Source organism: Mycoplasma enhydrae (genome assembly GCF_025779955.1).
Lineage (GTDB): Bacteria > Bacillota_I > Bacilli_A > Mycoplasmatales > Metamycoplasmataceae > Metamycoplasma > Metamycoplasma enhydrae.
Genome location: NZ_JAOXHI010000001.1, coordinates 57,672 through 149,795, shown reverse-complemented (window position 1 = coordinate 149,795; position 92,124 = coordinate 57,672). Strand labels below are relative to the sequence as shown.

Sequence of the window (92,124 nt, the reverse complement as noted above, 5' to 3'; positions counted from 1 at the left end):
ACAAGCACTAAAAGATGCCAAAGATGCACTAGACAGAATTGTTAAAGAAGCCCTTCAACAAGCAGATAATGCTTTAGAAGAAGCTGAAAATAATAAAAATAGTGAAGATAAAGCAAAATTAACTGAAATTCTTGGAAAATTAGCAGGCGCTAAAACAAAATTAGAAGACGCCAAAAAAGAAACAGAAGAAGCAGGCGATGTTGCAAGTACTAAAAAAATTACAGATAAAATTGCTGAAATTAATGCTAAAAGCACTCTAATTGAGAATAGAAAAGCAGCAGTTGAACTTAAAGAACAACAAATTGCCGCTGAAAAAGCTAAAATTAAAAAGCAAATTGAAGATCTAGAACAAAAAACCAAAGACGTTGAAGGTGTTTTAAATTCTTCTAATAAATCAGATATAGTTAATGCTAAAAATGATCTTGAACAAGAAATTAAAAATGCTCAAGATTTATATGATAAAAATAAAGATGAACCTAAACTTAATGATGATAATAAAACCTTAAAAGATAAAATTGAAGCTGCTAAAGAAGCTTTAAATAAAGCAGCTGAAGCAATTGAAAAAATTGAAAATAAAGAACAAGAAATTAAAACTGAAATCCTTAATGCTACTACAGAACTAGATAAAGCTAATGAAGCTGCTAAAGAAGCCTTAAAAGGTGAAGATTTAGATAAACTTAAAGCAGCTCAAGATCCCTTAAATAAAGCAATTGAAAAAGCTAAAGAAGCTATTCAAAAAGCTAAAGATAACAATTTAGAAGAAGAAGCTAAAGATTTAAAACAAAAATTACAGGAAGCCGAACAAACCAAACAAGTTCTTGATAATAAAGTAAAAGCTAAAGAAGCTGAAGACCTAGCAAGTAATAAGCAAAAAATAACTGATGCTATTAAAGATTTAGATGATGCCATAAGTGAAGTAAACGATGCTCTAAAACCAGCAAATGAACATAATTTAGCTAAAGCAACTGATGCATTAAATAAAATAAATACTGCTTTAGAAGCAGCTAATAATACTAAAAATGAGCTAGAACCTAAAAAAGATAATTTTAAAGCTGAATTTAAAGAACTAGAAAATAAAATCAAAGCTGCTGAACTAAAACAAGCAGATATTTTAGCTCGCAAAAATCAAATCGATCAAGAAAGAAATGATGCTAAACAACAATTAAAAGATATTCAAAAATCTTTTGAAGAAAATTCAAACCATTATGATACTAACAAAGATAATTTAGCAGAAGTAGAAAAATCAATAGCGGCTTTAGAAAAAAATAAAACAGATATTGAAAAATTACTACAAAAACTTGATGAAATTAAATTTGATGAACCAAAAGCTGAAGCTGACACTTTAAAAACTAATATTATAAATAAACTAACTGAAGCTAGAAATCAAAAATCAGCACTAGAAACAGCTGCAGAACAAGAAAGACAAAGAATTACCCAACTAAAACAAAACTTAAATACTGCCAAAGAAGCTTTAAAACAATTAACTGAGGCCTTAAATAAGGCAGTTGGTTTAGATGATAGACAAATAGCACTGGATGCTTTAGAATCAAAACTTGCCGAAGTTCAAAACTTAGATGGTATTTCAAATGATGATAAAACTAAAAATGCTAAAACTGAATATGAAGCTTTCAAATTAGCTTATGATAATGCTAATAATTTAGTTACAACTCAAAAACAACAAATAAAACAAGCTAAAGAAGAAATTGAAAACAAAGTTAAAGACCTAGAACAAAAAGCTAAAGAAGCTATTCAAAAGGCTGACGCGGCTATTGCTGATAATAAAGCAACTGACTTGCAAACTTCATTAACAGAATTAGATGACTTAGAAACTAAACTAGATGATTTAGTTAAAGAAATTGAACCTAAAAAATACAAAACTCAAACTGATAAAGCTAAAGATTTATTAAAAGATGTTAAATCTAAAAAAGATGAAGTTAACCAAAAACTAAATGCTGAAACTAATAGAATTAATAAAGTTAAAACTGAATTAGAAAAAGCTAAAACTGATTTAGCAGTTGCAAAACAAAAAGCAACTGATAATATTAACAATATTGATGAACTTAAAAAAGCTATTGTTGCCTTAGAAGCCCAAAAAACTACTTCTCAAGGTAAATATGATGAACATAATATACCTATTAACCAAGCTGTTGGTGAACTTCAAACAGCTTTAGATAATCTAAAAGATGAATTAAAAGATATAGATGGTTTTATAGCTAACTTAAAACAAACACAAGAAACTAATGAAAAAGAAGTTAAAGAAAAATTGGATGATGCTTTAAAGAAAGCAGAAGACGCTATTAAAAAAGCAGATGAAGCCGGTACTGATAAATCGAAATTAGATGAAGCTAAAGATAATTTAGAAAAAGCTAAAGAAGCCTTAGAAAAAGCAAAACAAAAAGCTGAAGAAAAAGGTGATGCTGATTCAGCTAAAAAAGCTGAAGATAAGGCAAAAGAAGTAACTGATAAATTAGATGAAATCAATAATAAATTAGATGATACTATAGCAAAAGAAATTGATGGTGCAACTACAGCATTAAGAGACGCTATTAGCAATTTAAATTCAAAAGATGGAGTTGATGAACTAACTACAGAACTGCCAAAATTTGAAGCTGAAATTGCTAAGGCTAAAGCTGTTTATGATAAATATAATAAAGATGAATACAAAAACAAAGTTTTAGTCCCTGAAAAATTAGAGGCACTAAATACCGCTTTAAGTGAAGCAACCACTCTTAAAACAACTAAAACAACTGAAAGAGATACTAAAAAACAAGCTACAGAAACTAAATATACTGAAGCCGAAACTGCTAAAAATGAAGCATTTGAAGATTCTAAAAATGCTGGTGAAGATTCAACTAAATTAGCAACCGCTTTAGAAAAACTAAGAGCAGCAAAACAAAAAGCAGCTGAAGCTAAAACTTTAGCTATTACTAATAAATATAAAGAATATGAAACTAAAGCTGAAAACTTAGAAAAAGCAATTGATAACAAAATCAAGGAAACTGAAGAAGCTCTAGATAAAGCCAAAGGTGAAGATGCTAGAGTTGATGCTTTAGAAAAAGACTTAAAAGAAGTTATTAAGAACCTTGAAGCAAAACGCGATGAAGCTAATGGCGCTAAGGGTAATATTGATGAATTAGACAGAATTTTACCTGATTTAAATACTTTAAACACCAATGCTATTCAAAAACATAATACTGAAAACAAAGCAGAAAACACCAAGCATCCAAAACTTGATGTTGTTCTAAAACAACTAAAAACGCTAACCAATCAAGTTAGTGATGTTTACAATACTCTAAATACAGAGAATACTAAAAATAAAAAAGAAATAACAGATGCTTTAGCTAAAGAACAAAAAGCATTTGATGATTTAAAACAAGATGTTAAAAACGCCATAGATACAAAAAATATTGATGATCTTAAAGAAATTATTAAAAAACTAAACAAAATTAAAGAAGATGCTCAAAAAGTTAAGGATAGCGCAACTTCAAAACACTATTCAGCTAAAGAAACAGAAGCAAAAGCCTTAATTAATGACATAACTAAGTCTATAAAAGAAGCAGATGATGCTCTAAAAGAAGCAGAACAAAGTGAACAAGATAGAATTGACAGAGTTAAGCGAGCACTTCAAAAAGCTACTCAAGACTTATTAGCTAAAAAACAAGAATTAGATGGCAAAACTAAATATGATGAAATTAATTTAGCTGTAGTAACCACTAATGATGAACTAGAAAGTGCAAAAAATGTTCTAAGACAACACAATATAGATAAAAATAAAGCTATTGCTGAACTAAAAACTGAATTAGATGCCTTAGACCAAGCAATTAAGGATACTAACAGTTCTATTACAGCCGCTGAAGCTAAAGCCAAAACAATTAAAACTAAACATGAAGGTTTATATAAAACTTTTAAAGACACGGAATATAAAAATGCTGAAACTTTAGCTAATAATGCAGGTACAGAAATTACTAAAATTAATCAAGCAATTCAAGCATATGGAGAAGCTTTAACTAAAATCAATAGCATTAAAACTAACGCTAATAATGATGGTTACACCGACCTAGATGCTAGAATTGCCGATGATATTACAAATATTAATAAAGCATTAGCTGAATTAAGAGCCAAATTACAATCAGAACAAGAAAAAGAAAATGAACGTGTTAAAAATCTTAAAAAATTATTGCAAGACCATATTAGTACAATAACTAATGCACAAACAGATGCTGAAGCTCAAGAAGATAAAATAGATCCTTTAAAAGCAAAACTAGATGATTTAACTAATGCTTTAACATCAGCTGAAGCAGATTATAATACTAATAAAAATGATAAAAATGATGAAATTAAAGCCCTAATTAATACTTTAAAAACTACAATTGATGCTGCTAATGCTAAAAAAACTCTACTTAATACAGCATTAACTAATGCTAAAAAAGCAATTGATGATGCTCTTAAAGAAGCTAAAACAAAATCTACTAAAGCTATTAAAGATGCTAAAGATGCAGGTAATGACATTACTAAATTAAATTCTGCTATTGAGGATCTTAAAAAAGCTATTACAGATGTTGAATTGGTTATTCAACAAGCAACTGATAAAGAATATAATGCTCCTAAACAAGAAGCAACTGAGCTTTTAAATAACCTAAAAGAATCTTTAAAAACTGCTGAAGATAAGGCTAAGGGCGAAGAAGAAAGAATTAAAGGTATTATCGACGAAATTGATAGAAGACTTCAAGAAACGGCTCAAAAACTTCAAACTGCTAAAAATGCTGAAGGAAAATATGATACTTCTGTAATTGCACTTGGTGCTTTAAATACTCAAATCACTCAAAATAATGATTATCAAACAGACCTAAATAAGGATGCTAAAAATAAAACTCCTAAAATTACAGCTAAATTAGAGGAACTAAAAAATAAAACAACTGAAGTCAAAACTAAACATGATAACTTAGTAGCAAAAAATAATCAATTGAAAACTCAAGTAGAAACTAAATATACTGATGCTCAAAGTTCATGAAACACAGCTAGAACAGGTTTAGATGCAGCTATAGCAAACAAAAATGAAACTAAACTAAAAGAAATAAAAACTGCTCTAGAAGCTTCATTAGAATTAGCTAAAGCTGCTAAACAGCTGGCAACTGATAAAGATTATGGTGCAGTTAGAATAAATTCAGATGATTTAATCAATAACATTGAAAGAGATCTAACTAAAATCAAGGACGCTCTAGAAGGTGTTGAAAGAGACAGAATTGCTAAAGTTAAGGAAAAACTTGAAACTGTTATTAAATCTCTAGATGATTTAATTAAGAAAAATGATCATGCTAATAAATATGACAGTACAAAAAGATATGTAAGTGAATTAAATAATTTAATCAATACCATTAAAAATGATGTTTATGATATATACAACAAACCAGAAAATACTAGTGTTCCTGAACTAAATCAAAAATTAACAGAACTTAAAAATAAACTTGATGAAGCCAAAAGACATTCTGAAGCACAAGATAAATTAGCTAACGATATCAAATGATTTTACGATTTCGCATATAAAGGTTGAAGGGATACTGAATATAGACAAGCAAAAGATGCTGATAATGCTAACCCTCAAACAGAAGTTGAAATTAATAATGCTATTGGCAAATTCAATACAGCAAAAACTAAGCTTGAAACGTTAATGGCTAAAGCTTTAGTTCAAGAATACAATGACAATAAAGCAGACCAACAACAAAAATTAGATGAAATAAATACTAAAATCCAACAACTAGAAGACAAGATTAAAGAAGCTGTTTAAAACAAAAAGCACAAGAACACGCTCAAAAAATTCAAGAAATTTATAATAGACTTGAAATGCTTACTAACTTCAAGAAAATTAATGAAGATATAGCAGCACTAGAACCTTTAATCCAAGCTGCTCAAGACTTTATTAATAATGAAGTTAAAGACAGTAATGCTGCTTTCTTGGCAAACCTAAAAAATACAATTCGACAAGCTACAACCTTAATTCAACAAAAAAGAGATTATATTGCTCAAGAAACTGCAAAACACAAAGCAGAGTATGAAAACATTAAAAATACACTAGAACACCTTATCAATTTATTTAATTCTATTGGTACAAAATCAATCGAATTAACAAATGTGGAATTCTGACGAATAAATGAAGGTATTTTATCTAATGAAAACTTAGGAAAATTAAATAATACAGGAGATAAACTTGTAGAATTAGCTAAAAAAACGAAAGAATTAGGTGATGATAAATATGAAAAGTTAGCTCTTGAAGAATTAGAACCATTAATTTCTAAAGCAAGAACTTTATGATGATTAAAAAAAGCTCAAGGTTTAGAATTTTCTCTTAGTCACGCACATCAATTACCTTCTTCTGTTGTAACCGCCAACATTACTTCAATTGGTCATGAACATGATAGATATGACTTTGTAGTTGAAAAAATGACCTATAACGATTTAAAAGGTTATGTTAATATAAGAGTTAAATATTGATTTAAAATATATGGCGATACTTTAACTGAAACAAGAGATTATAGAATAAAAACTACTATAAAATATGAAGCTTTTGAGTTTAAAAATCCACGACTAAGAGAAGATGTTTATGATTATGAGGCAATGAAAAGAGACTTTGAAATTGATAATTCATATGAAAATCTAAAAAAATACTTCATATGAGATAACGGTAATGATAAACTTGATTATGAAGAATTTTTTGTTAAAAAAGTAGAAGAAAATGATATTACACTTATTAGAAAAGTTTCAATTCCTAATTCAGATAATTTAGATTCTCAAACCTTTAAAACTGCTGAAACAAATATTAAAATACATACTACTATAAAAGATAAAATCAGTAAAAACCGTAGTGTGTGAATTGAAGATAATATAAATGCCTTTATTAGTGGTTGAGAACTAAAAAGAACAAATGCGCAGCCAACCGCACTAACTATTAATGATGTAGAATTTAAACCTGGTACTTTAAATCTAATTCCTCATTTAGAAGTTCGTGCTAATTTTATTAGTCCTAATAGTTTTGATGGAACTTTAAAAATTAATTTTAGTATTCATGACAAAGTAACCAATTCTAATCAAATAAAATTTTCTAAGGTTTTTGGTGGACTAATGCCAGCAAAACCTAGATTTGATTTTAGATATAATTTTAGTAATTATTTTATAATTATGATTAATAAATATAGAAGTTTTGGTGATGCATTTAAAAATTTAAATGGTAATAATCCAAATTTAACAATCGATGATAATTTCTTTAAAAAGCAATATAAATTAATTTGAAATACAAAAGATTCAAAAATCAGTCCTCTCTTTACAAATCTTAAAATTGAATCAATTAAATTCTCGCAAGACAGACACGGGTTAATATTTGATTACAAAGTTAGGACTAAATTTATAGTAGGAAGAAAAAGTGCTAGATCTGGTGATTTTGAGTATGCATGAAAAGAAATACAGGTGCAAAATGATTTTCAAGATTTTAGTTTATTAGCCAAAGTTACACATTTCCTTAATATGCTTAATTGAAATATACTGGGTGCTCAACAAGGTGTTTGACCAATTGAATTATATTTAGCACTTCCTTCTCATCCAGGAATTAGAGGTTATTTAGGAGATTTTAATTTTTCTGATACAAGAATTACTAAAGATAACCTACATTATAAAAATTTTTGAAATTTTTGACCAAGTTTTAAAAGTCATCAATCAAAAACAATCCAATTAGTTCTTAAACATTTTAATAATAATGATGGCTTTTTTGAAAAGTTTTATCGAAACCCCGATACTTTAAAAAGTTTTTTGAATGAATGACATGGATTGAAAAATAGTATTAGAAATTTAATAAAAGCAATTTGACTTGCTGTACCTAATAAAAGGGAACCTGGTGTTGGATCAAGATTTGAAGCGGAAGAAAAAAGATGAAAATCCTCAGCTTATGTTGTTCCTACTGGTCATGCTGATCCAGATAAATTTTTTAAAAACCATGTAGTGTTTATAGGTGAAAATGAAGATCAATCATCAAATGATTATACAGACAAAACAAAACACTAGAATAAACTTGAATTAAAAAGAGTCGACAATTTGTCGACTTTTATTTTCCTAAACAAAATTTATTAAACATGTTATCTAATAACGTTTCACTATCATATTCTTTATTTAAAATTTCTCTTAGTATAGACCAGCACTTATTAATATCAATAATTACCACTTCAGGACCATAGTTATTATTTAAACCTTCTAAAGCAGCACTTAAACAGTTAAGTGTTTGCTTTAGCAGTCCTAAACGCCTTGTGTTGTAAATAATATTGTCATCTTCATAATCAAGATCTAAATATTTTTTAACTAAAGCATTTTTTAATTCTCACACATTTTTGTTTTTAGATGAAATTTGAACATAATTTTTGTTTTGTTTATTTTTTAATAAATCACTTTTATTTATAACTGGAATATAAATTTTATTTTTAGCTAATTTTTTAATAATTTTATCTTCTTGATTTTCTTCTAAGTCAGGATTTAGTAAATGTACAACTATTTTAGCTTCTTTAATTGAATCTAATGATTTTTCAATTCCAATATTTTCAATTTTATTATCTGTTTTTCTAATTCCTGCTGTATCAATTATTTTAAAAGGAATACCATTAATTTCATAATCAGCTTCAATAACATCTCTAGTAGTACCTTCTATATCTGTTACTATAGCTCTATCTTTATTTAATAAAACATTTAATAAAGATGATTTTCCGACGTTTGGTTTTCCAACAATAGCAACTTTAATACCTTCATATACATCAATAGCATTTTGAGATTTTTTAATTATTGTTTCAATGTTATTTTTAAGATTTAAAACTAATGTCGATAATTTGGTAGCATTCATTTGTTCGATATCATTGTAATCAGAATAATCTATATTTATTTCTATAATTGAAATTATGTTTAATAATTGTTGTTCTAGTGATTCGATAATTTTATTATCATTATTATTAAATTGTTTGATAGCGATTTCAGCTTGTATATTAGTTTTAGCATGAATTAAAGAATTAATAGCTTCAGCTTTATCTAAAGAGATTTTTCCATTTAAAAAAGCTCTTTTTGAAAATTCTCCTCTTTGAGCTAACCTTGCGCCATTAGCAATAATTAAATTAAGAATCTTATTAGTAACAACAATACCACCATGAGCATTAATTTCTACTGTGTCTTGCCCTACATAATTTTTTGAGCCAATAAAGAAATTAACTAATACTTCATCTATAGTTTTATTAGTTAAAGGGTCATAAATATAACCATATGTAATAGTTTTATCTTTGCCTATTTTTCCTTTATATATTTTTTTAATTATTTGAATAGCTTCTGGTCCTGATATTCTAATTATAGAAATAGCTTGATTTATATTACCTGAAGCAATAGCAACAATAGTATCGTCAATTATATTATTTTTATACATATTTATATATTATATAAGTATTAGAAAATAATAGCTATTTTAGTATAAAGTGGCGACAGAAAAATAAAAGAGTTTCTAGTTAGTTAAATTAATTATAATAATAAGTAATGTATATATGTCAATATCTTTAAAAACCGCTAACTTTAAGACTAAAAAGTGTCTTAATTAAATGTCAATAAAAACAAAACAATTTTAGTTTTATTAACATTATCTAAAACATTAAAAACTTATATATAAATTATTTGTATATAATTAATTTATTAAGCGAATGAGGTATAAATGTCTGTAGTTAAAAAACAAAAAAAGCCAACTGCAAATAAAAAAAAGAAAAACGATTTTATTTTAGTTGATGATATTAAAAAACCTTCTAAACACCAAATAGAGCAAACACGCGAATTAGATATTTATAAAAATTATGGATTAGGAAGTTTTAAAGAAATTAAACTAAAAAAAGAAAAGAAAAAATAATGCTAAAAATCGGTTTAATAGCAGAATTTAACCCATTCCACAATGGGCACATTTATTTAATTAATAAAATTAAAGAAATGTATCCTAATTCTAAAATAATAGTAGCTTTATCATCTAATTACACCCAAAGAGGTGAAATTGCATGTCAATCATATTTAAAAAGAAAAAAAATCGCAAAACAATATGGTGTTTCAAAAGTTTTAAAATTAGATTTTGAAACTTCTACACAAGCCGCTCATATATTTGCAAAAGGAGCTATTGATAGACTAAACCAATCCGGAATTGATTTATTAGTTTTTGGAGCTTCTGATACTTCAAATATTAATGTTTATATAAATGCGGCTAATAAACTCAAGGAGAATTTAGAGTTTTATAATACAAAAGCTAAAGAGATAATGAAAACTGGTAGGTCTTTTATATATTCATGTTATGAAGCGCTTAAATTTATTATTCCTGAAAAAGATATACCACAAGATATCTTAGGTTTTGAATATACAAAATATATAATTAACAACAATTTAAAAATTAAACTAAACTGTTTTAAACGTACAGTTTCTCATAGTTCAGAAAACACTAGTCTTAATTATGCCTCGGGCACAAAATTAAGACAAATGATTAAAGATAAAGAAGATATTTCGAAATATTCACCTGTAAAAATTACTAAATTAAAAACAATTGAGAGCACATATCCTAGATTTCAAAAAATAGTAAGAAAAAAAACACCTCAACAACTAGCTAAAATAAAACTAGTTACAGAAGGTATGGAAAATTTATTTAAAAAAAATATAAATGCTTCAACTTATGATGAATTTGTTGACCGCTGCACTTCGAAAAGGTATACTAAATCAAGAATAAAACGAGTATATTTATATGTTTTAAAAAGTATTAAGAGGTAGATTAAAACCTCCTACTCATAATAATGATTATCAAAATGAAACAAAATTTATAACACTATTTAAATTATTAAATTTATATAAAAAAATGACCTCTAGCCACTCCTTTATGCCGATATTTCAGCTTCTTAGCTTCCGCAAGTTATTTTTAACTCCGCGCCTTTTACATCTATACATACTATACAATATCATAATTTTTTAATCTTTTACAAAAAAATAAATTGGTATAAATTTTTTCATATAAAAATTATAGTTTAAAAGCCGGTTTTACCCAGCTTTCTATGGCTGGCCAACAGCTTTCGCTCAGACCTGTATTTACAATTACATTTTACCATACTTTATAATTTTTTAAAAAAAGTTGGTAACACACCAACAATTTTTATACTGCAATTCTAGATAAACTTACTTGCCCAATAACTAATCACATAGGTATAAAAATAAAACTAGTCATTGTTGATAAACTACTTACTTGCGAAGTATATTTAGCATTATTATTAGCATGTTGTGAATATAGCACAATTGTAGTTCCCGGAGGAACGGCGCCTGTCATTACTAAAATTGCTCCTACACTTACTGGAATTAATTTTTTAGCTACAAAGAAAGATACTAGCGCTAATATAAATAAAGGTATTAAACCAGATTTATAAAATAAGAATAATCAATTTTTACCTTTTTTAAACATCTCTTTTAAATCATTTTTAGCTAAACTAGTTCCTATAACAATTCAAATTAGTGGACTTATTAGACTGGCTACAATACTTATTGGTTTAGCTAAATAAGGCATAGTTATATTTCAATCAAACCAACCTGTAGGTCTACCTTGATAAGGGACTCATAAATTTTTTAGATTATCATATTTAAATCAATTAATAATTTTCGTTTTTTTACCTAAAACACCGCTTAACACCTCTACTTCTTGTCCGTGTAGAACACTAAAGTTAGGACCAAAAGTGGCTTCCTTTGTAAAAATATTTGTTGTGCTACCATAAACAGGTAGTGTTTTATTTACATCTTTAATTGTTACACCTAATTTTGGTATATATTGTGTAGCTCATAAAGCTATAGCAATAATCACCACAATAAAAGCAGGGTTCAAAAAGGCTTTTTTAAGTGTATACTTAAATTCTTTTTTAGTAAACTTAACACCTGTTATTAAAGAGAAAGATAAACCAAAACCACCAACATAATACAATATGTTTCAAATATTTAAAGAACCTAATTCAGGTCCATTAGGAAATACACCTAAAACAATTGGCGTAGCAAACAAAATATTGGAACCATAAATACACATTAGTCAAGTAACAAGATGTTTACGTTGGAGTTGTTCTAAATAAATATTTCTATTTCAAATTTGTTTTTGTTCAAATTCCACATTGGCTTGATATTTTTCGAAATCTTTTTGAGCTCTTGTTAAAACTCTTTTAGGTATCAAATGTGGTAAAAATTTAATTCATAACAAAGCAATACCAGTTAATGCAAAATAATAAATTGCACTTAGACCGAAAACAATAGCATATATATTAATATCTGATTTATCTGCGTTTTTCATAAACGAAAAGAAAGATAAAAAAGGAATTATGATATTAATAATCATTTTTTGAATTGAATTTGTAACACCATCATTTAAAACCTTAGTTTTGTATAAAACAAAACCTAATAGTGTAACTACTAATGTAGAAATAATTGCACCTCAAAGGCCAGTATTTGTAATTATGCCAGTAAATAAAGTTGTGGAATTCATCTTAGATACCCAACTTTCTTAGTGCATCAACAGCAGCATTAGTTTCCGCTTCTTTTTTAGATTTACCAATACCTTCACCATATTTTATACCTTCAAATATAACAACTGAGCCAAATTGTGAATTTGAAAGACCTTCTGTTATATATTCAATATTAGAATTACTTGATTTTTGAAAATGCTCTTGTAATAAATTTTTAGGATGGTTGTGTTCAAAGTTTAATGCCTTATCAAAAGTTGGTTTTAATGTAAGTTCTGTAAATTCAAAAACTTTTGATAAACCATAAACTAAATAAATTGCGCCTATAAAAGATTCATATAAATTAGATACTGTTTTTTCATTCAAGCCGTTTGCAAAAGCAGATTTTGAATGCCTTAAGAAATTTAATAATTTAAATTTAGATGCCACAAATGCTAAATTAGTTTTATCGACAACGTGACTTCTTAATTTTGTAGCTGATCCAGCATTTCATCAAAGTTTATTAGAAGAAATTCATTCAGTTACTACAAATTGCAAGATACCGTCCCCAATAAATTCTAAAAAATCATTGTCATGTGATTTTTTATTTTCATTAGAATATGATTTATGAGTGAATGCAGATATAAGAATTTCAATTTGATTTCTCTTTAAATTATGCGTTTTTAAATTAAATGTATTAATAAATTCTGAAAGTTCTTTCCAAAACAATATGTCTTTATTATTCATTTTGAATTTCCTCCAGATTGTTTTTTATTTCGCTAATAAAATTTTGATTATCTAGTAGATTTTTAATTTGATTTAAAGAATTATAAAAAGCTAATTCATCTGAGCTGCCATGTGCTTTAATTACTATTTTTTCTAAACCGATAATATAGGCACCACCTACATTTCTGTAATCAAATCTATTTTTAATTTGCTTTAATTTTGGTTTTAATAACCAACCACCTATTTTAGATATAAAATTTGACATTATGGATTGTTTTAATAAACTACCAAAACCCATAAAAGATGCTTCCATAGTTTTTAAAAATATGTTTCCTGTTTGACCTTCTGCTATAACAATATCCACAACACCATTAACAGCGTCCTTTGGTTCAATAAAACCATGATAATTAATTGCTTTGTTGGCTTTTAGTAGACTATTAGCCAACTTTACATTTTCATTACCTTTATAGTCTTCCGTTCCAATATTAAGCAGTCCAATAATAGGGTTTTTATTTTCAAACATTTTTTGATAATATTTAGTGGCAACAAGTGCTCAATTATTTAAATAATCAGCCGGGGTTTCTACATTAGCACCAGCATCTAGTAATAATATATTTTTTTGAGTCGTAGTTGGGACTACTGGCATAAAAGCAGGTCTAGAAACATTTGGTAACCTTTTAATCTTTAAGCTAGATAAAGTTATTAAAGAACCACTATCTCCACTGCTCAATATAGCATCACAATCATTTTCTACCAAATAATTAAAGGCATCTAGCATAGATGACTTATTTTTTAAAATATCCCTTGGAGAATTTTTAATATGTGCAATTTCACAAGAATTAATTATTGTAAATAATTTGGTTTCTTCTTTTAAAGTTTCTTCAATGTATTTTTCATCACCAACCAAAATAATTTCAAATTCTGGAAAGTTTTTTTTAAATTTTAAAGCAGCTCTAGTTGCTTCATAGTGCCCATTATCATTATTTAATATATCAAAAACAATTTTTTTCATTTAACACCTACTCTGTTGATATTAGATATGGATAAATAGTTTGGCCACCATTATATATATCAATTTGAACATCAAAATTAACTTCTACATAATTTTGTAATTCACTTATATCTGCCTCTGTAACATCTTGACCATAAAATAAAGTAACAATCTGTGTATCTTCATTAATCATTTCATTTAATAATTTAATTGCAGCTTCATTAAAAGTTGGCGCTGTGTTAATTAATTTACCTTCTTTAATAGTCATAAACTCTCCAGCTTTCACTTTAATACCATCTAATTTAGTGGTTTTAATAGAAGGAGCGATTTCACCATAGTGAATACTATTTAAAGCATCTTTCATAAGCTGATGATTTTCTTCAATTGAATTTTCTTCACTGAAGTTATATAGAATACCTAAAGCTTGAGCTTGTGATTTAGTTGGAATTATAATAATTTTTTTATCTTTAATAATTGTTGAAGCTTGTTGAGCTGACAAAATAATGTTTGAATTATTAGGCAATATAAAGATAGTCTCAGCATTTGTTGAATTAATGGCATATACAATATCATTGATTGAAGGGTTATTAGTTTGTCCTCCTTCAACAATATATGAAGCCCCACTTTCTTTTAATAAATTAATTATACCCGCTCCCGAATTACAAGAAATAACAGCAGATTTTTTAGGTTTTTGTAATTCGCCATTTTCTGTTTCTTTTTTATTATTGGAATTATCGGTATTCTTTTTACTATCGTTGGCTTGCAATGTCATATTTTCAATTTTAACTTTAATAAACTGACCCAAGCTATTAACAGCATTTAGAACTTCTCCTGGTCTAATTGCATGAATGTGTACCTTTAGAATAGAATTATCTTGAACAACAACCATTGAACTTCCAATTCTTTCTAATTTGTTAACCAAAAGGTCTTTATTAAATTTTTTAGGCTTTTTGAGTTCTAAAATAAATTCAGTACAATAACCAAATTCTCCTTCAAAAACTTCAGTATCAGATATAAATTTGTTAACTTCATCTTCAACATTTAGTAATTGTATTGGTTGTCCTTGAAAATAAGATAGCATTCCTTCTAAAACAGCATATAATCCTTCGCCACCCGAGTCGGTAACCTCAACTTCTTTTAAAACTTTAAGTAAGTTAGGAGTATTATCACAACTTTTTCTAGCTAAATTTAAAGCGATTGTAAAAATGTCTTCAATATCGCTATCTATTAGTGCATTATCAATTAAACCTTCTGAAGTTTCTCTAATAACAGTTAGAATTGTTCCTTCAATTGGCTTTAAAACTGCTTTGTAAGCAGAATTAGAAGCCGATTGAAAAGCTTTGACCAAATCATAAGAATTAATTTCTTCTTTATTATTGAAACCTACCGCAAAACCCCTAAAAATTTGACTTAAAATTACACCAGAGTTTCCCCGAGCAGAAAATAACATGTTTTGAGCTATTTTAGAAGCAACCTCTGAGATATTTGTATTATCTTTATCAATTCCAGTTAATACAGACAAAATTGTAGATGCCATGTTTGACCCTGTATCTCCATCTGGCACAGGAAAAACATTCAAAGCATTTATGGAATTTTGTTTATTTTTAAGATTATGCGCACCGGAAGTGACAGCTTCTAATCAAATTTTTCCATTAATTTTTTTCATTATTTTGTTCCTTTAATATATACACATAATTTTCCAATTTTTCAGTTAATCTTTTTAAGATTGTAATTAATAATTTGGTAGATTTCTTCAACAATATTTTTAGCACTAATACTTACTAATGTAATTAAACCAATATAAACATCAATTGCATTTTTTTGTTTTTCACTCTTTAACACCACAATTCCATCATTGGGAGTATTTATTTCATTAAATTCATCTAAGGTTTCAAAATCAATTACACCGGCGATTGAAGAAATTCAGTTTTTAATTTTGCTATCTATTTCTTTATTCATAATTCTGCCCCTTAATTTTTAATATAACTTCTTTTAATTGGGAACATCGAAGTTAATTTTGCTACTTCTTTTTTAATTACTGTTTTAAGGTTTTCATTATTTGGGTCACGCAAACATTTATCAATTAAATTAGCTAAAATAATAAACTCATCTTCACCAAAACCACGTGAAGTCATAGCGGCTGAGCCTAATCTAATTCCACTTGAAATCATGGGTGATTCGGTGTCATTTGGAATTGAGTTTTTATTTACTGTAATATTACATTCTTGTAAAATAGCAGAAGCCTCTTTGCCTGTCAAATTATATGAACTTTTAACGTCAATCATAAATAAGTGGTTTGCTGTTAAACCCGAAATTACTTTAGCACCCTTATTCATAAATGTTTGACAGAAAACTTTAGAGTTTTTTAACAACTGTTTTTGGTATTCAATAAATTCTGGTTGTAAGGCTTCATAAAAGGAAACAGCTTTAGCGGCTATTTGATGAAATAAAGCGCCACCTTGATAACCCGGAAAAACAGCTCTATCAATCTTTTTAGCAATTTCTTCGTTGTTGGTTAATATAATTGCGCCCCTGGTACCCCTTAAAGTCTTATGAGTTGTAGTCATAACAACGTCAGCATATTCAGCTGGAGAAGGATGTAATCCAGCAATAATCAACCCAGAAATATGTGAAATATCAGCAAATAAATAAGCACCTACTTCATCAGCAATTTCTTTAAATTTATCAAACTCAACAATTTGCGAATAAGCTGAATATCCACAAATAATCATTTTAGGTTTAATCTTTTTAGCAATTTTTAAAATTTCATTAAAATCTAGTATACCTTCTGAAGTAATTGTGTATGAATGAGATTCATATAAAATACCACTAAAAGAAATTTTATATCCGTGGCTTAAGTGTCCTCCCGAATCTAGTGATAAGCCTAAAACTTTGTCACCTGGTTTTAATAAAGCCATATAAATGGCAGCATTTGCCACAGAACCCGAATAAGGCTGTACATTAGCATATTGCATTTTAAATAATTTCTTAGCTCTTTCTTGTGCAAGAGTTTCTATCTGGTCGATATATTCGCAACCACCATAGTATCTTTTGTCTGGATATCCTTCGCCATATTTATTGGTTAAACAAGACCCAGCTGCTTTTAGTACATCTTCTGAAACAAAATTTTCAGAAGCAATTAGTTCAATATGGTCTTCTTGTCTTTTTGTTTCGTTATTTATTATTGTTTCTATTTCTTTGTCTGCTAATGATATTTTTTTGTACATAATATTACCTCAACTAATTATTAAAATAAAAAACTAAACTAAATTTTTTAGTCTAGTAATGATCTTTTTGCTTTTTCTTCCTCTTGAACTACTTTTTCCAGTTTGTCTTTTTTCTTTTTTTCAATATGTTTAACTAGTAAAAGAAGTGGTATTGCCAAGAACGCTAATCCCACGGCCGGTAAAACTCTTAATATTCAATTGTCAGTGCCCGAAGAAACTATAAAAGAATTCATTGCTACAGCAATCGGGACAAGAAAAATTAAAGCATTAATTTTAAAGACCTTAAATTTGAAAATTAATAATACCACAACTGATATTTGTATTAAAACCATACCAATTGCTATTGGTAATAAAACACTTCATGTGTTTAATAAATTCCTTGTTGAAGTAATAATTCAGCCATCTCTTCCTACAAGTAAAAAGACAAAAAATGAAGGAAAGGCAATTAAAAATAGCCCCGTAAGTGCAATTTTTCAATTTTCAGATAAACTTCTTCTTTGTTTTTCAACTTTAAGAGTTTGATAGTTAGCTAAATTAATTTTTTTATTTCTTCATTTTTTATTATTTGACATGTTTACCTCAATTAGTATAAGAATAATTAAAATTTTACCAAAATTCCTTCATATTTTAAAACCTTTTATGTATATGAAGGTCTTTATTAGTAAATAGTATCAAACAAGCACTAAAATCTGAAACTAATATTTGAAAATTCTGTTATAAAAAAACTTGAAACAGACCCAACAATTCAAATTTGCTTATCGATAAATTAAATTTATTAAAAATAGTGACCATTTTAAGCCAAAAAAAGTTACAAAAAGCCTATTTTTTAGTAGGTAAGAATTTTTCTTTTATAATGTATAGATACGCATTTGTGTATTAATTTTGAAAGGAAAATAATGAAACTAATACAAGTAGAGGCACATGGGTTTAAATCATTTGCTGATAAAGTATCATTAAAGTTTGATGGTGGAGTAGTTGCCATAATAGGTCCTAACGGTTCTGGTAAGTCTAATATCAACGATGCCATAAGATGAGTTTTAGGTGAAACTAGTTCAAAAGTTCTTCGTGGTGATAACATGGAAGACGTTATTTTTGCGGGTTCTAAAACCGAAAAAGAAATGAACAAGGCAGAAGTAATTTTAACATTTGATAATAGAGATAGAGCAGTAAGCATACCTCATGACTATTTTACAATTTCTCGTGTTCTAAACCGTGGTAAGGGTGCTAACGAATACTACATTAATGGAGAAGTGGCAAGACAAAGAGATATCAAAGAAATAGCTATGCAAAGTGGTATTTCAAAATCATCATTAGCTATCATTGGTCAAGGTACAATTTCAGATATTGCTGAAGCAACCCCTGAAAGAAGAAGAGAAATTTTTGAAGAGGCTTCGGGGACTTCAATGTATCGTTCTAAAAAACAAGAAGCTATGCGAAAACTTGAAAGAACAGATGCTGCTTTGGAACAAATAGGGACAATTGTTCAAGAACTTGAAAGACAAATTAAACCATTACAAAAGCAAGCAGAAAAAGCAATTATTTATAAACAAAAATCAGAACAACTAAAAGAAATTGAAGTTTCAGTTTTAGTCCATGATTTTATGTCATATTCAGAAAGACTTGAACAACTTAATTCTGAAGGTTTGGCTTACAATCAACAAAAAGAGGAACTAGAGATTAAAATCAAGATGTATCAAGATCTTTATAAACAAAAAGAAGCCGCAACTTTGAACCTTGATCAATCAATAGTTAAGTTAAATCAAAGAATTGACGAAATTACAGCAGAAATATCTGAATTAGAAATTAGATCTGCTCGTGAAGAAAAACAAAGAGAAATGCTAATTAGTGGAGAAATTAAAGTTACCACCGAACAAAAAATTCAAGCTCTAAAAGACGAATTGAGTACTTTAAATACTAAGATAGCATATTCTAAAACATACATTGAAGATCAAAAGCAAAAAATATCTGAAATATCTCAAGAAATTCAAGATCTTTCAGCAAAGAATAACAATCTAAAAAGAGAGCTAGATATTAAAAGACAAAACCTACAAAAAATAAATTCAACACTCGATGTTATTCAAGAAATGAGACACTCTAAAACTAATCTTCAAAAAGGTACAAAGCATGTGGTAGAAAATGCCCATTTATTTAAAGGATATAAGGGATTAGTATCAGAGATATTAAACGTAGATTCTCGCTATGCACTTGCAATTGAAACAACTTTAACTAACGCGCTACAACACATTGTTGTTGATAATTCTGAAACAGCAGTTAAAGCAGTTGAATTCTTAAAACAAAATCGTGGTGGTAGAGCAACATTTATACCTTTAGCTTCAATTAGTCCTAAACGTATTTTAGAACAACACATAGTTGTGGCTCAAACTCAAAAAGGGTTCTTGGGAGTTGCTTCAGAATTAGTTCAAGTTGAAAAAGAATTTGACATTTTAAAAGGATTTTTATTAGGTAGCATTTTAGTTGCTGATAATATTGAAAATGCAAACAGAATATCACAGTTATTAGAAAAAAGGTATATGGTAGTAACTCTAGAAGGAGATATTATCAGATCTGGTGGTGTAATAACTGGTGGTCAAAAAAATGAAAGTTCAAATATACTAAATATTGAAGAAAGAATAAAAGAATTAGAATCTAAAAAACCTGAACTAATTGAGTTTATTTCTGCAAAAGAAAAAGAAGTAAATGAAATTAGTCAAAAAATCAATGAATTATCAGGCTTACATACTAATTTAAGTCTTGATAAAACAAAACAAAGTATGTCTCTTGAAGAAGCTTATAGAAAATTTGATGAATTAAGAGTTCAATATGAAAATATATCTAAAGAAAAAATCGCGGATTTAGAAACAGTTGATATATCATTAAAAATTCAAAAATTAACTTTAGAAAGAAGCGAACTAAACGCCAAAAAAACTTCACAATCTGAACTATTACAAACTGCTAAAAAAGAGTATTCTGAAGCTAACTTTAAACAATCTGAAGCAAGTAATGAATTAAATGCTTTAATTATGGAAAACTCTCAAAAAATAGCTGAAAAATCTAAAGCAGAAACTTCAATAAATTATGCTAAACAAAGATTATCAGAACAATATAATATGTTGTTTGAAACGGCAAGAGAATTATATAATCCGGAAATTGATTTTGATACAGCTAGAAGAGCTGTAAACGACTTAAAAAATGATATCAAGGACTTGGGACACGTTAATTTAGACTCTATTGCTCAACTAGAAGAAACAGAGAATAGATATAACGAAGTTAAGAAACAAGAAAAAGACATAATTGATGCCAAAATAACAATTGAAGAAGTTATTGCCGAAATGGATAAAATTATTATTGAAAGAATAAGTAACACAGTCACTTTAGCTAATAACGAATTTAAATACGTATTCTCAAAAATGTTCGGTGGCGGTATGGCTGAAATAAGATATACCGATCCCGAAAACTTATTAGATAGTGGAATTGATGTTATGGCGCAACCTCCTGGTAAATCAATCAAGAATTTAAAATTATTCTCAGGAGGAGAAAAAGCACTTATAGCTATATCTCTATTATTCTCATTACTTAAAGCAAAACCATTACCTCTATGTATATTAGACGAAGTAGAAGCCGCTTTAGATGAAGCCAATGTTATTCGTTTTGCTGAATTCTTACAAAGTTTAAAAGAAAATACACAATTTATTGTTATTACACACCGTCAAGGAACAATGGAAAGAGTTGATAAACTATATGGTGCAACAATGCAAAAAAGAGGGGTTACCACATTCTTTAGTGTTAACTTAACTGAAGCTCAAAAGTTGATTGATTAATTTTTTAAAAAAATTGAGTTTATAGCGCTCAATTTTTTGTTTGAATTTTAAATTATCTCTTAAATTATGGCAATTAATTACAGTTATGAGGTCCCATAGCAATATTTTAAGTGCGTTTTGTGGTATAATAATAAGCGCAATTAAATTTCAAAAATTAAGGAGAATTATGTACGGGCTAGTTTTTTATTTAAGAAAAGAAATATTAATTAGAGAATATGGAAAAGGTAATGAAAATTACAAGCAAGCATATGAAGATGTCAGAGATATTTTAAGGCATTACGGGTTTCATTGATTATCAAATAGCTTTTATTTTTCACGTTCAATCAATAATCTATTACAAATAACTAAAGCCTTGCAACATATAAAAACTATTTCTTGATTTAAAAAATCCTTAGTATCTTTACACGTTTTTAAGATGGAAGATTTGTCAAATTTCACTGAATATATAATTGGAGAAGAATAGGGCACATTGCTCTATTTTTTTAAAATAAAAAAACTAGAAAATTCTAGCTTAATCAATTATTTCAAAGTAAAGAGGCTCTTTTGAAGAAGTTAATGAATTTTTTAATTCTTTTTTAAGTATTTCATTTAAAACCTTTAATTTCACTTTTTGAACATTTTTCATTTCACCGCTAAAGAAAAATAATTTTGGTGAACAATTATTTAAATTAGCAGGCAATTCTAATTCAACAAAGCTATTCAGAGCTAATGCTGAAGGTTCAATAGCATTTATATTAGATAAATTAATTGTTGTTAATTTGTTTTCGGCAAATACACCAATACTTAATTTTTTTAATTCTTTTAGGTCTGGAAGGTTAACATTACTAATTTCGTTACCATAAAAAGCTTCTTCATGTATTTCTTTAATAGAAGAAGGTAAAACTAAATTTTGTAACTTATTTTGTTTGAATGCTTCTTGTTCTATTGTTTTTAGTTTACTTGAGGTTGTATTAAAAACAAATTCTTTAATACCTAATCCTAAAAAAGCACCTTTACCTATAACTTCCACATTATTCGGTAAAATAACTTTTTCTACATTTTCTAAGAAATTTTTAATTTCAGGATATTTTAATAAATTAATAGACTGAAATGAAAAAGCTGCCGCAGGAATAGATTTTATATCTTCTTTAGAAAGATCAAAAGTTTTTGTACTTTTGTCATAATTTATTAATGTATTTTCTTTACTTATTAGATACCTTCTTGCAAAATCATTAAGTTTTTCTTTTTTTCCACAAGAAATTAAAGATACACCCGCAATAATAGGTGTTGAAAGCCCAATAAGTGATAATAATATTTTGTTTGATTTTTTCATAATTACATGCTATTTTACCACAAAAAGGCCGCTTCTGCTCTAAAAATTCTGGTGCTGTGGTTTATAATTAAACCATGAAAAAATTTAAACTAGTTTCTAAGTTTCAACCTTCAGGAGACCAGCCACAAGCAATTAATCAACTTGCTGAAGGAATAATCAATAATAAAAAACACCAGGTTTTATTAGGTGTAACTGGTAGTGGAAAAACTTTTACTCTCGCAAACGTAATTGCAAAAACAAATAGACCTGCTTTAGTCATAAGTCATAACAAAACTTTAGCTAGTCAACTATATATGGAATTAAAAGAACTTTTTCCAGAAAACAGAGTCGAATATTTTATTTCTTATTTTGATTATTATCGCCCTGAGGCTTATATAGTTTCTTCGGACCAATATGTAGAAAAAACATCCAAAAATAATAAGCAAATTGAAGCTATGAGAATGTCAGCGGTAAATGCATTAAGTACAAGATATGACACGATTGTCGTGGCCAGTGTGGCATCAATCTATGGTGAATTCAATCCCAAAGAATATCGTAAACATTTCTTTCCAATTAGTGTAGGACAAAAAACTACTAAAAAAGAAATAATGAGAAACTTGATTAAACTGCGTTATGAAAACAAGCGTTTGGCCCCTCAAATAGAACAAGGTGAATTTAGTTCTTTTGGCAATATTATTACAATTAGTCCTGGATATAAATTTGATTATCACATTCAAATCGAATTATATGATGATGAAATAGTTAAAATTAGTTTCATTGATCCTATTACAAAAGATGAAGTAGAACAAGTAAAAGAACTAACAATTTTTCCTTCCACAACCTACTTAATTAATATGGACAATATGGATCAGATTTGTAATGAAATAGAAAAAGAAATGGAAGAAAGAGTTTCTTATTTTAAACAAAATGAAAAGTATGTGGAAGCTCAAAGAATTGAAGATAGAACTAGAAACGATTTAGATTCAATTCGAGAATTTGGTTATACCAATGGCATGGAAAATTATTCAAGATATATGGACGGAAGAAAAGCAGGTCAAAAACCTTATACACTTTTTGATTATTTGCATGAAGATACAGTTATTTATATTGATGAAAGTCATTTAATGTTACCACAGTTAAAAGGAATGTATGAAGGCGACAGATCAAGAAAAGAAACGCTAGTTCAATATGGTTTTAGATTACCTTCTGCTTTAGATAATAGACCATTAAAATATAGCGAATATCAACAAATTGACTTACCTAGAGTGTATTTGTCAGCAACTCCCGGAGATGAAGAAATCTCTAATGCTGAAGGCGAATTAATTACTCAATTCATAAGACCAACAGGTTTATTAGATCCAATAATAGAAATCAAACCTAAAGCAAATCAAATTAACGTTATTCATGACTTATTAAAAGAACAAATTTCAAAAAACGAAAGAACATTAATTCTTACACATACTAAAAAGAACGCTGAAGAATTAGCATATTATCTAAAAGAAAAAAAATTCAAGTCAGCATATATACACAATGAATTTAAAGTATTTGAAAGAAATAATATTTTAAATGGCCTAAGACTTGGAAAATATGATGTTGTAATTGGGATAAACTTGTTGCGAGAAGGTATTGATTTACCAGAAGTCAGCTTAATTTTAGTCTTAGATGCTGATATAACTGGCTTATCTAGAGATAAGCGCTCGTTGGTCCAAATTGTTGGACGTGCCGCTAGAAATGATCATGGTAGAGTTATCTTTTTTGCAAACGAAATGACTAAATCAATGAAAGAAACAATTGATGATAACCTACTAAAACGAAGCATTCAGCAAAAATATAATTTAGAACATAATATAGTTCCACAAACCATAATTAAAGCCATTCCCAAAATAATTCAAGATGTAGCTTTAAATTTTAAAATTGAAGATATTGGAAATGAATCTAAAACTCATAACCGCAAATATATTAAACAATTAATTAGAGAAATGGATGAAGCCGCTAGAAATAGAAACTTTGATAGAGCTATTGAAATACAAACTTATTTAAGAGAAAACAATATCGATATTGACTAAATAAAACTTGTTATTGTTTTTATAATTATTTTGTAAATAATAATAAAAAAACATTTATCATATATGTGTATGAACAAATCAAAAATACTACTACTAGCTTCTTTGGCAGTTCCAATTGTACCAGCTATTACAGTTAGTTGTTACAAGGACACCAAACAGGTTGAACTAAAAACTGAAGAAAAAGATGATACCGATTCATCTAAAAAAGCGGAAGATAAAACTAAAGAAATTAAACAAAAATTAGACCAAATATTAGTTGAATTAGAAGAACTAAAAAACCAAAACAATGAAGAACGAAAAAAATTAATTGAAGAGTTTCAGGCTCAATTAGTTATATTTAAAGAAAAAATAGAAAATGAAGATTCTGAAGAAATTCTAAAACAAATAGACGAAGAGTATAAAAAGTTTAAAGAACGTATTACTGAAGTTAAAGACGAAAAAAAGCACACCTTAAAATGAGGTCATTGAAATGTCCTAAAATTTACAGGAGATAAAACTAAACAAGAAGCAAAAACCAAAAGATTGGCTTTACTTACATTTTTAGAAAAATTTGATATTTTAGGCTTAACAGAGGTTGGTCACGAATTCGGTGTTCAGGAAATGACTAAATATCTAAACTTATATGACGGTAGTTCGAATAAATATTCATATGTAATTTCAAAAAAACTAAAGGGAGATAAATTTAATCCAAGTTCTGCTGAACATGTAGCTATTATTTATAATACTCAAAAAGTAGCTCCAGAGGCATTTGATAATGGTGAAATTGGCTATAGTTGACAAAAAACATTTGATGATGGTATTAAGGAAAAAGATGCACAATATTCTAGACCTCCTTATGGTGTTAAATTTAAATATAATTTAAAACCAGCCAAAAAAATGACTTTTGTATTTTCTCATTTTGATGGCCCTGGAGTCAAAAAAGGTGAAGGAACGTATAAAGAAACAGGAATAGGAATATATGAATATCGAGAATCAAAGAAATTAGTAGATGTATTGGATTATTTCGATTCAATAGATGGGCAGCAAAGTAATATATTTTTTGGTGGTGACACTAACATCAAGAAAGGTAAACAAAAAATTGCTTTTGAATCTATGGGTAACAGATATAAATTTATTTTTGAAGATAGAGATGAACATAAAACTTCATTAAGCACTAAGCCTGGTAAATATTCTCAACCTTATGACAAATTAATCTATAAAACTGAATTCAAAATTTCTAACCCATTTATTTTTGATATTTGAAAAACAATAACAGATTCTTATTACATTCAAAAATTTGAAGAGCAAGGAATTGCTATTCCAAAAGGCACTAAAATAAGTAAGCCAAGTGTATTAAGTGACCACACATATTTAGGGTCTGAAATTGTTATAGACTAAACTTATGATTTAATTAGAGGAATGTTAGCTAATGACATTCCTTTTAATTTTTTGATAGTTATAAATCAAACACCAAAAAAACAGATTATTGACCTTAAAAAGTAACCTTTTTAGTTATATTCATTAAAAGAAGTTAAAAATTGCTAAAATTGTTATTAACAACAACGCAAAATTTCTTTTAAAAATAATAAATTAAATGCTCAAAGGAGAAATATGAATAAAATTAATTTTTTTGCATTAGGTGGCTTAGACGAAAATGGTAAAAATGCTTATGTTTTAGAGATCAATGAGAAATTATATGTAATTAATTCAGGTACAAAAGTGCCAATAAATTCACATAATGGTATTGATACTCTAATATGTAATTATGAATTTTTAGAAAGAAGAAAAAAAGACATTGTAGGTTTATTTATAACAGATGTTAAAAATGAATCTTTTTCAGCTGTTCCTTGATTACTAATGAAAATTCCCGGACTTAAAATATACACTAGTCCTTTTAATAGAATTGTTTTATTAGATAGAATTTCAAAATATAATATTGAAACCAGAAACTATGAAGTTAAAACACTTAAATCACCCTTAAAATTAAATGACATAATTATTAGTCCTTTTGATGTTGCAGGTGGTTTACCAGGTCAAATAGGTCTAAATTTTGAATACAGTGAAGGAAATATAATTTTTATGACCAATTTTGTGGATGGCGATTTAGGGCCATATGGCAAAATGGATATTAAAAAAATTCAATCAATTATAAATAATGGTAAAAAAGTTCAATTATTAATACTAGATTCAGGTCATTCAAACTATCCAGGCAAAAGTATAGACAAGCTTTGAATTTCAAAAAAAATAGAATATAAATTTAAAGAAACAGCAATGAATAAAAGAATTATTGTTGGTTTATATGATGAAGATATGATCACAGCACATGAAATTTTAGTACTTGCTAAAAGATATAATCGCCCCGTTATTACATATGGACGTAATTATTCACAATTAATCAATTTAGTAATCAAAATAAACCCAGAGTTGCAATTACCAGAATTTATTGATTATCGCTTAGCTAATGAAACAAAAAATGCTGTGATTTTAGTTACTGGTGCTATTGAAAGATTATATTTAAGATTTATAAGAATAGCTTCTAATAATGACGTTTATTTAAAACTAAAAAAAGATGATGCAGTAATTGTTATAGCTCCACCAGTAAATGGTCTAGAAGTTAATTATGCACTGACACTTGATGAAATTGCACGTAATACTTCAAATCTAATTGAACTGGGTTCAGACCAATATTATTCATGTAATCCTGCCAAAGAAGATATATATACCATTATAAAAGCACTTAAACCTAAATATTTTATTCCTATTCAAGGGTTATATAGATACCTAGTAGTTGCATCACACATTGCCAGAGATGCTGGAATGAATTTTAATAATTGTATAGTTTTACAAAATGGCAAAATTGCTGAATTTGTAAACAATGAATTAGTGTCACAAAAAAAATCAATTAAAGGTATTGGAGATACAATAATTGACGGCTTTGGTATTGGAGATATTTCTCAAGAAGTAATAAATGAAAGAGAAACTTTAGCCAGAGATGGCATCATAGCTCTTAGTTCCTTAATTGATTATAAAACCAAAAAACCTCTTGGAGAATTACACATCACATCTTATGGAATTATTACTAAAGATAATAAAGAAACTATTACTAAAATCGTTAATGATTTGTTTTATAAAGAATTTAAAGATGAAACAACAAAAGCACTTGATTTAAAAGCTATTCAAGAAAAATTGCGTAAAAGTATGAAAAGAAAAGTTTATAAGGTTTTAAGTAAAGAACCGATGTTTGTTATAACATTGTATGAGATATAATATAATTTAAAAAGTTAAATAGGGCAACACATGAAAGAAAACATCAACACACAAGAAAACTCTGTTCCAAAACCAGAAATCTTAAAAACCAAGAAAACAAAGTTTTATTTTTTCTTAAAAGATAAGGCATTTATATGAACAATAGTTAGTTTTGCTTTGGTTTTTTTCATTGTGATTTCTTTTTTAAATGTAAGAGGATTGACAACAATGCACTCTTATACTTTTGGTATGTTTTTTGGTATGTTTTCGATAGTTATATATGCACTATTATTATTACTAGCACTTAAAAAAATATTCAAAATGAAGAATACCTATTCAGTGGGTGTTTTTCATTTTAGTTTGTGACGTATTAGTATCATAATAGTAACTTTAATTTTATTAGGCACTTCAATTTATTACACCAAATATAAACCAGATACTTTTACATTTAGAGATGCCTTATCTAAAATCATGTCCAAATGATACCTTGATTTCAAGGAAAGTAAAGCAGCACCTGAAAATGTAGTTTTATTACCTAACAAATGAACTCCAGGCTCAATATTTAGTTTATTTTATGTGCTTTTTGCTTTTCCAGGAAAAACAGCTGGAATGGTAACTTCTTATATATTTCCAATAATTTTATTTTGCTTGGCATTTGCTACTCTTTTTGTAAGTGATAAGAGATTTAAAAAAATATTCAGAATAAAAAATAAAACAAACAAAGCTGAATCAAAAGACCATTTGCAAAAAAATATAAATGCTAATTTAGATAAACAACTAAATATAAACAAAAACGCCAACTTAAAGGAAGAAATTAAAATAGACAGCTCTGAAATTGCTCTAAATCAACAGAAAGAGCAGCAACATCAACAAGAGCTAAATAAAAGAATCATTATAGATGAACCAGACTTTAGTACTCAAGAATTTGAAGCTGCTCTTAAAACAGAAATGAAGGAAAATAAAAGTTATTTCAATAAGGATGAACAAAACCCAGTTGCTAATTATAAAGTAACAAATGAATTTATAAATATTGAAGAAGAGTCCAATTTTCAAAATAAACTTAATACCCCTTCAAAAGAAGATATTTCAATTGCATCTTCAAAACTAAACACTTCTGAAGTACAAAACGTAAATTCTTTTAGCTATCATAATAACATTGAAGATATAAGTTTTGATGAGCAATTTGAAGAAGAAGACTTAGAAGTACAATTAGATCAACAACCTGAGCCAACGAAAGCCAAAAATCCTCAAGAATCAAAAAGATTTTCTATAATTGAAGATAAAGAAAAGCTATTTTAGTTTATAGACATTTTGTTAAGGAAAGTAAATATTTATGAAAAACCAAAAGAAAATCAAGAAAAATCAATCAAAAACAAGCTTTGAGGTTATTTCAGAACGTCCATTGGATTGAGATAAGATCTTTAGTGACCAAGTACACACTATTTATGAACCTTTAATTAGCAAAATTAAACCTTCACTTGATAAGGTTTGAAATGATGAAATAGAAGCTAAACATGGCGACACTTTAAAAAAAGTTGAATCCAGCAAGGATAAAATTAATGATTTAATCAATGAAATAAAAAAAGAAAGAAAAGATAAAAAAATCAATGCAAAATGAGCAGCGAACTACTTTATTGTGTTTTTTTGTTTCTTAATAGTTGGTTTATTCTTCTTAGGTTTCTTTATTAAAAACAGAAAAGTAATTAAGGAATTTAATCAATTTTTAAATGAAAGAAGCCAACAAATTAAAGATCAACTTGATGACAATTTTTACAATTTATCGCAAATTTTTAGTAACAATTCGATTGTTGATTGAAAAAACAAAATTTTGAAGGCGATGGAAATTAATGAAATTAAATCATTTAATGATGAAGAAATAAATATGTTTCAGCAAAACGACAAATTTTATTCTTTTTATTCAATATCAAAATATGACATTCGTAATTCGGTTTTTTATGATGTTGTATATAGCACTGAGGAATGAAGACCAGTTGTAACTTCAGGTACAGCATACAAACAAATTAAAACAAAAGATGGTTGAATAACACATGCTGTTGTGGCATATCACTCAGAACCTACCCCATTTATTGATATTAAACAATCTGTTAATATACCAACAAACTATTTACCAGAGCTATCATTTAGCCCAATTTCTAATAAATTTAGTTTAAAAGAATATAACAACAGAATAAAAAAAGGTGAATTTCTTTTAGAAAATGCTGAATTTTATCAACACTTCAATTTTAATTTCAATGAAAAAATAAAATTTATGACTTATTTTCAGCTAAAAACTCAAGAAAATTTTGTTGAGTTTTCAAAGTATTTTAATGGCAATACACATTCTATGTTCAAGTTTGCAAGGAACTTATATACTACAAGAAATTATGTTCGTGATCGAATAGAAATGGACTATAGATTTTATGATGTTACTCATAATTGAATGTCATTATATTTTGATTCAAGTCAATTCATTGAGCCATTAAGCATTTATAATTTTTTACTTCAAATAATGATTTTAAATTTATATCCGATTTTCAAATCAATTACTCAAGCATATTTGAATAAAAATATAGCTTCAGAAAATTTCAGTCAATATGGAAGTTATTTATCAACATATATCGATGACAAAAAATTTGATGAGACCAGAGTCTTAAGTCATTATGGAGTTTTAACTAAAGCGGTTGCTGGATCAAAATTAATATTAAAAACCAACAGTGTGGATAAAGATGAGCGCTATGTAATTGAAGGTGTATATCATTTAAATGACACTATTGTATTACCAGTAATAATGTCTTCATATTGAGCTGAAAATTTAATAGATAGCGTTTTTAAAGAAGGGGTTATAGTTAATGTTCCTTATACAAAATATAACTATTTTGAAGAACTTAAATTCATAGTTTATTCGCCAAAACATTATACTAAGACGCAAGGCGCATTCATGTCTTATAACAGCGATATTGAAACATCGGTTTTAATGAAAGAAGAATTTTTATCTAATGAAGAAGATTGGTCTATTAATTTTAATTTGAATATGACTCAAAACCCTAAAGAAATGACCAAGTATTTAGAATTGATTAAACAAATAAAAAATGTTAAATCTGTAATCAAGGAAGATTCTCAAATTTTGATTGATAATGATGGGTTATTTATCTTTATAAATGATGATCTAGAACCAAAAGAACTAGAAAATATTATTAATTTATTATAATTTAATATAGCAAAACCAAATGGAGGAAAAACATGTTATTCGATTCAAGAACACCCCAACAAAAGGAAGGCTTTAAACCAGATGTAGATAATTCAATTAAACATCCAACAGTAACTGGAGGAGAAAAATTTTTATATGTTTTACTATACATAATTACTCTTGGTTTCTTTTTCATTGCTGTTATTAAAAGAAAAAACCTTTTATTAGCACAAATGAATAGAATTCAAGAAGCTTCTTCATTAATTCAAGCAGCTGAGAAAAAAAGAAGAGCAATCCTATTAAAACAACTAGATGCTGTAGTTGGATATGCAAATTTTGAATCTAAGACATTAAAAGAAATAACTAAATACCGTTCAAAACTTAATGACTTAGAAACTGAAGAAGATCCAATTAAAATGGCAAGTGCTTTAGACACTGTTCAAAGAGGAATTAATGTTCAATTTGAACAATACCCAGACCTAAAAGCAAACCGTAGCTTTTTACAATTTCAAACTGAAATCGCCTTGCAAGAAGATGAAATTTATTCAACAATAAGACACTACAATGGTATAGTTAGAATATTTAATTCAAGTATTTATCAATTTTGAACAAATGTTGTAGCTAAAAAAATAGGTGCATATAACCAACCACTATTTCAGGCTTCTGAAACTGAAAGACAAGACGTTGATACTAGTTCATTGTCAACAATGTTTAAATAATACTAAATGCCAGTTGGCATTTTTTATTTTCCTAATTCAAAACAAAAATTTCATTAGCTTATAAATAAGCTAATAAATATGACAATTTGGTATAATTATAAAATCCAAAATAAATCACAATTCGAGGAGAAAATTATGTCAGAACAAAAGAAATATGAAGCAAGTGATATACAAGTTTTAGAGGGTTTAGAACCTGTTCGTATAAGACCGGGTATGTATATTGGTTCAACTGGTTATAAAGGACTTCACCACTTAATTTGAGAAATTTTAGATAACTCTGTCGATGAAGCAATGGCAGGTTTTGCTAACAAAATTAGTGTTACATTACATCCAGGAAACTTTATTGAAGTTGAAGATAATGGTAGAGGAATGCCAGTAGATATTCACCCTTCAACAAACAAATCAGCTGTGGAAACCATTTTAACTGTATTGCATGCTGGAGGAAAGTTTGATGGTAACAACTACAAAGTTAGTGGAGGTCTACATGGTGTAGGTGCAGCTGTTGTTAACGCACTTAGTGATTCATTTGAAGTTTGAATTAAGCGCAATGGACAAGAATATTATCAAAAATATGAAAACGGTGGAAAACCCTTAGAAGATCTAAAAGTTATTGGAAGTGTTCCTGCTAATGAAACGGGTACCAGAATTAAGTTTCATCCAGATTATACAATTATGGATAAAATTGACTTTGATTTTGGAACTATCAATGACCATATTAAACAAGTGGCCTATCTAAATAAAGGCTTAAGTTTTAAAATATCTGATTTAATAAAAGGCACTGAAAAAACATTCTGTTTTGAAGGTGGAATTGTTGATTATGTTAAGGAACTAAATAAAGGTAAAAGACTAATTAATAATGATGTTATATATGCACATGGTTCAATAAGTGATACTGAAAAACAAACAGAAGACCAAATAGCGAATAATATACCACCTAAAAAAGTAGATATATTTGTTGAAGTGGCTTTTCAGTATAATGAGGCATACCAATCTTCAGTTATTTCTTATGCTAATAATATTCAAACCACAGAGGGTGGAACTCATGAAAACGGTTTCTATGATTCAATTGTCAGAATTTTTAATAAATATGCTGAAGATAATAAATTATTTAAAAATGCAGGTGAAAAGATAAGCAAAGATGACTCTAAAGAAGGTTTAATTGCAGTTATTTCAGTTAAGCATAGTAACCCTGTTTTTGATGGTCAAACAAAAGCAAAATTTGGTTCAAGTAATGCTAGATTTGCAACTAATAAAGTTGTTTCAGAAACTTTAGAAAGATTTTTAGCTGAAAATCCAGTAATAGCTAAAAATATTATTAACAAATGTTTACAATCACAACGTGCTAGATTAGCGGCCAATGCAGCTAAAGAAGCTTCAAGAAAAAAAGATGGTGCTGAATTCAGTGGGTTACCTGGTAAATTAGCTGATTGTTCTTCTAAAAATGCTGAACTAAGAGAACTATTTATAGTCGAAGGTAATTCAGCTGGAGGTTCAGCCAAAGGTGGAAGAAACCGTAGTATACAAGCAATTTTACCATTGCGTGGAAAAGTTATTAATGCTGAAAAAAATGACCGTACAAAATTCTTGTCTAACCAAGAAATTCAAACAATTATTCATGCTTTAGGTACAGGTATTGGTGAGGAATTCAATATAAACAAAGTTAAATATCACAAGATAATTATTATGACTGATGCTGACGTTGATGGTGCCCATATAACAACATTATTATTAACATTTTTCTATCGTTATCTAAAACCATTAATCGAATACGGACTTGTTTATATAGCAATGCCACCATTATATAAAATTAGTTCAGGTAAAATAGTTGAATATGCTTATAACGATGTTCAAAAAAATGAAATATTAGAAAAATTAGAAGACAAGAAAAATATTTCAATTCAACGTTACAAAGGTCTTGGTGAAATGGATGCTGAGCAATTATGAGAAACTACTATGAATCCTGAAACAAGAAAAATGTTACAGGTTCAAATTAATGACATGGCAATATGTGATACAGTATTTACAACTCTAATGGGTGAAGAAGTTGCCCCAAGACATGATTTTATTGAAGAAAATGCTAAATATGTTTCAAACATTGACTTTTAGGAATTATTAGTGAAATTAATTTTAAATCAGGGTTTTACAAATAAAACCTATTATGACGAAGAAAATAATCAATTTATTAAAGTAAAAAGCTTTGATTCATTTAATCATAGAACACCCAATGAGTTGCTAAATAAACTAAAGTTTGTACCTAAAACAATATTCGAAGATAAATCAAGAATTATTAATGAATGAATAGAAGGCACAACTTTAAATCATGAAAATGTTTCAGAAGAAGATCTAAAGCAAATTGGCAAAATATTAATAACTCTTCATAACTCAAAATTACCATTTTATAAAGAAAATCAAATAGCTAGACGATTTAAGGTTTATCGTGAACAAATAGCATTGCTAAAAAGAAAAATCCCAGGTTTGGATAAATACTACAATCGAATTAATTCATTCTTAAAACATATTGATAATTCAGCTCCTGTGCATAATGATTTGTGATTATATAATTTTATCAGGACTGAAAAAAGCATTTATCTAACAGACTGAGAATATGCCACAATGGGAGACGTCCACTTTGATTTAGCATATTTTATTGAATCATCTAATCTAACTAAAAAACAAGAAGAAATCTTTTTAGAAGCTTATGGAGACGATTATGAGCCTAAATTCTTAATGGCTCATAAAATAATTGTTAATGCCCTAATAGTTTTGTGAATCAATAAACACCCACAAAAACCTTTTGATGATTCTATGTATATCAAAAGAGTGGATAAATGAATTAAAGAATACGATAAAACATATAAATTAAAATAAAGAATGTCCAATGTATTTAAATGATAAGCAAGATTGTATTGAAGATAAACAAAACAATGATAAATTAGATCTAATGCACAAGGCTATAACGTCTACTTTTGGTGGGAATGTTAACAAAGAAATAAAGAATGCTCGATTCTATTACAACCAATTTAATAATTTATATTTTATAGCTCAATATAAAAATGTTTGAGTTCAGATTAAAATTCCTAAAAATAGACACATGCGTGACTATAGTAATGAACAAACAGTTGTTAAAAATTTTAAAGACTATTTATTTGTTAAAGATGGCATTATTATTAAAAAATGATTTCCAGGAGTTGATTTATTTCAAATTAAACTGACAAACAAAATTGTTTTTTCAGTTTTAAATTGCATAAAAAATTTTCAATCTTTAAATTTAAAAGTTAAAAAGTTTAATTGAAATAAGTTTAAAATTTGTGACAAAAAATATCACGAACTGTTGCATAAATACAAAGATGATGAATTAGTTTTAAGCCATAATAATATTCAAAAGAATAACATTATTATTAACAAGTATGGTTTTGTTAAAATGGTTGACTTTGAATATGCTAGCTTAAATAATAAGTATTTTGATTTAGTGTCTTTGTATTTATATACAGGTATCGATAAAAACATGATAATTGAGTTTTTTGATTTAGAGGAACAAAAATTTTATGACTTTTTATATCTAATTAATATACATAGAGAAGCAGAATATAAAAAGGATTATTGTAATTTAACAGTCAATAAAAACAGGGTTCCTGAAACCTTAAATTTATATAAAAGTAAGAACTTTTATGACAATAAATATATTGTTCATAAAAACCACAATCAATTTGACAACAGACTAATGATTAGCGATATTAAAGATTTTTATTTTGTACCATTTTATGTTTATGAAGATGAAAATAAAATAATTTGAAAATGGCTGGGTAACAAAAGCGATTTTGAATTAAACTCTAGAACAATAAAAATACTAGCTAAGTGTATGAGAACTTATCACGATTCTAAAGTTGAATTTCCAAGTTATATCTTGGAAGAAAAAATTAATTGATATTTAGATAATATTAATTCATCAGATTTGTTTAATGATATAGGCCCCAAAGACTTTATTGATCAGGTTTGCCAGTGAGTCAAAGAATTAAAAATTGATGCTAACTGTCATAATAACTTAACACTTGACAATATTATGTGAGGTGAAAATCAAAATATATTTATAATAGACTGATCAGTGGCATACAAGAACTGTCGGTTTTTAGATATAGCTTTAATGTTTGAAAACTTACATGTTAATAACATTTTAGAAAAATTCTTTTGAAGAGCATATGGAATTACCAAACCAAAAGATTTTTATAAATATAAAATAATTTCACTTTTTACGGAATATTTATATAATAAGGTTTTAAATGGAAATCCACAAAGAGCAAAAAGTGATGCAAAAAGAATTAAAGAAATACTATTTGAGCAAAGAACAACCCAAGAAAAGCAGGTTTAAATATGAAAAAAGAAGCTAAAGAACAAAATACTTCTCCTGAATCTAAAACTGAAAAAAGAAAGAAACAACGCAAAATTGTTTCATCAGTTTTTATGTTTACCGGCTTAATAGGTTCATTAGTTGCCATTACTGCAACTGCTATATATTTTTCAATCAAAAAAACTAAAAAATTTAATTCTATTCTAGATAGCAAAGATGATATTACATTAATTCGAATACCCTTAGCAGGAAATCAAAAGAAATATAATATAAAACTTAACAAAGAAATTGAAGCTAAAGATTTATATAATTTTGATAAGTCAATTGAATTATCAAAAAAACCAGAACATAATTTTGGTATTAATGCCGAAATTAAGTATTCTTTTTATAAAACTGGTTATCCTCTTTCACAATACTTTGATGTAGAACCTCGCATTGGAGGGTTAGAAGAAAATATTCAAAACAAAGAAGTTTTAAGTATTGATATTTTAAAACAATTTAATGAATTTAATAAGAAGGAAAAAAATACTATTAGCTTTGAATATTTTGTTCAACAAATAGCCAGTGCAAAAATACCTATTTCCTATTTTTATACAGACTCAGAAACCAATAAAGCTTATTTTTTTGATTTTAAAAACGGTGTTTCAGGTTTTGAAATAAAAGAATTTTTTTCAAAAATTCATGAAGAAATTAAAAAAATACAACATTCTCATGAATTTGTACCAAATAAATTTCAAATTTCCATTTTTGGAACAACAAAAAACGGTGTAATTGAAAAATTAAAGTTCGTTGCTGAATGCGAATTTAGTACGAAAGAACCAACAAAGAAGGGTTAATAGTACCCCTTTTTTTATTTCTAATAAAAAAGAGCATTTTTGAACCCTAAATTTTGAAAAACGACTTCAAAAATTATAGAAACTTCAAAATTTTTAGTTTTTCATTATAATTTTGCTATGTTTATAAAAACACAGTGAGGAAAAATTATGTTAGTCAAAACAGTAAAAAAAGCTAAATTTGTAAAAATTTTAGCTGCTAGTGCTTTAATGACTCCTATTTTGCCTTTAATGGCAATTAGTTGTATTAATGGTACAGAAAAAACTAAGAAAAAACTATCAGAAGATGCTAATAAATTAAAAGTTATTATTGTTAACAAAGCCAATAAACTACCATCAACAATTAATGATAATGATGTAACTTTTGATAATGATAAGAACCTTAAAATTTCAATAATTAGCAAAAATGCGAATGATGCTGAAGGAAAATTGGAATTAAAAGTTAAAATCACTTCAAAATCTAATGAAGATATATCTATAGAAAAAACCATCACAATAGATGGGTTTCAAAAAAAATCAGATGAACCTAAAACTAATAAAAAATTAGAATTTCAAAAATCTGACAAATTAATTTCAAAAGACGAGAAAGTTAAATATCTTGCAATTGGAGATTCAATATCAGCAGGTTTTACAGCTGCACTAGATAAAGACTATCCAGGTCAAAAAAACGGTAACAAACTTGAAGGAATGTCATTACCAGTTTATTTAGCTCATTACTTAAACCAGGATGATTCAAATAGAGTAGAGAGTTTTTCTAACCTTGCTACTTCTAATTCAACCATTATGGAATGACTAGATCTTTTAGATGTTCAATATGAATCTAAAAAACCAGATGTATTCAAAAAACAAGATGGTATCTATCAACATACTTTTGATGGTAACTATACTAAATTTGGTGGTAAAGATAAATTTAAAGAAGCTTTAATAAATGAAATTAAAGCTGCTAATTTATTGACCATTACATTAGGGGCTAATGACTTTTTAAGGTTTTTTAGTTCTGTGCTAGAAGCAGCAAATTTTGATCAAGTTTTGAAAGAATTACAAAAAGGATCTAATGTTGACGTACAAAAACTAATTGAATTTTATACAAAATTTATTGAATTAAGTCAAAACGAAATTCAAGATAGATTAGTAAATCTATTAAATAAAATCACTGAAATTAATTCAAACGTAAATGTAGTTTTATTTAATTATCCAGCACCTTTCCTAAGAATAATTAGTGCTATTGCTGAAAATATTCCAGGAGGTATTAAATTACCAAACGGTGGCAGCGACGCCTTAAAATTAATCATGGATCCTTTAACAAGTTCTATTAAACAATCGAAAGAAAAAGTGGGCAAAAATATTCATTTTGTTGACTTATTTGATGCACCATACTGAGAAGAAAACCAAAGTTTATTATCTTCAATTATTTTCGACATACATCCAACAGTTCACGGCTACAAGAAAATGGCTATGGATGCATTTATTAAATTGACTGCAAGTTCTGTTGAAGAAGATACACTAAAAAATTTAGGATGATCAAAAAATTACATTGAAGAACCAACTTCATCTGGAAATAAACAAATTATTGAATTAAAGGCACAAAATTTAGATGCTTTCTATAAAGCACAATTAGGCGCTTCTAAGGAAGATAATATTGCAAAAATCAAAGAAGAAGATGAAGTATTTAAAAATGTTAAAGATAAACTAAAACCCAACAATATTTCAAGAAGACTAGAAAGTTTTCCTGATAAACAAATTAAAGAAATATTTTTATCTTTATTAAAAAAATCAACAACTTTAGGAATAGTGAAAGAATATGATCCTAATAGTGATATTTTAAGTTTTTTTACAGATAATCCAACAGCAGCTGATAAATTAATTCTATGGATTAAAAGATCAAACTACATTACTAAACAATTAGATAAGTTTCAAGAATTAATAGCTGAAAACGACTGAGATAAAGATGGAAAACCAGGAGCTAAAAAACTTCGTTCAGAATATTTACTAAAGGCTATAGATCAAACATTTTTCAAAAAAGAAAACTTATTAAATTTAGTTAAGGAATTCGTTTCAAGTGATTTTGCAACAGATTTTAAAGCACCACTACTTGACCTTATTACAAAGCTTTCGAAAAACATTTTGAAAAATCAAAATATTAAAGATTTAATTAAAAAATCTATTGAATCAATTCCTGGAGCTGAAGATTATGTTTCAAAAGAATCACAAACAATTCTTTTAAACAAAATTTTTAGTTCGGATAAATTACCTGAATTTATTAAATCAGCTTTAAATAGCTTTTTAGATAATGGAAAAATTAATTCAGTGGACCCTGAATTTCTAACAATTGATACATTTGATAAACTAATTAGATTTTTATTTAAAAACCAACCTAAAAATGGTGAACTTCAAAAAGCATTTTCAGAAATATTTAGAGAACTATTAAGTGATATAGAAACTAAACAAATACTTGTAAGCTCAACTAAAGCTTATATTAATAAAATTGATGCTATTAAACCAATATTTAATACTATTAGTGATGAAGAAACAACCAAATTAATTAATACATTCTTAGAAGCATTTTTATCAATTGAAAATGATTTCAATCTAGCAAATATTTTTGCAAATTCAATGATTTCAGAATTAAGCAGTTTTAATGTCGATCTTGCTTTCAAAACATTTTTAGAAGAATTTAAAAACAATACTCTTTCAATCTTTAATGATCAAACAAATATTATTAAATTAGTTTCATTAGTGCGTAATAACCAAAATATTAAAGATAACTATGAATTAATTAAAAAACTTTTTAATAATACACTAGATTATTTAAACCAACAATCAATAATTACTAAAGAAATTGAAAAATCTCCTCTTTTCAAAGAATTATTAAAATCAATCGATGAAAAAGATCAAAAAGCAGTAACTGATTGAATTAAAAAAACAATTAGTGAACCTTCACTAAGATCAATAATTAATTCAGTACTAGATTTAGTATTTAATACTAATGTTGATTTATCATCTGCAAAGAATGTATTAGACATAGTTAAAATAATTGCTGTTTCTCCTCAAATAGATCCAGTTAAAGACTCAATTACTGGATTCATAAAAGCAATGTTTAATGATGCTGAAGCAGGATTAGCTAGACAATTAGATATTCTAATAACTACTATGTGAAAAAACAATCCTGATAAATATAATTTAGAAGTAATTAAAAATAACCCAGATACAATTAAGAACTTTGTTGATTCATTTTTAAAATCAGTTATTCAAGAAAGCACCTTATTTAACACAATTGTAAATAATACATTTAACCAATTAAAAGAAATTAATGTTGATAATGAAGACATTGCTTTAGAGTTACAAAACACCTTAATTTTAGGTTTAATTAAGTTTGCTACCACAGTCGAAAAACCAACAGAAATATATTTACCAAACGTTTTAAGCAAACATAGAAATAGCCTACAAACTATATTTAGTAAAATGGATTCAAATGCATATGTTAAAATGATTAACTATATTTTTGAAGTTTCAAAATTTAGTTTAGATGGCGGAATATATTCAATATTATTTGCTAATAGATTTAAAACCTTAGCACAAGAAAACATAGTTGATATTCAAAAAAATAATTATGTAGCTAGACAAACAGCACAAGCTAAATCACAAAAACTGCAAATAACATTTAATGTTGGTAGTGGTTTAGATTTATTATCATTAGCTAGCGTAGATAGTTTATTAGCAGCAATTTACGAACCCGCAGTTAGAGCATTTTTTAAAGAAGTTAGTGAATTAATAAAAACCAAAGGAACTCAACTAGATATTAAAACAATTAAAAAATTGAGTAGCTACAAAGCAGCTAATAGAATTTATTCTTCTTTAGCATTATTAGCTGCTGGTTCAGGAGATTTAAGTCAATTCTGACCAAATGGTGGCGGTTTTCTCCCTGCATACTGAACTGGTCTATATCCAGAAAACTTTATTTCTAAAGGTATGGATAAAGCTTATGACAAGCTACTTAATACTGAGGCTGATGCTGATGTAGTGGCACAAATTGCAAAATTAGATGAAGCTAACTGATCTAAATTAGGAATTAAGAAATCAGGATTAAAATTCGTATATGATAAACACTTTTTTGCAGGATATTCTGATAAAAATGAAGACACAAGACATTTAGATTTCAGAAACTTCAAAAAATGAACAGATGATTCGATCTTAGCATTTATTGCTAACCCTGAAAAAACAGATAACAAATACCACAATCAAAAGAACATTGTTTTAATTGCTAAATTATTGCAAAAAGGTTATTTATACAAAGATATGGATAAAGAATAATATTTTAAAAATAGGCTTTCAATATGCGAAAGTCTATTTTTTTGTCAATAATTAAGCTTATTTTGAATTACAAGGAGCAATTGCTGCAATTTGTTTAGTATTTTCATCAGTAATATTTCTTTTTCAATCTGTTTTTGCAGCTACAGTTTCAAAAATTATTAATCTTAAGAAATCAATAGCAAAAAAAGCAAAATAAGATAACTCTAAACTTATGTAAGTGCCCTTGTTTCTTAAAGGAATTATTATTCCAAAGCTTAATATGATTAATCATATAAATGACAATCAATGAGCGGATAACATTGTAATTGAACCTACCATATTTCTTCCACCAGCACCTGGCAGAGCAGCAGCTGTATAAAACCAACACCAGATAGGATTGATTAAAATAAAAGTCAAGCAACAATAAATGAATATTTGTCTAAAAGATTCACCAGTTTTAAATTTCATTTCTGAAACTAAATTTTTAATTTCGCTTTTATTTAAAAAGTTTTCAAGCTGAATTTTGTTAGGAATACCATTAGTTCATGTTGTTAGATCATGATTATAAACTTTTTGTGCCTCATTTACAATGTTAGAATTTAGTCAACTTGTTGAAATTGAATTGTTCAAAATGCTATTAAAAGCACCTTTTTCTAAATAAATTTTTACATTTGCATCAATTGCTTCTTTTGAGCCTCTTGAAGTAGCGGGAGAATACGCTATTCCAAAAACAACACCAATCATTAATGCCGACATGCAAGCTCCCATTATGGCATGAAAACCTCTTAGGGCATAAGCATGCTTTTCAGCTTCTTCAAAATTATTTTTTCCTAAATTGCCGGCAACAAAATAAGAAACATTAGATGAACAAGCAGAAGTAATGGCAGAAGCAATAGATGCTAAACTTTCTACTAAGCCTAAAATAGTAACAGCATTAATGCCCATCCAAGCTGCTCTTATGCCAGAACCTTCAATTAAACTATCAGGATAAGCCCGAGATCAAATTATCATTCTTATTGGAATGGTTATCATTGCGGCAATTGTTATTAACATAGCTGGTATTCTTTTAAGAATTTGCTTAGCTATTGGTCTAGAAATTATATGTATCTTAAATAAATTTACAAAAATAGGTCTGTCTTTGTAATAAGTTAAAAGAGAATCAGAGGCCAAACAAACAAATGCGCTAATGATTGAACCAAAAGCAGCATAATATGCTTTTCCTTTAAATGCATATAAAGATATTGCATTTATTGTGGCATTGCTAATTAAGGTCAAACATGCTGAAACAAAAGCTAGATTTGAATGCCCAGTTTCATTAAGTTGCATATTAGTATTAAAGTTAAATGAAGTAATAATTCAAGAAATGCAAATAAGCATTAAATACATTCTAGCCTCATTTAATGCAGCTGAGTTTATTTGTCGCCCTCCGACAAAATAAATTAAATTGGTAGGCATACTCCAACATACAATTGCAAATACAACAGAAATGACAAGATACATTCAAATTCTAAGGTTCATAATTTGATTAACTTTGTCATAATTCTTTTTACCATAATACTGACCTACGAACATTCCGGCAATTCCTTGAATTGCAAAAAATATTGTATATATAATGCCAGTATAAGTATTTGCATAAGTTAAAGCATCAATTCCAGAAGGAATATGACTAACCATAAAATTATCCAGAAAACCATTTAAACAAAATAGTATTTCTCCAATAATGATTGGTCATGTTTTAGAAAAATACATTTTTCAATCAAATTTTGATTGTGGCAATAATCTTTTAAAATAATGCTTTTTTCTAACACTTGTTTGCATGATTATCCCCACCTTTCTATTTTAAATATTTCAAATCTTTTGTTTTATATCCTTAATAGTCAAATTGTCGTCTAAATTTAAATTATTTATTTGTTTTAATAATTCTTTTTTGTATGAATATTTTTTGATTAATGAATCAGTTTCCTCTTTATCTGAAGTTAAAAATAACATTTTCCTAACATCATCACCAGAATATTTTCTTAATTCTTTAATTACAACGTTTTTATTCAATTTTAAAAAGAATCTTTTTCTTCTGTCATTAACTCTTAAGTTTTTTATTGAATTAATAAATAATCAATGACCTAAAAAAGAAGCAATTGCTCCATTTCTTCCCAATACCCTTTTTTTAAGGGGTTCAATGTTTGAATCATTTATAGCTCTTTTTATATTAGGAAAATAATCATCTTCAAAAATAGGACCTGTTAACTTGGATAAACTTAAAGCAGGACATGAAGCATCTAGCAATGGTTGAACATCATTATTGGGAAAAAGTTTATGAAGAATTTGTTTTTCTAAATTAGGATTATGACCAATAAAAACGACCTCTTCAATTTTTAACTTTGAGTTAATTTCATAAAGATGTCTAATAATATTTTGTTTTATAATAGCTCATATATTACCAACACTATTACCCTTTGTAAAATCAACAATGAAAGTTTTGGTTTCAAAAGTATTATTTTTGTTAAGGGCACCAACAGTATATGCATATGGTGTATTCGAAGCTAAATTAACTATTCGAGCAAAAGGATTGGTAATTGCTTCGAAATCAATATATACGTAATTTTTGTTGTTCATATTCATAATTTCCTAATTATAGCACTAAAATAAATTCTGAAATATCTAAGTGTTATAATTAATTATAACTTAAATTTAAGTCTAAATAGGAGTATAACAATGAAAAGTACAAAAAATATTTATTTAATATTAGGACATACAACACTTGATTCATTTAATGGCAAGTTGGCTGATGAATATGAAAAAAAGCTGCGTCAACTAAATAAAAATGTTCGCAGAATCAATTTAAATCATAATGATTTTGATGTTTGTTTATTAAAGGATTCTCAATCTGAAAAAAATAAGCAGTTTATTTTAAAAGAACAAGAAAATATAAAATGAGCAGATGAAATTGTTTTCTTTTATCCACTGTGGTGAGCTTCTGTTCCTGCCATTTTAAAGGGATATATAGACAACGTTTTTCAATCAGGTTTTGCTTTTAAATATCATGAAAATGACCCTTTCTGAGATAAGTTATTAACTGGCAAAAAAGTTAGAGTTTTTTCAACCTCTGGTGCTCCGTCAATATTTATAAAATTACTTTATAAAAATGCTGATTTTTCTATGTTTAGAACAGGTGTTTGCTGATTTACAGGTATGAAGTTAATTCAAGCTAAAAGAATTGGCAGTCTTGTTAAAATGGATAGTGCAAAAAGAAAAGAAGTTATTGATAAGATTATTTCAAAAATTCGTTAATCATGTTTTGGATTTTTAAAGATAGCCAAAGCTAAATTAATTGACTTAATTGTCATATAATTTTATAGTCATGGAATTAAAAAAATATATTAGAACAGTTATGAATTTTCCAGAACCAGGTGTTAAATTTAAAGATATATCTTTATTGTTGGCTAATGGTCCAGCACTAAATTATACAATTGATAAAATGTCTGAACTTGCACAAGATGCAGATATTATTGTAGGACCTGACGCAAGAGGTTTTTTATTTGGTACACCAGTTGCAGCAAAACTATCTAAACCATTTATAATGGTGAGAAAAAAAGGTAAGTTACCTGGAGAAGTTATAAGTTGCGAATATGGTTTGGAGTATGGAAGATCAATACTAGAAATTCAAAAAGGATTGGTAAAACCGGGTCAAAAAGCTGTCATTATTGATGATGTTTTAGCTACAGGAGGAACTCTTGAAGCAATAATCAAACTTTTAAAAGACCAAGGTGTTGAAATATTGAGAATTATAGTGCTAATGGAATTAGATGGTTTTGAAGCTAGAAAAAGACTAAACAGTGATATTGAAAGTCTGATATTTGTAGAGCAAGATGACCAATAATAGGGCATATAAGCCTTATTTTTATTAAATTTTTAGCAAAGTAGGTAAATATGAAAAAATATAATAAATATATAGATATAGAAGAAAAATATCGTTTTGACTTAGAAGATATATTATCTAATTCTTCGTATGATGAGTTATTAAAACAATATTTTGAACTATATGATAAATTAATTAAAATCAAAGATTCTAAGTATGAATCACTAGATAATTATGTTAATTCTTTAAAATATGATGAACAAATGACACTTTTGGGTAATCGTATAGAAAACTATTTGTCTAACAAACTAAATACTAATTTAGTTGACCCTTTAATTAATAAATTAATATCTGAATTTGATTCTAAAAAAGCAGAATACTCAAAATTGTTTGGTTCTGAAATTAATAGAATTGCAGAACACAAGGATAAAATAAAAATCTGAATCAATGATCCTCAATTGAAATATGTTAAAAAAGATTTAGAAGCAATATTAGATGAATTAGAACACAAGTTGGACAATAATGTTGAACTGTATTTAACACAAACAGCACATGGAAATCCAGATGTTGAAGAGTTATTTGGTATTTTAACAGATAGTGAAATTGAATTTGGCTTTGCGCGTGATAAGAATTCAAAAAAATATGAAATCACTGAAGGTACTAGACCAATGCTTATGAAACACAAGGATGAAAGAGTAAGAAAAGAAACATATATTAATTTTGCTAATGGTTATTTAAAGCATAAACAAAGTTTAGCTAAAATGTTATATCAACATATTAAAGAAATATCAGTTAACGCCCTTCATAGAAAATATAACTCGTCATTAGAATCAATACTATTATCTGATAAAGTTGACACTAAACTTTTAGAAATTATTTATAAAAATGTCCAGGATAATATGCACATATTTAAGAAGTATCACAAGCATCATGTTCAATTTTTTGAAGCTAAATTTAATAAAAAATTTAAGCTATGAGATTCAAGTGTTGACCTAGTTAAGATCAAGAATAAATATAGCATAGAAGAAGCTCAAAAAATACTGAAGAAAATAACGTCAGTAATGCCTTATGAATATTCAAATATAGTTGAAAAAGCAATCAAAGAAAGATGAATAGATTATATTAATGTCCCGTCAAAAAGATCTGGAGCTTATTCAATAGGTGGAACATATGGAATAAACAAAATATACATTCTAATGAACTGAGATGATACCATTAATTCAGTCAACACTTTATGCCATGAAATGGGACATTCAATGCATTCATATTATTCAAATAAAACACAAAATATTTTTAGAAGCCAATACCCCTTATTTTTAGCAGAAATTGCTTCTATATTTAATGAGTTACTTTTGAATGATTATTTAATGGAAAATGCCAAAACAGATGAAGAAAAATTCTTTTTAGTAAATGAAAGTATTAATGATTTTATTGGCACTGTTTTAAGGCAAACTCAATGATCTAATTTTGAATATGAACTATATAATAGAATAGATAAAAATGAACCGTTAAATACTTATGAAGCAATTGAAGAAATATATGTCAATAACGCTAAAAAATATTCTATGTCTGATATTAGTCCAAAAATTGGCGATCTAATAAATGTTTATAGTGTAATGGTTCCGCATTTTTATTACTATTTTTATGTATATAAATATGCCTTGGGATACATAGTTGCTAATGTATTTTTCCAAAAATATAAACAAGAAGGAAAATCAGCTTTAGAGAATTACGTTAATAAGTTCTTATCTGCTGGTGATAGAGACTGACCAACAATAATACTTAAAGAAGCAGGAGTTGATATATATTCAAGTGATATATACCAAAAAGCATTTTCAATACTAGATTCTAAAGTAAATGAATATATAAGATTAGGAAATAAGATATTTAAAAAATAAGCCCCTCTGTGTAAATAACCACAGGGCTTATTTTATTAATCTAGGAAATTAATTAGCTTCTTTATTTTCTTCTTCAGTATTTTTGGTATCCGTTTTATTTTGAGCTTCCATTTGTTTTTTTACAAATTGCATCTTTTGTTCGAATTCATTAATTTTCTTTTCAAGATTATCAAAATCTTTATCGTTTAATAATTTTTGTAGCTCATCTTTTTCTTTTTTAACTTCTTCAAGTTGATTTTTTGATAATTTTTTAGCTTCTTCAGAGTTTGTAGCTTTATCTAATTCTTGAATTAGTTGTTCTGCTCTAACTGTTAGTTCTACTTCTCTTCTTTTTTTCTTATCTGCTTCACGATTTAATTCAGCTTCTTGAACCATTTTTTCAATATCTTCTTTTGATAAAGAAGATGTATTTTGAATAGTAATACTTTGTTCTTGGTTTGTTTTTTTATCTTTTGCAGTAACTTTAGTTATACCATTAACGTCAATTGAGAAACTTACTTCAATTTGAGGAACTCCTCTTGGAGCAGGTTGAATTCCAGTTAAATCAAATCTTCCTAAGAATTTGTTATCATAAGCCATTTGTCTTTCACCTTGAGTTACAACAATTGAAACACCTGTTTGATTATCTGCAGCTGTTGAAAATATTTGACTCTTAGTTACTGGAATAGTAGTATTTCTAGGTATTAAAGGAGCTACTATATCACCTTCAACAACAATTCCTAATGTTAATGGAGTAACGTCTAATAATAAAACATCATTGATATCTCCTGCTAATATAGCACCTTGAATAGCTGCTCCAACACTAACTACTTCATCAGGGTTAATTGAGTTGTTAGGTTTTTTACCAGTTACTTCAGCAACAATTTTTTGAACAGCAGGCATTCTTGTAGAACCACCAACTAAAAGAACTTCTGTTATATCGTTTCATTCTAATTTTGCTTGTTTTAGAGCATCCAATAAAGGTTTTTTAGTTTTGTCTAATAAATCAGATGTCATTGATTCAAATTCTGATCTTTTTAGCTCTAATTCAACGTTAATTGGACCATTTTCATTCATTGCTAAGAATGGTAATGAAATATTAGCTACCATTGATTCAGAAAGAGAAATTTTAGTTCTTTCAGCTTCCTCTTTTAATCTAGCCATAGCCATCTTATCTTTTTGAGCATCAAAATTGTAATTTTCTTTTATTTTTTCAATTAATCATTGAACAATTCTATTATCTCAGTCATCACCACCTAAATGGTTATCACCAGAAGTTGATAAAACTTCAAATGTTCCATTTTCCATTTCAAGAATTGAAACGTCAAATGTACCACCACCTAAGTCAAAAACTAAAATTTTGTGGTTTTTGTCTTTTGATTTATCTAAACCAAATGCTAATGCTGCAGCAGTTGGTTCATTAATAATTCTAACTACATCCATTCCTGCAATAATTCCAGCATTTTTAGTTGCTTCACGTTGAGCATTATCAAAATATGCTGGAACAGTTATAACTGCTTTTTTAACACTTGAGCCAATTTTCTTTTCAGCATATTCTTTCATGTAAGAAAGAATTATTGCACTAATTTCTTCTGGTTTATAATCTTTACCATTAATTTTAGTTGATTGTGAAGTTCCCATTAATCTTTTAATTGATGCAATACTATCAGGATTAGTTTCTAATTGTCTTTTAGCAGCTTCTCCAACTACTCTTTCATTATTTTTAAAAGCTACAACTGAAGGGGTAGTTCTTTTTCCATTAGGGTTTTCTAGTACTTTTGGCTTACCGTTTTCAATAATTGAAATTGCTGAGTTTGAAGTTCCTAAATCTATTCCTAAAATAATTTCTTTTGTCATATTTCCTCTTTTAATTTCAGATTTACATTTAATATAAAATTTTTACTTTTACCTAAATGCGCACTTATTTCACTTTTAGGTTACAGAAATATTTTAACATAATTTTTAGCACTTTGAAAAAAAGAGTGCTAATTTTATTTTTAGAGTTTTAAATGGCCAAAAAGCTTATTAAAATGACAAAACCAGTATTTTTTAATTGCATTTATTTACTAAAAAAGCAGTTTATCTTAAATTTTGTTTAAAATATGTACATAAGAACGAAAGGAATAACTATGAACAGAAAAATACATGTGGCAAATTTAATTTTTATGTTTTTCATATTAATTTTTGTTTTAACGGGTACTTTATTATTACATTTTCTTGTTATTAAACCCGACAAAATTGCACTTAACTCAAATAACATAACGGCACTATCAAATCAAATATGAACAGCTTTAAAAGCTAAACCAATATGAGTAATGATTTTGTCATTAGGTTCTATTGGAATGGCTAGTTTACTAAGTATATTGTTATTAGTATTTATTATTATTGGTTCAATTGACGGATTTAAGAATAAAAACTATGCAGTTGGAATATTGTACATAATTGGTGCGTTTATTCCATTTTCAATATTCACTCTTATTGCAGCTAGCGTTGGAGCGGCAGCACAAAGAAAATCAAGCTAGAAAACAGATTTAAAAAGTGAAGCTAATTGCCTCACTTTTTATATATCATTTTTTGATGTTCAGAAAAAACACATCCCCTAACTTCTGATTCGTATTCAGCGCATCTAGTAACAATATATTTAAATGCCTTATCAAAGTCTTCAAAGCAGAGGTTTCTAATTTTTTCAATTCCTTCTCATCTTCTGCCCTTGCTAATTTTATCTGCCACATATAAAATTTTATCTAGTAAGGTTAAATCAAGGTCAAGTGAAGTGTGCTTTTTAATAGCATTAAGAACTTCGTCATTATTATATTTATAAATATCTCTCAGTCAATAATATGCTGTTGTTTGATGTAATTTGTAATTCTCTAGATTTTCTTTTGTATAACCATATTGCTCTAAAAATTTATATGAAGCTTCTTCAGTTCAGTTTTTAGTTATGTCGTGAGCATAACCTGCTTGATATGCATTTTTAATACTACACTTAAGGTGTTGAGCTAGTTTCGCTGCGAATTCACCTGTTCAGGCTAAATGGAAATAGCGAAATTGTTTTTCTTTATCTTTTATATCAAAAAGCAAACCCTTAGCGATATCTTCAAAATATAAAAAGTTAGTCCCTATATATTCTTGTACTTTTTCATTCACTATATCTAATTGGCCATTTCTATATTGAGTAGATGAATAATTTCAAACAGGATTATTCAGGATTTGAACTTTATATTTCTTGACGTTAATTTTTGAAAATTTATTATTACGATTAAATGCTACTATTTGACTTAATTCACTAATTTCTTCTATATTTTTTCATTTATTTAATGATGGTATATTATCAGTTCCAATAAATAAAAAAAGTTCATCATTGGGATATTTTTGCTTGAAATATTTAATAGTATCGATAGTATATGAAGTGCCGCCTCGTTTAATTTCAAAATCACTTAAAAACATTTTATCTTCTAAAACTAAATTAATCATATTAATTCTGTGCTGATTATTAACATAATTATTAGCTTTTTTAAAAGGACTAACATTTGCAGGCACAAAAAATAATTTGTCTAAATTTAAGTGTTTTATACCATATTGTGCAAGCTGAATATGGCCCTTATGTACAGGATTAAAGCTGCCTCCATATATTCCTATTTTCATTAGTTCTCCAAATCTATTTTTTTATCGCGTTTTGCTGTATTTTTTCTTAAAAATTTAATGTTTTCTTTTTGAACACTTTGTTCTTTTAAATACTGATTCGCACTTTTAAGAACATTTTTTCCAAACTTAAAGTTATTATTATTTATTATTTTATCAATTTCAGAAGCATTTTTATTTTCAAATAATTCAATACTCTTGTTAATGCTAAATACTGATCTAAGGGAAGATAATGCTATTCCTAAACCTCTTATATATTCACTTTCTCACATGCTTTCAAACAAAAATAAAACATAATTTCAAATAGTCTCTTCATTATTTGTTCAGTTTGAAAGTTTTTTGCTTTTTCTAATTCATTCTCTATTTTGGTGACGAATCGATACTGATATTTCTCTACCTTCTAAATTTAAGTCTTTAGCACGGTTACAGATGTTGTTTAAAATTCTTCTTAGCTCTTTAATTATAAAAAGATAATCATTCGAATCATCATTCATAAAGGTTTCAGAATTACTAATACTTTTTATATCTTCATTAAGCACATGTTGTTTATTCTCGTTCTCACCCCTTAGATCTTTTATTAACATAAAATATCTATTTCCAAAAACTTTCTTTAAAAAAATATCATTTTTACAATTAATTAAGTCCCTATATGTTTGTATACCATAGTCATTCAATTTTTTTACACTGGCTTTTCCAACACCAAAAATTTTCTTAATGTCTAAGTCATAAAAGCGAGTTTCAATGTCTTCTTTTTTAGTTTCAATAATGCCAAAAGGCTTAGCCATGTTAGTGGACATTTTAGCTAAGAATTTTGTATACGAGATGCCAATCGAGCAAGGTATTTTGAGGTGTTTTAATAATGATTGTTGAATATGCTTTGCCATATTTAATGGTGTATCATATTTTTTATATTCATTTGTGATATCAATAAAACATTCATCAATTGAGTACACTTCAATTTTATTAGAATAATGATCCTGTATGTATTCAAAAATTTTTTTAGACATCATTGAATATAAATCATAATGTGGTTCTATTACAACTAAATCTTTAATTTGTTCTTTTACTTTATAAAAAGGATCACCCGTTTTAAAACCTAGTTTTTTAACTTCATAAGAAGCAGCAGAAATAATTGCTCTTTTTAAATTGGAAGCAATAACTACAGGTTTATTTTTTAACGTATCATTTTTTGCTCTTTCACAGCTAACAAAAAAAGTATCCATGTCAATATGTAAAAACACTCTAGCCATTAATACCTTTCTTAAATGCACGATAAACAATTGAAGCACATTCTAGTCTATTTAAATGTGCTTTTACATTTTCAAAAACAATTAGTTTATTTAATTTAACATTTGAATCATATTCTTTTTGATTTATCATTTCAAAATAAGCATCTAATATTTTATTAATGTCTTCTTTATTCTTATTTAATAATTGTTCAATCACTAATTCAACACTAGCAATAAAAACAGCACAACCTTCTGCAAAATAGTTGGCTTTTATTAATACATTATTTTGAAAAGTTAAATATAAAGTTAATTCATCAACACAAATGCTAGAATGTTCAAAAATTCCGCCTTCTTTTTTATTTTTTAAATTATACTGAGGGTTGGAATAGGCATTAAATATTATTTTTTGCTTTTCTATATTACTAAAAGATTTCAATAAAGTTACCTCCTTTTTTTAAGGAACTTACAAGACTATCAATATCTTTTTTATTGTTATATAAAGCAAGCGAAATTCTAACATAGTCATTGTTATATTTATTTACTTCTTTAAATTTGTAAGCACAAAAAGATCCAGAGCGCACATAAATATCTCTCTGACCTAGAAAATGAGATATTTCTTGAGAAGGAATACCTTTTATATTAAATAAAATAATTGTATCCCCCCGTTTTGAGTCTATTTTTATATTTGGAATTTGTAACAGTTTATCAAATGCATATTCAGCAATTGCTTTTTCATGTTCTTTAATTTCATTAAAATTAAATGATTTAAAAAACTTAATAGCTTCACCAAGTTGTAAAATACCTGCTATATTAGGAGTACCAGGCTCTCATTTACCTATTGTTTCTCGAATGGTTCATTGTCATGATTTCAAAATATTTTGAACCTGTCCACCACCTCATTTTTGCGGAGATAGTTTTTTTAATAAATCATTTTTTATAGCTAAAACACCTGTACCTGTTGGTCCATATAATTTATTTCCAGAAAAAGCTAAAACATCACAATAATCCAAATTAACTTCATCATGCACAATAGCTTGAGCAGCATCATTAATTAAATTAGCACCAACTGACTTACATTTTTCATATATTTTTTTCATATCATAATGAACTTGAAAATTGTTAGTTGTTTGAGCTAGAACCACAATTTTAGTATTGAAATCTATTTTATTCAAGATATCTTTTTCATCGAAAGCATATTCTATACTAAGCTTACTATTTTTAAAATTTTCTATAAAAGGAATAATAGCTGAAGAATGATTAAAATAACTAAAAATAATCTTCCCTTCTCTATGAACTGAAGATAACATTTTGGCAATTAGATTAAGTGATTCTGTAGTTCCTGATGTAAATATCACTTCATCTGGTTTTGAATTAATAAATTTTGCAATTTCATTTCTTGTATTTTCTAAATCAAATTTAACTTTAAAACCGATTTTTGTATCAGCGGTTCTAGTAGATATAGAATATTTTTCATAAAATTCTGTGCCTTTATCAATAACTATTTGAGGTTTAAAAGTTAAAGCAGCATTGTCTAGATATACAATATTTGGATTATTTTTAAACATTGGAAACAAGTTTCTAATTTTTTTAATATCCATGTTAACTCCTTTTTTCAAAATGTGATAAATATTCTATATTTTTTGACTTCTCACCTAATATTGGACTCTCAACAATTTCATTAACTAAAACAAAGTCGTTTTTCTTTGCATGTTCTATTACTCGATCAATGATGAATTTATGATGTTGTTTGTCAACAAAACCTCCAGGCTGTACATATTTGCTACTAGCTTCAAACTGAGGTTTGATTAGAGCTACGAGTTGACAATTATTATTAAAGATTTTATTACATATTTCAAATACATGTTTGAGACTTATAAATGACACATCGCAGGTTATTAAATCAATATTTTCATCAAACATATTTTCAGTTAAATTTTTTAAGTTTGTTTTTTCATAAACAAAAACATTATCTTTGATTCTTAATGAATAGTCAAGTTGATTAGTTCCAGAATCCACAGCATACACTTTTGAGGCATTATTTTCTAATAGAACTTGAACAAAACCTCCAGTAGATGATCCAATATCTAGGCAGACTTTATTATCAACTTTAATATTGAATTTAGTAATTGCCTCTTTTAGCTTGTATGCCCCCCTGGACACATATTCTTTTTCATAATTGATTATTTTAATTTTAGAATCTTCTGGAAATTTTAAACTAGATAAAAATACTTTTTCTCCATTAACTATTATTTTGCCTTGCATAACAATAGAATCAATAGTTTTATCATCTAAATTATGTTTAATTTTAATTAGCTCTTTTAGTGTTTTTTTCATATTTCTGTTATTATTTTTTGATAATGTTTTTATCTACTAGGTCCAATACTTTATTTATAAACTTATAATCATCATTTGGTGAAAAAATCTTAGATATATTAATCATTTCATTAATGACAACTTTAGAGTCGTTATATGTTAATTCATATATACCAAAAATAATTATTGCCCTAGTTAAAGGATTTATTCTTATCCAGTCTCAATTTTTAGAAATAAAGTTTTTAGCAATATTTTGAATAATTTCATGTTTAGATTCAATGATTTTCAGAGTTTTAATTTCTTTGTCGTTTAGAACATTTAATTCATTATCAACAATTTCTTTACTATCAAGAGTTTTATCAAATAATTCATATTGATATATGTAACCAATAATATTTTTTCTAAACTGATATCTTTTTATAAGAAATCTATTTTTATTTAGTTCATCCATTAATCCTCCAAAATATTGATTAACTTAATTTGCTTATTAGCATCATTTTTTGTTAATGTAAAAATAACACCATTTAATTGACATTTATTTTTTGATACTTGAAAAGGTAATTTAGAATTAAAGCGCATTTTTTTATATACTTCATCAAAATTAGATCCTATAGCACAATCCCTGGGTCCGCACATCCCAGCATCAGTTAAATAATATGTACCCTTAGGTAAGATCTTAGCATCGTTTGTTTGAACATGAGTATGTGTACCAATAAATGTATCAGCCTTACCATCTACATATAATCCAAATACAGATTTTTCTGATGTGGTTTCAGCATGAAAATCAATAATACAATAGTCTGCTTCCAAGTTTTCATAAGCTTTATCAAATTCATCAAAAAAGTTATTTGCACTTTCTTGTTTTCAAGGACTTAATAAAGGATTAAATGTTATACCCATGAATGACATGATTGCAATTTTATTTCCTTTTACATCAAAAATTCTAATTCCAGATCCTGGATAACCTTCATCAATGTTTATTGGTCTGATTAAATCTTCATTCTCAATGATCTCATTAATATCATCTTTAGCTCACACGTGATTTCCTAAAGTAAACGCATCAACCCCTATTGATTTTAGGCGTTTATAATCTTTAGGAACAAACCCCTTTCTACCTGAAACATTTTCAGCTTGTGCAATAACAAAGTCAATATTATTATCTTTTATTATTTTGTCTATTTGTTTTTCAACAAAATCAATTCCCGGTGTTCCAAAAATATCACCAAGAAACAAAACGTTTATGTTTTCTTCTTTTTTCATAGTTTAAATTATATATAATTTAACAACCATTTTGGTTATCTAATAAAAATAAAAGCGAAAACACAACGATTCGCTTTTAAATTTAAGTATTAAAATGAGTAAGTTACTTTGCATTTATAACTATTTTAGTCTCCATTTAACTTCTCAATTACTAGATTATAAATTTCATCATATAGGTCCTTATTAGTTTGTAATAATAATGCTAAATTAACTTGACCTTGGGCAATATTATCTCCATTATAGCTATATCATGAACCTTTTCTATTGATAATTTCAAATTGCTCTGCCATATTAATAATCTCAGTTATTTTTGAAATTCCTTTTGAAAATACTATCTCAATTTGAGCCGTTTTATAAGGTGGAGCTAATTTGTTTTTCACTACTTTACACTTAATTTGGTTTCCGGTAATATCACCATTATATGATATATTTTGAACTTTTCTTACCTCTAAACGAATTGAAGAGTAAAACTTTAGTGCTTTACCACCAGAGGTGGTTTCTGGATTACCAAACATGACACCAATTTTTTCTCTTATTTGATTTAAGAAAATAACAGTAGTTTCATTTTTTGAAAGAGTTCCGGTTATCTTTCTTAATGCTTTTGACATTAATCTAGCTTGTGCACCAATTGTTTGGTCCTTCATTTCTCCGTTTAGTTCAACTTCTGGAACTAAAGCAGCAACCGAATCTACAACAATTAAATCAAAAGAACCACTCTTAGCCAGTGTGTCAACTATTTCTAGAGCTTCTTCACCTGAACTTGGTTGCGATAAAATTAAATTGTTAATATCAACACCTAAATTCTTGGCATAAATAGGATCAATTGAATGCTCTGCATCAATGAAAGCAGCAATGCCTCCTAATTTTTGAACTTCAGCAATTGCATGTAAAGCCAATGTTGTTTTTCCACTGCTTTCAGGCCCATAAATTTCAATTATTCTTCCCTTAGGTCATCCACCAATTCCTAAAATGTTATCAATTGCTAATGAGCCAGAACTAAAAGTTTTAGGTATAACATCCAAACCTTCACCCAAAACCATAATTGCTTCATCGCCAAAATCTTTTCTAATATCTTTCAGAATTTTATCTATGCTTTGTTTTAAATTATTTTCTTTTTTATCTGCTGACATTTTTTCTCCTTAAACATAATTTTGGCCCTTAAACTCTAAGATTTACTTATTTTGCTAAAAAAATAAGAAAGCTATAATAAAAAACTAGGAAATCAAAAAATACAAGCATTTAAAGCTTATATTAATTATTTAGAAAAGACTTGTTCTAATTTTTTAATAGCTCAATCTTCTATTTTGATTGATAAGGTTATGGTCTTTGTATTTTCTGTTTTTTGATATACATCTATGATTTTGTATTCATGAATACCTTTAATTGTTTTTAGTTTATCGATATGACTTTGAATACTTTCTTTGTTTTGTAATTCAATTGTAATATCTCTAGATTTAATTGGTTCATGATGGTAATTAACAAAAGAGTTTTGTTTGTTTGTTAATTTATTTAGTTTAATTTCAGCAAAAATAGCATCACTATTAATCAATTTTGGATGTATTTTGCCAATATAACCAATCATTTCTTCATCTAAATAAATTTCAGCTGCAGCATTTGGACTGAAATTGGCGCTATCTGTTTTTTTAAAATCAAGATTTTGATTTGTTAAAGAAATAATATCAAGTTTAATTTCGTCAAAACTTTTTTCATTTGACACTAAACCTAAGACATTCATTTCTCTTTCAATCATACCTATATCAAAATATGAACCTTCTTCAAAACCTTGCTTTTTGTTTGAAATCAGTACATCATTTAAAACACTTATAAATGAATAACGAATTTGTGAATGTTCATAATTTTTTGAATCACTAGCATTTAAAGTTTCTTTAAAATTAAAAGGATTAAAGATATTTTTTTCTGGATTAATTAGAGTATATGTTTTAACATTAGCATAATTTTTATTAGCAAGTTTTTCTATATATTCAAAAGTATTATTTTTTTCATAATTTAATCTTTGAATTTTAGGTTGTTTTAGTGGAAAATGATTGTAACCATAAAATCTAAAAAACTCTTCCACAAAATCTTGCATTGTTTCCATGTCATAACGATAACTTGGAAAAGTAACAGCAGAAAAATCACTTTTAAACTTAAAATCTAATATTGTTAATTTCTTTAAAACTTCATCATATTTTTTGGTTTTAATAATGCTAAAACCAGCAAACTTTGTTAAATATGCTTTATCTAGTAAAATTGTTTTTTTAGTTACTTTAGGAGCATTAATTTGTACTGAAAAATCGGTTAGATATTTAGCTAAAAAATTGTAAGCTAAGATAACTAAGCCATTAGATATTTCACGACTAGCTCTTAAAGAAGCTTTAGTTATCAATTTAATTTCTTTTGAATTTTTTCTGACACTGGCTATGTTAAATGAAGCTAGTTCAAAAATTGCTTTTGAAGATTTGGGTCTAAATTGCTTATTTTCAAGGCCAATAGTAGCCGCTAATGAAACCGGTGTATCACCATTTTTAACTACTAAAGCATTTTCTACTTCAACTTCTTTATTACCTAAAATGTTTAATTTGCCAGAGTAATTTTCAACACTAAATTCATTTGAATTTAAATCATCCTTGTTATAAACATGGCAAGGAACACCAGTATATAATAAAACAAGATTAGTTAAATCAACTGCACTTGAAAAAGTTTTAATGCCATGTTTTCACAATAACATACTTTCTTTAATGCAACATTTTAAATTATTGTTTGATGCCTCTACAAGACTAAAAGCATTAGTTGATTTAAGACTTTTTACTTGAAAATTAGAAATAAGATTTGGTGTAGGTTTTTTTGGTCATTTAATTTCAGTATCAAAATAAGCCGCTAGTTCTTTAGCCATTATTAAATAACATTGTGCATCAGCTCTATTTGATAGTATTGATACATCAATTAAATAATCATCTAAATCAAAATATGAAATAGGATCAATATTAAGATCCATTTTATTTAATTGAAAAATTCCATCTCTAAATTCTTCTGGCACAACATTAGCATCAAAACCTAATTCTTCTAGCCCAACAAGCATTCCTTCTGAAACAATACCTTGCATTTTTCTGGCACTAAAAACCATTTTTCCGTTTCTAGAACCAGGAACAAAAGACATTACATATTGGTCATTTTTCATATTTGTAGCAGTGGTTTGAATAATTGCTTTGTGCCCATCTCCATATTCCACTTCACAAACAGTTAAACGGTCGGCTTCAGGATTTTTATAAGTATTAATAACATGGCATATTTTTATACCTTCAACATCACAAAATTTATTATAGTTTTCGACTTCAAATCCTATTGAATTTATAGCATTAACAACATCTTCAATTGATTTATTTTTTAAATTAGCTAAATTACATAGCGTTTTATATGAAAAAATCATTATTTAATCTCCTATCTAAATTGCTTTAAAAATCTTTTGTCGTTGTTGTATAGTTCTCTTATATCTTCGATGTCATATTTTATCATTGTTATTCTTTCAATACCTATTCCTGCCGCAAAACCATTCATTGAATTAGTGTATCCCGCTGATTTAAGGACTTTTTCATGTAACATTCCCGCCCCTAAAACTTCAATTCATTTGTTTTTAAAGAATATATCCACTTCCACACTTGGTTCTGTAAAAGGAAAATAAGAAGGTCTTAATCTAATTTCTATTTTTTCTTCAAGAACATAAGAAAGCATTTCTTTTAGTGTATACATTAATGATGAAAATGAAACATTACCTACACTTACTAAGTCTAGCTGTGTAAATTGATGAGTATGTGTTTTATCTTCTTCATCATTTCTATACACTTTTCCAATGCTAAATTGTGAAAACTCTTTATTAGCATATTTTTCTAGTGCTCTAGCACTAATACCAGTGTTATGAGTCCTCAATAATTCATTTTTATTTAAATATAAAGAATCTTGCATATCTCTAGCTGGATGAGATTTAGGAATGTTTAAATGTTCAAAATTATATTTATCAATTTCAATTTCAGAACCTTCTAGTTCAATGTAGCCATTCATTAATAATCAATCGCTAAAACGTTTGCTAATAAGATTAATAGGATGAATTGAGCCTGAATAACTTAATGGAGTTGCATAATCAATAAATTCATTCTCTAGTTTTCTTTGAGCTTCCAATTCATTGATTTTATTTTTAGCTTCTTCAAAAAACGCTTCTGCCTTATTTTTTAGTTCTTGCAATTGGCGACCATAAATTGCTTTTTCAGCAACTGGTGCTGTTCTTAATTTGTCCATTAAATCTTGTAATTCTTTAGATTTTGAAAATTCATTTTTTGCCAATTTTAAATCTTCTAAATTCTTAATTTTATCTAATTCAAACATACTTTATTTTCCTTTCTTTTCCATTATAGATTTTCAATATTCTTTAATTTTAATTTCCATTCCTTGATTTTGGTATTCAAAAAAACTAGTATTTTTAAGTTCATTAGGTAAGTATTGTTGCTCAACAAAATTTTTATCAAAATCATGAGGATATTTATATCCTACTCCTCTTCCTAATTGAGATGCGCTTTTATAATGTGCATCTTTTAAGTGTATTGGTGGCTCATAAATTTTGCCTTGTTCAAGCAATTTTTTAACCCTATTAATAGCCAAATAATTAGAATTTGATTTAGGACTTAAAGCAATATTTAAAATTGCAAACCCAATTGGCAAATAACCTTCTGGTAAACCTAATCTTTCAAATGCTTCAATGGCATTTAAGACTTGGTGTCCTAAATTAACATTAGCTAAACCTACATCTTCATAGGTGGCGCATAACATTCTTCTAAATAAGCCATCAACATCACCAGTTTTAAGTATCAATAAACCTCAATACAAAGCAGCGTCGGGATCAGAGCCACGCAGTGATTTATGAAAAGCGCTGAGTAAATCATAATGCCCATCACCGTCATTATCAGAATAAAACTTAATTGAAGGTATTATATTTTTAATTGTTTCTAATGTTATTGAACCTTTAGTAAATAATTTATTAATTAATTCAACATTATTTATTGCACTTCTAAAATCTGAGTTTGACTGAACAGCTATAAATTCTTGATTTTTTTTATCTTCAAGTCATTTGATATTTTTTTCAATCGCAATTTTATTTAATTGATTAACAATAACATTTTTTGAAGGAGACTCTAGTTCAATAATATGGCAACGAGACCTTAAAGCAGGGTTAATTTTAAAATAAGGATTTTCAGTTGTGGTTGCATAAATTGTAATCTTATCATTTTCAAGATAAGGCAATAAAATATCTTGTTTATCCTTATTTAATCTGTGAATTTCATCAATTATTAAAATATCATTATTTTTAATTTTTATTAGCAAATCATCTTTTCTATCAATGGCGGCATTAAAATAATCATAACTAGCATTGATGCTGTAAGCTAAAATATTTGCAATTGTTGTTTTGCCGGTGCCAGGTTTGCCATAAAAAATAAAGGAAGAAAAATCTTTATTTTCAATAATTGATTCAAACAATTGTTTTTTTTCAGTCGAACAAACAAAATTGTCTAATTTTAAGGGTCTCAAGAGGTTTGCTAAGTTTGCCTTCATGTATTAAATTATATAAGATAAAACTTTCCAGAATAAAAATAGATTTTTATTTTTATAACATGACTATTGGTTGATGTTTTCATGCTTTTCTTTTTGTTTTTTATATGCACTTTTTAGTATTAAACAACCCGAAATTATTCCAAGAATTCTAAATGCTAGACAAGCACCCAACGAAAGTCAAAAAATAACCTTATTTTTAGATTTTCAAGATTCATATGCAATTAAACCATTGAAAACTATTGATACTAAAAAAACACACAGAAATGTTACTAATGCTCCAATAAAAACAGTTGTTGATTTTTTAAGAGAAATAGTTTCTTCTGATTTTAATAATTTAGTTAATTCATCATATTTTTTAACATTATATTTTTCTAGCAGCGAGCCTTGGTATTTAAGGGCCAAAATTAATGAAACAATTAAGAAAATACTAAAAATAATTACCACTAATGATAATACGATTTGAATTCAGCCAATTTTCTTTCTATTCATAAAATTCCTTAGTTAGATTAATTATAAAAAAAATGCGCAAAATTACGCATTTAAATTTATTTTTCTGGTTGTGTATTTTCAACCACAGGTTTTGATTCTTTAACAGCTTCCTTTTTAACAAATTCTTTTTTTACTGTGCCAATATAAGGTAAAATAGCAACAAGTCTAGCTCTTTTAATAGCTAATGAAACAGCTCTTTGGTGTTTAGCACATGTTCCTGTAATTCTTGATGAAAGAATTTTTCCTTGTTGGTTTACTAATTTTGATAATAGTTCTTCATTTTTATAATCTACATAAACAACTGGTGATTTACTTAAACAAAATTGACATGGACGTCTACGTACAAATGGTTTTTTACGAACAATTCTTGCCATAATAAATTCCTAACTTATCACTCCAGACCGTTTGGATCATCTTCGATTCTTCAGTTTAAATCTGGATTTGAATTTTGTGTTGAAACACTAGCTTTTTCTTCTTGGGGAATACTAAATTCTTTAGTAGCATTGTTTTTTCTTCTAGCTTCACTAACTTCTTTTGTTTCCAGTGATTGAAGTCTGTTTACACTCACAACATAATTATTAACTGTTTGTCCATTTTGATCTATTGTTTTAGAAGATTGAAAAGTTCCTTCAACAGAAACTAATGAACCTTTATCAATATATTTGTTAATAAATGCAGCATCATTTCTTCATGCGATGCAAGGAATGAAATCTGAAACAGGTTCAGCATTTGCATTTACAAAAGGTCTTGTAACTACAATAGTGAATCTTGAATATTCAATATTTGATGCAGTTTCACCTTTGTATGGTTTTGAGGCTAATCTACCAATTAAAATAACTTTATTCATTTATATTCTCCCTATTTAGTTGAAAGTTGGTCAACTATTTTTCTTCACTAGTTTTTTCTACAGCTTTTTTTGTATATCTAGGTTTTTTGTCAGTTTTGTTTTCTTCAGTAGAATCTTTAGTTGTTTCTTTATTTGTTTTACTATGTGATTTTACATATGGTTTTCTATTATCAAAAGATTTTTTTATAAATCTTTTTTGCTTTTTAGGTTTTAGGCCTTTTTCAGAATCTAAATTAATTATCAATGTTCTTAAAATTGATTTGTCAATGTTAAGTCTTCTTGTCAATTCTTTTAGTGCTTCAGGCTCTGATTTTGTTAAAACTAAAAAGTATTTGGCATGTGTTAATTTGTTAATAGGATATGCTAATTCAGTTCTTTCCAATCTTTCGATTTTAGTGTTTTCTTTATTTAGAATTGATAATAATAATTCCTTTACACTTTCTTCGCTAGATTCTGGATTAACTAGAATCATAATTTCGTAATTTGACATTAGTTCTCCTTTTGGACTTTTGGGTCTTTTGCGACCAAGGAGTCTTTACCCTTGTTAAAATTTCATGTAAAAATAGTTTTATTTTGAATATTTAACTTTTAAATTATATATTATATAATTCAATATTTTGAATAAATTTTTAGTATAAAAAATGACCTAGATTTAGATCATTAATTATCACATTTAATTTTTTCCTTAGCTTTATCGGTGGTTTTAAATGAAACTTTAGCTACATTGCCCAATTCTTTTTCACCAAATTTTAAAATAAAATCTGCCGCTAAATCAACAATTAAGTTTGATGCACCTAATTTAAAATTAAAATTATCATATTTTTCTTTTTGCTCTTCCATTTTTTGCAACAAAATATATCTAGCAAAAATTGAAGCACAAGCAACACTTAAATAATTATCTTCAGCACTAGTTTCCAACACTAAATCATAATCATTCAAGTTAATGTCTAAAAACATATTTTTAGATTTAAGAGTTTGATCATGTTTTTTAATATTTTCAATCGAAGCATACTGATCAATAACAATCGGAATATTTTTATTTATTCTTTTTTTCAGCCTACTAATTGAATTAAAATGAATTAGTGTTTTAACGGCATTATTATTAATGCCCATTTTAGTTAATGTATTGTAACCGGCTTGGCTTAAAATAGTGTGCTTGATGAAAACTAAATTCTTTTCTTGAATATATTTAGCTAATTCAATAATTTTTTTATCACTAAGTTTTTTACTATCTTTAATTCCTAAGGATTTGATTAGAGAAATACTTTGTTTAGGTATATAGCAAGCCACTGAAATAACAGGAGTAAAATAATCTCCTACTCCTGTTTCATCTACTCCTATATATTCAAAGTATTTTTCTTCTGTCATATTTATTTTTCTTCTTTGTTATAAAAATTATCTGCCTTGACGGTCTTTAATTTCTTTTTAGCTTCGTTTTTCTTTACTCTAGCCATTTCGATATATTTATCTGGATTGTCTAAAAATTCATCGATAAAATATCCAACAGCTCCTTCTTTGTTAGTCTGTCCCATAACAACAGTTGAAACTTGCTTAATTGCTTTTTCAGCATTAGCTGGACAAACTCCTACATTACCTATTTCATACATGCTTAAATCATTATATGAGTCACCAATAACAACTGTGTCATCAATATCAATATTGTAATATCTCATCATTAATGAAATTACTTTTCCTTTGTCTACACCAATTGAAGTTATATCAAATACAGGACTTAAACCTTCACCTTTTGATCAAGATGAAAATTCTCCTAAATCACCATATCTTCTTTTTAAGTAAGTTAATAATTCCAAAACATCAGTTGTTGGTTGACAGTCGAATACAATACCAGTAGGTTTAAGTGGTAGTTTTTCTAAATTGATTGATTCTCTAAATTTAGTTGCTTGGTTAAAACCAAAAACTTTTTCCAAATTAGGATCTCTATGCATTAATTGAACTCAGTCAGGTCCTTCTATTGCATAGTTAGAAATTTCTTTTTTAACTTTTTCATCACCTAAAATATATAAAACTTCATTTAAATCTAAATATGTTATTGTAGGAATAAAAAACGGGTCAGCAGGATTGTGAATATGTGCTCCGTTGTAGTTACCTACAATTGCATTTAAGTTAAGTTTGTTATATACTGGCATTGTACTTCTTCATGGTCTACCAGTAATAATTGAAACAATATGTCCCGCCTCCACAGCTCTTTTAATTGCTTGTTCAGTTTTAGGATGAATTGTTCCAGCTGCTGAATCAGCTAATAGTGTACCATCAAGATCAAGAGCAAATAAAAATCTTCTTCCTTCAGATTGTTTATTAAAAGCCATTTTTACCTCTTTCTATTTTTGTAATTATGAGTATTTATATTTTTTTGTTAAATATAAAATTAACATAACAGCATTAATAATTTTACTATAAAATTCGCCACAAATTAAGATAAATAAAATAGGAACAAGCTGTTCCTATTCGATTATTTAACTTTTGTGCCAAAAATACGATCTCCAGCATCACCCAAACCGGGAATAATATAATTATTTTGATCTAATTTTTCATCTTTCGCAGCTAGATAAATGTCAACATTAGGATATTGAGAAACAACTTTATCAATACCTTCTTGAACACCTACTAAACATATTAATTTAATGTTTAGAAAACCTAAATTCTCTAATTTCTTTATTGCATCACAAGCTGATGTTCCTGTAGCAAGCATTGGGTCTACAATAATAATGTAACTATCCTTAGGTACTTCAGGAATTTTAAAAAAGTATTCTACTACACTATTGGCTTCTTCGTTACGGTACATTCCAATATGTCCAACCCTAGCTTGCGGTACTAAATCTAATATTCCATTAACCATCCCTAGTCCTGCTCTTAAGATTGGAATAATTAAAATTTCTTTATCTAACTGTTCACCTAAGAAAACAGCACCAGTAGGACTTTGCACTTTTAATGGCTTAGTTTTATAATCTCTTAACATTTCATAAACCATCAGTGAAGAAATTTCATTTAAATTTTGCCTAAATTCATTGTGAGTAGTACTTTTGTCCCTCATTTTGGTTAATTTTGCATTTATCAGTGGATGTTGAAGAATTTTAATCATATTTTTGCTCCATAAGTTTTGTTGATATTAGTATTTAGAACTATTATCTACTTTGCCTTCCATAATAGCAATTGATTTAGAAGTACCCAATCTATTAGCACCCAATTCAATCATTTTCATAGCATCTTCTTTAGACTTAATTCCGCCTGATGCTTTAATCAATAAGTTATCTTTGGCAATTTTTTTCATAATTTCAACATCTTCAAAAGATGCTCCTCTGTATGAAAAACCAGTTGATGTTTTAATAAAATCAGCTCCCGATTGTAAAACAATTTCTGCCGCTTTAGCAATTTCATCATTAGTTAATAAAGCAGTTTCAATAATAACTTTTAATGTTTTATTTCCACACACTTCTTTAATAGCTTTAATTTCATTTAAAACATATTCATACTGTTTATCTTTGAAACGACCAACATTCATTACCATGTCAATTTCATCTGCGCCATGTTCAAGTGCAATTTTGGTTTCAAAAACCTTAACACTTGTCACATTGTAACCCAGTGGAAAACCAATAACTGTACATACTAAAACATCACTCTTTGCTAATTGTTCCTTTGCATATTTAATATATGAAGGAGCAATACATACTGATTTAAAATCGTATTTTTTTGCTTCTTCAATAAGTTTATCAATATCTTTTGTAGTACCTGATTGTGCTAAAAAAGTATGGTCTATCATTTTATTTAACATTTTATTCTCTCCTTATAAAATACTCATTCAACTAATTATAACAATTTAGCTAACACTTCTTTTACTTCAATCTTATTTGAACTAAATTCAATTACATTTAATAAGTCATTCGCTAATTCAGTATTAATTTTTGTAGATGAATACATTGTAAATAATGTATCACCAATATTCACGTAGTCGTTTGTAGTTTTATTTAATAATATTCCTGCTTCATAATCAATTAAATCTTCTTTTTTTGTTCTTCCTGCTCCCAATTTCATTGCAACAAGACCAAATTCAATAGCAGAATTAATTTTTAAATATCCTTCTTTTTCAGACTTGATTTCATACTTAAATTTAGGATTAAACCAATTGTTATTATAAACACTTTTTACATTGCCACTTTGGGCACTAATTCACTCATTAAATTTATTTAATGCTTCACCATTCCGAATGACTTTGTCTATCATTTGTCTAGCTTCTTTTTCATCCTTGGCCTTTTGTGTAAGAACTAAAAGAGTTGCCCCTGAAGAATAAACAATTTCGCTAAAATCACTAGGACCTAGGCCTTTCAGAGTATTAATTGCTTCCAAAATTTCAATTTTGTTTCCAATTGCTCTTCCTAGAGGTTTTTCCATATTTGTTATTTCTACAGCAATTTTTCTACCTAAAGCCTTACCAATTTTAATCATTAAGTTGCCTAGTTCTTTAGCCTTGTTTAAATTTTTCATAAATGCGCCATTACCACATTTTACATCTAGTAATATGCAATTAGAACCCGTAGCCAATTTCTTTGACATAATTGATGAAGCGATTAAAGGAATTGATTCAACAGTAGCGGTAACGTCTCTAAGAGCATAAATTTTTTTATCTGCTGGTACTAATTTTTCGTTTTGACCAATTATTGCAATATTATGCTTTTCTACTATTTCTTTAAATTCCTTATCGCTTAAAGAAATATTGTAACCTTCAATTGATTCTAGTTTATCAAGTGTTCCCCCAGTGTGTCCTAATCCACGCCCAGACATTTTAGCAACAGTTAAACCTAAGGATGCCAAAATTGGACATAAAGCAATACTGACTTTATCTCCTACTCCTCCTGTAGAGTGCTTATCTACAATATTTCTATTTAAATAAGATCAGTCAACAACATCTCCAGAATGCATCATTGCACTTGTCAGATGTGAAGTTTCGATTTCATTTAATGAATTAAGTCTTATAGCCATTAATAAAGAAGAAATTTGGTAATCAGGAATGTTTCCTGCTACATAATTATTAATAGTAAATTCAATTTCATCTTTACTTAATTCAAATCCATTGGCTTTTTTTTCAATAATATCAATTATTCTCATTATTGAAAGTCCTTTGCTAGTGACAATGCCAATTTCATCATTTCGTTAAATGAATTTTGTCTTTCCTCGCTTGTAGTGTATTCATGTGTAACTAGATTATCAGAAATTGTTAAGATAGTTGCTGCTTTTTTATTTAATTTTTCAGCAACTGTAAATAAACCATATGCTTCCATTTCAACACAAACAGCACCACCCGATTTCTTAACTCTTTCTTCCACAGTTTGATCTGCATAGAAAGCATCTTCACTTAAAATACGCTCAAAATGAATATTCATGTTCAATTCTTTTGCATTATCTAAAATCAGTCTGTTTAAATCACTGCTAGGTTTTGCAATATTGCTGCTATTTCCTCTTATTATTGAGCTTCTAAAAGCTGAACTTTCACTATAAGCATCAGAAGCCAACACCATTTCATAATTTTTAATATCAGCTTTAAAAGAACCAGCTGAACCAATTCTAACAATGGCTTCAACACCGTATTGGTCAAACAATTCGTATGCATATATACCTATTGAAGGAACACCCATTCCTGATGCACAAATTGAAATTTTATTTCCATTGTAATAACCTGTGTACATTAGCATGTTTCTAACATCAGAAACCAGTTCTACATTTTCTAAATAATTATCTGCAATATATTTTGCCCGTAAAGGATCTCCAGGCATTAGTACTAATTTAGCAAAGGCATTGTCCTTTGCGTTTATATGAGGTGTCATAATTACTCCTTAAATTTAATATTTTTATTCACATTAAAATTTTATTACAAATTAGAGCATTTATGCCACATTTGCACTTGACCAATATCTAAATCGGACAGTTTTCAGATATTAGTTCAGCTCCTTGATTAATAAGTTCTATATTTTTATCAGCTTCCAGTCTATCCTTAAAAAGTAAGCACTGTATATCTTTACCATAGTCTAAAAAGTTGTCAATTAAAGTGTTATATTTATATTCTAAAGAAGAAAGTAAAATCATTTTATTACATAATCCTGCACTTATTCTATTTCGAGCTAAATAAGATTTTTTCGTTGCATGATAGTCATCAGGATATTCTGATATAAATAAACAATTTTCCGCAATATATTCATTTAAATTCAAATTACTAATTGCTCAATTGATACCACAAGGTAGTACAACAATTACATTAATATTTTTTTCAATTAACTTTTTTAAAATATTTTGCTCAAGTCCGTTTCAATACATGTTCATAAAAGTTACATTTGATTTATTTGAAATATTATCTATGTATTTAATTATTTCATTTGTTTGATAACTACCAGTCATATAGATTTTGTTAGTTGAATTAGTTAAAATATCCAAATTGCCCAAATAATGCAAAATAAATGGAGGTTTCTTGTGTGCTAATAGTTGTTGGGGATAATCACCATCCAATATACTTATATATTTATTCATATTTGATTTTGATTTATCACTAAAACTTTTAAATTCATCCACTTCAATTTTTTCTTTAGTTTTAATTGCTTCATAAATTCTATTTCAGTCACCTTTATACTTGTAATTAAAGTACAATAAAATTTCATTCATATCTGCCATTTTTTGCTCCTACAAATATTATTTTTTATTTTGGTTATTTTTATTAAAAAGCAAGAAAAAGTAAAGAAAAAAAGGCGAACGCCTTCTTCTTGCACTATAAACCGCTTTTTGTACCATATTTGCATATGGCGCCAACTATTTATCTAAGTTTATAAAACTTCTTGATTTTAATTCAAATTATCTTAATCAAGTTCCCCTACCAAAATTTGGGTTTCTAACTCATGGAGTTTACATCGTTGCACCTTAACTAAATAAGCTCGTCTCTGTTGCACTTGTCGTCAACCATTAAATAGGCTGCCTAGGCTTATTTGGCCTAGCATGAACACTACTCGCATCGCAGCGAGTGTTAGAGCGGATTTTCCTCTACGTCTTACGCAGCAGTTGGCCATGCACAAACTATTGTACAACAATTTGAATTTAAACTCTTAAAAAATAATTTTAAATTATGAATTACAAAGTATAAAAACCCTAGTAGTCTTTTTTAGTATATAAAAAAGCACCAAACCAATATATAATTTGACACTTCTTTTTTTGAATTTAAATTATTAATAAAATTCACCTTTTTTAACTTTATTCAGTTCTGATCATTCTGAAGCAGATGTTCTGTCATTAATGCTCATAAATTTACCGTATCCACCTTCTTTAAGTGTTAGTAAAATGTATTCTTTTTTAGAAATAACGCCAGCTTCACCATCTTCTGTAATTTTAAATTTAAAGTTCTTTAGTCTATCTTTTTCACTTTCTTTGTAACCTGAACTTATCAAAATATACATAATCGATTCAGGGCCATAGTTATTTTCATTAAAATAAGTAGTACCAGTGAAAAAACCTCTTTTGATTGCATAGTTTGTAAATTGGCGTAAATCAACAGGTTTTTTGAAATAACGTTGAAGTCCACCAAATTTTGAGCCTATGCCTGGAATAAGACTTAGATTTGTAGCTTCCTGTAATTCTCACAAGATAGCCCTACCTCCTGAATATAAGTTTATTAGATTACCTCTTTCACGTTTAGATATTTCGGTTTCACGGCCAAACATTTCGAAAATAATATAATTAAGCGCTACATAAAGCCTATAAACACCTTTTCATTCAGGAGTTTTAGCTCTTTCTTTAAATATAGGATTTTTATAAGCGCTGCTTTTTTCATATGTTTGCCACAATATTTTAAATATTGTATCAGCTAGAACTAGAAAATCCAAGTCCACAGTAACATTATCAGGATCAGTGACTGGTGGTTTAGAATCTCCGCCACCTGGTAATATGAATTCATTTAATGTCTTCATATTTGACCTTTTCGAATGGTTGGGGTCCATATTTAAACTTCTTAGTGCATTAAATAGAGTTGATTTTTCAAAGTTACTTTTTTCAAATAATAAATTAACTAATTTTACTAAAGTAGCTCCATCAATAGGTTTGTTTTCACCTATAAGAGTTGCCACAATTTTGGCATCTTCAAAACTAAATGCCGATTTAATTTTATCAATAGCATCAATAATTCATTTTGTAGGTTCTTTTAAACTGAAATCTAGACTTGATTTTGTGATTATATTAATAGTTCTATTAATTAATTTCTTTTCAAAATATTCAGTTTGAAGTAAGTTTTCTGCCATATTCTTAATTAATTGTGCTAAGAAAGTTTTATCTGATTGTTCAACATTTTCAAGTTTAAGTATATCAACGATTTTGTTTACAAAAAGATTAATAATGTCATCATCTTTAAAAATTGCTTTAGCTAAGTTTTTGGCATTAGTTTTTAAATTAATAGAAATTTGAGTTAACAATTCATTTAAGGTTTCACCAAAAGTTTTATTGCTGCTTAGTTTATTTTTAACTAAGAAATCCTCTACAAAATCTTTAATCAAAGTTTTTGTTTCTTGTTTTTCTATTAATTTATTAGCTATATTTTTAACTTCTTCATTAGTTAAGAGTTTTTGATTTTCAGATTCAATATTAATGTTATTAATTTGGTCTTTAATAGTATTAGTGATTGAATCAATTAAAGCTTCTCTAACATTATTTGAACCTGCTTCAATAGAACCACTTATTCCAACTAATAAATTAGCTAAAACTTTTTCAATATTCTTAAATAATTTATCTAAATCAACTTTAGGTTTGCTGTCATCTTCTTCTGGTTTAGGAATTTTTGGAATATTTCTAGCTAAATAATTAATTAATGAAGTTAGTTCGGTAGTTAATTGTTCCTTACTCAATGTTTTTAAAAATGTATCTTTTGATAATTTATCAAAAACACTGGAATCTAGTATTTGTACAAAATCAAAATTACTAAAGGTTTCTACCAATTGACTAGCAATTTTTTTGATATTTAGTTCTTGTTTTTCATCAAATAAATCAACATTAATAACACTTTCAAATAATTGAGATACTAAATTGGAAATTATTTTTTGATTATTTCCTTCTAAACTATTAAGTGCTCTTCATAAAAACGAACTAATGTTTTCAACTTCATTGCCAACAACATCAAATTTGTGTTTTTTACCTAAAGCACCCATTGTGAAGCTAAATAATTTTTTAATATAATCTTCATCAGCTAAGATGCCATTAAGGTTTTCTTTGATAAATGTTGATAGTTTGTTTTTATTTGTATTTAAGATTTTCTTTAATAAATCATTTACATTTTTAATTTCTTCTAATTCATCTTTGCTTAAGTTTGAAACTGATTCAATTAAACTTTTAATAATATCTTTAGCTTCTGGTTTGTCTAAAAGTATATTTTTTATTTTATTAACAGTTGCATCAGCAAAATCGTTGCCGTTTTCATTAAGTTTTAATAATTCATTTTTAATTGAACCTAAAGAATTTTTGGCTGCTTGTTCAACTTTTTGAATAATAAAATTCATTACTTTTTCTTTTTGACTAAAAAGAGAAATAATCTTAATGAATTTATGAAAACCATCTCCACTAGAATTTCTTAAACTAATCAAATCGATTGCATGTGCAATTAATTGTGAATTATTTTCTAATGAAATAAATTTTGATAATTCGGTTTTTAAATAATTACCCAATTTTTCAAAATCATTTACTTGATTTTTATCAAGTTTAGTCATTATTGAAATAAAGTAATCTTCAAAGTTTTTATATAGTTTTGAATCACCAATTTCTTTTAATAAACTAGCCACATATGAAGAAACTAAATTTCTTTCTTCTTCAGTCATTTGAACATCTAAAAAAGCTACTAAATAAGAATTAATAATATTCGAAATTGCATCACTATCTTTGTTAGCGTTTTCTAATTCATTTAGAATTGTGCTTATGATGTTTAATAAGCCGTTTTCTTTTGCTCTTTGCAATGCTGAAACGCTAAATGCAAAAGTACTTGATTTGTCATAGTTATTACCATTATCAACTAAATCATTAATTAATTGTTTTAATTGATTTATAACCATAGGACTATTGATTGATTTGTATATGTTTTTATATGTATCTTTCACATAGTCTTCTAAATTATTGAATTTAGGATTTAAAGCCAATATTTTGGCTTCTAAACCAGAATTCTTTAAGTAATTAGTTAATGGATGAATAACAGCATAATTGCCCAAGTTATCAAGTAGTTGGTTAACTAAACTGCTATCTTGGCTAAAAGTATCAATTGCAAGTGAGCCAAGAGCTTTAATATAATTTTTGCCCTCTTCATTTAATTCATTATGTTTATTAGCTGAGATGTTATCTAGCAATTTAAGAATTGAATCGCGGTATTCAGGTTTTAAAATATTGTTTAAATTTTGAATACTAATTAGTTCTTCAATTTTTATTAATTTTAAACCTAGATATTCAAAACCTTTTTTATATTTGCCATAATCAATAGAAGCATCATTTGGTTTGAAACTAATTAGTGCAAAGAAAATTTTATTACCTTCATCTAATTGAATTTTGTCAAAAATTAATTTTTGAACTACTTCATTTAGAACATTTCCTATTGCTAATTTTTTATTAAATTTTTTGGTTTCTGAAATAGCTTGTATTATTAAATTAAATATTTCAGTGTTGTATTTAAAATCTTTTAGATTTAAAATTAAATGTTTAATGAAGTATCTAATATCGTCTAATTTAGCATCTTCAATTTGATGATGTGACTTTAAATTATTCATAATGTTATCTAAAAGAATATTAAAGTCACTTTCGTTTCTTGACAATCAAGAAATTAAAGATTGTGCAAAATCCATTGTTTCTTTTTTAGTACTATCAATAATTTCAGCAACAAAATTTTCAATAGTTTCGTGGCTAAAGAATTTTTCAATGTCTTCTAGACCAACTTCAATTACTTTATTTGTTAAATTATTCAAATGAGCTAAAACATCACTATCATCCTTAGCTTTAGTTCATATATTTGCTAAACTTTCTGGTAAAAATGACTTAGCCAAGTTGTTTGAAAGTACCACATTAGCTAAAATTGGAAGATTATGTTTTAAAAACTTCTTATTTTCTTCATTTGATACAAATTCTTTTGTAAATACATCTTTAGCAATGTTGTATGAATTTTGTTTATTTCTTAAGTTCTTAATAAAGATTTCTCTTATTTCTTTAATTTTAATTGTTTCATAAGATTTTTTTGTTAGCAGTTCTGAAGCTTCAATATTTGCTTCTTTTAAAACTACATTTAAATGTTTTGAATCTAATACTTGATTGATTAGTCTAATGAAAACAGCCTTGTTTTCGTTGGTTACAACTAAGTTTAGTAATGTATTCAATCAGTCGTCTGAATTTTGTTCACTTAGACCTAAAAAACCAATAGTATCTTTAATTAGTTTTTTAATAGTTTCAGGATTACTTGTTTTTTGAACATTGAAAATTGATTTAAATTCAAGCAAGATCTTTCTTGAAAAAGAATTATTGTTTTCAGATTCAATAAGTTCTTTATTTTCATCTTCTTTTTCAAAAGGATACTCTTTTTTATGTGTTTCCACATTTAAGCCACCAAAACCAATAATTTCAGTTTTGATATCACTTGCTTTAGCTTTAAAATCTATAGCAATTGAGTGCTCAGATTTTGGTTCTTTTTTGTCAGTTTTAAATAATTTGTCATATTCTGGTGCAGAAATTGACATTTTGATAAATATATCTTGAGCTAATTTTTTATAAGCTTTATTTGATGGGAAAACACTCAATAAATCAGAAGAAAAATCTTTTGAATTTTGAGCAATGTAATTTTCATTAATAATGCCATAATAATTAATTTTAGCTTCTTTGGCCACATTTTTAATTGTGTCATTAAGCTTAGAAGTTATGTCATAAAACATTTTAGTATTATCTTTTTGAGATCTAATTAAAGAAAAATGAAGCAATGGTGGAATGTAACCTACTAAGTTAATATTTATTTTTGAATTCAGTTTTCTAATTTCTTTAATAATTTCAAAATAGTTATCTTCTAGTTTTTTTATTCTAACCAATGAAACTTTATTAAACTCATTTAAAGCTTGTTTAAATTCATTTTCATCTTTGTATTGCTTGAATAATAAGTTAAGAATTTCATTCTTTTTAAATACATCATTAAAACCAATTGATAGTGTTAGTAGATTAGATTCCTTAATGGCTTTAATAAGTTTTTTATTATCATAATTTTGAGTATCACCAAACAACTGTTTAATTCTTAGTTGGTTTTTGTCACTTAATTCCTTATTAAATTTTATAAGTGAATCAAAACTTGATTTTTTATTTTTTTGACTTAACAAATACAATCAATCTTCTGATGTTGATTGTTGTAGACCATAATTTTCATAACTTTTTAATTTTGTTTGTTCATCATTTAAAATTGAAATTGCATTTGCTAAATATGAAGCATAAGAAATTCCAATAATTTTATTGTTTTTCAGTTCATTATTAGTTTCTGAATTAAAACTATTATTATTACCAATGGCATAATCATCACCAATGGCTACATATTTAACATCGCCTTTAACAACTTCTTGTTTTGTGTTAGAAATAATTCTTCTTTTTTTCTTAGTTTTGACACAAGAAATTGCAATAATTGGAGTACTAAATAAAATTGCTAATGGTGCAACAAGACCAGCAATTTTTTTAATTCCTTTTTTTGTTTTCATAAAAACCTCCTTAACCAATTGAAACATCTTCATAAATGTATTGGTAGTATTCAGGCATAGGTTTAGCGCGCCCGAAAATTTTAATGGTTTGTGGTATGCCAAATTGTCCAATGATCATAATGAATATTAAACTCAATTTACCCACGACATGCAAATTACTTACTGAACTAGTTAGTCCTGTAGTTAGTCCTGTATTTCCAAAAGCTGAACAAGCTTCGAAAATTACAAAAATAAGTGGATAATTTGTGTTGTTAGGCATCTTTGTATCACCTGGAAGGGTAGCATATGAAGCAATTGTTACCACTAAAATTAAAAGTATTGCTATGGCAAAAACGTTAACTGCTTTAATTAAGGTTTCCTTGCCTATTTGTCTTTTGAAAGCATTAATTCTTTTTCGTTGTGACATCATAGTTATAACGCTTAAAAATATTACAGCCACAGTGGTATTACGGATACCTCCTGCTGTTGATACTGGTGAAAAACCAATAAACATTAGAACACTATGAATTAGAATTGTCGATTGTGAAAAATTATAATAATTGACTGTTGAAAATCCGGCTGATCTAGTGGATGACACTTGGAAATATAAAGCAAAAATTTTATCACCTGTATTTCCATAGGCACTTTGATTTCAAAAACTATAATTGGATTTTGCAGAATATTCTAGTGCCAAGCTCAAACTAAAACCTAATAATGTAGTAACTAAATAAGTAATAATTGTAAATTTAGTAAACAATTGGAATCTATGACTTAGTTCATTCTTTTTAGTACTTTGAATTTTTTTTCATATGTCATAAATAACTGGAAAACCAATTCCACCAATTAAAAACACAATTATTGTAATAGTTTGAAATGCATAATCCTTGTAAAATGGTTGCAAACTCTTATTTCCGAATAAATCAAAACCTGCATTATTTATTGTACTAATAGCATGAAAAACTCCAAATTTTAGTGCTTGACCAAAGTTTTTATATGGATTTTTGGCAGGGTCCATAATAACTCTTGGATCAAATTCCATTTTATTAGCCTTAGGACTAAATTCTGAAGCACTAACAAAATTAGGATTCTTAGTAAAATACAAAAGCATTGTAAAAATAAATGAAGCAATTACAGTAATTATAATTAAAAAAGAAATGGCAATTTTAATCATTTTCCTAGTTTCAGTAACAGTAATTGAGCCTCTTTCAGTTTGAGAAACCATACTACTAAATAAGCTAGATTTCATTCCTAATATTGATTGAAATATATAAACCTTAAAGGTAAATATTCCAATCCCACCGACGACTATGCTTAAAGCAATTAAAAATTGTCCAAAACCATTAAAAGTTTCTGATATTACTAATGGACTTAAACCCGTATCACTAAATGCAGAAGTTGATATAAAAAGCGCATCAATATACTTAACTGGTTTATCTATTAGCTTGTTTTGACTAGCTTGTCAGAAAAGTAATAATGATATTAATATGGTAAATAAAACATAAATAATGAAAATATATCTCACAGCACCAACTTTGCGCAAGAACCTTAAAATAACATTATTTTTTTTAGGTTGCCCTGTTTTATTTTTCATGTGTTAAATTATAGAACAAAAATAAAAAAATATTATTTATATAATATTGGCTAAAAAAAGCACTAATTTTTAACCTAAAAATAGGCTAAAAATATTAATTTATATTGTTAATTTTATTAAATAGTATAATTTTGAATGTTAAAAATTTAATCCTAATATCTAAGGAGTAAAGGCTATGAGATTATTTAAAAAAACTAGGGAAATTTGCATTATTGGTATTGGCCGTTTTGGTCAATCAATAGTGCAAAAACTGCTATCAGATAAGGAAAATAATATTAGATTGGTCTTAATTGATCAAGAAGAAAAACACTTATTACAATTTAAAGATGAAGTAGACAATATTTATGTAGCAGATTGTGCCGATCGTAAAACATTAGAGTCTATAAATGTGAAGGATTTTGATGTTGTTATAGTAGCTTCATCTGACAATATTGAAATTGTTGCAGCATTGTTAGAAATCGGTGTAAAAACTATTATTGCTCGGGCATCAAACTCTAGACACTCAAGAGTTTTAAGGCAAATCGGTGTTAATTGAATTGTTTCTCCTGAAGAAGAAGCTGGCAAGAAAACAGCAATTTTGGTTTCAGATCCTACTTTAACACGTTTTTCAGAAAGCATTGTTCAAATTCAAGATGAGTTTGTAAGTACAACAATTTATATAACTAACCCTGAAGTTTTTAATAAAAAAATTAGTGAATTAGGATTAAGGAATAAATATGAAGTATCAGTATCACTAATTACTCGAAATTCAAAAGTCTTTTTACCTAGCGGTGATTTTGAGATCTTAGAAGGTGATTTATTAACATTTATAGGTAAATTAAATGACATAATTCGTGTAACAGAATTTTGTACTAAAATGTCTAAAAACAAGGAGAAAAAGAATGAATAATGAAATAACAAAAAACTTATTAAACAAATTTGAAAAAGCATATGAATCAAACATTGCAAATAAAGTAATAGAAAATGCAATTTTTAAAAACGGACTATCAAAAAGTTCATTAAATAATGAAGTAATCAAAAAACATAACTTTATTTTTTCACATGAAACTAAAGTAGGAAATATAACTAACCAAAAACAAAGTGGTAGATGTTGAATTTTTGCTGGACTTAATTCAATTAGAACAAAATTAATGCAAGATTTAAATGTTGAATCAATTGAATTGTCTCAAAACTATTTACACTTCTATGACAAACTAGAAAAAGCAAATTACTACTTAGAATGAATGATTAAAGAAGGTCTAAAACTTGATAATGAAGATAGATTATTCCGTTCATTTAATGATAATCCTGTTTCAGATGGTGGATATTGAGAATGATTTGTTAATTTAGTTAATAAATATGGAATTGTAACAAAAGATGCCATGAATGAATCATTTAGCTCAGAATCAACAAATGAAATGGTTACACAAATTAACTGAAGATTAAAAGCATATACAGCAAGAATGAAACAAACTTTTGCAAAAACTAACGATTTAGAACAAGTTAATTCTCTAAAAGAACAAGCTCTTCAAGATGTTTTTACAATTCTATGTAAATCATTGGGTAAACCCCCTAAATCATTTAGATTTGAATACATGGATAAAGATAAAAAATATCAATCTTTAGAAGAAATGAGCCCATTATATTTTTATAAGAAATATGTTGGTTCATATGTTGAAGATAAAATCGATTTAGTATCTGATCCAAGACAAAAATATGATTATAATTCTTTCATTATTTCTCCATTAGTAAACAACATGGTTGGAGGACAACCTTTAACAATGTTAAATGTTGATATTGAAACCATGAAAAAAGTAATGATTGACCAAATTAAAGCTGGTGAACCTGTTTGATTTGGATGTGATGTTTCGACATTTTCTAACTCAGATGGAATCATGGATTCAGATTTATATAATTATGATGTTACATTGAGTCAAACACCTGAATTTTCTAAAGCAGAGCAATTTGAATCTCGTGCTTCTGTAATATCACATGCAATGAACATGGTAGGTGTTAATTTAGATTCAAATGGTAAACCTGTGAATTGAAAAGTTGAAAATAGCTGAGGAAGTGATAGAGGAAATAAAGGATTTTGATCAATGAGTGACCAATGATTTAGTGATTTTAATTATATGGCTATTGTTGATAAAAAGTACCTATCAAAAGAACTTTCAGAAGCAAATTCAAAGCCAAAAATAGAAATATCAATTTTTGACCCTTTATCATAATCTAGGACAATAAATTATTTAATTTAAGTGCAAAAATTAGCACTTATTTTTTATTTTTCATATCTCAATTATAAATAATTTATAATTAATACATTATTTACTAAGGAGAGGCATGATTTCTGTTGATTTAAGCAAAATTAGGCGCTTTAAAAAAATGTCAAAAAGAGCAATCAATAGAATTCTCCACCCAAAGGAAATTTTTGAATTTGAATTATTAGATAAGCAAAAACAAATGCTTTTTTTAGCAACACGTTGAGCAATAAAAGAATGTTTGTTTAAAATTGATAATTCGCTTTTTGAATATAACAAAATTCAAATTACAAAAACCAAAGCAGGTAAATATATATATGATGATTTTCAATTATCAACTACCAATGAAGATGGCTATGTAGTTGCAGTAGCACTTAAATTAAGTTAGGGAGAATACTATAATGAAACTAAAAACACGAAAATTTTTAAGAATAATACCACTATTACACAACATTAACTTGCTAAGATCAAAAGCAAGCAGAAACAGAAGAATGCCAGAGTATTATAAATTTGCTGAAAAGCAACACTTTATTCACAAATATGGTTCTAATATTTTAAGACACTTGAATATTGAAGTTCAAGTAGAAGGTTTTGAAAATATTCCTAATGGACCTTGTTTATTAACACCAAATCATTCTACTTATTTAGATCCCTTAATTATCATGTCTTCTTTATGAAATCATGGTGATGGTTCAAAAACATCTAAATTTGGGACTTTTGTTGCTAGGTCGGAAGCAAAAAGCAAAAAAACAATTTATAGAATTAGTGAATTGATTGATACTTTTTACATTGATTTAGCTAAACCTAAAGAAACAATGGCAGTTTTAAAAGAGTTTGGGCAATATGTTAAAAGAAATCAAACTTGTGGAATTGTTTTTCCAGAAGGAACAAGAACCAAAGATGGTAAACTAAACAATTTTAATGCAGGAGTATTTTTATTAGCACAATCATCTTATATTCCCGTTGTGCCTGTAACAATTAATAATGCAGCTAATGCCTTAGATAACAACAGAGATGGCAAATTGGTCGTAAATGTTAAATTTCATTCAGTTATTAAACCACAACAGTTTCAAACATTAGACAAAAAAGATTTTGCCAAATGAGTGCAAGAAATAGTTGCCAAAGATTATGTCGACCAAATTATTAGATCAAATGAAACAATTAAAAATGCTTATACAAAAAGAAAACAAAAGGTAAATTAATATGGATGAAATAAAAAAACCTGTAGTTAATGAGATTTCTTTTGAAGAACACGAAGAAACAAAACCTACATTAGATGAAAATCAAGATAAGCACATTTTTAGATTAGCTAATTTTGATGGTCCATTGGATTTATTGGTAACTTTAATTAAAGACAAAAATATTAGCATTTTTGAAGTTGATTTATATGACTTGGCAACACAATATTTGGAAATAATTAAGCATATAGAATCATACGAAATTGACATTGCTTCTGAATATTTAGTTATGGCAGCTACATTGTTGCAACTGAAAGCGCGTATGTTATTACAAGACCCTGAAGTAGAAGAAGAAATTAAGCAAGAAAAAAAGCGTTTATTAGAACAAATTGCTGAATATGAAAAATTCAAAGAGATTTCCATCTTATTGCGTGAACAAGAAGAAAAAAGACAAAAACTATATTCAAAAGAACCTGAGGAAACTGAAGGTTTCGAAAGAGAATTAGACACTTCCATTCTTGATGGGCATTCTAATAGTTCTAAATTGGTAGTTACACTAAGAAAAATGTTTGAAAGAACATATTCTGAATTAGTTAGAAATATTACTATTTCCACAATTGCAGTAAGTCCAGAGGAACAAAAACAAAGAATTATAGAAATGTTTAAACATAAAGATAGCTTATCGTTTATTGAAGTGTTTCATGTTCCTACTATAGGTCATTTTGTAATCACTCTATTAGCTGTTTTGGATTTAGCTAGGCAACAAATATTAGTAATGGAACAACTCGAAGATGAAGGAACAATCACATTTAAAAAAGGAATAGAATATGAAAAATAAAATAATTGAAGCACTATTATTTGTTCAAGGTAGTGAAGGTGTTAGTTCGGAACAAATAAAAGATGTATTTAAACTAAATACAGTTCAAGAAGGAAGAAAACTTCTAAAGGACTTTAGACAATATTTTAATAATTTGGATCGTGGAATTAAAGTATATGAATTCAATGATGTGTATAAGTTTTTAACTGTTGAAATGGCTAAAGAATACATAACAGAGTTGGTGACTATTGTTCGTAAACAAAGATTATCTAATGCAGCCATTGAAGTAGCTGGAATTGTTGCTTATAAGCAACCTGTAACACGTTCGATTATTTCAAATATTAGAGGTGTAGCTAGTGATGGGATTGTAGCTAGTTTATTAGAAAAAGGAATTATTGAAGAAGTAGGTGTTGCTTCTACACCTGGTAATCCTATTCTTTATGGCATTACTAATAAATTTTATGATTATTTTAGAATTAAAACCTTAGCGGAATTACCACCATTTCCCGAATTCAGTCGCTATTCAGATGTTGAAGAAGAAATGGATGACAAAGAATTTAATTTATTTGATTCACAAAGAAGTGATACAAATAATGATGGTGTTCTAATTGGGGAAGAAGATTTCGATGAATAAATTTAAAGCCAAAAAAGATGATGTTGGCAGAATTTTATTTAAATATGTCCTAAAAGTTTGTGATAATGTACCAAAATCAAGAGTTGAAAAACTATTTCGTGAAAAAGACATTAAAGTTAATAATGTGCGAACAAATGATAAGCAATACAAATTACAACTAGGTGATGAAATAACCATTTATGGTATATCAGAAGTTTCTAAAACCCAGAAGCAAAATTCAGCTTCAATTAATTTTAGACTGATTTATGAAGATAAAAATCTACTCATTATAGATAAAGCTAAAAATATTGCAATGCATTCTGAAGAAAATTGCTTAGATGACCAAGTACATAAGTATTTGAATTTCAAAAAAACTTCTTCATTTGTGCCTTCATCAATTGGTAGATTAGACAAAAAAACCAGTGGAATAGTTGCATATGCCAAAAACTATAAAGCACTTGTAGTATTTGATGAATGTCAAAATAATTTTGAAAGAGTCTATCAATTTGTTTCTGATTTTAATCAAAACAAGCTTGATATTACTGTTAGATTAGAAAAAGATATAAAAAATGAAAAAATGCGTGTAAATCCAGATTTTGGAATTAAAGCAAGAACCATTTTTTATAAAGATGGCAATCGAAATTATGCACAAATTATAACTGGTAAAAAACATCAAATCAGAGCAACTCTTGAGTACTTAAAATGTCCCATATTAGGAGACACTAAATATGGCGGTCAAAAAGCCAAGAGATTATATTTACATTCATATTCAATTAAGTTTTTAGGTTTACCAGAAGAATTTAGCGAATATAATGACCAAATTTTTATATCTCATCCAAAATGATAGGAGTTTCATATGACAGATCAAAAACTGAAAGAATTAGCAAGTAATTTAATGTTAGAACCAACTGAAGAAATATTAATTATGGCTAGAAATTTACTAGCATCAATCGATAAAGAATTAAAAGATTTGGACGAATATAATTTAGATGATATAAAACCTCTTTCTCACATTAATGAAAAACCAGTATCTTTTTTAAATTTGAGAGGTGATGAAGTTAATCATGAAACAAAAATATCACGTGAAGAATTGCTAAATAACGCTTCAACAACAGCAAACAATTTAGTTACTATGAAGAAGGTAATTGATGAAAAATAATAAAATTGAAGTAGTTATTAAAAAACTACAGCAAGATAACAACAATGCTGTTTCGCATATCTTTAAAGAAGCAAAATTAAAAACAAATGGTTTATTAGCGAATACTCTTTTTACAACCAAAGACAATTATGCAGACAAAAATATAGTTTGCAAAGCTTCAAGCAAATTTTTAGAAAATTTTAGACCTAATTATAAATCTACAGTAATTAGGTTATTAGAAGAAGCCGGTTCAACCTGTGTTGCTCGTGTTAACCTTGATGAATTAGCTTTAGGTGGTTCAGGTGAATATTCAGCTTATGGTTTAATCAAGAATCCTTTAAATAATTCTTATCTAGTAGGTGGTTCTTCTTCGGGTTCAGCAGCCACTTTATATGATGATTTAGATTTTGCCATTGGTTCAGATACGGGCGATTCTGTCAGAAAACCAGCTTCAAATATTGGAAAAATAGGCTTTAAACCTTCGTATGGAGCCATAAGTAGATATGGCTTATTTGCTTTTGCTACTTCGCTTGACACAGTTGCTTATTTTGGTCACACCATTCAAGATATTATTAAAATTTCATCTATTTTATATAAACCAGATTTCCAAAAAGATATGACTTCTATTGACTTAAGTTTTAATTTATCAGACATCAAAGAAAATAAACCCAAAAAAGTTGCTTATTTAGATTGTTTTGATAAACTAAATCCTTCTATTGCAAAATCATATAAAAATCTTTTGGATAAATTAAAAAAAGAAGGTGTACAGTTAATTAAAATAGATGAAGATTTAAAAATGTTACATGCTATTGATGTTGTTTACAAGGTTATTGCCTTTTCAGAAGCTTCATCAAATTTAGCTAATTTAACAGGAGTTCATTTTGGTAGTCGAATTGAAGGCAAAAACTGAAGTGATTCATATATAAAATCTAGATCTAATAATTTAGGTAAAATGGTGCAATCTAGATTAATACTTGGCTCATATTTTTTAGAACAAGATAATCAAATAAAATATTTTGTTAAAGCTAAAAAAATGCGCCGTGTGCTAAGTGGTTATTTTAGTAATATTCATAACATGGCTGATGTTTTTATATATCCAGCTTCAAATGATATTGCTCCTAGAATTAATGAAAAACCTAAATACAAATCATATTTAGATTATATTCTAACTTATGCTAATCTTGTTGGCAATCCTTCTTTGACAATGAAATTAGGTGTTGATGAAAAAACCCATATGCCTTTTAATATTGCTATAGACACTAAAATTAATACTGATACTAAACTGTTTAGTCATGCTTTATATTTAGAAAAATTATTAGGAGAAAATAATGAATAAGTGACAACTAGTAATTGGTATTGAAATACATCTAGAACTAAACACAAAAACTAAGATGTTTTCAGCTGCACCAAATTTATATACTAATGAAGCAAATATTAATGTCTCGCACATTGATTTAGCTTATCCTGGTAGTTTACCGCTAGTTAATAAAGAAGCCATTATTAAAGCAATCAAATTAGCTAAAGCCCTAAATATGGAAATTGATCAAAAAATAAGATTTGATCGTAAAAATTATTTTTATCCTGATTTAACTAAAGGTTATCAAATAACACAACAATTTAATCCTATTGGCAAAAACGGAATTATTAATATTAAAGTTGATGATACTTGAAAACAAATAGCAATTGAACGTATTCATTTAGAAGAAGATACTGCTAAATCAATGCATGAAGGCAATTTAACTTATTTAAATTACAATCGTGCAGGAGTACCATTAATTGAAATAGTTTCAAAACCAGTAATGCATTCTGCTAAAGAAGCATCTGCTTATGTTGAAGCCATAAGACAAACAGCACTTGCTTTAAATATTTCGGATGCCAAAATGAATGAAGGTAGCTTAAGAGTTGATTTAAATATTTCTTTAAAACAAGCAGCTGATACTAAACTAGGTACAAAAGTGGAAATAAAAAACTTAAATTCTGTATCGAATGTTGAAAAAGCTATCAATTATGAGTTCCAAGAACAAATTAAGATTCTTGAAAATAATCAAAGTGTTCAACAACAAACAAAAAGATTTGATGAAGCTAGTGAAAAAACAGTTGTTATGCGTTCAAAATCTGATTCTATTGATTATAAATACTTTCCTGATCCAAACATCCCTTATATTGATTTGCCTAAAGAAATTATCGATTCAATTGAAATTGAAGAATTACCTTTTGAAAGGGAAAAAAGATACATCTCATTAGGACTTAATCAAGTGCAAATATCGCAACTAATAAATAATGTTGCATATGCCAATTTTGTTGATAGCATAAGTACCAGTGATTTCAAAAAAAACGTTAATATCTTTTTTTCAGAATTTGTTTCTTTTTTAAATTCAGAACAATTAGATTTAAATCAATTGAATTTAAATCAAGAAGATAAAAACAACTTTTTCCAATGAATATTAGATGGAAAAATAAATAAAAAAGATATAAAGTTAGTTCTTAAAAAACACATTGAAAACCCTAAACAGACTTTAAAATCAATAATAGAAATTAATAATTTATTCATTAAAACTACAAATCTATCATTAGATAGTATAATTCAAGAAATTTTTAATGAAAACCCTAACCTAAAGGATGAATTTAAAAATAATCCCAATAGAGCATCTAAATTTATGACAGGACAAGTTATGAAAAAAACGATGGGAAAAGCAAATATAAATGAATTAAATCAAAAAATGAAGGAGTTATATGAGGCGTAAAAAGAAAGACACCTTACAAACAGGTTGAGGTAGTAACAATGATGATAATGATCAAAATAAGAAAGAAAATTATCATTCATTATCTTCTAAACAGATAGTTAAAAATAAAAATAAACAAAACATTTTTGAAAAGGTACTTAAATGAATAATTTACGGTATTTTGTTTATTGCGATACCTAATTATTTAAAAGGTTCTAAAACAAAAGGTAAGGAAATTGTTAATTCAGCATATTCAAAAATAAATTCAAATGAGTTTGCTTTTGTTCCTGCTGGTTATGCAATGTATTTGTTTTTATCATTTATACCAACTCTTGGTTTAGTTGTCGGAATAGCTGGTGCTATTAATCCTGAACTAGAAGTTATTATAAAAGTTGTTATTTTAGGACAACTAATACCTGGTATTAAAGAAGTTATACCAACTTTTTCTAGTGTTTGAACAAGTGCCGGAGGAGTAACAGCATTTATTTTGTTAACTCTATCTATTTTATGATTAGGCTCAAAAGGATATGCAAAATTCATTTTTTCATTTGATGCTCTATATGAACATAAATCACCTAATTTAATTTGAAAAACAAGAATAAAAGGTTTTGTAACTAGTGTATTTATTACTTGTGTTTTAACAGTTTTATTACTTTCTACTTCTTCATTTTTAAACTTTATTTTAGATAAAGGCTTTAGCCAACAAGCCATTACAGGAGCTAAAGAGATAGAATTAAGTGACTTACGTTGAGAATTTCAATTAATTTTTTGATTACCAACTGTAATTTTTCTACCATTTATTACTTATGTAGCTTTTCTATTATTTTTTAAATTTGAACCAAACTTCAAATTAAAATTTGCTCATGTAAATCCTGGTTCATTAATCGCTGCTATTCCAACTTCATTTTATATTTTAATTTTTGGATCATTAACATCATTAATTGATTATAAAAAGTTTGGAGTTGTAGCTTCATTTATGTACATAATTTTGTTATTAAGTGTTATGGCATATTTTATATATAGTGGAGTAATTGTTAATTCAAGTTTTTATAAAACTTTCATTAACTTACCAACAATTGAAAAAACAAGCATTTTTAGACGTAACAGAAAAATATAGTTTAAGTTTATTTAATAACAATTTTTATAGTTAAACATATAATATATATGTTATAAAGGAGAAAAATGGACTCGAAAATGCCCGGAGGTCTAACGCATTATTTACATTGGCTTAGATCTCAAACTAATATATCATATCGAAAATGAAACCCAAAAAGAATAGCTTTTGTGGGTGTTTTGATTGCTATATCAGTTGTCTTCTTTTTAATCTCAGTTAGAATTTTACCCATCAGTGCGCTGCCAGCATTTAAGTTTAGTTTCATTGGTTTACCAATTAAAATAACTGGATTTATTTTTGGACCAGTTGTAGGTTTTATAACTGGAATTTTGGCTGATTTTATTTCATTTGCTTTAGTGCCAACTTACTATAACTTTCTTTATACATTGGCAGTTGCTGTTGCTGGTTTTATTCCAGGAATAGCAGCATATTATTTCTTTAATATGAACGAGTTATTTTTCTCTAAGAATTATCGTATTTTTAAATACAAACAAAGAGTTGAATTCTTTAAGATTCAATTTGCTGAAGCTTTAGCAAAAGGCAATTCACAAGATTTACAATACTTTTCTGAAAAAATTGCTTTTTATGAAGTAAAAATAATTGTTTTAGAAACAAAGAAAAAACCTACGGCAATGGTTAACTTTTCATTTATTTCCACTGTTGTTTTATTAGCTATACAAATATTCATTATAATTGCTATATTTTCAAAATTAGATAGTTCGATTTTTGAACATAACCGTTTTATAAAAAATCGTAATTTTTATTTAATATTAACAACTTCTGGATTTATTGGAATGGTTGTTTTTGTTGTTGTATATAGATTATTATTACGTAAAAAATATCAAACCTTTATTGAGGTTATGGCAATAATAAGTTTTTGTGCTGTTTTGGAATTAGTTAATACTGTATTATTAGCCTGAGCAGATACGTCCACGCTTAAAACAGATTTTTGAGTTAACTTTACAGCTCAAACATTAACTAGTCCTATTAAAATATTTTTTAACTTAGCTATTATTTTAGCTACTTATAAAGTTGTATCTTCTTTGGTTAGATCAAAAGAAGGCGACAGGTTCTAATGAAAGACAAAAAAATAACTGCACTTAGACTTATTAATTTAAAGAAAATTATTCGCCAAAATGATGGTGGTTTTTTTCATTATAAGCCCCTAATTCATGAAACAAATTTATCATTAAATAAAAGTTCAATTTTAGGAATCTTAGGTGGAAACCAAAGTGAAACCACCGCCATGCTTTTTAAACTATTAATTGATAATAAAATAAATCCTTATAGATATCAAGGGTATATTGAATATAAACTTGAAGACCAAGAAGAGTTTAGTTCAATTGCTAATGATATTGAATATCGGAAAAATATATCATATGGCTTTAATGATGAAAGTTTATTTAAAGCCAAAACAAAAGAAACAGTATTTTCATATTTAGAAAAATATATAAGAGGCAATGAAGTTATTGCTTCTTTAACTAATATTTTTAACAACAACTGAACAAATATTTATCAAGATTCTAGATTTCATTTAGGACTTAATTATTTCAAAATAAATTTAAATTTACAGCAAGATATTAGACCATTAATTCAAAATTTAAAAAATAAATTAGATGAAATTTATATCAAAAATATTAGAAGTTTCAAATTAGATGAAAAACTTCAGGCAATTCAAGAAATTAACACTTTAATTAGAAAAATCATTGAAAAAATTCAATATAATGAAAAAGAATTTTTTATTTTTTTAGAAAAAACAATTGAAAATTACAATAGTGGCAAATCTTTATTGCAATATAAAGAATACAAGCAAGCCAAAAAAGTATATTTGGAAGTATTTAGCCGTAAAAACCAAATTAAGTCAAGAGCAAACACTAATTCGCTTTTTAACCGTATAAAAAGAGCTTTTCAAAAAGCTAAAATTAAGTTTTCTAAAAAAATAGAAATTAAAAAATATTATTTGAAACTGCAAAAGAACTTCGAGCAAGAAATCAAGTTTACTAGATATGAATTATCTAAACATTTACGAAATGAAGCATTCTTACATCATTTTCTACGTTATTATCTTGCAAAAATCTATTACAAGTTTATTAAAAAATACCACTCACAAATTGTATCTTTAGATAAAACTGCTTTTATAAATTTTGTTCAAGATATGAACAACCTAAAGGATTCAATGATTTTTGAGATTCAAAGCTCAGTTGATTCTAATAAATCAAATGCAAACATAAAAAGAAGAGTAAAAGTACTTGAAAATTCAATGTTTTCTAAAAATTCAAAGATTTATCTAGATCGTTTCAAGTATTTTAAAGAAGATGAAGATAAAAAAATAACCAAAGAAGTTTTATTAAAAGATATTAATTTAAATAATACCACTGATAATTTAATCGATGTATCGCAACTAAAGCAATATGAATATGATTATTTAGAAAAACAAGCTGAGTATCATTGAAATATTGATACAGAGGGTAAAAAAGTAAAATCTGAAGCTAAAAAATACTTTCATGAATCTTCCCCAATCTTTTGAGAAAACAAAGGTAATTTAAAATATATCAAGCAAAGAATTTTAAGACTCTTAAAAGATATCTTTTATAATGATCCTTCTCAATTTAAGGAATTAAAAGAACTTAATTCTTCATTAATGAAACCTTTTACAAAGGCAGTATATGATTTAGATGAACTAAATAGATTGTTGTTTAATTTATTTAACCAATATTTTGAATTCAAAGAATTTATTGAAAATTCAAATAATAAAAAAGCAGACCTGTTTTTTGAGTTGGTTTTAAAATCAAGTATTTATAAAATATTAACCAACTCTGATATTTCTTTAGATAAACTAACCATGAATTTATCTTATTTAACAGAAGAAGAAAAGGTAAGATTAGAGTTTCAAAAAATGCTAATAAATAAACCTAGTTTAGTAATTTTAGGACCTAACATAAATAGACTTAAAAAAGAGCTTCAATTTGACATCATTAATCAACTAAATTCATACATTTTAGATAATCAAGGATTAGCTATTTATTTCCTTGAAGATATTTCAATTGCCAAAAAATTTACAAGTGATATATATATTATTAATGACACCAGAGTTATTGAACAAGGTAAAACCAAAAAAGTTCTAGAAAATCCAATAAATCCATTATTAAAATTAATGTTAAATGAAATTAAACCTAATGATGGCATTTATTTGGATTATATTAAAAATTTAAAAAACTTGAGAAATATATCTCGTTATGAAATTGATGATGATCATTTTGTTTGATGTAAGTGAGATGAATTATTTAAATGACTAACAGTAGACCAAATTCAAAATGAACAACTAAAGAAACTATTTAAAGTCGAATCAACTGTAAAAGTTAAAAATAAAGAATCACTTGATCAAAGTAATTTTAATGATATCGGACTTATTGATTATAGTGATATGGCTAAAAATAATAGAAAGGATAGGACAATGGATAAAACTTTCAATCATATTATTGTAGAAGAAGGAAGAAACCAAAAATGAATAGACATGAAAGCATTCATTAATCATGATTTATCCAAAGAACCTTTTACAATTATTTTACCACCACCAAATGTAACTGGCAAATTGCATATAGGACATGCTTTGGACACTTATATTGCTGATACTATTATTAGATACAAAAAACTAAAAGGGTATGACGTTATGTGAGTTCCTGGCAAAGATCATGCAGGAATAGCAACCCAAGCCGTTGTTGAAAAACATTTAGCAACACAAGGAACGGATAAATATAAATTAGGACGAGACAAGTTCATTAAAGAAATTTGAAAATGAAAACAAGTTTATTCTGAAAATATTAATAAACAATGAGCAAAGCTTGGTCTAGCTTTAGATTATAGTGCTGAAAGATTTACTTTTGATGATGAAGCTAATGAAGCGGTTATGAAAGCATTTATTGATTTATATAATGAAGGATTGATATATCGTGATACTAAACCAATAAGTTGAGATACTAAGCTAAAAACTGCGTTATCTAATATTGAAGTTATACCAACTGAAGTAAAACAAAAAATGTATTATATTAAATATCCAATTAAAGATTCTAGCCAATATTTAATTGTTGCCACCACAAGACCTGAAACAATGTTTTCAGACGTTGCTTTAGCGCTTAATCCCCTGGATCCAAGATTTAGTATTTTAAAAGACTCATTAATAGTACATCCATTAACAAAAAGAGAAATTCCTATTGTTTCAGATGACAAAATAGATTTAAAATTTGGAACAGGAATTATGAAAGTTTCAGCTCATGCTACTGATGATATCGATATTATCAAAAAATATAATCTATTAATTAATGAATGTATTGATGATGAAGGTAAGATGAATTCATTAGCAGGTGCTTTAGAAGGTGTAGACCGTTTTGAAGCAAGAGAACTAGTTGTTAAGTTATTAGAAAAAAATGGTTATATTTCTAAAACTGAAAACATTGTTTCTAATGTTGGTTATAGTGAAAGATCTAAAGAACCAATCGAAATACTTGTTAAAAAACAATGATTTGTTAGAATGCAAGGATTATCAGAAGACTTACTAAGACATTTAAGTAGCACAAATGGTATTAAAATTAGACCTAAAAGATTTGAGGATAATCTAGTTAAATGAATGGAAAATATTCATGATTGAACTATAAGTAGACAAATTTGATGAGGGCATAGAATTCCGGCTTGATATAAAGATGACCAAGTTTTAGTTCAAAAAAACAGCCCTGGCGAAGGCTGAGAACAAGAAACTGATGTTTTGGATACTTGATTTAGCTCTGGACTAGCCCCATTTATGTTTTTAGGTTGACCTCAAAATAGTGCTAGAATTAAAAGATATTATCCAACTAATTTATTAGTTACAGCTTATGATATTCTTTTCTTTTGAGTATCAAGAATGTATTTCCAAGGCCTACATTTTATGCATGAAAAACCATTTGAAGAACTACTATTACATGGAATTGTAAGAGATTCAAAAGGTAAAAAAATGTCTAAATCATTAGGTAATGGAATTGATCCGATTGAAGTAATAGGAGAATATGGTTCAGATGTACTAAAAATGGCCTTAGTATTCAATACTAGCCCAGGTCAGGATTTAAATTTTGGTCAAGAAAAAATTAAGGCATCAAGACTATTTTTAAATAAGTTTTGAAATATTGCAAGATTGATATCTCCATTACCAGTAAATCTAGCTGAAAAAATAGATTTTAGTCTTTTAGATAAATATGATAAATGAATCTTAGATGAATTTAATTTCATGACAACCAACATTGATTTAGCAATGAAAAATTATGAATTTAGCATTGTATATAAACATATATATGATTTTATAATCAATAAATTTTCATCTTGATATTTAGAGTTTTTAAAATTCAAGAAAAATGATTACTTTATTCATTATTTATTTAGAGATATTTTAATTGTCTTGCACCCTTATATGCCTTTTTTAACTGATTATTTATTTGAAACTATATATAATGAAGAAATATTAGAAACCGATTTAAATAAATACTCTATTGAAGAAGAATATAAAACCAATACAATTGATAATTTAATAGAATTGATTACGTTGTTAAGAAAATACCGTGAAGAAAAACAAATTTCTAAATCAAATATTCTAGAATATTCAATTAAAGATATAAAACTAAGTGAATCACAACACACAATTGTTTCAAAA

At 27.2% G+C, this 92,124-nt stretch carries 70 protein-coding genes and 1 other RNA gene (1 of these 71 cut by a window edge); 34 read left to right on the top strand and 37 right to left on the bottom strand.

Annotated elements, in window-relative coordinates; all coding sequences use genetic code 4:
* Positions 1-5,785: hypothetical protein (locus OF364_RS00625; protein ID WP_263773928.1), on the top strand; the 5,785-nt coding region annotated here is incomplete at its 5' end.
* 56 nt (positions 5,786-5,841) lie between these two features.
* Positions 5,842-8,049, top strand: a complete 2,208-nt coding sequence (locus OF364_RS00620; RefSeq protein ID WP_263773927.1) for a hypothetical protein — start codon at positions 5,842-5,844, stop codon at positions 8,047-8,049.
* 40 nt (positions 8,050-8,089) lie between these two features.
* Here OF364_RS00620 and mnmE read toward each other — a convergent pair whose 3' ends face one another.
* Positions 8,090-9,439: a tRNA uridine-5-carboxymethylaminomethyl(34) synthesis GTPase MnmE gene (gene mnmE / locus OF364_RS00615; RefSeq protein ID WP_205851513.1), complete on the bottom strand. Its 1,350-nt coding sequence runs from the start codon at positions 9,437-9,439 to the stop codon at positions 8,090-8,092.
* Positions 9,440-9,718: 279 nt separating this feature from the next.
* On the opposite strand from mnmE, the gene OF364_RS00610 reads away from it, so the two are divergent.
* A complete protein-coding gene (locus OF364_RS00610; RefSeq protein WP_263773925.1) occupies positions 9,719-9,907 on the top strand; it encodes a hypothetical protein in 189 nt (62 codons plus the stop codon).
* Positions 9,907-10,803: a nucleotidyltransferase gene (locus OF364_RS00605; RefSeq protein ID WP_263773924.1), complete on the top strand. Its 897-nt coding sequence runs from the start codon at positions 9,907-9,909 to the stop codon at positions 10,801-10,803. Before OF364_RS00610 ends, OF364_RS00605 begins: the two co-directional genes overlap by 1 nt.
* 376 nt (positions 10,804-11,179) lie before the next feature.
* On the opposite strand, the gene OF364_RS00600 is transcribed toward OF364_RS00605, so the two are convergent.
* The 7 genes from OF364_RS00600 to OF364_RS00570 are packed head-to-tail and all read right to left on the bottom strand — an operon-like array spanning position 11,180 to position 18,013.
* Entirely contained in the window at positions 11,180-12,541 is a 1,362-nt protein-coding gene (locus OF364_RS00600; RefSeq protein WP_263773923.1) for an AEC family transporter, read from the bottom strand.
* A 1-nt stretch (position 12,542) separates the two neighbouring features.
* Positions 12,543-13,244 carry a ribonuclease III family protein gene (locus OF364_RS00595; protein WP_205851517.1) on the bottom strand — a complete coding sequence of 234 codons (702 nt, stop codon included), beginning with the start codon at positions 13,242-13,244 and terminating at the stop codon, positions 12,543-12,545.
* Positions 13,237-14,235 (bottom strand): phosphate acyltransferase PlsX, encoded by a 999-nt coding sequence (plsX, locus tag OF364_RS00590; protein WP_205851518.1) that lies wholly within the window; start codon positions 14,233-14,235, stop codon positions 13,237-13,239. The genes OF364_RS00595 and plsX overlap by 8 nt, the downstream gene beginning before the upstream one ends.
* A 7-nt stretch (positions 14,236-14,242) precedes the next feature.
* Complete coding sequence (locus OF364_RS00585; RefSeq protein WP_263773922.1) at positions 14,243-15,880, bottom strand: DAK2 domain-containing protein; 1,638 nt, start codon at positions 15,878-15,880, stop codon at positions 14,243-14,245.
* Complete coding sequence (locus OF364_RS00580) at positions 15,880-16,173, bottom strand: hypothetical protein (RefSeq protein ID WP_263752296.1); 294 nt, start codon at positions 16,171-16,173, stop codon at positions 15,880-15,882. Before OF364_RS00580 ends, OF364_RS00585 begins: the two co-directional genes overlap by 1 nt.
* A gap of 11 nt (positions 16,174-16,184) precedes the next feature.
* Positions 16,185-17,441 carry a serine hydroxymethyltransferase gene (gene glyA / locus OF364_RS00575; RefSeq protein WP_205851179.1) on the bottom strand — a complete coding sequence of 419 codons (1,257 nt, stop codon included), beginning with the start codon at positions 17,439-17,441 and terminating at the stop codon, positions 16,185-16,187.
* 47 nt (positions 17,442-17,488) lie between these two features.
* Complete coding sequence (locus OF364_RS00570; protein ID WP_205851180.1) at positions 17,489-18,013, bottom strand: hypothetical protein; 525 nt, start codon at positions 18,011-18,013, stop codon at positions 17,489-17,491.
* Between the two features lie 324 nt (positions 18,014-18,337).
* Here OF364_RS00570 and OF364_RS00565 point away from each other — a divergent pair, with 324 nt between their 5' ends.
* Positions 18,338-21,259, top strand: coding sequence for an AAA family ATPase (locus tag OF364_RS00565; protein WP_263752300.1), 2,922 nt, complete (start codon positions 18,338-18,340; stop codon positions 21,257-21,259).
* A 166-nt stretch (positions 21,260-21,425) separates the two neighbouring features.
* Positions 21,426-21,722 (top strand): virulence protein, encoded by a 297-nt coding sequence (locus tag OF364_RS00560; protein ID WP_205851182.1) that lies wholly within the window; start codon positions 21,426-21,428, stop codon positions 21,720-21,722.
* A gap of 48 nt (positions 21,723-21,770) precedes the next feature.
* On the opposite strand, the gene OF364_RS00555 is transcribed toward OF364_RS00560, so the two are convergent.
* Positions 21,771-22,571: a leucine-rich repeat domain-containing protein gene (locus OF364_RS00555; protein ID WP_263773921.1), complete on the bottom strand. Its 801-nt coding sequence runs from the start codon at positions 22,569-22,571 to the stop codon at positions 21,771-21,773.
* Positions 22,572-22,645: 74 nt separating this feature from the next.
* On the opposite strand from OF364_RS00555, the gene uvrB reads away from it, so the two are divergent.
* The 11 genes from uvrB to OF364_RS00500 all read left to right on the top strand — a co-directional run bounded on the left by uvrB (position 22,646) and on the right by OF364_RS00500 (position 41,236).
* Positions 22,646-24,616, top strand: a complete 1,971-nt coding sequence (gene uvrB, locus OF364_RS00550) for an excinuclease ABC subunit UvrB (protein WP_263773920.1) — start codon at positions 22,646-22,648, stop codon at positions 24,614-24,616.
* Between the two features lie 69 nt (positions 24,617-24,685).
* Entirely contained in the window at positions 24,686-25,993 is a 1,308-nt protein-coding gene (locus tag OF364_RS00545) for an MnuA family membrane nuclease (RefSeq protein WP_263773919.1), read from the top strand.
* Between the two features lie 213 nt (positions 25,994-26,206).
* A complete protein-coding gene (locus OF364_RS00540) occupies positions 26,207-27,862 on the top strand; it encodes a ribonuclease J (protein WP_263773918.1) in 1,656 nt (551 codons plus the stop codon).
* Positions 27,863-27,892: 30 nt separating this feature from the next.
* Positions 27,893-29,140 carry a hypothetical protein gene (locus tag OF364_RS00535; RefSeq protein ID WP_205851187.1) on the top strand — a complete coding sequence of 416 codons (1,248 nt, stop codon included), beginning with the start codon at positions 27,893-27,895 and terminating at the stop codon, positions 29,138-29,140.
* A gap of 34 nt (positions 29,141-29,174) precedes the next feature.
* Positions 29,175-31,049 (top strand): hypothetical protein, encoded by a 1,875-nt coding sequence (locus OF364_RS00530; RefSeq protein WP_263773917.1) that lies wholly within the window; start codon positions 29,175-29,177, stop codon positions 31,047-31,049.
* A gap of 32 nt (positions 31,050-31,081) precedes the next feature.
* Positions 31,082-31,747 (top strand): LemA family protein, encoded by a 666-nt coding sequence (locus OF364_RS00525; RefSeq protein ID WP_263752309.1) that lies wholly within the window; start codon positions 31,082-31,084, stop codon positions 31,745-31,747.
* 135 nt (positions 31,748-31,882) lie between these two features.
* Complete coding sequence (locus tag OF364_RS00520) at positions 31,883-33,853, top strand: DNA topoisomerase subunit B (protein WP_318529861.1); 1,971 nt, start codon at positions 31,883-31,885, stop codon at positions 33,851-33,853.
* A gap of 9 nt (positions 33,854-33,862) precedes the next feature.
* Positions 33,863-34,615, top strand: coding sequence for a phosphotransferase (locus OF364_RS00515; protein ID WP_263752310.1), 753 nt, complete (start codon positions 33,863-33,865; stop codon positions 34,613-34,615).
* 10 nt (positions 34,616-34,625) lie between these two features.
* On the top strand, positions 34,626-36,113 hold the full coding sequence (locus tag OF364_RS00510) for a hypothetical protein (protein ID WP_263773916.1): 1,488 nt from the start codon (positions 34,626-34,628) through the stop codon (positions 36,111-36,113).
* Between the two features lie 2 nt (positions 36,114-36,115).
* On the top strand, positions 36,116-36,928 hold the full coding sequence (locus tag OF364_RS00505) for a hypothetical protein (RefSeq protein ID WP_205851191.1): 813 nt from the start codon (positions 36,116-36,118) through the stop codon (positions 36,926-36,928).
* A gap of 147 nt (positions 36,929-37,075) precedes the next feature.
* Positions 37,076-41,236 carry a lipoprotein 17-related variable surface protein gene (locus tag OF364_RS00500; RefSeq protein WP_263773915.1) on the top strand — a complete coding sequence of 1,387 codons (4,161 nt, stop codon included), beginning with the start codon at positions 37,076-37,078 and terminating at the stop codon, positions 41,234-41,236.
* A gap of 57 nt (positions 41,237-41,293) precedes the next feature.
* Here the strand turns inward: OF364_RS00500 and OF364_RS00495 are convergent, their stop codons facing one another.
* A complete protein-coding gene (locus OF364_RS00495) occupies positions 41,294-43,033 on the bottom strand; it encodes an MATE family efflux transporter (RefSeq protein ID WP_263773913.1) in 1,740 nt (579 codons plus the stop codon).
* Positions 43,034-43,054: 21 nt separating this feature from the next.
* Entirely contained in the window at positions 43,055-43,828 is a 774-nt protein-coding gene (locus OF364_RS00490) for a DUF2779 domain-containing protein (RefSeq protein ID WP_263773912.1), read from the bottom strand.
* A 99-nt stretch (positions 43,829-43,927) separates the two neighbouring features.
* On the opposite strand from OF364_RS00490, the gene OF364_RS00485 reads away from it, so the two are divergent.
* The 3 genes from OF364_RS00485 (at position 43,928) to pepF (ending at position 46,969) form a co-directional block, all read left to right on the top strand.
* A complete protein-coding gene (locus OF364_RS00485; protein WP_263773911.1) occupies positions 43,928-44,503 on the top strand; it encodes an NAD(P)H-dependent oxidoreductase in 576 nt (191 codons plus the stop codon).
* Positions 44,504-44,573: 70 nt separating this feature from the next.
* The gene (locus OF364_RS00480; protein ID WP_263773910.1) at positions 44,574-45,092 is read left to right on the top strand and encodes an adenine phosphoribosyltransferase; all 519 of its coding nucleotides are present in this window, start codon (positions 44,574-44,576) and stop codon (positions 45,090-45,092) included.
* Between the two features lie 50 nt (positions 45,093-45,142).
* Positions 45,143-46,969, top strand: coding sequence for an oligoendopeptidase F (gene pepF, locus OF364_RS00475; protein ID WP_263773908.1), 1,827 nt, complete (start codon positions 45,143-45,145; stop codon positions 46,967-46,969).
* 48 nt (positions 46,970-47,017) lie between these two features.
* Here the strand turns inward: pepF and dnaK are convergent, their stop codons facing one another.
* Positions 47,018-48,805 carry a molecular chaperone DnaK gene (dnaK, locus tag OF364_RS00470; protein WP_263773907.1) on the bottom strand — a complete coding sequence of 596 codons (1,788 nt, stop codon included), beginning with the start codon at positions 48,803-48,805 and terminating at the stop codon, positions 47,018-47,020.
* A gap of 272 nt (positions 48,806-49,077) precedes the next feature.
* Between dnaK and OF364_RS00465 the strand changes: the two genes are divergently transcribed.
* Positions 49,078-49,470 (top strand): hypothetical protein, encoded by a 393-nt coding sequence (locus OF364_RS00465; protein ID WP_205851199.1) that lies wholly within the window; start codon positions 49,078-49,080, stop codon positions 49,468-49,470.
* A 22-nt stretch (positions 49,471-49,492) separates the two neighbouring features.
* On the opposite strand, the gene OF364_RS00460 is transcribed toward OF364_RS00465, so the two are convergent.
* The 25 genes from OF364_RS00460 to OF364_RS00340 form a co-directional block, all read right to left on the bottom strand.
* A complete protein-coding gene (locus OF364_RS00460; protein ID WP_263773906.1) occupies positions 49,493-50,593 on the bottom strand; it encodes a nicotinate-nucleotide adenylyltransferase in 1,101 nt (366 codons plus the stop codon).
* Positions 50,593-51,840, bottom strand: a complete 1,248-nt coding sequence (locus OF364_RS00455) for a Y-family DNA polymerase (RefSeq protein WP_263752324.1) — start codon at positions 51,838-51,840, stop codon at positions 50,593-50,595. Before OF364_RS00455 ends, OF364_RS00460 begins: the two co-directional genes overlap by 1 nt.
* The gene (locus OF364_RS00450) at positions 51,833-52,255 is read right to left on the bottom strand and encodes an iron-sulfur cluster assembly scaffold protein (protein ID WP_205851202.1); all 423 of its coding nucleotides are present in this window, start codon (positions 52,253-52,255) and stop codon (positions 51,833-51,835) included. Before OF364_RS00450 ends, OF364_RS00455 begins: the two co-directional genes overlap by 8 nt.
* Positions 52,242-53,417 carry an aminotransferase class V-fold PLP-dependent enzyme gene (locus OF364_RS00445; RefSeq protein WP_263773905.1) on the bottom strand — a complete coding sequence of 392 codons (1,176 nt, stop codon included), beginning with the start codon at positions 53,415-53,417 and terminating at the stop codon, positions 52,242-52,244. Before OF364_RS00445 ends, OF364_RS00450 begins: the two co-directional genes overlap by 14 nt.
* Position 53,418: 1 nt before the next feature.
* Positions 53,419-54,153, bottom strand: coding sequence for a TlyA family RNA methyltransferase (locus OF364_RS00440; protein WP_205851204.1), 735 nt, complete (start codon positions 54,151-54,153; stop codon positions 53,419-53,421).
* 10 nt (positions 54,154-54,163) lie between these two features.
* Complete coding sequence (locus OF364_RS00435) at positions 54,164-54,583, bottom strand: transcription antitermination factor NusB (RefSeq protein WP_205851205.1); 420 nt, start codon at positions 54,581-54,583, stop codon at positions 54,164-54,166.
* Positions 54,583-55,392: a TIGR00282 family metallophosphoesterase gene (locus OF364_RS00430; RefSeq protein WP_205851206.1), complete on the bottom strand. Its 810-nt coding sequence runs from the start codon at positions 55,390-55,392 to the stop codon at positions 54,583-54,585. Before OF364_RS00430 ends, OF364_RS00435 begins: the two co-directional genes overlap by 1 nt.
* A 125-nt stretch (positions 55,393-55,517) precedes the next feature.
* A complete protein-coding gene (recA, locus tag OF364_RS00425) occupies positions 55,518-56,522 on the bottom strand; it encodes a recombinase RecA (protein WP_205851207.1) in 1,005 nt (334 codons plus the stop codon).
* Positions 56,523-56,647: 125 nt separating this feature from the next.
* Entirely contained in the window at positions 56,648-58,819 is a 2,172-nt protein-coding gene (locus OF364_RS00420; protein WP_263773904.1) for a phenylalanine--tRNA ligase subunit beta, read from the bottom strand.
* 11 nt (positions 58,820-58,830) lie between these two features.
* Positions 58,831-59,769 carry a phenylalanine--tRNA ligase subunit alpha gene (gene pheS / locus OF364_RS00415; protein ID WP_263773903.1) on the bottom strand — a complete coding sequence of 313 codons (939 nt, stop codon included), beginning with the start codon at positions 59,767-59,769 and terminating at the stop codon, positions 58,831-58,833.
* Between the two features lie 3 nt (positions 59,770-59,772).
* Positions 59,773-60,990, bottom strand: coding sequence for a replication-associated recombination protein A (locus OF364_RS00410; RefSeq protein ID WP_263773902.1), 1,218 nt, complete (start codon positions 60,988-60,990; stop codon positions 59,773-59,775).
* Positions 60,991-61,053: 63 nt separating this feature from the next.
* On the bottom strand, positions 61,054-61,479 hold the full coding sequence (locus tag OF364_RS00405) for a hypothetical protein (RefSeq protein ID WP_263773901.1): 426 nt from the start codon (positions 61,477-61,479) through the stop codon (positions 61,054-61,056).
* Positions 61,480-61,535: 56 nt separating this feature from the next.
* Positions 61,536-61,853, bottom strand: coding sequence for a 30S ribosomal protein S18 (rpsR, locus tag OF364_RS00400; RefSeq protein ID WP_205851212.1), 318 nt, complete (start codon positions 61,851-61,853; stop codon positions 61,536-61,538).
* Between the two features lie 14 nt (positions 61,854-61,867).
* Positions 61,868-62,326 (bottom strand): single-stranded DNA-binding protein, encoded by a 459-nt coding sequence (locus OF364_RS00395; protein ID WP_205851213.1) that lies wholly within the window; start codon positions 62,324-62,326, stop codon positions 61,868-61,870.
* Between the two features lie 34 nt (positions 62,327-62,360).
* Positions 62,361-62,816, bottom strand: a complete 456-nt coding sequence (gene rpsF / locus OF364_RS00390; protein ID WP_263773900.1) for a 30S ribosomal protein S6 — start codon at positions 62,814-62,816, stop codon at positions 62,361-62,363.
* A gap of 170 nt (positions 62,817-62,986) precedes the next feature.
* Positions 62,987-63,694 (bottom strand): ribonuclease HIII, encoded by a 708-nt coding sequence (locus tag OF364_RS00385; protein WP_263773899.1) that lies wholly within the window; start codon positions 63,692-63,694, stop codon positions 62,987-62,989.
* A gap of 2 nt (positions 63,695-63,696) precedes the next feature.
* Positions 63,697-64,653, bottom strand: a complete 957-nt coding sequence (locus tag OF364_RS00380) for a Cof-type HAD-IIB family hydrolase (protein WP_263773898.1) — start codon at positions 64,651-64,653, stop codon at positions 63,697-63,699.
* 143 nt (positions 64,654-64,796) lie between these two features.
* Positions 64,797-65,426 (bottom strand): uracil phosphoribosyltransferase, encoded by a 630-nt coding sequence (gene upp, locus OF364_RS00375; RefSeq protein ID WP_205851217.1) that lies wholly within the window; start codon positions 65,424-65,426, stop codon positions 64,797-64,799.
* A 27-nt stretch (positions 65,427-65,453) separates the two neighbouring features.
* Positions 65,454-66,116 (bottom strand): deoxyribose-phosphate aldolase, encoded by a 663-nt coding sequence (deoC, locus tag OF364_RS00370; protein WP_205851218.1) that lies wholly within the window; start codon positions 66,114-66,116, stop codon positions 65,454-65,456.
* A 35-nt stretch (positions 66,117-66,151) separates the two neighbouring features.
* Entirely contained in the window at positions 66,152-67,447 is a 1,296-nt protein-coding gene (locus OF364_RS00365; RefSeq protein ID WP_263773897.1) for a thymidine phosphorylase, read from the bottom strand.
* Complete coding sequence (gene deoD, locus OF364_RS00360; RefSeq protein WP_263752346.1) at positions 67,447-68,163, bottom strand: purine-nucleoside phosphorylase; 717 nt, start codon at positions 68,161-68,163, stop codon at positions 67,447-67,449. Before deoD ends, OF364_RS00365 begins: the two co-directional genes overlap by 1 nt.
* Before the next feature lie 88 nt (positions 68,164-68,251).
* The gene (locus OF364_RS00355; RefSeq protein ID WP_263752348.1) at positions 68,252-69,001 is read right to left on the bottom strand and encodes a DNA-processing protein DprA; all 750 of its coding nucleotides are present in this window, start codon (positions 68,999-69,001) and stop codon (positions 68,252-68,254) included.
* Positions 69,002-69,093: 92 nt separating this feature from the next.
* Positions 69,094-69,394, bottom strand: an RNA gene (rnpB, locus tag OF364_RS00350) — RNase P RNA component class B.
* A 152-nt stretch (positions 69,395-69,546) separates the two neighbouring features.
* Positions 69,547-75,057: an SGNH/GDSL hydrolase family protein gene (locus OF364_RS00345; protein ID WP_263773896.1), complete on the bottom strand. Its 5,511-nt coding sequence runs from the start codon at positions 75,055-75,057 to the stop codon at positions 69,547-69,549.
* A gap of 10 nt (positions 75,058-75,067) precedes the next feature.
* Positions 75,068-76,627, bottom strand: a complete 1,560-nt coding sequence (locus OF364_RS00340) for a TrkH family potassium uptake protein (RefSeq protein ID WP_205851222.1) — start codon at positions 76,625-76,627, stop codon at positions 75,068-75,070.
* 175 nt (positions 76,628-76,802) lie between these two features.
* On the opposite strand from OF364_RS00340, the gene OF364_RS00335 reads away from it, so the two are divergent.
* The 13 genes from OF364_RS00335 to OF364_RS03045 all read left to right on the top strand — a co-directional run.
* Entirely contained in the window at positions 76,803-77,516 is a 714-nt protein-coding gene (locus OF364_RS00335; protein ID WP_205851223.1) for a potassium channel family protein, read from the top strand.
* A complete protein-coding gene (locus OF364_RS00330) occupies positions 77,509-78,834 on the top strand; it encodes a C1 family peptidase (protein ID WP_263773895.1) in 1,326 nt (441 codons plus the stop codon). Before OF364_RS00335 ends, OF364_RS00330 begins: the two co-directional genes overlap by 8 nt.
* 112 nt (positions 78,835-78,946) lie before the next feature.
* Positions 78,947-79,252 (top strand): 4'-phosphopantetheinyl transferase superfamily protein, encoded by a 306-nt coding sequence (locus OF364_RS00325; RefSeq protein WP_205851225.1) that lies wholly within the window; start codon positions 78,947-78,949, stop codon positions 79,250-79,252.
* A gap of 13 nt (positions 79,253-79,265) precedes the next feature.
* On the top strand, positions 79,266-80,066 hold the full coding sequence (locus OF364_RS00320) for a lysophospholipid acyltransferase family protein (protein WP_263773894.1): 801 nt from the start codon (positions 79,266-79,268) through the stop codon (positions 80,064-80,066).
* 1 nt (position 80,067) lies between these two features.
* On the top strand, positions 80,068-80,880 hold the full coding sequence (locus OF364_RS00315; RefSeq protein ID WP_263773893.1) for a segregation/condensation protein A: 813 nt from the start codon (positions 80,068-80,070) through the stop codon (positions 80,878-80,880).
* A complete protein-coding gene (gene scpB / locus OF364_RS00310; protein WP_205851228.1) occupies positions 80,870-81,493 on the top strand; it encodes an SMC-Scp complex subunit ScpB in 624 nt (207 codons plus the stop codon). The genes OF364_RS00315 and scpB overlap by 11 nt, the downstream gene beginning before the upstream one ends.
* Positions 81,486-82,319 (top strand): RluA family pseudouridine synthase, encoded by an 834-nt coding sequence (locus OF364_RS00305; protein WP_263773892.1) that lies wholly within the window; start codon positions 81,486-81,488, stop codon positions 82,317-82,319. The genes scpB and OF364_RS00305 overlap by 8 nt, the downstream gene beginning before the upstream one ends.
* A 9-nt stretch (positions 82,320-82,328) precedes the next feature.
* The gene (locus tag OF364_RS00300; protein WP_205851230.1) at positions 82,329-82,631 is read left to right on the top strand and encodes a glutamyl-tRNA amidotransferase; all 303 of its coding nucleotides are present in this window, start codon (positions 82,329-82,331) and stop codon (positions 82,629-82,631) included.
* Positions 82,621-83,946, top strand: a complete 1,326-nt coding sequence (locus tag OF364_RS00295; RefSeq protein WP_205851231.1) for an amidase family protein — start codon at positions 82,621-82,623, stop codon at positions 83,944-83,946. The genes OF364_RS00300 and OF364_RS00295 overlap by 11 nt, the downstream gene beginning before the upstream one ends.
* Positions 83,939-85,354: an Asp-tRNA(Asn)/Glu-tRNA(Gln) amidotransferase subunit GatB gene (gene gatB, locus OF364_RS00290; protein ID WP_263752356.1), complete on the top strand. Its 1,416-nt coding sequence runs from the start codon at positions 83,939-83,941 to the stop codon at positions 85,352-85,354. The genes OF364_RS00295 and gatB overlap by 8 nt, the downstream gene beginning before the upstream one ends.
* The gene (locus tag OF364_RS00285) at positions 85,344-86,450 is read left to right on the top strand and encodes a YihY/virulence factor BrkB family protein (protein ID WP_263773891.1); all 1,107 of its coding nucleotides are present in this window, start codon (positions 85,344-85,346) and stop codon (positions 86,448-86,450) included. Before gatB ends, OF364_RS00285 begins: the two co-directional genes overlap by 11 nt.
* Positions 86,451-86,515: 65 nt before the next feature.
* Complete coding sequence (locus tag OF364_RS00280; protein WP_205851233.1) at positions 86,516-87,523, top strand: ECF transporter S component; 1,008 nt, start codon at positions 86,516-86,518, stop codon at positions 87,521-87,523.
* On the top strand, positions 87,523-92,124 hold the 5' portion of the coding sequence (locus OF364_RS03045; RefSeq protein ID WP_318529860.1) for a valine--tRNA ligase. It continues 288 nt past the right edge of the window; only the first 4,602 of its 4,890 coding nucleotides appear in the window; the start codon lies at positions 87,523-87,525; its stop codon lies beyond the right edge, outside the window. The genes OF364_RS00280 and OF364_RS03045 overlap by 1 nt, the downstream gene beginning before the upstream one ends.